General features: G+C 62.2%; 103 protein-coding genes, 2 pseudogenes and 2 riboswitches. Of the genes and pseudogenes, 43 read left to right on the top strand and 62 right to left on the bottom strand.

Annotated elements, in window-relative coordinates; genetic code table 11:
- Positions 1-101 precede the first annotated feature (101 nt).
- Genes hpt through dacB form a run of 4 tightly spaced genes read right to left on the bottom strand, consistent with a single transcriptional unit; the run spans position 102 to position 4,120 of the window.
- The gene (gene hpt / locus QMA15_RS19545; RefSeq protein WP_019746778.1) at positions 102-656 is read right to left on the bottom strand and encodes a hypoxanthine phosphoribosyltransferase; all 555 of its coding nucleotides are present in this window, start codon (positions 654-656) and stop codon (positions 102-104) included.
- 3 nt (positions 657-659) lie between these two features.
- Positions 660-1,637: a tRNA lysidine(34) synthetase TilS gene (gene tilS, locus QMA15_RS19540; protein WP_279163029.1), complete on the bottom strand. Its 978-nt coding sequence runs from the start codon at positions 1,635-1,637 to the stop codon at positions 660-662.
- Entirely contained in the window at positions 1,638-2,711 is a 1,074-nt protein-coding gene (locus QMA15_RS19535; protein WP_003941120.1) for a zinc-dependent metalloprotease, read from the bottom strand.
- On the bottom strand, positions 2,711-4,120 hold the full coding sequence (dacB, locus tag QMA15_RS19530; RefSeq protein ID WP_029254401.1) for a D-alanyl-D-alanine carboxypeptidase/D-alanyl-D-alanine-endopeptidase: 1,410 nt from the start codon (positions 4,118-4,120) through the stop codon (positions 2,711-2,713). Before dacB ends, QMA15_RS19535 begins: the two co-directional genes overlap by 1 nt.
- Positions 4,121-4,223: 103 nt before the next feature.
- On the opposite strand from dacB, the gene QMA15_RS19525 reads away from it, so the two are divergent.
- Entirely contained in the window at positions 4,224-4,715 is a 492-nt protein-coding gene (locus QMA15_RS19525; RefSeq protein WP_003941181.1) for an inorganic diphosphatase, read from the top strand.
- An 87-nt stretch (positions 4,716-4,802) separates the two neighbouring features.
- Here the strand turns inward: QMA15_RS19525 and QMA15_RS19520 are convergent, their stop codons facing one another.
- From QMA15_RS19520 to QMA15_RS19510, 3 genes are all read right to left on the bottom strand, one after another.
- Positions 4,803-5,633: a crotonase/enoyl-CoA hydratase family protein gene (locus tag QMA15_RS19520; RefSeq protein ID WP_007727023.1), complete on the bottom strand. Its 831-nt coding sequence runs from the start codon at positions 5,631-5,633 to the stop codon at positions 4,803-4,805.
- 46 nt (positions 5,634-5,679) lie between these two features.
- Positions 5,680-5,886 (bottom strand): hypothetical protein, encoded by a 207-nt coding sequence (locus QMA15_RS19515; RefSeq protein ID WP_124568973.1) that lies wholly within the window; start codon positions 5,884-5,886, stop codon positions 5,680-5,682.
- Positions 5,887-6,019: 133 nt separating this feature from the next.
- Entirely contained in the window at positions 6,020-7,549 is a 1,530-nt protein-coding gene (locus tag QMA15_RS19510) for an LCP family protein (RefSeq protein ID WP_290285978.1), read from the bottom strand.
- 122 nt (positions 7,550-7,671) lie between these two features.
- Here QMA15_RS19510 and QMA15_RS19505 point away from each other — a divergent pair, with 122 nt between their 5' ends.
- The 3 genes and pseudogenes from QMA15_RS19505 to QMA15_RS19495 all read left to right on the top strand — a co-directional run bounded on the left by QMA15_RS19505 (position 7,672) and on the right by QMA15_RS19495 (position 11,109).
- On the top strand, positions 7,672-8,490 hold the full coding sequence (locus QMA15_RS19505) for a polysaccharide deacetylase family protein (protein ID WP_020968335.1): 819 nt from the start codon (positions 7,672-7,674) through the stop codon (positions 8,488-8,490).
- Between the two features lie 4 nt (positions 8,491-8,494).
- A pseudogene (locus QMA15_RS19500) lies at positions 8,495-10,474 on the top strand (amino acid transporter).
- A 257-nt stretch (positions 10,475-10,731) separates the two neighbouring features.
- Positions 10,732-11,109: an ASCH domain-containing protein gene (locus QMA15_RS19495; protein ID WP_198538379.1), complete on the top strand. Its 378-nt coding sequence runs from the start codon at positions 10,732-10,734 to the stop codon at positions 11,107-11,109.
- A gap of 137 nt (positions 11,110-11,246) precedes the next feature.
- Here QMA15_RS19495 and QMA15_RS19490 read toward each other — a convergent pair whose 3' ends face one another.
- Entirely contained in the window at positions 11,247-11,387 is a 141-nt protein-coding gene (locus QMA15_RS19490) for a hypothetical protein (protein ID WP_154606704.1), read from the bottom strand.
- 355 nt (positions 11,388-11,742) lie between these two features.
- On the opposite strand from QMA15_RS19490, the gene QMA15_RS19485 reads away from it, so the two are divergent.
- Both QMA15_RS19485 and QMA15_RS19480 read left to right on the top strand, forming a co-directional pair.
- A complete protein-coding gene (locus QMA15_RS19485; RefSeq protein WP_279163027.1) occupies positions 11,743-12,294 on the top strand; it encodes an AAA family ATPase in 552 nt (183 codons plus the stop codon).
- Between the two features lie 635 nt (positions 12,295-12,929).
- Positions 12,930-13,751, top strand: coding sequence for an HAD-IIB family hydrolase (locus QMA15_RS19480; protein ID WP_279163026.1), 822 nt, complete (start codon positions 12,930-12,932; stop codon positions 13,749-13,751).
- On the opposite strand, the pseudogene QMA15_RS19475 reads toward QMA15_RS19480, so the two are convergent.
- A pseudogene (locus tag QMA15_RS19475) lies at positions 13,751-13,957 on the bottom strand (lipid-transfer protein); the annotation flags it as partial. The gene QMA15_RS19480 and the pseudogene QMA15_RS19475 sit on opposite strands and share 1 nt — an antisense overlap.
- A gap of 307 nt (positions 13,958-14,264) precedes the next feature.
- On the opposite strand from QMA15_RS19475, the gene QMA15_RS19470 reads away from it, so the two are divergent.
- Both QMA15_RS19470 and QMA15_RS19465 read left to right on the top strand, forming a co-directional pair.
- Positions 14,265-15,491 carry an MFS transporter gene (locus QMA15_RS19470; protein WP_279163025.1) on the top strand — a complete coding sequence of 409 codons (1,227 nt, stop codon included), beginning with the start codon at positions 14,265-14,267 and terminating at the stop codon, positions 15,489-15,491.
- 118 nt (positions 15,492-15,609) lie between these two features.
- Positions 15,610-16,101, top strand: a complete 492-nt coding sequence (locus QMA15_RS19465; RefSeq protein ID WP_200314496.1) for a DUF6301 family protein — start codon at positions 15,610-15,612, stop codon at positions 16,099-16,101.
- Between the two features lie 241 nt (positions 16,102-16,342).
- Here the strand turns inward: QMA15_RS19465 and QMA15_RS32800 are convergent, their stop codons facing one another.
- The 3 genes from QMA15_RS32800 to QMA15_RS19455 form a co-directional block, all read right to left on the bottom strand.
- Entirely contained in the window at positions 16,343-16,840 is a 498-nt protein-coding gene (locus tag QMA15_RS32800; protein WP_356701624.1) for a DUF6301 family protein, read from the bottom strand.
- Positions 16,841-16,846: 6 nt separating this feature from the next.
- The gene (locus tag QMA15_RS19460; protein WP_279163024.1) at positions 16,847-17,977 is read right to left on the bottom strand and encodes a lipase family protein; all 1,131 of its coding nucleotides are present in this window, start codon (positions 17,975-17,977) and stop codon (positions 16,847-16,849) included.
- A gap of 351 nt (positions 17,978-18,328) precedes the next feature.
- Positions 18,329-18,739: a hypothetical protein gene (locus QMA15_RS19455; protein ID WP_019746764.1), complete on the bottom strand. Its 411-nt coding sequence runs from the start codon at positions 18,737-18,739 to the stop codon at positions 18,329-18,331.
- Between the two features lie 138 nt (positions 18,740-18,877).
- Here QMA15_RS19455 and QMA15_RS19450 point away from each other — a divergent pair, with 138 nt between their 5' ends.
- Entirely contained in the window at positions 18,878-19,354 is a 477-nt protein-coding gene (locus tag QMA15_RS19450) for a DUF5956 family protein (RefSeq protein WP_134932037.1), read from the top strand.
- A gap of 207 nt (positions 19,355-19,561) precedes the next feature.
- Here QMA15_RS19450 and QMA15_RS19445 read toward each other — a convergent pair whose 3' ends face one another.
- Together QMA15_RS19445 and QMA15_RS19440 are read right to left on the bottom strand one after the other, a co-directional pair.
- Positions 19,562-20,257, bottom strand: coding sequence for a hypothetical protein (locus QMA15_RS19445; RefSeq protein ID WP_290285963.1), 696 nt, complete (start codon positions 20,255-20,257; stop codon positions 19,562-19,564).
- Positions 20,258-21,558: 1,301 nt separating this feature from the next.
- Positions 21,559-21,894, bottom strand: a complete 336-nt coding sequence (locus QMA15_RS19440) for a hypothetical protein (protein ID WP_192804668.1) — start codon at positions 21,892-21,894, stop codon at positions 21,559-21,561.
- 211 nt (positions 21,895-22,105) lie between these two features.
- Between QMA15_RS19440 and QMA15_RS19435 the strand changes: the two genes are divergently transcribed.
- The 4 genes from QMA15_RS19435 (at position 22,106) to QMA15_RS19420 (ending at position 26,336) form a co-directional block, all read left to right on the top strand.
- A complete protein-coding gene (locus tag QMA15_RS19435; protein ID WP_341464786.1) occupies positions 22,106-22,693 on the top strand; it encodes a TetR/AcrR family transcriptional regulator in 588 nt (195 codons plus the stop codon).
- Positions 22,690-24,126, top strand: a complete 1,437-nt coding sequence (locus QMA15_RS19430; protein ID WP_151531558.1) for an MFS transporter — start codon at positions 22,690-22,692, stop codon at positions 24,124-24,126. The genes QMA15_RS19435 and QMA15_RS19430 overlap by 4 nt, the downstream gene beginning before the upstream one ends.
- A 521-nt stretch (positions 24,127-24,647) precedes the next feature.
- A complete protein-coding gene (proC, locus tag QMA15_RS19425; protein ID WP_037133959.1) occupies positions 24,648-25,451 on the top strand; it encodes a pyrroline-5-carboxylate reductase in 804 nt (267 codons plus the stop codon).
- A gap of 507 nt (positions 25,452-25,958) precedes the next feature.
- Positions 25,959-26,336: a hypothetical protein gene (locus tag QMA15_RS19420; protein WP_279163022.1), complete on the top strand. Its 378-nt coding sequence runs from the start codon at positions 25,959-25,961 to the stop codon at positions 26,334-26,336.
- Between the two features lie 153 nt (positions 26,337-26,489).
- On the opposite strand, the gene QMA15_RS19415 is transcribed toward QMA15_RS19420, so the two are convergent.
- Positions 26,490-26,948 carry a nuclear transport factor 2 family protein gene (locus tag QMA15_RS19415; protein ID WP_279163021.1) on the bottom strand — a complete coding sequence of 153 codons (459 nt, stop codon included), beginning with the start codon at positions 26,946-26,948 and terminating at the stop codon, positions 26,490-26,492.
- 44 nt (positions 26,949-26,992) lie between these two features.
- Positions 26,993-27,550 carry a GNAT family protein gene (locus QMA15_RS19410; protein WP_279163020.1) on the bottom strand — a complete coding sequence of 186 codons (558 nt, stop codon included), beginning with the start codon at positions 27,548-27,550 and terminating at the stop codon, positions 26,993-26,995.
- An 88-nt stretch (positions 27,551-27,638) separates the two neighbouring features.
- Between QMA15_RS19410 and QMA15_RS19405 the strand changes: the two genes are divergently transcribed.
- Positions 27,639-28,046 carry a VOC family protein gene (locus tag QMA15_RS19405; RefSeq protein ID WP_279163019.1) on the top strand — a complete coding sequence of 136 codons (408 nt, stop codon included), beginning with the start codon at positions 27,639-27,641 and terminating at the stop codon, positions 28,044-28,046.
- 713 nt (positions 28,047-28,759) lie between these two features.
- On the opposite strand, the gene QMA15_RS19400 is transcribed toward QMA15_RS19405, so the two are convergent.
- Complete coding sequence (locus QMA15_RS19400) at positions 28,760-29,197, bottom strand: diadenosine tetraphosphate hydrolase (RefSeq protein ID WP_290285955.1); 438 nt, start codon at positions 29,195-29,197, stop codon at positions 28,760-28,762.
- Positions 29,198-29,804: 607 nt separating this feature from the next.
- Positions 29,805-30,041 carry a hypothetical protein gene (locus QMA15_RS19395; RefSeq protein ID WP_279163018.1) on the bottom strand — a complete coding sequence of 79 codons (237 nt, stop codon included), beginning with the start codon at positions 30,039-30,041 and terminating at the stop codon, positions 29,805-29,807.
- Positions 30,042-30,607: 566 nt separating this feature from the next.
- On the opposite strand from QMA15_RS19395, the gene QMA15_RS19390 reads away from it, so the two are divergent.
- Positions 30,608-31,129: a 2-oxo-4-hydroxy-4-carboxy-5-ureidoimidazoline decarboxylase gene (locus tag QMA15_RS19390; RefSeq protein WP_019746742.1), complete on the top strand. Its 522-nt coding sequence runs from the start codon at positions 30,608-30,610 to the stop codon at positions 31,127-31,129.
- 56 nt (positions 31,130-31,185) lie between these two features.
- Here the strand turns inward: QMA15_RS19390 and QMA15_RS19385 are convergent, their stop codons facing one another.
- The 9 genes from QMA15_RS19385 to QMA15_RS19345 all read right to left on the bottom strand — a co-directional run bounded on the left by QMA15_RS19385 (position 31,186) and on the right by QMA15_RS19345 (position 41,456).
- Positions 31,186-31,641 carry a TerB family tellurite resistance protein gene (locus QMA15_RS19385; RefSeq protein WP_003941110.1) on the bottom strand — a complete coding sequence of 152 codons (456 nt, stop codon included), beginning with the start codon at positions 31,639-31,641 and terminating at the stop codon, positions 31,186-31,188.
- Positions 31,642-31,725: 84 nt separating this feature from the next.
- Complete coding sequence (locus QMA15_RS19380; RefSeq protein ID WP_279163017.1) at positions 31,726-33,282, bottom strand: TerD family protein; 1,557 nt, start codon at positions 33,280-33,282, stop codon at positions 31,726-31,728.
- 40 nt (positions 33,283-33,322) lie between these two features.
- Positions 33,323-34,216 (bottom strand): GDSL-type esterase/lipase family protein, encoded by an 894-nt coding sequence (locus tag QMA15_RS19375; protein WP_019746740.1) that lies wholly within the window; start codon positions 34,214-34,216, stop codon positions 33,323-33,325.
- A gap of 158 nt (positions 34,217-34,374) precedes the next feature.
- On the bottom strand, positions 34,375-35,787 hold the full coding sequence (locus QMA15_RS19370) for a TerD family protein (RefSeq protein ID WP_279163016.1): 1,413 nt from the start codon (positions 35,785-35,787) through the stop codon (positions 34,375-34,377).
- A 27-nt stretch (positions 35,788-35,814) separates the two neighbouring features.
- Positions 35,815-36,672, bottom strand: coding sequence for an HAD family hydrolase (locus tag QMA15_RS19365; protein WP_279163015.1), 858 nt, complete (start codon positions 36,670-36,672; stop codon positions 35,815-35,817).
- Positions 36,669-37,778: a cysteine protease StiP family protein gene (locus tag QMA15_RS19360; RefSeq protein WP_020906052.1), complete on the bottom strand. Its 1,110-nt coding sequence runs from the start codon at positions 37,776-37,778 to the stop codon at positions 36,669-36,671. Before QMA15_RS19360 ends, QMA15_RS19365 begins: the two co-directional genes overlap by 4 nt.
- On the bottom strand, positions 37,775-39,064 hold the full coding sequence (locus QMA15_RS19355; RefSeq protein ID WP_279163014.1) for a phosphoribosyltransferase family protein: 1,290 nt from the start codon (positions 39,062-39,064) through the stop codon (positions 37,775-37,777). Before QMA15_RS19355 ends, QMA15_RS19360 begins: the two co-directional genes overlap by 4 nt.
- Positions 39,061-40,218: an HpcH/HpaI aldolase/citrate lyase family protein gene (locus tag QMA15_RS19350; RefSeq protein WP_021342746.1), complete on the bottom strand. Its 1,158-nt coding sequence runs from the start codon at positions 40,216-40,218 to the stop codon at positions 39,061-39,063. Before QMA15_RS19350 ends, QMA15_RS19355 begins: the two co-directional genes overlap by 4 nt.
- A 92-nt stretch (positions 40,219-40,310) precedes the next feature.
- The gene (locus tag QMA15_RS19345; RefSeq protein ID WP_279163013.1) at positions 40,311-41,456 is read right to left on the bottom strand and encodes a hypothetical protein; all 1,146 of its coding nucleotides are present in this window, start codon (positions 41,454-41,456) and stop codon (positions 40,311-40,313) included.
- Positions 41,457-41,699: 243 nt separating this feature from the next.
- On the opposite strand from QMA15_RS19345, the gene QMA15_RS19340 reads away from it, so the two are divergent.
- The 4 genes from QMA15_RS19340 (at position 41,700) to QMA15_RS19325 (ending at position 46,079) form a co-directional block, all read left to right on the top strand.
- Positions 41,700-42,275, top strand: coding sequence for a TerD family protein (locus QMA15_RS19340; RefSeq protein WP_003941199.1), 576 nt, complete (start codon positions 41,700-41,702; stop codon positions 42,273-42,275).
- A 137-nt stretch (positions 42,276-42,412) separates the two neighbouring features.
- Entirely contained in the window at positions 42,413-43,534 is a 1,122-nt protein-coding gene (locus tag QMA15_RS19335) for a DUF475 domain-containing protein (protein WP_092765456.1), read from the top strand.
- 174 nt (positions 43,535-43,708) lie between these two features.
- The gene (locus QMA15_RS19330) at positions 43,709-44,653 is read left to right on the top strand and encodes a GNAT family N-acetyltransferase (RefSeq protein ID WP_290285943.1); all 945 of its coding nucleotides are present in this window, start codon (positions 43,709-43,711) and stop codon (positions 44,651-44,653) included.
- Positions 44,654-44,717: 64 nt separating this feature from the next.
- The gene (locus QMA15_RS19325; RefSeq protein WP_041814613.1) at positions 44,718-46,079 is read left to right on the top strand and encodes a lipase family protein; all 1,362 of its coding nucleotides are present in this window, start codon (positions 44,718-44,720) and stop codon (positions 46,077-46,079) included.
- An 18-nt stretch (positions 46,080-46,097) separates the two neighbouring features.
- Here QMA15_RS19325 and QMA15_RS19320 read toward each other — a convergent pair whose 3' ends face one another.
- The 3 genes from QMA15_RS19320 to QMA15_RS19310 form a co-directional block, all read right to left on the bottom strand.
- Positions 46,098-46,802, bottom strand: a complete 705-nt coding sequence (locus QMA15_RS19320; protein ID WP_003941187.1) for an MgtC/SapB family protein — start codon at positions 46,800-46,802, stop codon at positions 46,098-46,100.
- Positions 46,803-46,811: 9 nt separating this feature from the next.
- Positions 46,812-49,505, bottom strand: a complete 2,694-nt coding sequence (gene mgtA / locus QMA15_RS19315) for a magnesium-translocating P-type ATPase (protein WP_080908868.1) — start codon at positions 49,503-49,505, stop codon at positions 46,812-46,814.
- 347 nt (positions 49,506-49,852) lie between these two features.
- Positions 49,853-50,026, bottom strand: a riboswitch (M-box (ykoK) riboswitch).
- 45 nt (positions 50,027-50,071) lie between these two features.
- Positions 50,072-50,656 (bottom strand): TetR/AcrR family transcriptional regulator, encoded by a 585-nt coding sequence (locus tag QMA15_RS19310; protein ID WP_029254386.1) that lies wholly within the window; start codon positions 50,654-50,656, stop codon positions 50,072-50,074.
- A gap of 126 nt (positions 50,657-50,782) precedes the next feature.
- Between QMA15_RS19310 and QMA15_RS19305 the strand changes: the two genes are divergently transcribed.
- From QMA15_RS19305 to dszD, 3 genes are all read left to right on the top strand, one after another.
- The gene (locus QMA15_RS19305) at positions 50,783-51,886 is read left to right on the top strand and encodes a membrane protein (RefSeq protein ID WP_003941129.1); all 1,104 of its coding nucleotides are present in this window, start codon (positions 50,783-50,785) and stop codon (positions 51,884-51,886) included.
- A gap of 15 nt (positions 51,887-51,901) precedes the next feature.
- Positions 51,902-52,375, top strand: a complete 474-nt coding sequence (locus QMA15_RS19300; protein ID WP_019746727.1) for a YbaK/EbsC family protein — start codon at positions 51,902-51,904, stop codon at positions 52,373-52,375.
- 208 nt (positions 52,376-52,583) lie between these two features.
- A complete protein-coding gene (gene dszD / locus QMA15_RS19295) occupies positions 52,584-53,162 on the top strand; it encodes an NADH:FMN oxidoreductase DszD (protein ID WP_003941189.1) in 579 nt (192 codons plus the stop codon).
- Positions 53,163-53,214: 52 nt separating this feature from the next.
- Here the strand turns inward: dszD and QMA15_RS19290 are convergent, their stop codons facing one another.
- Positions 53,215-54,660, bottom strand: a complete 1,446-nt coding sequence (locus QMA15_RS19290) for an NAD-dependent succinate-semialdehyde dehydrogenase (protein WP_020968315.1) — start codon at positions 54,658-54,660, stop codon at positions 53,215-53,217.
- Between the two features lies 1 nt (position 54,661).
- Positions 54,662-56,026, bottom strand: a complete 1,365-nt coding sequence (gene gabT / locus QMA15_RS19285) for a 4-aminobutyrate--2-oxoglutarate transaminase (RefSeq protein ID WP_007727077.1) — start codon at positions 56,024-56,026, stop codon at positions 54,662-54,664.
- Positions 56,027-56,154: 128 nt separating this feature from the next.
- Here gabT and QMA15_RS19280 point away from each other — a divergent pair, with 128 nt between their 5' ends.
- A complete protein-coding gene (locus QMA15_RS19280; protein ID WP_019746725.1) occupies positions 56,155-57,672 on the top strand; it encodes a PucR family transcriptional regulator in 1,518 nt (505 codons plus the stop codon).
- On the opposite strand, the gene QMA15_RS19275 is transcribed toward QMA15_RS19280, so the two are convergent.
- From QMA15_RS19275 to QMA15_RS19260, 4 genes are all read right to left on the bottom strand, one after another.
- Positions 57,649-60,840 carry an NAD-glutamate dehydrogenase domain-containing protein gene (locus QMA15_RS19275; protein WP_279163012.1) on the bottom strand — a complete coding sequence of 1,064 codons (3,192 nt, stop codon included), beginning with the start codon at positions 60,838-60,840 and terminating at the stop codon, positions 57,649-57,651. The genes QMA15_RS19280 and QMA15_RS19275 overlap by 24 nt on opposite strands.
- A 127-nt stretch (positions 60,841-60,967) precedes the next feature.
- Positions 60,968-62,656: an NAD(P)/FAD-dependent oxidoreductase gene (locus tag QMA15_RS19270; RefSeq protein WP_020906039.1), complete on the bottom strand. Its 1,689-nt coding sequence runs from the start codon at positions 62,654-62,656 to the stop codon at positions 60,968-60,970.
- A complete protein-coding gene (locus QMA15_RS19265; RefSeq protein WP_222671655.1) occupies positions 62,653-63,498 on the bottom strand; it encodes a carbon-nitrogen hydrolase family protein in 846 nt (281 codons plus the stop codon). Before QMA15_RS19265 ends, QMA15_RS19270 begins: the two co-directional genes overlap by 4 nt.
- 133 nt (positions 63,499-63,631) lie before the next feature.
- Complete coding sequence (locus tag QMA15_RS19260; RefSeq protein ID WP_020968310.1) at positions 63,632-64,267, bottom strand: helix-turn-helix domain-containing protein; 636 nt, start codon at positions 64,265-64,267, stop codon at positions 63,632-63,634.
- 146 nt (positions 64,268-64,413) lie between these two features.
- Here QMA15_RS19260 and speB point away from each other — a divergent pair, with 146 nt between their 5' ends.
- Positions 64,414-65,370 (top strand): agmatinase, encoded by a 957-nt coding sequence (speB, locus tag QMA15_RS19255; RefSeq protein WP_003941134.1) that lies wholly within the window; start codon positions 64,414-64,416, stop codon positions 65,368-65,370.
- Here speB and QMA15_RS19250 read toward each other — a convergent pair.
- Entirely contained in the window at positions 65,334-66,008 is a 675-nt protein-coding gene (locus QMA15_RS19250; protein ID WP_020968309.1) for a class I SAM-dependent methyltransferase, read from the bottom strand. The two genes, speB and QMA15_RS19250, sit on opposite strands and share 37 nt — an antisense overlap.
- A 111-nt stretch (positions 66,009-66,119) precedes the next feature.
- Between QMA15_RS19250 and QMA15_RS19245 the strand changes: the two genes are divergently transcribed.
- A complete protein-coding gene (locus QMA15_RS19245) occupies positions 66,120-66,557 on the top strand; it encodes a hypothetical protein (RefSeq protein WP_142006346.1) in 438 nt (145 codons plus the stop codon).
- 168 nt (positions 66,558-66,725) lie between these two features.
- Positions 66,726-68,327 carry an ABC transporter substrate-binding protein gene (locus QMA15_RS19240; RefSeq protein ID WP_046377866.1) on the top strand — a complete coding sequence of 534 codons (1,602 nt, stop codon included), beginning with the start codon at positions 66,726-66,728 and terminating at the stop codon, positions 68,325-68,327.
- Between the two features lie 41 nt (positions 68,328-68,368).
- On the opposite strand, the gene QMA15_RS19235 is transcribed toward QMA15_RS19240, so the two are convergent.
- From QMA15_RS19235 to QMA15_RS19225, 3 genes are all read right to left on the bottom strand, one after another.
- Positions 68,369-68,749: a 6-carboxytetrahydropterin synthase gene (locus tag QMA15_RS19235; RefSeq protein ID WP_279163010.1), complete on the bottom strand. Its 381-nt coding sequence runs from the start codon at positions 68,747-68,749 to the stop codon at positions 68,369-68,371.
- A 35-nt stretch (positions 68,750-68,784) separates the two neighbouring features.
- Positions 68,785-69,150, bottom strand: coding sequence for a metal-sensitive transcriptional regulator (locus QMA15_RS19230; protein WP_031332788.1), 366 nt, complete (start codon positions 69,148-69,150; stop codon positions 68,785-68,787).
- 198 nt (positions 69,151-69,348) lie between these two features.
- Positions 69,349-70,155 (bottom strand): hypothetical protein, encoded by an 807-nt coding sequence (locus QMA15_RS19225; protein ID WP_024487558.1) that lies wholly within the window; start codon positions 70,153-70,155, stop codon positions 69,349-69,351.
- A 251-nt stretch (positions 70,156-70,406) separates the two neighbouring features.
- Here QMA15_RS19225 and QMA15_RS19220 point away from each other — a divergent pair, with 251 nt between their 5' ends.
- The 3 genes from QMA15_RS19220 to QMA15_RS19210 all read left to right on the top strand — a co-directional run bounded on the left by QMA15_RS19220 (position 70,407) and on the right by QMA15_RS19210 (position 73,744).
- Entirely contained in the window at positions 70,407-71,837 is a 1,431-nt protein-coding gene (locus tag QMA15_RS19220; RefSeq protein ID WP_020968303.1) for an MFS transporter, read from the top strand.
- A 73-nt stretch (positions 71,838-71,910) separates the two neighbouring features.
- The gene (locus QMA15_RS19215; RefSeq protein WP_279163009.1) at positions 71,911-72,438 is read left to right on the top strand and encodes a carboxymuconolactone decarboxylase family protein; all 528 of its coding nucleotides are present in this window, start codon (positions 71,911-71,913) and stop codon (positions 72,436-72,438) included.
- Positions 72,439-72,460: 22 nt separating this feature from the next.
- A complete protein-coding gene (locus QMA15_RS19210) occupies positions 72,461-73,744 on the top strand; it encodes an MFS transporter (protein ID WP_021342728.1) in 1,284 nt (427 codons plus the stop codon).
- 79 nt (positions 73,745-73,823) lie between these two features.
- On the opposite strand, the gene QMA15_RS19205 is transcribed toward QMA15_RS19210, so the two are convergent.
- Positions 73,824-74,102, bottom strand: a complete 279-nt coding sequence (locus QMA15_RS19205) for a YHS domain-containing protein (RefSeq protein WP_020968300.1) — start codon at positions 74,100-74,102, stop codon at positions 73,824-73,826.
- Between the two features lie 272 nt (positions 74,103-74,374).
- Between QMA15_RS19205 and QMA15_RS19200 the strand changes: the two genes are divergently transcribed.
- Positions 74,375-75,334 (top strand): DMT family transporter, encoded by a 960-nt coding sequence (locus QMA15_RS19200; protein WP_021342726.1) that lies wholly within the window; start codon positions 74,375-74,377, stop codon positions 75,332-75,334.
- Here QMA15_RS19200 and QMA15_RS19195 read toward each other — a convergent pair.
- Positions 75,324-75,998 carry a TetR/AcrR family transcriptional regulator gene (locus tag QMA15_RS19195; RefSeq protein ID WP_007727120.1) on the bottom strand — a complete coding sequence of 225 codons (675 nt, stop codon included), beginning with the start codon at positions 75,996-75,998 and terminating at the stop codon, positions 75,324-75,326. The genes QMA15_RS19200 and QMA15_RS19195 overlap by 11 nt on opposite strands.
- A 158-nt stretch (positions 75,999-76,156) precedes the next feature.
- Here QMA15_RS19195 and QMA15_RS19190 point away from each other — a divergent pair, with 158 nt between their 5' ends.
- Positions 76,157-77,659 (top strand): MFS transporter, encoded by a 1,503-nt coding sequence (locus QMA15_RS19190; RefSeq protein WP_019746694.1) that lies wholly within the window; start codon positions 76,157-76,159, stop codon positions 77,657-77,659.
- A gap of 341 nt (positions 77,660-78,000) precedes the next feature.
- Here QMA15_RS19190 and QMA15_RS19185 read toward each other — a convergent pair whose 3' ends face one another.
- Both QMA15_RS19185 and QMA15_RS19180 read right to left on the bottom strand, forming a co-directional pair.
- The gene (locus QMA15_RS19185; RefSeq protein ID WP_021333734.1) at positions 78,001-79,608 is read right to left on the bottom strand and encodes an ABC transporter substrate-binding protein; all 1,608 of its coding nucleotides are present in this window, start codon (positions 79,606-79,608) and stop codon (positions 78,001-78,003) included.
- 159 nt (positions 79,609-79,767) lie between these two features.
- Positions 79,768-80,346, bottom strand: a complete 579-nt coding sequence (locus QMA15_RS19180; RefSeq protein ID WP_021333732.1) for a CGNR zinc finger domain-containing protein — start codon at positions 80,344-80,346, stop codon at positions 79,768-79,770.
- A 63-nt stretch (positions 80,347-80,409) separates the two neighbouring features.
- Between QMA15_RS19180 and QMA15_RS19175 the strand changes: the two genes are divergently transcribed.
- Both QMA15_RS19175 and QMA15_RS19170 read left to right on the top strand, forming a co-directional pair.
- A complete protein-coding gene (locus tag QMA15_RS19175) occupies positions 80,410-80,787 on the top strand; it encodes a hypothetical protein (protein WP_003941183.1) in 378 nt (125 codons plus the stop codon).
- Positions 80,788-80,880: 93 nt separating this feature from the next.
- Positions 80,881-81,225, top strand: a complete 345-nt coding sequence (locus QMA15_RS19170) for a hypothetical protein (protein WP_021333731.1) — start codon at positions 80,881-80,883, stop codon at positions 81,223-81,225.
- Here QMA15_RS19170 and QMA15_RS19165 read toward each other — a convergent pair whose 3' ends face one another.
- Both QMA15_RS19165 and QMA15_RS19160 read right to left on the bottom strand, forming a co-directional pair.
- Entirely contained in the window at positions 81,226-82,437 is a 1,212-nt protein-coding gene (locus QMA15_RS19165; RefSeq protein WP_142006336.1) for a saccharopine dehydrogenase NADP-binding domain-containing protein, read from the bottom strand. It abuts the gene before it with no gap.
- Positions 82,430-83,428 (bottom strand): alpha/beta hydrolase, encoded by a 999-nt coding sequence (locus QMA15_RS19160; protein WP_279163207.1) that lies wholly within the window; start codon positions 83,426-83,428, stop codon positions 82,430-82,432. Before QMA15_RS19160 ends, QMA15_RS19165 begins: the two co-directional genes overlap by 8 nt.
- 143 nt (positions 83,429-83,571) lie before the next feature.
- Here QMA15_RS19160 and QMA15_RS19155 point away from each other — a divergent pair, with 143 nt between their 5' ends.
- A complete protein-coding gene (locus QMA15_RS19155; RefSeq protein ID WP_290285910.1) occupies positions 83,572-84,450 on the top strand; it encodes a PaaX family transcriptional regulator C-terminal domain-containing protein in 879 nt (292 codons plus the stop codon).
- Here the strand turns inward: QMA15_RS19155 and QMA15_RS19150 are convergent.
- The 8 genes from QMA15_RS19150 to QMA15_RS19115 form a co-directional block, all read right to left on the bottom strand.
- On the bottom strand, positions 84,429-85,043 hold the full coding sequence (locus QMA15_RS19150; protein WP_047889587.1) for a hypothetical protein: 615 nt from the start codon (positions 85,041-85,043) through the stop codon (positions 84,429-84,431). The two genes, QMA15_RS19155 and QMA15_RS19150, sit on opposite strands and share 22 nt — an antisense overlap.
- Before the next feature lie 210 nt (positions 85,044-85,253).
- On the bottom strand, positions 85,254-86,579 hold the full coding sequence (locus tag QMA15_RS19145; RefSeq protein WP_019746685.1) for an aminotransferase class V-fold PLP-dependent enzyme: 1,326 nt from the start codon (positions 86,577-86,579) through the stop codon (positions 85,254-85,256).
- A gap of 53 nt (positions 86,580-86,632) precedes the next feature.
- A riboswitch (SAM riboswitch) is annotated at positions 86,633-86,747 on the bottom strand.
- Positions 86,748-86,807: 60 nt separating this feature from the next.
- Entirely contained in the window at positions 86,808-88,343 is a 1,536-nt protein-coding gene (locus QMA15_RS19140; protein ID WP_047889585.1) for a helix-turn-helix domain-containing protein, read from the bottom strand.
- On the bottom strand, positions 88,340-89,398 hold the full coding sequence (locus QMA15_RS19135; protein ID WP_279163008.1) for a DUF917 domain-containing protein: 1,059 nt from the start codon (positions 89,396-89,398) through the stop codon (positions 88,340-88,342). The genes QMA15_RS19140 and QMA15_RS19135 overlap by 4 nt, the downstream gene beginning before the upstream one ends.
- Positions 89,399-89,404: 6 nt before the next feature.
- A complete protein-coding gene (locus QMA15_RS19130; protein WP_279163007.1) occupies positions 89,405-90,514 on the bottom strand; it encodes a DUF917 domain-containing protein in 1,110 nt (369 codons plus the stop codon).
- The gene (locus QMA15_RS19125; RefSeq protein WP_279163006.1) at positions 90,511-92,091 is read right to left on the bottom strand and encodes a hydantoinase/oxoprolinase family protein; all 1,581 of its coding nucleotides are present in this window, start codon (positions 92,089-92,091) and stop codon (positions 90,511-90,513) included. The genes QMA15_RS19130 and QMA15_RS19125 overlap by 4 nt, the downstream gene beginning before the upstream one ends.
- 30 nt (positions 92,092-92,121) lie before the next feature.
- On the bottom strand, positions 92,122-93,489 hold the full coding sequence (locus QMA15_RS19120) for a cytosine permease (RefSeq protein WP_020906011.1): 1,368 nt from the start codon (positions 93,487-93,489) through the stop codon (positions 92,122-92,124).
- A gap of 151 nt (positions 93,490-93,640) precedes the next feature.
- Positions 93,641-94,372: an SDR family oxidoreductase gene (locus QMA15_RS19115; RefSeq protein WP_047889582.1), complete on the bottom strand. Its 732-nt coding sequence runs from the start codon at positions 94,370-94,372 to the stop codon at positions 93,641-93,643.
- A 244-nt stretch (positions 94,373-94,616) separates the two neighbouring features.
- Between QMA15_RS19115 and QMA15_RS19110 the strand changes: the two genes are divergently transcribed.
- Positions 94,617-94,757 carry a hypothetical protein gene (locus QMA15_RS19110; RefSeq protein WP_003941170.1) on the top strand — a complete coding sequence of 47 codons (141 nt, stop codon included), beginning with the start codon at positions 94,617-94,619 and terminating at the stop codon, positions 94,755-94,757.
- A gap of 15 nt (positions 94,758-94,772) precedes the next feature.
- Here QMA15_RS19110 and QMA15_RS19105 read toward each other — a convergent pair whose 3' ends face one another.
- Complete coding sequence (locus QMA15_RS19105) at positions 94,773-95,099, bottom strand: hypothetical protein (protein ID WP_030245220.1); 327 nt, start codon at positions 95,097-95,099, stop codon at positions 94,773-94,775.
- 39 nt (positions 95,100-95,138) lie between these two features.
- On the opposite strand from QMA15_RS19105, the gene QMA15_RS19100 reads away from it, so the two are divergent.
- The 4 genes from QMA15_RS19100 to QMA15_RS19085 all read left to right on the top strand — a co-directional run bounded on the left by QMA15_RS19100 (position 95,139) and on the right by QMA15_RS19085 (position 103,154).
- Positions 95,139-95,543, top strand: a complete 405-nt coding sequence (locus QMA15_RS19100; protein WP_047889581.1) for a hypothetical protein — start codon at positions 95,139-95,141, stop codon at positions 95,541-95,543.
- A gap of 428 nt (positions 95,544-95,971) precedes the next feature.
- Positions 95,972-97,825, top strand: a complete 1,854-nt coding sequence (locus QMA15_RS19095) for a BCCT family transporter (protein WP_007727149.1) — start codon at positions 95,972-95,974, stop codon at positions 97,823-97,825.
- Positions 97,826-97,947: 122 nt separating this feature from the next.
- Complete coding sequence (locus tag QMA15_RS19090) at positions 97,948-101,841, top strand: Pls/PosA family non-ribosomal peptide synthetase (protein WP_003941141.1); 3,894 nt, start codon at positions 97,948-97,950, stop codon at positions 101,839-101,841.
- Positions 101,842-101,852: 11 nt separating this feature from the next.
- Entirely contained in the window at positions 101,853-103,154 is a 1,302-nt protein-coding gene (locus QMA15_RS19085) for a M1 family metallopeptidase (RefSeq protein ID WP_044480251.1), read from the top strand.
- Here the strand turns inward: QMA15_RS19085 and QMA15_RS19080 are convergent.
- On the bottom strand, positions 103,130-103,954 hold the full coding sequence (locus QMA15_RS19080; protein WP_279163005.1) for a methyltransferase domain-containing protein: 825 nt from the start codon (positions 103,952-103,954) through the stop codon (positions 103,130-103,132). The two genes, QMA15_RS19085 and QMA15_RS19080, sit on opposite strands and share 25 nt — an antisense overlap.
- Positions 103,955-104,122: 168 nt before the next feature.
- Here QMA15_RS19080 and QMA15_RS19075 point away from each other — a divergent pair, with 168 nt between their 5' ends.
- Positions 104,123-104,638: a hypothetical protein gene (locus QMA15_RS19075; protein ID WP_020968283.1), complete on the top strand. Its 516-nt coding sequence runs from the start codon at positions 104,123-104,125 to the stop codon at positions 104,636-104,638.
- Positions 104,639-104,649: 11 nt separating this feature from the next.
- Entirely contained in the window at positions 104,650-106,221 is a 1,572-nt protein-coding gene (locus QMA15_RS19070) for a flotillin family protein (RefSeq protein ID WP_020906004.1), read from the top strand.
- Between the two features lie 49 nt (positions 106,222-106,270).
- Here the strand turns inward: QMA15_RS19070 and QMA15_RS19065 are convergent, their stop codons facing one another.
- On the bottom strand, positions 106,271-107,545 hold the full coding sequence (locus tag QMA15_RS19065; RefSeq protein WP_238054114.1) for an MFS transporter: 1,275 nt from the start codon (positions 107,543-107,545) through the stop codon (positions 106,271-106,273).
- The gene (locus QMA15_RS19060) at positions 107,545-108,189 is read right to left on the bottom strand and encodes a GntR family transcriptional regulator (protein WP_042950544.1); all 645 of its coding nucleotides are present in this window, start codon (positions 108,187-108,189) and stop codon (positions 107,545-107,547) included. The genes QMA15_RS19065 and QMA15_RS19060 overlap by 1 nt, the downstream gene beginning before the upstream one ends.
- A gap of 175 nt (positions 108,190-108,364) precedes the next feature.
- Between QMA15_RS19060 and QMA15_RS19055 the strand changes: the two genes are divergently transcribed.
- Positions 108,365-109,486 carry a GGDEF domain-containing protein gene (locus tag QMA15_RS19055; RefSeq protein ID WP_290285890.1) on the top strand — a complete coding sequence of 374 codons (1,122 nt, stop codon included), beginning with the start codon at positions 108,365-108,367 and terminating at the stop codon, positions 109,484-109,486.
- Positions 109,487-109,500: 14 nt separating this feature from the next.
- Here the strand turns inward: QMA15_RS19055 and QMA15_RS19050 are convergent, their stop codons facing one another.
- The 4 genes from QMA15_RS19050 to QMA15_RS19035 all read right to left on the bottom strand — a co-directional run bounded on the left by QMA15_RS19050 (position 109,501) and on the right by QMA15_RS19035 (position 113,781).
- The gene (locus QMA15_RS19050; protein WP_070796426.1) at positions 109,501-110,298 is read right to left on the bottom strand and encodes an SDR family oxidoreductase; all 798 of its coding nucleotides are present in this window, start codon (positions 110,296-110,298) and stop codon (positions 109,501-109,503) included.
- Between the two features lie 76 nt (positions 110,299-110,374).
- Positions 110,375-111,073 (bottom strand): class F sortase, encoded by a 699-nt coding sequence (locus tag QMA15_RS19045; protein WP_290285887.1) that lies wholly within the window; start codon positions 111,071-111,073, stop codon positions 110,375-110,377.
- Between the two features lie 128 nt (positions 111,074-111,201).
- Complete coding sequence (locus QMA15_RS19040; RefSeq protein WP_279163003.1) at positions 111,202-112,665, bottom strand: hypothetical protein; 1,464 nt, start codon at positions 112,663-112,665, stop codon at positions 111,202-111,204.
- Positions 112,666-113,322: 657 nt separating this feature from the next.
- Complete coding sequence (locus QMA15_RS19035; RefSeq protein WP_019746665.1) at positions 113,323-113,781, bottom strand: carboxymuconolactone decarboxylase family protein; 459 nt, start codon at positions 113,779-113,781, stop codon at positions 113,323-113,325.
- 49 nt (positions 113,782-113,830) lie between these two features.
- On the opposite strand from QMA15_RS19035, the gene QMA15_RS19030 reads away from it, so the two are divergent.
- Complete coding sequence (locus QMA15_RS19030) at positions 113,831-115,222, top strand: PLP-dependent aminotransferase family protein (RefSeq protein ID WP_279163002.1); 1,392 nt, start codon at positions 113,831-113,833, stop codon at positions 115,220-115,222.
- The last annotated feature ends 121 nt before the right edge of the window (positions 115,223-115,343 follow it).

Here is a 115,343-nt window from a genome sequence, read left to right as displayed (position 1 = left end):
ATTCCGTGAATCTAGCGACGCCTCGGAGACCTGTCTGTCGTCCGTTCGGCGGACTGATGCAGAGGTGCCGAAATGTGAAGGGTTCTAACCGGCGAGCAGGCTCAGCCGCCGTAGACCTCGGGATCCAGGGTGCCGATGTACGGCAGATCGCGGTACCGCTCGGCGTAGTCGAGGCCGTAACCGACGACGAACTCGTTGGGGATGTCGAAGCCCACGTCGCGGACGTCGACGTCGATCTTGACCGCGTCAGGCTTGCGGAGCAGGGTGACGACCTCGAGCGAAGCGGGATTACGCGTCTTGAGGTTGCGCATCAACCACGACAGCGTGAGACCGGAGTCGATGATGTCCTCGACGATCAGCACGTGGCGACCGGCGATGTCCTTGTCGAGGTCCTTGAGGATGCGGACAACGCCCGAAGACGAGGTCGAGGATCCGTAGGAGCTCACGGCCATGAATTCCATCTGCGACGGGATCGGCAGGGCGCGGGCGAAGTCGGTCATGAAGAAGACCGCTCCCTTGAGGACGCCGATCAGCAGGAGATCCCCTTCGGGGGCGCCTGCCGGGTAACGCTTGGCGATTTCCTCAGCCAGTTCCGCCGTTCGTGCACGGATCTGTTCTTCGGAGATCAGTACCGATGCGATGTCGCCCTCGTACACGCGTCAAACCCTTCGTCGGTCTTCGAATCCGAGGATCAGCCTGCCACGTCGCCGGGCCGCCACCAACCTCGCCTCCGGTGTTCCGCCCCCGATCGCGGCGCCGCCTTGCCCCCGCCAGTCGATCACCAGGGCGTCGACTGCCCGTAACTGTTTGTCCGTCAATGCTTTTGCGCCGCCCTGCAGCAGCCAGGCCCGCAGAGCGCGTCGGCGGATTGCGGTGGGCGCTTCGGCAAGTGTGTCCACTTCCACTTCCCCGTCGACAACAGTCCGTAGAAGTAGTGCCTCGGCGTACTCGTCGAGCGCCTCGCCGTCCTCACGCAACTGCGTCGCGGTTCGGGCCAACGCCTCGGCAACTCCCCCGCCGAGAATTTCTTCGAGCAGCGGCAACGCCTCGTGCCGCAGACGCACGCGAGTGAACTCGGGATTGTTGTTGTGCGGGTCCTCCCACGGCGTGATGCCCAGGTCGACGCAGGCTGCCCTGGTCACCGACCGACGGATGCCGAGTAGCGGCCGTCCCCAGGGGGCGTCGAATGCAGCCATACCCTGAATCGATCGCCCACCGGACCCGCGGGACAGTCCGAGAAGGACGGTCTCTGCTTGATCGTCGAGCGTGTGTCCGAGTAGAACCGGGAGGTCAGTCCTGGCGTCGCGCAGAGCGCTGTACCGAGCCTCACGCGCGGCGGCTTCGAGACTCCCACCATCGGCTACGTCGACGGTCAGCACCGTCGCGGTCCGGCAACCCAGCGCCAGCGCCTGGTCTGCGGCCGAGCTCGCGACGGCATCAGAACCATCTTGTAACCGATGGTCCACGATCAACGCGTCGACAGAATCGGTTTCCGCCACGGCTGCTGCGGTCAGCGCCAACGAATCGGCTCCCCCGGACAGGGCGACGACCACCCGGCGCCGTGGCTCGAATGCGACCGTCCACGCCCGCACGGCCTGTCGCAGCGCCAGGAGGGCAGGCGTCTCAGGCAGCAGCATCTAGCCGAGAACGCGCTTTACCCACGCGTCGGGATTGTCGATCTCGTCGAGCAACGGCAAGGTCTCGGGCCCGGCCCAGATGGTGTTGAACTGCTCCATACCGACCTTGAGAACTACCGCGTCGACGAAGGCCTTGCCACGCACGTACTGCGCCATCTTGGCGTCCATGCCGAGAAGCATCTTGATGATCCGCTGCACGGGGTTGGACTTGCGTTGCCGACGCTTGTCGAAGGCCGCGCGGATAGTTGCCACCGACGGCACCACGGCGGGGCCGACGGCGTCCATCACGTGGTCTGCATGCCCTTCGAGGAGGGTGCCGAGTACGAGCATCCGATCCAGCGCGTCACGCTGAGGTTCTGCCTGCGAAGCACGCAGCAGGCCGATGATCCCGCCCGCCGTCGCACCGTCACTGGAGTCGGGTTCCTTCCGCGAGCGCAACTCTGCAGCAAGGCGCCCGACAACGTCGGTCATCGACTCGTCCACCGTCGCACCAAGCGTTTCGACGGATTCCTTCATGTACTCCGCTAGCCACGGCGAGGACGAGAACTGAACCCGGTGAGTGACCTCGTGCAGGCAGACCCACAACCGGAAGTCACTCGGGTTCAGCCGAAGGGACCGTTCGACGGAGACGATGTTCGGTGTGACCAGAAGCAGGGTGCCGTGCTCGCCGGTGAACGGGTCGTACTGCCCGAGGATCGCCGAAGACAGGTACGCCAGCATTGCGCCGGCCTGCAGGCCCGCCGGCTTTCCGACGATGAGATTGCCACTGCCGTCAGGGTCGGCGCCGGTGAGATGCGCCATCGACCGCGAGGCCGCCGTGATCCACCCGGCCCGGTCAAGCACGTCAGCGGCCGGGACCGGTAGACCGTCGGCCAAACCGGTCACTTCACGAACCGGCAGTTCGGCACGCTTGGACGCTTCGGCGAGTTCTGCGGTTGCCGTCTCGGCCGTGTAGCGAGACATCGCGGGGCCGCCGCGCGCCAGTTTTATCCCGGCTTTGGCGGCAAGACTCCAGTCGACGGCACCACCGAGCGGAGCCGAGGCTTCATCATCTTGTGGAGTCTTTTCGGCCACTATTGGCACCCGCAATTCCTCAATGCTCCGGCAATCGCGTCCAGGGCAGGACGGCTCACTTCTGGCGGCCGGTCATTGGACATCAGTGCGAAGGTGAGCACTCGCCCGTTCTGATCGACCACGAACCCTGACAACGCGCTGGCCGTCGAGAGAGTTCCCGTCTTGGCCCGTACCCAACCCGCACCGGTTCGGTTTCCGGACGCGTAGCGGTCGGACAAACTTCCTGTTCCGCCGGCCACCGGAAGGTAGTCCAGCAGCGGACGCAGTTTCGGATCACCGTCACCGGCCGCCGCCGTCATGACGCGATCGAGTACCTGAGCGGGAATGAGATCGTCGACGGAAAGTCCGCTGGAATCGTGCAGCGAAACTCCGGTGTAGTCGAACCCGGCGGCCTGCAAGGTCTTGCCGGTCGCGTCGACGGCTCCGGTGAACGAGGCTTCGATTCCGGAGGCAATCGCGACCTCACGCCCGATGGTCTCGGCGAGCACGTTGTCGGAATGTTCCATCATCTGCAGCAGTCGGTCGCTCAGCGGCGCCGACTGCACGGTGGCGATCGGCTTGGCACCGGCAGGCGCCGCGCCGAGACTCACGTTGGCGGGATCGACACCGAGGGCCTGAGCGAGCACCTTGCCCGCGTCCAACGCGGGCGTTTCCGAACGCGGCGACTCGTCTTGAGTGCCGTCGTACCGACCACCTTCGATCATCACCGATTCGATCGGGGTGATGTAACCGGCCGCGATGTCAGCGGGGAACCACCCGGTGGCCATGTTGTCGCCCTTGAACAAGCTCGAGTCCACCACGACGCTGGTCACCGGCGTACCGGCAGCCTTGATCTGGTCGACGAGATCCGCGATGTGAGCAGCATTGGCGTAGTACCCGCTCTGCCCCTTCGGCGTCGCCGTCAGCGTCGGGTCACCACCGCCGACCAGAACGACCTGCCCGGGGCTCGCTCCGGGGACCACCGTCGTGGCCAGCCTGTGGTCGAGCGGCAGCTTCAGCAGTGCCGCCGATGCGGTCAGCACCTTCGTCGTGGACGCAGGCGTCATCGGCGTCGACGGGTCTGCGCTCCACAGAATGTTTCCGGTGAGCGCATCAGCGACAACTCCGGTGAACTTCCCCAGATCCGGGTTGGCCACGGCCGGGCCGATCGCCGCTGCGATTCCCGACGCGCTCGGGATCGGTGCGTCCGTCGGGACGGGCACCACCTGAGGTGACGGCGTCACGAGCGCAGGCTGCGGCGACGTAGTCACGGTCGCGCTGCCGGCTGTGTCGTTCGACGTACCGAGTTTCACGACGACAACTCCGGCGACGGCCAGTACAACCACTGCACCGACCGCCAGAAGGATGCGGAAGTTACGCCGTCGACTCTCTTCCAACGAGCCGATCTTCTTCTTTCCTTGGCCCGCCAACGCCCCTCCGTCTGTGCTCTGCCTACTGGGTGGTCAGGCAACCTTATCCTTGACCCGATATCCTTCCGACGAATCATTACCGACACGACAGCGAGGAATCGGCGTGGAGTTCGACGTCACCATCGAGATCCCCAAGGGTCAGCGCAACAAGTACGAGGTCGACCACGTAACCGGTCGCGTCAAACTCGATCGCTACCTCTACACAGCTTTCGGCTACCCGGCCGACTACGGCTTCATCGAAAACACCCTGGGTGAGGACGGCGATCCGCTCGACGCCATGGTCCTGCTCCCCGAGTCGGTCTTCCCCGGCGTCATCGTCGAGGCTCGCGCAGTCGCGATGTTCAAGATGGTCGACGAGGCCGGCGGAGACGACAAGGTCCTCTGCGTTCCGGCCGGTGACCCCCGCTGGGATCACATCCAGGATCTGGGTGACATCTCACAGTTCGAGCTCGATGCGATCAAGCACTTCTTCGTCCACTACAAGGACCTCGAGCCGAACAAGCACGTCGAGGCAGCCAACTGGGTCGGCCGCGCCGAGGCAGAGGCCGAGATCGAGGCTTCGATCAAGCGTCTCGCTGCCAACGGCGGTCACTGAGCTCGAGTTCTCAGGCCTTACGAAAATCCCCGCACATCGGAAGATGTGCGGGGATTTTTGTGCTGTTTTTACTCGCCCTTGCAGTTCCTACTCACCCTGGAAGACTGGCGGGCGCTTCTGGAAGACGGCGGTGATGGCCTCGGTCAGATCCTGCGAAGGCAGGAACGCCGCGTTCCAGGCTGCGACGTAGCGAAGGCTGTCGTTCACGCTCGCGCTGCGGGTGTGATCGAGCACGTCCTTGATCCCGTGGACCACGAGCGGCGGATTGAGCGCAATCTCCTTGGCGGTCGCGCGCGCCGCTGCCAGTACCGCGTCGGCATCTTCGAAAACGTCGTTGACGAGGCCGATCTTCTCGGCGCGCGCTGCGTCGATGTCCTTGCCGGTCAGAGCCAATTCACGCAGGTGTCCGTCACCGATGATCGCGGGCAGACGCGCGAGGCTGCCCATGTCTGCGACGATCGCGACCTTGACCTCGCGGATGCTGAACTTGGCATCGGCACTTGCGTAGCGGATGTCCGCCGCCGTGATGAGGTCGACGCCGCCGCCGATGCACCAACCCTGCACAGCTGCGACGACGGGCTTGCGGCAGTCTGCGACGGCATTGATACCCGACTGCATGCGCTTGATCATGTCGTGGAATTTGGTGCGCGGACCTGCCTGAGCCTTGTCCGCGAGGACGGCACCGAATTCACCGCTCATCGCCGGCAGGTCCAGGCCGAACGAGAAGTGCTTGCCGGAACCGGCGATGACGATTGCACGCACCTCGGGATCGGCGTCGAGGTCGGCGAAGATTTCGGGGAGTTCACTCCAGAAATCCGGCCCCATCGCGTTGCCCTTGCTCGGCCCGATCAGCGTCACCTGGGCGATGTTGTCTTCGCGCTCGACGGTGAACGCATTCCAGCTCTTCTGTTCAGTCATTACTCAAGAGTAACTAAAGGTCGGGCTCAGCCGAAGACCGCTGCCTTCATCCGAAAATTCCTGCCTCGTCGAGTACCAGTACGACGAGGGTGACGGCCATCAGGGCGAACATGATGAGCATCGCCATCCTGGCTGCCCGCTCACTGGTCGGCGGGAAAACGCGCTGCGCCGGATGCTCGGCCACGTACTCGGACAAGGACATGGTCCTGGCACGTGAGCGTGTCGGATTCTGTACCGCTGCTGTTGTAGCCATGTCGGTGATCCTTTCAACTACGCAATCTCAGTCAGGTACCCCAAAGGTGAAGTACCCGACTGAGTTCGACTTCTCCAATGTAGACCCGCAGACCGAAGAAGTCAGCGTGAGTTTCGTGCGAATTACCTGAGAGTCAGTCCACACAGGGGATGCCGCCATTCGCGTCGGCTCGGATGGGTGATCCCTGCGCTCCCGTGTCGGGAACGGTCCCGGCCGATACCGACGGACCGGGTTGCACCGGAGCAGTCGAGAACACGGTCTGCGCATTGTCCTCGCCGATCAGTACAGACACTGATTCGGCCGCTGCCTGCTCGTTCGACACCGCGACCACACCCAACTGCTCGGCCAGCGCCTCTGCGACGGCTTTGGCGCCGACCCCATAGCTGACCACCGACTCTGCCGTCGCAGCTGCGGTGCTCACCTCGCCGACTTCGACTCCCGACGCTTTCATCTCCGACGCCAACGCGGCGCCCAACCCGTCCGTCGCGGTTCCGTTGCGGATGTCCACAACTTCGTTCCCGGTCGAGATCGCGGTGTCCATCGCAGGGGCAGACGCAGAGTCGCCTCCCGCGAAGATCCTCGACACTTCACTACGCAGACGCGCCGGATCGACCGTGTTGACGTCCTGGCCGTCGACGGTCTCGTATCCCTCGATGGGCAGGGTGTAGAAGTCGATATTCCCACCCGCGAGAGCGCTTGCCTGAGAAGCGAATCGGACGGGATCCATGGCGGAATCGATCACCACGTCCTTCTTCACCACGTCGGCCAGTGCCGTCATCTTCGGAATGTTACCGATGACGCCTGAGCCCTTCAGGTTGGCAATCACCGCACTGATGAATGCCTGCTGCCGATGGGTGCGATCCAAGTCCCCGTTGTCGAGACCGCGGCGTTGACGGACAAACGAAAGTGCCTGTGACGCATCGAGAGTCTGAACCCCCGCCGGGAAGTTGGCACCCGAGAAGTCGTCCTGCACCGGATTGTTGAGGCACACCTGAACGGGGCCGATAGCCGAGACGACGTCGTAGAAGCCCATCAGGTTCACTTCGGCAAAGTGATCGATCGGAACCTTGAGCAGATTCTGCACGGTGGTCAATGTCGAGCGCCTTCCGACTTCCCGCGCTTGCTGTTCTCGCGCAGCAGGATCCGTCACACCGTCCGCTACGAGTTTGGCGTCCGCGTCAGCCTTCGCCATTCCGTAGGCTTCCTTGATCTTGGCCATTCCGTAGCCGGGCACCGCGACGTAATCGTCGCGTGGGATCGCCACCGCACTGGCCTTGCCGCCGTCGCCCGGAACATGGAGCAGGATAAGCGTGTTCGTGTTGTACCCACCCACGTCGCTGTCCCCCGCATGCAACTTGTCGGTGACGAACTCTGCCGGCAGATCGCTGCCGTCCATCGCTTTACGACTGTCGAGCCCGATCAACAAGATGTTGGTATCCCCGCCTGGTGAACTGCCGGCGTCGTCACCGAGAGCGGAGAGCGCGTCCGACCGGTACAGCCCCGACGTCAGATCCGACTGCACGTACCACCCGATTCCGACGCCCACCAGAATCGTCGTCGACAGGGACGCGGCCGCCAGCTTGCGCCCCACCGAGAGCGTCGACCGCTGCGGTTGACGCCTACGCCTGTGCCTGGTTGCCGAGTGTCGAGGTCGCGGTTCCACGGCCGACACGCTATCCACCGTTCCTGAGTAGAACCTGTCGATACCGGACACAGCTGGTCATTCGCTGAAAGAACGCTGAGAATGAAGTCCGAATTGGGCAAATCTGCTCTAGGCTCCGCCCTGTGGACCGCCGACGCTTCCTCAGTGCCCTCGCAGCAGCAACTCTGACCGGAACCGCCGCAGTGACCATGGGAACCGCTTGTTCGTCACGTTCCGTCGGGACGGCCGTCGCCGCAGCCGACGAGCCAGCAGACCCCGCCGCTGTTCCGAATCTCCCGCCTGCCTTGCTGCCGCCTCCACCGCCGTCTGCCCGGGTGCCGCTGCCCGCCGGCGGATCGTTGACCGCCCTGCCCGGCGGCGGGGATCTGTTGGCCCTGACGGTTGACGACGGAGCCAGCTCCGAAGTCGTGCGCCTCTACACACAGTTCGCAAAAGACACCGGCATCCGTTTGACGTACTTCGTCAACGGGCAATACAACTCGTGGACCGAAAACGCCGGACTTCTCAGACCTCTTGTCGAGAGCGGACAAATTCAGCTCGGCAATCACACCTACTCGCACCCGGATCTGACGTCAGTGTCGAAGCAGCAGATCGCCGACGAGCTGACGAAGAACGGCACGTTCCTGCGCAACACCTACGGCGTGGATGCGGCGCCGTACTTTCGGCCGCCGTATGGAAGGCACAACGCGACAGTCGATTCCGTGGCCGCGAGCGTCGGCTACACCGTACCCACCCTCTGGTACGGGTCGCTGTCGGATTCTTCGTTGATCACCGAGGAGTACATCCTGCAGATGGCGAACCAGTACTTCAATCCGGGGGCCATAGTGATCGGACACCTCAACTATCTGCCCGTGACCCACGTGTATCCGCAACTGGTGGACATCATCCGAAGCCGGAACCTGCGGACGGTCACGCTCAACGATGTCTATCTGAAGCCGTGACGCCGTGGTGACCGCAGCCGACAACGAGGTTCCGGCCGACAACAGGGCTCCGTCTGTGAAACAACGCACCGAGGCCTGGCTGCTCGCGGACATCACCGAGGAACCCGCCGGACATCTGGGGCCACACCGGATGGCGCCGAAGAAGGAGAAGCGCCACCCGTGGTGGAAGGTGATGTGCCTGACGGGTGTCGATTACTTCTCCACTCTCGGTTACCAACCCGGTATCGCGGCACTGGCGGCCGGCACGTTGGCTCCCATCGCGACAGTCGTGTTGATTCTGCTGACGCTGTTCGGTGCGCTCCCGGTCTAGCGGCGAGTGGCTCGCGAGAGTCCGCACGGCGAGGGGTCGATCGCCATGCTCGAGAAGCTGCTGCCCAAGTGGCGCGGCAAGATCTTCGTTCTCGTGCTTCTCGGATTCGCGGCCACCGATTTCCTCATCACTATGACGCTCTCGGCTGCCGATGCCACGGCGCACCTCGTCGAGAATCCTTTTGCTCCAACCTTTCTCTCCGGACACACCGTCGCCGTCACCCTTGTTCTGCTCGCGCTCCTCGCTGCGGTATTCCTCCGCGGATTCACCGAAGCGATCGGTATCGCGGTCGGATTGGTCGCCGTCTACCTCGCCTTGAACGTGGTGGTCATCTCCGTAGGTTTGTGGCACATCGCGACCGCGCCGTCGTTGGTCACCGACTGGACGCGCGCCATGACCACCGAGCACGGAAACCCGGCGATGATGATCCTGATCGCGCTGATCGTCTTCCCGAAGTTGGCTCTCGGTCTGTCCGGCTTCGAAACCGGCGTCGCGGTCATGCCGCAGATCAAGGGCGATCCGCACGACACGGAACAGAATCCACGTGGCCGAATCAAAGGCGCACGGCGCCTGCTCACCACTGCGGCGCTGATCATGAGCGGATTCCTGCTGACGTCGAGCCTGGTCACCACCATCCTGATCCCAGAAAACGAGTTCCAACCCGGAGGCGCTGCCAACGGTCGCGCGCTTGCCTTCCTCGCGCACGACTATCTGGGTGAGATCTTCGGAACCGTCTACGATCTCAGCACGATCCTCATCCTTTGGTTTGCCGGTGCGTCGGCAATGGCAGGGTTGCTCAATCTTGTTCCGAGGTATCTCCCCCGCTACGGCATGGCGCCGTCGTGGGCCCGCGCCGTGCGTCCGCTGGTCCTCGTGTTCAGCGTCATCGCCATCACCGTCACGATCTACTTCGACGCCGGTGTCGACGCTCAGAGTTCCGCGTACGCAACCGGTGTCCTCGTGCTCATCTCGTCGGCGACCGTCGCCGTTGCCCTGTCCGCTCGCAAGCACGGTCAGCGAAAACTGTTCGTGGGGTTCAGTTTTGTTGCAGTTTTGTTCGTCTACACGACGATCGCGAACATCTTCGAACGTCCAGACGGTGTGAAAGTCGCATCGTTCTTCATCGCCGCGATCATGGTGGTGTCCTTCCTTTCCCGGATCTCGCGAGCCTTCGAACTACGGGCAACCTCCGTCGAATTCGACGAGACTGCACTGCAATTCATCGCCGAGGCAGCCGAGAAGGGTTACCTCGCGATGGTGGCGCACGACGTCGATCGTCTCGACGAGGACGAGTATCGGCAGAAGGAATCGCAGCAGCGCGCCGAAAGCAACATCCCGGAGGCGGAGTCGATCATCTTCATCGAGGTCAACGTCACGGACTCCTCCGAATTCAGCACCGACCTCCTCGTCCACGGCCGACAGCGCGGTGAGCACCGGATCCTCTGGGTCGACAGCCCTGCCGTCCCCAACACCATTGCGGCGGTTCTCCTGCGGACGAGAGACATCACCGGCGTGATTCCCGACGTCTACTTCGAGTGGACCGAGGGAAACCCGATCATGTACCTGCTCCGCTTCCTGTTCATCGGTGAGGGCGAAACCGCTCCCGTGACCCGTGAGGTTCTCCGCCGAGCCGAACCCGACCAGTCCCGACGGCCACACGTCCACGTCGGTTGACGCCGCACTCCCACCGACCGCTCACGCGGGTACCGGTGCGCCGTTGCTCGCACAGCCGGCTTTGTTTATTGCTTCTGGCACAACCGACCTCGGCCACGAGGTTCGAGCATTCTGCGAGAACGCATCCGGTGAACATCTGCAGCCTCAGAAGTCGGCGAATATCAGTGACAAGCCATTGGGAGCAGGACGGGCTTACCGGGGCGGGGAGTCGTTGAACGCGATTCTTCGTTCGATCTATAGTCCGGAGGAGACACTCAGTGGACAATGCGAACATGACGACCGGCGCGCCTGCTCAAACCGTGCACTTTCATCAGAAGCATTACACGGCAGTGATTTCTGGCGCGAAAGTTTCCACCGTCCGCTGGCGCGAAGACATTCACAAAGGGCCGGCAATTTTCATCTTCGACAATCACCCGACCGCCCGCCCCCTTGCAGGACAGGTCACCGCTGTAGAAACGTACGATCTCGCTCATCTGTCGCCGCTAGCAGCTCGCCAGCCACCCGGCACCGACATGACGAATTTCGCAAGACAACTCCGGGTCAACTACTACCCCGAGATGCCTGAAGACGCTGTTGTTCAGGTGGTCGTCATAGCCACTGATCACCAAGGGGATTCGTCACTGCCCACGACGTAGTGCGACCGACCTCAGCCGTCGAAAACGTCTGTTGTACTTCCGTGTGCGTCGAGGTCTGCACTGCCGGCGCCGATCAGGTCGTTGCGGCCCATTCTGGCTGGGTTGATCGGTCCAGGCGCGCTGGCATTCGTCCGAGGTCAGCGTTGTCGTGGATCCTCTGCGACAGGGCCGCCTTCGTTTTCCCACCGATCCAGTGCGCGTTTTTCCTGCTTGGCGGCGGTGTCTTTGCGCGATCCGAGTGATTTTACGGACTTGAGTAGTTCTGTGAGTCGGCCCATGACCGGACCATACTCGACTTTCCGGCGATGCTGACCCAGGGTTGGACGTATTTCCATCAGAGATGCCGTAGGGGACTTCGACGCCGCCATCGACGGCGTCGACAACCACGAAACCCTCCGCCCAGCCCTGCCTGCACTAGCCGCACGAGAACGCACGATCCGAGTGCATGGCGGCGAACTGCCAGCGCGGGCCAACTCGGAGTGCGATTTCGGGACAGAAATGTTCGCGGCCAAACCGCGAGCACGACGGCGGCGACGCTTCGCACGACATCGCCGCGTCGTTCGGCGAGAACACTGGACCTAAGCCGGGAAAATCGGGTGCTTCAGCCGTCGAGATAGGGATAGGTTGTGGTGCGTGAGCGACGCACAAGTGATCATTCTGACCGGCCCACCAGGGGCAGGGAAGTCGACCCTCGCCGCGAAACTTGCCCGCGGTTACAGCAAAGGCGTTCATCTGCACACAGACGACTTCTGGCACTGCATCGTTTCGGGCGCGATACCTCCGTACGACCCCACGTCCGATGCGCAGAACCAGACTGTCATGGATGTGATCGCCGGCGCCGCCTATACCTATGCTCGCGGCGACTTCACCACGGTGATCGACGGAATCATCGGGCCGTGGATGCTCCCCCACTTCCGAACACACGCGACACAGCACCCGAACTTGGCGGTCCACTACATCGTGCTCCGGCCGCAGCGCGACATCACGCTGAAGCGAGCCCAAGCCCGAACCGCGCCAAGCGCCTTGATCGACGAGGGGCCAATCCTCTCGATGTGGGATCAGTTCTCCGACCTCGGCGAGCTCGACGATCATGTACTGGACACGTCGGGCGACGCGGAAGAACAGAGTGCCCAACAAGTGGCAGCGGCCATTCGCGACGACCGTTTCCGACTCTTTGCACAGTAGCTGCTCAATCCGCCGGAAACCGTTTTGTTGCAGGACATCTCGCAGGCCATACGAGGCATACCAGCCAGGGACCCTCCAACCAGAGTGGAAAGCCCTCTTTGGTTCGCCGACTGCGGTCTCGGATTTCGCTGTCAGTCTCAGAATCGGCCGTGAACTGTTGAGACCAAGGCTGTTTCTGAGGCACCGGAGGATGAGACATGTTTCCTTATGTGACTGAGAAATGAGTGCAGATCACCAGCTAACCCTCGTCCGCCGACAGAAAACAGTTCCGGAGCGAAATCGATTTCAACAGTTGTCGAATCGACAGCGTGTCCGAGAAACCCGTCTCACCTTGTGGGGAGTTCATTAACCAGGTCTGACATTTCTGATTCGGGCATTTCATGGCCGCGGGCGGCCTCGCGTGATCCGGTGACCGCAGCTCAGGAACCACCGTCCATCCTCGGTGGTGTCGAATCCTTCTGTGAGGGAGCGGAATGCGATGCCGCGCCCGCTGAGTGTGTGGACGGTGCCGATGACGTGGCGGACACTGCTTCTGTTTGGGCGACGAATACCGATTCGAGTATGTTGCACCCGAACCGACCTACACACGGTCTACCGATGAATTTTGTCGAGTTGACACTATCGAAGGATGACCCTTGGTTTTCGAATCCGGCCACCCGATGATGATTGCCCTCGACATTGACGGCACCCTGCACGTCGCGGAGGACACGAATCCGCTCGCGCACAAAACGATCAGCATCGCAGTGAGATCGGCTGTGCGGGCCGCTGTTCGATCCGGAGCCCACGTCGTGCTGTGCACCGGCAGACTCGCCCCCGCCACACGACCGTTCCTACTCGAGCTCGACATCATGACGGGGTTCGCGATCTGCTCCAACGGGGCCGTGCTGATCGATGCCGCAACCGGGAAAATCGCGGAGCAAGTGGTCTTCGATTTACGCACTCCCATCGCGGCACTACGCGAACAACTACCCGGCGCGATCTTCGTAGCCGAGAACCCGGGCATCGGGGTCAGAGCAACCGGCCGTGTCGACGACGCGGATATGCACCACGGCGAGGTCGAGCTGGTCGATATCGACGAACTTGCGACCACGCCGACCACTCGACTAGCGATCCACTGGCCTGGACGCAGTGGGCAGGAGCTGACCGAAATCTTGTCTACTCTCGACCTCCCCGGCATTCGAAGCCTGTGCTACGAAGACGAACCACTGGCCGACTTGACCGCAGCCGGCGTATGCAAGGCTGCGATGCTGGAAAGGCTGCGCATCGAGCTGGGCGTCGCCGCAACACGGACCCTAGCCGTCGGTGACGGCATCAACGATCTGGAAATGCTGGACTGGGCAGCTCACGGCGTGGCCATGGGTCACGCACCCGCTTCCGTGCTTGCCGCAGCCGACCAGATCTGCCCACCAGGCACCGAGGACGGTCTTGCCACCGCATTGTCGACATGGTTCCGATAGAACATCTGGGCTGTGCGCGGCGCGTCGTGGACGCCTTGGATCTCGGTCATCAGATCGTCGAAACGGAACATCGGCGCTGGGCGGTCGTCCCAGACCCGCTTGAGTGCGCCGGGTTTCATCTGCTCGAAGCCGACAGTCAATGCGCATTCGACGGTGCCGCTGGCGACGGCTTGGCGTGCGAGGAAAAGGGCCGAAGATCCTGTGGCGCCCTGACATCCAGCGGTGGAACATGCCTTGGACGTAGTGGGTGAAGCACTCATTCTCGTACCCGTCGTGTTCTTCAGTGCGGGGTATCACGAAAATGCGTGTGGGAGCGCCTGTTTCGGTCATGGTTATGCCTTCCTGCGAGTCGGTAGAGTCGCTCCCTTGTCGCCATGTCGAGTACTTCTGTCAACTTCGCAATGCCAAACAACAGTCTCGGGTTCAGCACCATATCGGGAGTGCTCGACTACAGTCCCCTTCATGGGACGGACCTGCGGAGTCGGACATGTGGCGGCATCGTGAGTAGAAGCGATGAGTGAGGTTTCTCCGGCCGTCAATCGTTCATCATTTCGCCGCTTCCTCACGGCCGCGGTGATCAGTTCGGCCGGCTCGTCGGTGACAGCGGTGGCGATGCCCATTTTGGTAGTGCAGCTTCTAGACGCGACGCCCTTCGAAGTCGGTATGGTGAACGCGGCTCAGTTGATTCCTTATGCGGTGCTCGGGTTGTTCGCGGGGGTTTACGTCGATCGTTGGCGGCGCAAGCCAATCCTCGTGTGGGCCAGCGTCGGTCGAGCGGTAGCACTCGGCACTGTTCCGCTTCTGTGGCTCGCCGGCCTTCTGCACATCTGGGTCCTGGTCATCGTGTTGCTGTTGTTCGGCTCCTTCTCGGTGTTCGGCTTCGCTGCGATGCAGTCCTTGTTACCCCGACTGGTTCCACGCAGCCAACTGGTGAAAGCAAACGCTCGACTCGACCAAGCCGACGCAGCAGCAACGACATTGGGGCCAACGGTCGGAGGCGCACTCGTAGGCCTGCTCGGCGCTCCCGTGGTGATTGCCGTCGACGCAATCAGCTATTTCGCTGATGCCGCACTCAATTCCGGTCTCGACGTAGACGAGCCGCGACCCGCTTCTCGCTCCCGCAACCTGATGAACGAAATGCGTGAGGGTCTGAGATTCACCTACCGCCACCGCACTCTCAACCCGCTCGCAATATCGACACACGTGTGGTTCCTCGCCAACGGAGCCGCGTTGACTGTGCTGTCTCTCTTCGCCCTCCGCTCACTCGGGTTCAGCGCCTACACATACGGCCTGCTTCTGACGACGTTCGGTGTCGCAAGCCTCCTCGGAGCGTCCAGTGCACATGCGATCGGCACGCGCATCGGACCAGGACGAACGGTCATCCTCGCCCGCTCGCTGTATCCCCTCACCTGGCTTCTCGTTACCTTCGCGACCGACACACTTGTTGGCCATCTCCTGCTTTTCGCAGCTCTTGGCCTGCAGGGCTTGGCGGCAGGCGCGGAGAACGCGAACGAGATGGGCTATTGGCAAGCGCTCACTCCGGATGAGCTTCTCGGGCGCGTGAATGCCGCCCGGCGTTCCGTCAACCGCACCATGGCCGCCCTCGGTGCCGTGACAGCAGGCCTGTTGGTCGGCGCGATCGGCGAAGGCCCCACCCTGATCGGCGTCACCATCGTGTTCGCCATCGCGGCAGGCACATTGGCGTCCTCGCCGCTGCGACACTCGGCGCGGGATCTCTGACCTCAGCGTTCAGCGCAGCTCTACCTCCGCGGCGGCCGAGTTCTCTGACAGCGTGTAATTCCTAGGAGCGTCCGTTCCAGGTGCAGGTCATGTTGACACTCGCAGATAGCATCCACGCATGCACGTCGACATCGAGGGCGCCGCCCGCATTGCCCGCCTCGCCGCAGAATTCGACTGGACCTGGGCCGTCGACGATCTGGAACCCTTCTGCGCACAGGCTGGATGGGAGGTCGTTGAATTGGATCAAACCGGCGCCTCGATGCGGACCGGCCTCCGTGTTGGTCAGCCCGAATCGATAATGTTCGGGCGTAACCGTTCGATGCGCTACATCTCAATCTTCGTCTCGGACGTGGCAGATGACGCTACGCCCATGACAGTGGTGCGCCCGCTGCTGGTCGAAGGGTTCACGAACCTCGATGTGGCATTTACCGCACTCCTGGGGACAGCCACGAGCGCCAAACCCGAACCAAAGGCAGCTCTCAGATGGGACCTGCCGAAAGCGGTCATCACACTGAACCGGGGTGTCAGTGCGATCCACCTGCGTCTGAAGAGTCCGGAATATCAAGCATGGATGGATGAGCCTGAACCGGAGTACGAGGACGAGGACTAGCGACCTAGGCCATCTCCTGACCAGGCTCAGTCGAATTCTTTCGCCAGGAACAATATTTCAGCAGAACGGTCAAAGTCGGTACGCCTGGTCGCATCGCACTGTGGCTGGAATGGATCGATGCTGTCGACGGCCTCCGACCAGTCGAATTCTTCCTGAAGACCGGCGAGACGGGGCGGTGCACACGTATGCGCGGATAGGGTGGCTGTAGCGATATTTCCGTGCTACACCTCCTCGTCGGGCTCTAATTGACGATGTACTCGTCGATTTGGTCTTCATCTGCTCGGTATTGAGGGCTTGCAATGTTCACGAAGTTGTCCCGCTTCCCCCGATAGGCAGTGACCACCACGGTAGACAGGTCCCACCGCATGCTGTCCTCCCCACGACGAGGAGGTAGCCCAAGCTCAGTCGACAATCGATCAGTCAGTCCGTTGAACCACACCCCTGGCAGCCCGCTGGATTCAGCTTCCTGTGTACCCAAGCGATCCGTAACGTCGAAGTCGATCGCCTGGACGCTGTACGTGTCTAGACCCGCGGTCCCCCAAGGACCTGCGATATTGAGGTCAATGGTTATTGACGCGCCTCGCTCCCGATGTTCGGTGACGGTCCAACCTGCGGCGAGGGCAAGAGCCTCGACGCCATAGCTGCAACGCTCGGCTTCGGCAGATCCTCGGTCATCCGCGCACTCCTGACGGTGCTGAGAAGATGAAAAGTGGGTCGGACAAGCTCTCACGAAACGCATGATCACCTACGGTTGGACGAGGTTCCGGACGAAGGAGAGGCTTTCGGGGAGCGCTGCCCGCATCGTCTCGATATGACCGGTCGGATATGTGCGGAATGTAACTGGCTGGCGGTTGGCGGCGAGTTCGGCCGCGAGTTTCAAAGCCAGCGGTGCCGGCACCATCTCGTCCGTCAGCCCCTGCCCGAGGAACACTGGCCGGTCGTACCCGGTCGTCGGGATCTCCAGCATGCCGCGAGCAGCAGCCAGCACCGCGGGATCGTCGAGGGGCCGGTTCACCAGATCGCCGATCGTGACGTCGCCGAGGCCCGATGCCATGTCCTGGTAGCAGTCGGTTTCGGCTCGGGTCAGGGCATCCGTGCCGCGTGGTGTCAGGTAGCGATCGATGTCGAGATCGGGTCGCGCCGCCCGGAGTCCGGCCAAGAGGTACGAGACGAACACGGTGCTGCCGGTCAGTGGCAAGCGGGGAAAGTCCGGCCCCACGAGTGGTGCAAGGTTCTCCAGATTGGACGGCGCCCCGGTCGCGACCGCGCCCCGGTAGTCCAATTCGGGTGCGTACCGTGTGGCGATCGCTGCCGTGACCATAGCGGCCTGCCCGCCCTGAGACTGTCCGAGTGCCAACCACCGCGGTGAGAGCGACGGTTCGACCGCACGCGCGGCACGCACCATGTCGATCACGCTGTGCGCCGCCGACGGTCCGTCCAGGTACGCGTGGATTCCCGGCGTGCCGAGCCCCACGTAGTCGGTCGCGACGATCGCGTAGCCCTGCGAGAGCCAGTTCGTGAGGTACGGACTGCCGACGGTCCCGGTCACGGTGGGAGCGCACTGGTCGGAAATACCTACAGTGCCGTGAGCCCACGAGATGACCGGCCAGCCGCCTTCGGGTGGATCGCCGGGGGGCAGGAAGAGCGCGCCCGTACTCAACGCGGGCTGGTTCAGCGGTCCCGTGGACCAGTACGTGAGCTTTGATGCGTTGGCGGCGCCGGGAATCCAGAAGGAGTGCGGCAGGGAAGTTGCCGCGGTCACTGCGCCCGGCGTCGTGATTGACGACGGTTCCTGCGCGTGGACGGGCGCGGTCGAAACGGCCGCGGAGGCGAGCGCGATCACCATCAATGCTTGGCCGAGCCGTCGTCGGATCATTGCACCGCTCCCCGGGTTCATCCGCGTGTACGCCGACTACCATTCTGCGCGATCCGGAGGTGTCGGTATACCGGTTCGACTATCTTCGGGTGCCGCTCCTGCAGTCGAGGGGCCAGCGGACTGTGCGCGACGAAGAACTTCAAGCCGAGGTCAGCCGTGTGCATACCGAGAATTATTCGGTCTACGGTGCACACAAGGTGTGGCTGGAAGTGCGTAGTGAGGGCATTGATGTGGCACGGTGCACGATTGATGGGTGTCTTCGGGCTCGAATGCGCACGAAGAGGCATGACCAAGCGCACCGCCATCGCCGATCCACAAGGACATCGCGCGGACGATCTGGTGCAGTGAGGTTCAACCCTGTGACGCCAAAAATGTTGTGGGTGAGCGCTTCAAGTGTTCGGCGACTCGGCCTGAGAGGAGTGAGTATTCATAATCGAGCCGCGTCCAACCCGTCGGACGCGGAACATAGACACCACCGATCACGCTCTCCTGCACCGAAAATTGTTCACGCGTGAGATCAATCTCCGACCCGTCTGGTAACCGGTTCCACCAGTGAAAGTCCACTCGTTCACCTCGAACGTGCACCTCGCCGCGAACCAGGTCACCACCGAAATAGTCGTGCACCACCACCGCAGTAGTCGCACATTGCCCGCGCGCGGGATTCTCCTCCGACCAATCCCCGATGTCTTCTGGAGCGCACGTATCGGGTCCCCATGCAGCGTTCAGTGCTTCGGTCACGCGGACCAAGGAGACGGAATCCATCGACGAAAACTACCATGCAACGTGAACGGCATTTCCTTAGGGAATTCAACTCTGGCAGAGAACAATTGCATCCGTTGCACCTTGCTGCGTCTGCTCCCTTAATGCCGAAATCACAGCTCGCGCACGATAATGGACGACATGGCGCAGTACTGGAGCGAGTATCCATTGTCCGAGGTCGACGGTCAGGTGCCCAGTGCCCTGCCTGTGGGTCGCTACGTCAGCGTCATTTCGAATGGACACGGAGCGCTGACCGCGTGGGTTGCGGGGCCAAGCAGGTGCTACAGGACACCGCATCCGGCATCCGCGCACCCGCCCGTACGGGTTACTCGCGGTGACCCGAGCAGGGAACCCGAGGAAGTCTGGTTCGAGCCATACACCGAAGAAGACCTGCGGATGGTCAACGACGACGTCAACTCCTACCTCGCGGAGGCCGGAGTCCGGTTGCAACCCCGGGGGTACAAATGGCACGTGCTGGTGCCTGAAAGCGTTCGCGATGGCGAAGAACTGGAATACGCGCTGCGTGAGAAGAACCAATACATCGAACCGGCCGAAGTCCTAAGAGCAATAGAGCGATTGTACGAATCACTGGTCAGCCAGATACCGCCGACTTCCTGACCAGTCTCGCCGGTCTACGGTCTCAGCCAGACCAAATCTGTTGCACGATCATCCACAGCCACTCACGGACAGGCTGAGGAAACGGGCTCCAGTACAACCACCAATTGTCCACAACGAACCTTCCTCAATTGTGCTGTTGCACTGAATCAGTGACGACCCGGCGGGTTGACTGGCGGATGTGGAGTATTCGAAACGTGCAGTGTTCCTTCACAGCAATTGCGGTAACTCGAATTCGATCGTTGTCGGAGCCAGGCCGAACTCGGGATATGACACGGTGATCCACAAGGGCCCCTGAGGGGGCGGGCTGAGAAAGTATTCGCCGCCGGTGGTGATGCCGAACAGGTTCTCGGCGATACCACGCCATGAACGGCCACTGTACAACCACGGCTCATTCGGGTCGTCGGGGTAGTCGCCGGGGTGGGTCGAGTTCGCGAGAATCGGCCCGGTGATGGTGTCGACAATGAGTCGAATTCTGTGCGGTTCACCGGGTTTGATCCGGGATCCGAAATTCATCTGCTCGTTGCTCGGCTGGGCGAGGGAGGGCATCTCCTCGGGCGTGGGTTCGTGCGTTACGACATGGAATGCGAGCCCAGTACGAAATAGCTGCAGGTTGGTCAACCGGAGATCGAGGCTGGGGTCGGCGGGGAACGGTAGGGATATGTCGTATGAAGCGCGAAGGTTGGAATCGGCTTGCGGGAGTCGCCGCCAGTCGGGGAGATCTCGGCTACGAATCAGTTGTTCGGTACGAGATCGTTCAGGACGGTTCAGGGCATCGAGCTTCTCCCTCAGTACCGGGTCCGGAATTTGTTCGCCAGCCAGCCGCAAGACCTGACCACTGCGCAGTACGTGCGCATCCCACTGCGGAGTGGACCGTACGTAGGCGAAATTAATACGTTCCGACATCTTGTGATCCTCTCGCCGCCGGGTGTTACAAGATCGTATTCCGCCGCCGACCGGCTGCAGACTCAGCCAGACCAAATCTGTTCCACAATCATCCTTTACGTTGGAGGACCATGGAAGGATGCTGAGATGCGTACGTTGATCGCAGCGGGGGCTGCAACCTTCTTGATTGGTGGTCTTATCTGCGTTGGCTTCGTGCTTTGGTGGCTCGGACAACCGACCCATTGCTCTTCGTACGCACCTCTGACATCGCAGATCACGGATCCGACCAACTTACCTACGATCTCCCTCTGCCCTGGCAGTGATGAGAGCCCGACGCTGTATCTCATCGTCGGGCCACTCGCCAGCGCTGCGGTCGGAGCGCTCACTGGGTTCGTTGTCTGGCGCAGCGGAGTTCAGTTGTCGCGCACCCGGTAATTTTTACCCTTCTCACTACCGACCTCGCGGCCTTGTGCTGAAGCGGCATGTGCTTCACCAACCCAAATTCACCACGTATGGAAGCGATACCGCAGGTTGTCGACTCGATGCGCTCGGCGACGACCTCGACGAACTGCTGTCCTATCTAGACGCCTGATCCGAGGCGATCGTCGATGCCAACTCCTATCCCAAGCGGATTTCCGGGATCTACTACCTCGGCGGTGGCCCGCACGGTTCCGGGTTGACCATCGATATCGCAGCTGATCTGTACGAGGGCAGGGCGTGAATAATGGCCGTAACCCATTCTCAGCTAGGCCAAATCTGTTGCACGATCATCCACAGCCACTCACGGACAGGCTGAGGAAACGGGCTCCAGTACAACCACCAATTGTCCACAACGAACCTTCCTCAATTGTGCTGTTGCACTGAATCAGTGACGACCCGGCGGGTTGACTGGCGGATGTGCAGTATTCGAAACATGCACTATTCCCTAGACGGACCGATCAGGGACTCACTCGTCGAACACAAATGGGCACCACGGCCGCCTGTCAGTTCGCGACAATCACGTCCTCACCGATTCCCGTGGTAATGGAATACGAAAGCGTCAGTCTGACCATCGATTTCGACGAACCAACTAAGCGAGACCCCTCGCTGACGGGGAGCCCGACGGAAGATGCTGCCTTCTACGACCGACCCCGGGCGCGGTGCACCGAGTGGACCGTGTCGATAACTGTTCGCTGAACGACGTCCGGGTCGATCACCTCATCGTCGGGCCCGATCTGTGACGGCTGAAAACTCGTCAGAGCGAACGGTAGGCGGATCATCACCGGCTGGGGTTCAGGAATCGCACCCGGTTGTCGCTGAAGTCGACATCGGGTGCAAGCGCGTCAGGTGCGAATTGCCTGCTCGATATCGGCGAAGAGCCGAACCACGTCAGGGTCCGCGAATGGGACGAGTTGCGTGAACAGAACGCCCGCCGTCGCTCCGTCCGTGTCCACCCAGTAGTAGCAGTTCGCGCCGCCTGGCCAGGCCACTGTCCCGACCGGGCGGTCCTGCGGTGTGCGCTCCTCGTTACGCATACCCAGCAATGACCACGACACCGAAGTGCCTGGTAGCAGATCAATGTCGTGTGATGTTGTGGGATTGACCGATGCTGCCCGCCCGAACACCATTGAATGGCTCTGCTGCGCTGCGGTCAGCATTTCCGAGTCAAGGAGCCTCACTCCGTTAAGGATCCCTCCGGCGCCCAACATCCGCAGGAACGTCAAGAAAGGCGATGAACTGCCCGGCCTTTGGGCATACCGCTGCCGCGTCAGGTCCGCATTTCCCTCCCCGATTGGCGGCGTCGACAACGGGAGTGTTCCGTCACATATCTACCATCAAATTCGAATTTTTGTTAGTAGTTAGTGACTACTAACTACTACTCTCGGCGGGGTGAGTAAACGTGAAGTCAAGCGAATGACCGCCCAGCAGCGACGCGAACAGCTGCTCGCTCTGGCAGCCGAGGAGTTCGCCGCGGGTGGCCTGCACGGCGCGTCGATGGAATCACTCGCCCATCGCGCGGGAATCTCGCAGGCCTACATCTTTCGGCTGTTCGGCACCAAGAAGGAACTGTTCCTCCAAGTCGTCCAGCGTGCGTTCACGCACCTCATCGACGGAATGGACCGTACAGCGGCAGACACCACAGGACCCGAGTCGGTTGCCGTGATGGGCGAGTACTACAACAACAGCACCCTGTCGAACCGCACCGAGTTGCTGGTACAACTGCAAGCCTTCGCCTCATGCGGTGACCGCGAGGTTCGCGATGTGGTGCGCAATCACATGTCCGGAATGTGGACGGCGACAGCCGATCACACGGGTATGCCTCCGGTGGCGGTGAAAAGTTTCCTCGCCTACGGCATGTTGCTCAACGTCGCCGCGGCGCTGGACATCGACGACCTCGACACCGAGTGGGCGCGCGGCATCCGCACCCGCATCCATGCCGGACTGTTCGATCATCTGGCCGAGGAGAACAACCAATGAACGCCTCCACAACTCCCGAGACACACCCCAGCGGAACCGCCAAGCGCGGCGACACCAACATGGTGGCGGCACTGGTCTTCATCGCATTGGTGGTCGCAGCAATCGGAAGCTTGGGAGCGCCCCTCATCACCTCCGTAGCCGAGGACTACGACGTTTCACTGTCCACTGCTCAATGGACGTTGACCATCACACTGCTGACAGGCGCTGTCGCCACCCCGCTTCTCGGCCGCCTCGGCGCCGCCCACCGGCGGCGAAAAGTCGTCCTCTCCACTCTGACCGTCGTGGCGCTGGGCAGCGTGGCGACCGTCGTGCCCGCACCGTTCGTCGTGCTCCTGCTCGGTCGGGCAGCACAGGGGATCGGATTGGGCCTGACTGCACTGATGATGGCCACCGCCCGCCAACACCTCCGGGACCGCGCAGAGGGCACGATCGCAATGCTGTCCGTGGCCTCCACCGTCGGCATCGGCGTGGGATACCCCATCGCGAGCTTGTTGGTCCAAGTTTGGGGCGTCCGCGCGGCATACCTACTCGGTGTCGTGGTCGCAGTCGCCGCGCTGATCACCGCCGTCGTTGCACTCCCAGCTGACAGTACGGCCGCACCGGACAAGGAGTCGGTGGACTGGTGGGGAGCGTCCCTTCTCTCCGTCGGTCTTGTTGCGGTGCTTGTAGTTACGAGCCAGTCGAGCTGGTGGTCGAGCAGGCCGATGGTAGTCGTATCGGTCCTCCTCGGCGGGGCAGCGGTGTTGGCCGTGTGGGTCGCCGTCGAGCGGAAAGTGGCGCATCCGCTGGTGGATCTGACCGCGCTGCGGCACCCGGCGGTCGCTGGCGCCAACCTGATAATGTTCGTCTCCGGTATCGCCATGTACTTGCTCTTCACCCTGATCACCCGCTTCGTTCAGACTCCCCCGGAGGTCGGCTACGGTTACGGGCTCAACGAGGTCGAGGCGGGCTTGGTGCTGGTCCCGTTCTCCGCGTTGGGTTTCGTCGCAGGACGTGTAGTGCCCAAGGCGCGCCGCAAGGTCAGCCCATTTGGTCTACTCATCGCCAACGGTGTCGTTATCGCCCTCGCGTGTGTCCTGTTCGCCACCGTCCGCGACATGGGCGTGGCGTGGCCGATCGCGATCATGGGGTTGTTGGGCTTCGGTGTCGGAGGCTTCTCCGCCGTGATGCCCCAGGTGATCCTGGCAGTTACACCCTCCGAAGAGACCGCGGCCGCGATGAGCGTCAACCAGGTTGTGCGTTCGGTCGGCTTCTCCATCGGTAGTGCCGCCAGTGGTGTGATCTTGGCCGCGCACACAGTGACCGGTTCCTTTTCCCCAACCAACTCGGGCTACTCGACCGCAGCGTGGACCGCATGCGCTCTGGCACTCCTCACCATCGTGCTCGCTGCTGGAATCAATGCCTCTCGGAACAACCGGCCACCGTCGCAGTGAAGAACCGAAGAAGCAACACAGTGACCGCCGGGAGATAGCATCGCGCTCGCCGCACTTCCGACGAAGTCTTCTTCACCGATCCGCCGTTTTGGCCATCGCGAAGAGAAATGAACTCCCGAAACTCTGCTGTCCACGGCGCTGTAGCGCGTTCGGCGTCCTTGTCAGAAAGCGATCGCAGCGCACGCACCTCGGCGGCCGTGTTCGGTGCCTTCTGGTGAAGAATTTGCACAAACGCAAACCATTCGTCAGTGAGACTCGTTGCCGGTGAAGGGTGTCCGGCACGTCAAAACTTCCTCGTGAACCTTCTTCAAGCAGTCTGCTGTACCGACTCAGCGACGACCCGGCAGGTTGACTGGCGGTGTGCAGTATCTGGAACGTGCACTATCTCCACATGCCCGTGAAATCGGTTCCACACCAATCGAATAGCTTGTTCGTTGAGAATCCACGACATTCAAAGCCGTTACACAATGCCGCCACAACACCACCCAACTGACCGTCGGCAGACCGCTATGCTCGGCGCCATGGTGATCTCGGTACTGGGTGCAGGAATGATCGGCGAAGCCCTCATGTCGGGCCTGCTGCGCGGTGGACACAAGCCCGAAGATCTCCTGTTCACCACGCGTCGAGCCGACCACGCACAACAGCTGACCGCCAAGTACGGCGTGAAAGCCGTCGAGACACGGGCGGCCGTCGAACGAGCGGATGTGCTGGTCGTAGCCGTGAAACCGCAAGACATCCACGTGACGCTCGAAGAGCTGAGCATCGCAATGACAGCCCACAAGCTCCTTGTGACCGTGTGCGCCGGCCTGCCCACTGCACTGTTCGAACACCGCCTCGGCGACGTTCCGGTCGTCCGGGCCATGCCGAACACCCCCATGATGGTGGGCGAAGCGATGAGTGTTCTCGCCGCCGGCCGGCACGCCACCGCCGAGCATGTAGCCACCGTCAAGACCATGTTCGAGCACGTCGGGGAGGTCATCGAACTGGCCGAGCCACAGTTGGACGCCGTCACAGCACTGTCCGGGTCAGGGCCGGCGTACTTTTTCTACCTCGTCGAAGCGATGGTCGACGCCGGGATCCGGCTCGGTCTGCCGCGAGCGATCGCCGAAAAGCTGATCATTCAGTCGGCCGTAGGTTCGGCAAAGATGCTCGCTGAGTCAGACGACAATCCGAGCAGTCTGCGCGAAGCGGTCACTTCGCCCGGAGGAACGACGATCAGCGCGATCCGCGAACTGGAGAATCGTGGAGTTCACACCGCCGTGCTCGCGGCGATCGCCGCCGCTCACAATAGAGCCGCAGAGCTAGGTAAACAGCACGACAACTGAACGTCCCCCACCGCCAAATTGCCGCAGTGACCGCGAGTTCGCCCAGGCCGAAGCCACCCATCTGGGACAGAGCGAGTGCGCTAGCGGCATCTGGTCCACAAGTACGGCAGTTCATTGAACCGACGGTTCCTGCGCGGTGGCGCATAGCTCGCACAGTGAGGACCGAACTTCAGTCGACAAAGCCAACAGGGCGCTCAGGTGGCTACTGCTGGGATGGGGCGTGGGCAATGTTGCCGTGTGGTGGATCCACCTCGCCCGACGCAGAAGGCGTGAAGTCCAGGTGTCGCTGGTAAGCCCAGGCCCCTTCGGGAAACGGACCTGGATTGATATGGGAGGCTTCCTCGCCTACTGCTCGCTGGCATCCCTCTTCGCAATCTTGATCTGGTACATCCTGGCTCACAGATGATGACGTCGTTTACTTATCCCGAAACAACCCACCACCGGGTCTGTAGCCCGACATCGAAAACCCGCCAGACGGAAGTGCCTACTGTTCGCCATACTTCGTGCATGCGCAAAGGGACACGGCTGTGGCCGACGAACGCCGTCGCAGCGTTCGTCATGCTTGTGATCGCCGGAACACTCGTCGTGGTGTCCATCTACGGCGGTCTCTACTACTCGCGTCACCGGACACCCACTGACGGATTCCCGATCAGTCTCACCTACCGTCACCGGCACTACAACCGCAACGGCGACCCCGTCGCCGACATGCCACGACCTGCGAGTGGATACGACTACTCGAAAGTCGACCACATCGACGACGAGAACATCGACCTGTACGCCGCAATTCGGCCGGGACGGCCCGTCACCACCAGCCAACCCGTCACCGTCCTTGCGCAAGGAGCGAACGGGATGTTCGTCCCGTACACGCTCCAAGGCGGTCCCTGAGAACTCGACGCAACGAACCGACGGTCTACCCCACTGCGCTCTCCCCGCACTCACATCATCCGGCCAATTGCCGCGGGTTCAGGATCCGGGTGAAGTCCTCGATCGGCGTTTCGGCGGACCATCCGTGACAGATGGATCGGTTGATTTCCAGCGCTACCCCATTCCCTGACTGACAATGAGCCAAGGGTCACCGTCAGACTCGCGGGCGAGCATGTACCCCCACGAAGTAGCGCCATTGTGCATCGACACGACAGTCCGCTGTTCCAAGTCGAATTGAGTCAAGACTTGAACGCCCTGCTGGTACCCGGACATCCCGTTACCCTCGGGGACCTGAGGCAATGGATCCCCGACCTCGATGTTCGTGATGCTGACGATGTTGGTGAACCAACTATCCGCACTGCTCTCGTACCGCTGCTCGAACTCAGGACTCAGCAAACGCTTCGCCGCCTCCACGTCATGCGCATTCAACGCATCCAAAAACGCATGTACAACGGTGGTGGGCGACGCATCCCGAGGAACCGAACTCGGGACCGTTTCGGGCGCCGTTGCGTTGCAGGCGCTTATCGAGACGGTGGCGGCGAGCGAAACAACCACACCCACAACCGATCTCAAGGTCCACCCCCTTCTGAAAACCACCATCTCCGATCGCTCACTTCTCAGCACGATGTCGGCGACCACTCGTCAGCAAGCACAGCGAATACCACAGTGTCGGTCCACTCGCCCTTGACCCACATATCCTCCCGGAAATGGGCCTCCCGTCGCATTCCCACACGACGTGCGAGCCGCGAAGAAGCATCGTTTCGCGCATCCATCTGCGCCCTCACCCGATGCAACGACGGTGATGCGAACACGAGATCGAGCAACGCGGTCACCGCTTCCGTCGCGAACCCCTTCCCCGCAACCTCGGGGGAAAACACCCATCCGAGTTCCGCAGAGTGTTCGGTCCCTTCGATCGACCATGCCCCCACATTGCCCACCACCCGGCCCTCATACTCGACGACAAGCGCCAGATCACCGTCGCTGAGGCTTCGGCGCGAAACCTTCCGCTCGACCACCTTCCGCGCATGTTCGATCGTCCACGGATCGTCAAACAGAAACCGACACACCTCACGACGGCTGTAATAACGCAGCAGATCGTCCACGTCATCTGCGCGGTATCCGCGGAGCACCAACCGCTCAGTGCTGACCGGCTCGAATACCTCGGACACAGTCATGACGCCGCCTTCCCCATCGCTTCCCACACGCCCCCTGTCAGAGCACAGAACTGGCGGCGTGATGCCGGAGCCCTGATAGAACTGTCGCATGCCGCTTCCTGCAAAGTTGTTCGCCGTGACCGTCGACTGCCCGCAGCCCAGAGAACTAGCAGAGTTCTATAAGAAGTTCCTTGGTGGACAACTTCGTTCAGCCAACCCGGATTTCGTAGTACTCACGAGTGAACAGGATGTCCGCATTGATTTCCAACGCGTTGACAATCATGCACCAGACCTGTGGCCCAACCCGGACGCGCCTCGTCGACTTCACCTCGACTTCAGCGTCGACAACCTTCCAGAAGCCGAACAGCAGCTGCGCGATCTCGGTGCAGAGCTTGCTTCTCACCAACCGGGTGATCAGCGGTTCCGGGTCTTCCTCGACCCTGCCGGGCACCCGTTCTGCGTCGCCTCATCTCAGGTCGCAGCAATGATCCCACCCGACGAGGACCCGAACGAGTGAGCTCGAACAACCGATCACGACCGCATGCGCACGATAGACCCCGCGACGCCAAAGCCCATCTCAGTCACAATGGCCGACCTGACAGAAGTGGTTTCGTCATGGTCGCCGGGGTCGTCTCCTGCAATGTCGTCCTCGGGAGCTTCCGGCAGACCTACTGCCCACCTGAACTTCTCGGCCGCGTGGTCGCGACGAGCATGTTCGTCCTACACAGCAGCATCCCCTCGGTGCCCTCCTGGCCGGGGTTTCTCGGCGACCGCGTCGGCCTAGCCTCAACCATGTGGATCATGGCAATGCTGATCGCCCCATGCGGCCTCATCCTGCTGGTGAGCCCCATGCGAAAGCGACGAGACCTACCAAGCCCTGCCCGCGACATTCACCCCTGAACGTGCGAGATCTTCATTCCCAGCTCAGCCGAACTTGCACCGCAATCATCCACGGCCACTCTCGGACAGGTTGCGGAAACGGGCTCAAGCAGAACCACCGTATGTCCATCAGTGAACTCCCCAATTATGCTGCTGCACTGACTCAGTGACGACCCGGAAGGTTAACTGGCGGATGTGCAGTATTCCGGAAGGTGCAGTATTCCGGAAGTTCCCGTGGGTGTCGGACTGCAGTGGGTTTGAGTGCGAATTTCTTTGTCCCTCGTCATGCCGCTGACTGACTCCTGAGCTCAGTGCTGACCGTCGCTGTTGGGTCGAGGTGCAGCCGCCATCTCAGGTGCGGAGGGCATCGGTGATTGCTGCACGTAACGGATCATGTCTTGCGGCGAGCTGGTGAGCCGGGGCAGTCCAATGACTAGGAGGGTAGAGCCAGACGGGCATCCGTCGGTACCGCTCGGGTTCCCATTCGTAGCGGGGCCAGATGTGAGTGTGTAGGAAATCGTCTGTGTTTCCCAGAATCTCGATGTTCACCCGCCGAAAATCGCTGTCCGTCCGGAGGCAGGCATTTTCTACTGCGCAGGCGAGCCGATCGACGCTCTCGAGGTACGTCAGCCGGCGAGGTCGAGGAAGGTCACTCAACCGTGTGACGGTGAGGTCATCTGTCAGAAGGACACAGTATCCCGGCAACCACTGGACGTCCCCGATCACAGCGAATGCCTCCGGCAGTGATGTCAGCACGGTCGGGTTCTGGCCCTTGAGAGCGGATTCCACTCGTCTATGTCTCCAGTCAGTCACCCCCCGATACTGTCTGTCACCCTCGAACAGCACCAACCCACACCCCGCCAATTACGTCAAATGCGAAGTTGCGTCAGATGCAACATTGATGCATCCGTTCCCGCCGCACCTCAAATCACACTTCGGACGCAGTCGGCACGGCCTCAACTAACTCAGGCTTCCTGCGCCAACGGCAGCCGCAAAATACGACCTATGTTGCATCTGTATCGAATAAAGGCACCTTAACGTCATCGGCGGTCTTGTCGATGCGCAAACCTTTGAATGCTGGGTGTCTGAGTCCGCCGTCGGTGCACTCCCGGTATTCCACTTCGCACGCCAAAAGCCGTCCAAATCCGCGGTACCAGACCTGGCCTGATCTTCTGCATCGCCCGTTCACGGACGGACTGACGTAGCACGATAACGGTAGCCATCCTGGTGCGCGTAGGAACCGTACTGCGCAACAAGATCCTCGTATTCAAGGTCCACTAGCTGGCCTGGAGTCAGGACGCGGTACCCAGTCGCCACAATCTCGGAGTAGAACACCCAACAACCGCCGGGAATTTCGGCTGCGTCGAGTACACCCCAGCCCTCCTCGGCGTGGAACTCACGGACGACCGCTTGCCCGGAGCGGCGGCGGGTCCTCGAACGTGGTTTCGGCAACGAGGTCCGAATCCGTAATCTCAGTGATGGTGCCGTCGGGATCGATGTTCCAGACTTTGGCCCCGATGACTGTCGGCTCTCGCCCCGGAAAGCTCTGTGGGCCGAAGACCGAGATACCGGCCGCGATGACCGCCAATGCCGTCAGCGCATATCCCCATCGCCGGGAATTTCGGGAGCCCATGGCATGGACGCTACAGGCACCATTACGCCTAGTAGGGGGCTGCTCGAAGCGTGGGTCGTCGAGCACGGCGTCGATGCGGCAGTCCGCAACAATCTGCGCGATTGCCGCTCGTCCGCAACGATGGTGGCGAAATGTGGAACATCGTCGTTTGTTCCCTGGAGCAGTGGGTGGCCGCAATCTCGTCTTCCACGCATCCTCGAGTGCAGCTCGTAGAACCGGTCCCGGTGGTGGCCGAAGGAAGGTACGAATGCGCCACGCGGTGATGCCGAGGGCAATGACGATCGCGAGAGCGAGCGCCTTGGCTGGATATAGGCCGGCCGGCGAATAGCGTCAGTCATGATCGGGTTTTTCCTTCTAGAGATTCCCGGTCTGGAGCCTCGCCGGTTGTCGCCGGTGGGGCTCCTGCGTTGTGTGGGTCAGCTCGTTACGCCGCGTTAAGAACCTGAAAACTCGGTGAGCAAACCTTCCTTTCCCAGGTGAAGCGGCGGATTATCGAAATGGCCGCGCATCTGGTTACCGCGCGGCATGTCGAGCGCGCCTGAAGGCACAACGGGCCGGGAGGTCACATGCTGCTACATCAATCGATCGGGTTGGAGCGCTTCAACGAACTACCGCGACAGAAGGCGGTTCACGCATTGTTCGAGTGCTGCTGCTCTCTGACGTGGGCCGGGTGGGTCAGCGACGGACGTCCGTTCGCCGATCACGCGGAGATCCTCTCGCGCGCCGAGGACGCGATTCTCAACCTCTCGGACGAGGACGTCGAGCGAGCATTGCAATGCCATCCACCGGTCGGCGTCCGTAGGAACAGCGTGCCGTCCCACCTCGAGCAATGCTCGATCTGGGTTCCGGACGACGCCGTCATGGCAACCATCTATCGCGCCGGCGAGGAGTACGAGCGGAACTTCGGCTTCCGGTATCTGTGGTGTTCGCACGGCCACGACGCCGACGACCTGCTCGAGAACATCGGCCAGCGCATGTCCAACGAGCGGTCCGTCGAGCGCAAGGTCTGCGTCGACGAGCTCGCCAAGATCACGCGGACGAGGATCGAGCGCATGCTGGGACCCGAGGACGGTTATCCCGAGTACTGAAAAGAAAAGCGGGTGCGGCGCTTTCGCGCCGCACCCGCTTTCATGCTCTGAATCGATCAGAGATCGAACTCGGCCGGAGAGATTCCGACTGCAAAACACATGTCGCGTACGACGCCGCGCTCGTGCTCGTCGAAGTTGCCGTCCGCGCCGCCGATGATGATGCCGATCTGGATGACTGCGCGGGCCTGATCCTGCTTCGACTTGAGCTTGGCGATGGTCGCGGTTGCCTCGACCTTGCCGAACTCGTAGTCCGAGGACAGCTTGCTGCAGTACCAGTCGAACTGCTCACGAAGCTCGTCCGGCGGGAAGACCGCGAGCGACTCGTTGCTCATGATCAGCGCGGCGGTCTTCTGACGCTCCGACGGATCGATCGAACCGTCTGCGGCGGCGATCAACGCGCACATTGCCATGCTCGCGTTCTTGAATTCCTTGTTCTGGAACTGGCTGGTCTTTGTCTTGAGCTGGCCGTTCATCTCCTGAGCCTTAGCCTTCAACTGATCCCAGAATGCCATGAGTCTCCTCGAGTATTGCCGCCACACACCGCGCGTGGTCGTACCACCACTCTGCCTGTGCGCTCGGCAATCCGCCATCGGCCACTAGGTGCGGTCGAACACTGCCAGAATTCGCGACTCGGAGATCGGGTCGAGCACGTCCGGGGTGAAGTGCCATTGCGTGCGGGTCCACGGATCGTGAACCTCCGTCTGCCCTGCTGCCGAAAGATGTTGGCACCCCTCGGACAGCGCGGCGACGGATTCTTCCGCGAAGTTCGACTCGTCCTCTCCGACAATCAGTATCGACAAACCGATTGCCGGTCCGCGTTCGGCGAGGAACATGATGGCCTGTGCGTCTTCGGCGGAGTATCCGTGCGGGAAATCGCTGAGGATCAACAGGCGCAGGGAACTCGGGCCATCTGCGACACCACTCATTCGCGCGAGTTCGCCCATGTCGACGGCCTCGGCGAGTGCCCGCAAGCGCGCCGAGATCTCGGTGTGAGCGGTGATGACCGGCCCCGCGAGCATCGGTGCCAGTCGGTCGGTCAGTGGCGTCAGCGAGCCGGTCAGATCGACGACGTCGAGTAGCGGCATCGGGCCGGCGGCCATGACGCGCACGGTGACGGCACTGATCAGACCGAGCGCTGCTTTGCTCGACGTACTGTCCACCCAGATGGGCCGACGCAGTGGGAGCGGGACGCAGTAGGGAACGGTGAGCGTGCCGCGGTCCGGAGCCGAAAGCTCGCCAAGACGCATACCGTCGCTGACGGCCGTGATCTGGGCCGGATCGGTTGTACCCGCCCACGACACCGACTTCCACGACGCCATCGACCGTGGGAGCACGCCGTCGATCACGCCGAGTTCGTGCGCAAGCTGAGCGCTGTCGCGGGCGTGATTGTCCCGCGCGAGTGATACGAGGTCGTCGTGACGCTTCTGTGCGGCATCGCGCGCCGCCACTCCCGCTGCCGAGTTCCGCAACGACGGATCTGCGACGGCAGCGGTCAGATCTTCGTCCAACCGAGCCAGCGCGTACTCGCTGCTGGAGACGAAGGAAGCGGCAGATCGCGAGGCGTCCTCGAAGATCATCCACGCGCGCTCGAGGCCTCGGCCCACCTCCAACGGCTCCACGGCGGAGTCCCACGCGGGCGCGGCTGTCGGAGCTGGTTGTGCCGGCTTGTCGTCGACCTCGACGCCGTGCACCGAGATCAGTTCCGCCAGACCACCCGCATAGCCCTGCCCTACGGCCCGAATCTTCCAGGCACCGGACTTTCGGTACAGCTCCCAGCAGATGACCGCTGTCTCGGTACCTGCGGTGGGGATCGCGAATTCGGCCAGGACCGAACCGGATTGATCGCTCAGGGTGGCGGAGAGCCCGGCCGTGCGAAAGGCTCCCGCAGCCGTCGCTGCCGGATCCACGCTGACGATGCACAACACTGCTGCGGCATCGGGGTGAAGTCGATCGAGTTCCACCCGGATGCCGCTCTGGTCGAGTTGCACTCCAGCGGTGGATGGTTGGTTGTAGAACACGAAGTCCGCGGACGTCAATGCCCGCAGGTTCGCGTCCGCTACCAGCGCCGACACGTCGAACGGCGTCTGGCTCTCGGCTCGAAACGTCACCACGGGCGCCTGCAGCGGCGCGTTCTGTCCGGGAACAAAAGTCATACCCACAGCAGCGAACTATGCCATGGCCGGGCTCTCTCGGTCAGCCTTGCAGGTCCGCCACTACTAGATCGGCCACTGCGGTCATCCCGGCGTCCGTGAAGTGCAAGCGCTGCGCCGTCGACTCCGAGAACAGGCCTTCGAACCAACGCTGATCTGCACTCGCGCACGCGTCGTGCCCGCCGGCGATGCTCGCCGCCGCAATGTCGACAGTGCGCACACCGTGGGCGTGGGCGACCTCGTCGAACTTCGTGTTGTAGCGAGCGAAGTAGTCCATGAACCAGGATGCGTCGGCGTCTGAGAACGGGATGTTCGGCCAGCATCCGCGAGTGGAGATCATGCCGCCCTCTCCGATCAGGTAGATGCGAGCGTTAGGCGCGCGCTGCGTGACCGCGGTCAGGATGCGATCCAATTCTCCGGCAGCCCGGTCGATTCCGGACTGGGCGACGGAATTCGCGAGCGGGTCGTACCGACATCCACGATCGGTTCCCGGTCCCGGAGCGACGCACAGGGGGCCGAGGAAGATGCTGTTGGAGTCGTTGCCGCCGATCGAGATGGTAATCAGGTCGGTGTCCGGGTGAACGGCATCGAGCTGGACGGGCCAGTAGTTCGGAATCAGCTGTGGGGTGTCGATGATGTTCTCGGCGCGTGCCGCGCTGCAAGAGACATCAGCGAACTCGGCCACGTCGAGCGCCCGCGAGATTTTGCCCGCGAAGTTCTCGTACGAACGCGAGCAGGCGTCGGGGTACATCGGTTCCAGCCTTGGACCGGAGGCGCGGGAGTCACCGAGGGCGACGTACTTGATCCCGGTCTCGGAAAAACCTGCCGGCGGTGCCGACTGGGGCACCGAAGCCTGCGCGATTCCGGTGCTCACGAGCGCCAGCACAACGCCTGCGACGGCCGCCGCCCGACCGAGAAGTTTCCCTCGAGTGATCATCTACTGTGCCAAGTCCTCTCGCGCACGGCCGCTCGACTGACGGCTCGACATGCCGCATGAGGTTAACGCACGGAGGGGACAACGATGTCCGGTTCGGCGGACGGCGATCGAAACCACCTACCGCCGAACCGGATTCATCTCGACTATGCAGTCTCGACTCAAGCAGTGAGGAAACGGCCCAGCTGCGGCGCAGCTTCTCCTGCGTGCTTGGCCTGGATACCTTCACCGATGGCCTGCAGCTTCCATTCGCCGTTCGCGCGGTACACCTTTGCCATCACCATTCCGGTGAAAGCCATGCCGCCCTGGAGCGTGTATCGAGCGAGCTCGGAGTTGGTGGTGCTGTCCACGAGACGGCAGAAAGCGTTGGAGACCTGCTCGAACGTGTGTCCGCGGTACGAGGTCACGGTGAAGATCACGGTGGTCACGTGAGCCGGGACCCGCTGCAGATCGACGAGCATGACCTCGTCGTCGCCGTCTCCGTCGCCGGTGAGGTTGTCACCCATGTGACGGACCGAGCCGTCCTTGGACGTCAGCTGACCGTAGTAGCAGACGTCGACGAGATTGCCGTCGGCGTACAGGAGTGCCGAAGCGTCGAGGTCGACGTCGGCGGTACGGCTTCCGAACAGGCCGCTCTTCTTGATCGGATCCCAACCCAGACCCATCTGGATCATGGTGAGCGCGACGCCGCCCTCCTTGCGGAGCGTGACCTTCTGGCCCTTGGTCAGGCTGACGGGGCGTCCCTTGACCAGGCTCACCTCGGGCTGCTGCGCCGGCGGCTGGTTCTGCATGGGAGGCGCCGGGGGTGCCTGGTTGTACGTCGGCTGCTGGTTGTACGCAGGCTGCTGCGCCGGCGGGTAGGCCGGCGGCGTCGGTCCCTGGTTGTAGGCAGGCGGCTGGTTGTAGGCAGGCGGCTGGTTGTACGCGGGCGGGGCCGGCGGAACCGGCGGCGCGTTGTACGAAGGCTGCTGCTGCGGCGACTGGTTGTACGCCGGCGGAGTAGGAGCGACGGACGAGGGCGGGGTGATCGGAGCCGGAGCCGCGACCGGAGTGGGCGGCGGCGGCGCGGGCGCATCGTCGACGGACACACCGTGATCGGTGACCAGCGCGGCAAATCCACCCGCGTACCCCTGGCCGACGGCGCGCACCTTCCACGCACCCTGGCGTCGGTATACCTCGAGCGCGATGACGATGGACTCGGTGGTGAGACCGTCGATCACGTACTCGTACAACACGTTCCCGGCCGCGTCGGAGACCCGAGCGGTGGGTGCAGCGCTGCGCCCGAAGTTCGACGAAGCGTCGTCGAGCGTGATGACGGCGCGAACCTGCTCGATATCGGCAGGGACGCCGGCGAGCGAGACTCGGAGTGAGGCAATGCCACCCGGGTTGGGCACCAATTGCACGCCGGGTCCGGTCGGCTGGTTGAAGAAGACGAAGTCGGCGTCGGAACGAACTTTTCCGTTGCTCGTCACGAGGAGCGCAGACAGGTCAGCGGCTGCAGCCAGCTGAACCGACACAACTACATCCGAGACGTCCAGCGGGCCGTTCTGCCCTTTGGCAAGCGATACAGACAACTAAATCCCCTTCATAGAGAGCGTGTATTACCCGAGCGCGGAAGAGAACCACCGCAATATCTCCGCGCTCGCTGCGATACCGGACCTTTCTGTCACAGTAACGGTCGGCCGTTGCCAATTCAGTTCTTCCAGCTCACCGTGCCTCGGCCGGATCGCGAAATCGGAGTATTCGAGCATGTCCGCATCCAATGCGCCGTCACCTGCCGAGATCACGACTGCGGATTGATCCAGATCACCCGACTCGACCAGTCTGCGGCGCACCTCTGCCAGCGCTCGTGACTTCGACACGGCGTCGGGCATCGTGTAGATCTTCCGGCCTTGACGCGAAACGTTCCAGCCCCGCGTCACGCACCAGTGATTCCATTCGGTTTCGAATTCACTCGGCATCACGGCCAGATCGACGACCAGGTACGGAAACAGGTCGTCGGCAACACGAATGGAGCTGACCCAGCTCGAGTCGATCCGCGATTCCAGTTCCGCCTGAACCTGCGGCAACTCGGCGCCGGACTTGCTGGTCGAACGGTCGATCTTGTTTCGCCACTCGCGATCGGCTTCGCCGTCCACCAGGATGTTTCCGCCGTTGCTCGTAATGGCGTACTTCCACGGTCCGCCGGGAAGATCGATCCGCTGGAACTGTGCGATGGTCCTGGTGGTTGTCGGAATCACCGGAACCCGCGAGCTCAGCGCGGTCAGCAGTTCGATCGATTCGACGCTCATGTGCGAGAGCGGACCGCCGTTGTAGTACTCGACGCACAACGGGCTCGGCGCCGAATCCAGGTCGGAGCCACTGGGATCGCCGCCGATCGCGGCCTGCGAATAGATCATCGTGCGGTCCAGATCCGTAGCGATCAGGACCTGGGACGCAGCGGTGTCCGCACGGCTCACGTGATGTCCTTGATCAGCCCGACACACGAGTAGGCGAGGTCGGGTACCACCTCGACCGGAACCCCGCGGGCCTGCGCCAACAACCGGATGTGTGCATGCTCCGGGGCGTCGAGTTCACGCACCAGAACCTTCCAGGGGAGCCGGCGCAGCAACACCCTGGTTGTTTCTCCGACACCGGGTTTGACGAAGTTGACCGTCGAGATCCCGTACTCGGCCTGCACCTTCTCCACCGACTCCCAGCCGGCCCAGGTCGGCGTCCGATCGGAATCGAGCACTGCAGCAAGAGAATCCGCTGCGTCGCCGCGAACTGAATCGAACTCGGCCGAGACCACGTCGAGCAACCGATTGGAGACGTCGACGTCGGCGAGGTCGGCGTAGAACTTGGCGCCGTGGAAATCGCCGGGCCCGATGAGGGTGTCATTGAGGACTGTTCGTGAGACCAAGCCGGACACCGTCGAATTGAGGCACGCCGACGCGATCAGGAAGTCGTCGCGGGTTCCGTACGTTCGCACGCAGTGTCCGGGGTCGGCGAGAACAGCCAGATCGGAGTCGAACTTCGCTCCGCCTGCCTCGTGGTACTCCGTCAACGCTGTGTCGAGTTCGCGGGCGATGGCGCCCTTACCTGTCCAGCCGTCGACGAAGACGACGTTCTCCGAGTCGTGATGGTGCGCAAGATAATCGAGTGCGACGGAATCGATACCCTTGCCGCGGACGATAGACACTGCATAGTGCGGCAACGTGAGCCCGCGGGTCTGCTGGGCCCAGCGCCGCATCAGAATCCCGATCGGTGTTCCGGCCCGGGCGAGTGAGACCAGCGTGATGTCACTCCCCCGCTCGGCCAAGACCAAGTCCATCACGGTCCCGACCGCGCGCGCCAACCGTGGAGCGCTCTCGGCGAGCACCGTCTCGAACAGATCCCGGTATGCCTGATCGGGTTGGTACTCGATGGGAAGAGACTCGGCATAGTGCGCCTCACCCGACTGAATACGCTTCTCGCGCACGGATACATCCGCTTCGAGATCCACGTGCGAAAGATCCTTGAGCAGCCACTTCACTTCACCCGGCGCGTACGAACCGAATTCGGGCCCGACCAATGGTTCGTTCATGACGAGCCTCCTGCTCTGGATTCTCGCAGCGCCGACGGATCGGCCCCGCGAACGGTGGCGACCAGGACGTCGGTGCCGGAGTTCCGTAACACCTCGATCACCCCGTCCATCGCCGTCAACCGATCGGTATCGGCGGGCTCGTCCACCACGAGCAAGGCAAGGGCGTCGACCGCCGCGTCAGGCCACTGCGCGTTGTAGACGTATCGGGGTTCGTTCTCGCTCAGTTCCGGTGCCGGAAAGGTGAACCCGCGACGCAGCGGGTATCCCGGCACGTCGACGACGTAGGCGGGTGAACGCGTCGTGGTCTGGTACCGAACCGCTCGCCCAGAGCTTTCCAAGCCCGCGGCGATGCGCAGTGGCAGGTACATCAACTCCTCGTGACCGATCACGATCACAGCACGCGACGCGTCGATCGACGATCCGAGAATGGACACCGCTGCCTCGACGGCGGACTCGAATGCCGCGGTGTCGCCATCGAGAAAACCGTGCCGGCCTCCGTCGGGGACTTGCGCGGGCCACGGCAGATCCATCCGAGACAGCGTGCCGCGGCGATCACCGATCGGGTTGAGATCCGGAGCATCCAGCGCCGTGACGCGCTCGGTCAGGCCGTCGGGCAGGACCGTCGAACCCGAAGCGAGAGAGACGTAGTCGATTCGTACACCCAGTTCCGTGGCCGCGGCTTCGCTGGCGGCTCGGTGTTCCTCGGTTCTCATGTCCACCAGCGAGGCCACGACATAGCGGCTGCGCGGGCATTGCCCGTGCAGTGCCCGGATGGCATCGATCGCGGTGGCGCCGGTGGAGATCTCGTCGTCGACGAGGACCAGTGGCAGGTCGTTCTCGAACAGTTCGGCGGACGTCGGCTGCATCAGATGGCTCGTGGCGTGCGAGTGCCCCTCCTCGAATCCGGCGAGCGTCGCGGCACCTGGTACGTCTCGGCGCGTGGAGTGCAGGTAGCAGTGAGCGTGCAGGCGAGCTGCGACGCAGTGGCCCAAACCTGTTGCGGTTTCAGCAAACCCGAGCACGACGACGTCGACACCCTCACCGAGGGTTGTCCGCACCAGATCGCCGAGGTCGTCGGCAGCACCGATGACCACGGACGGCTCGGTGGGCACGTGCTTTCCCAGCACAGTGGACACCAGCAGGTGAGCGCGACGCGGATTCCGCCGAAGACCCGGGATCACCAGATCAGGCACCGAATGCCCGAGCGACGAATCACAGTGAACGAGGTCCAAGCCGAATTCTGCTGTAGCCCAGGGAACGTCCCGGGACTGGACAACCTCTGTCATCGATCGACCAACGCCGTCAGCAACTCGACGAACGTGATGCCCTTGTTGGTCACACCGAACACGTGAGCGCGGAGCGCAGTCTGATGGGCCCAATTGCGATGCGGCTTCATCTCGTTCATCTTGTTCCGGTAGCCGGAGGCCTGCACTCCCCCGGCATCGGCACCGAGAATGTCGAGGGCATCGTGATATTCCTCGTGCGTGACAGCGGACAATGCATTGACCGCTGCGACGTGCGACGGATGGATGACCGTCTTGCCCTGGATTCCGTTGGCTCGGTCCAGCGCGATCTCACGGAGCAGACCGTCGAGGTCGCGGCTGACGAGATGCTGACGGAACCGGACGGCGTCATGTTCCTCGAACGGGGTGGCGCGCAGCATCGGCCGGAACATGCGTTCGTGATCGGCGAAGTACTCCCACACCGGCCCGGTGATGACAAAACCCGAACCGTCGGCACGCCCGAGGTAGTTGACGATGTCGGCGATGACGTCGACCACCACGCGCACGTCGTAGATGGTCAGATCGCGGTCGCGGCGGATACCGAAGGTGCTGCACATGTCGGTGGCGCCGATGCGGACGGCAAGGATGCGCTCGCGGTGTTGCGCGAGAATCCCACTGATGGTGCGCAATTCGAGATCACGTGTATCGCGGTGAACCAGCGCGGGTGATTCGAGTACCGGCATCGCGTAGAGATGCTTACCCAGCAACTCGGATGCGTCCGCGACGGCGTCGAGAAACACGGGGCCGGACTCGCTGCCGAACTTCGGGATGACGAACCCGGTGAGCGCGGCGCGCCCCTCGGTCAACGACGCGGCGACCTTGTGGATGTCCGCGACTTCACGAACCCGCACGAACAGCAGCATGCCGACGGCGTCGGTGGACGCGATCTTGTCGAGAGCGTCAACCGCGTTCGCTCGCGCCGATTCGACCTCGTGATCAGCGACGGCGTCCTCGAGATCGAGCACCATCGAGCTGACGCCCTCGGACGCACGCTTGACCACGATGTCGGCCAACCCGGCTCGAGTGGCAGGAACGTAGAGAGTTGCACCCAGAGCAATCGCGAGCAGATCCCTCTCGTCGGAATCCGCGAACGACCGAGGCGCATGCAGGAACAGTTGCTCCCGCACGTCATCCTCGAGATGTTGAAAGTGCTGCATTTCTCTTCTCTCTGTAACCGCAATCAAGTCCATGAAACGACCCCCTGTGACAACGCGTCGAGCAACTCCGATCCCCCGATCGGCCCGACCATTCAGTTTTTGCCGGCTCGCGCCCGCATCTTCTCGACAACTTCGGTGATGAACGTCGATACCGAGTCCAGCTGTAATACATACGACCAGTAGTCCGGATGAGTTCCCGACAGTGACGCACTCGCTCGCTCGATCCTTGCTAGTTGAGCATCGAGTACGGAGCCCCACTCCGCCACCAACCCTTGGTTAACAGCGAACATCTGGGCGTCTTTCAGCCGGAAACGAACCTCACGTTCCTTTTGGCTCGGATCTGCCCGAACTGCACGCAGAGTAGCGAGACGGTCCGTCACGGCATCGGCGCACGCTTCGGCGTCGGCGAGGTGAACACGTGCTTCGGCCATCAAAGCCAGTGCATGTTCGGGGTTTCCCGCAGCCAGCGACTGCTTCGCTTCCTTGAGATCGATGTCGGCCTGATCGATATGCGCTCGACTGCGACTGCTGTTGTCGACGAGGTCAGCGGAACTCGCGGCGTTGAACTCGCGCAGCAGTGCGGAGTACGCCGGGTCGAGGCGGTCCACTCGAGTGCGCACTGCCGACAACCTGGTCGAGACCGAGGAGATCGTCATCTCGGCACGGTGCTGGGTCGACGGGGCTTCTGCCAATGCTTCCTCGAGCGCCGATACCGCTTCGCGGACACTCTCGGCCCGCGTGCGGACTGCGTCGGCGCGACCGGATGAGCGCGCGTTGTCGAGCGCTGCAACCGCGTCGTCGAGGTGTTCGGAGGCCGTCACCACCGACGGGTACTCGCGATAGCGCTGATCGGTGGCAGCCAGTTTTTCCCAGACGGCGTTTGCCAGGGTTCGGGCCTGTTGGCCGAGGACGGGAATGGCGGACATCGTGACCGTCGCCTGCTCGAGGTGCGCACGATGCCCGTTGTAGAAGGCGTCGACGCCCTTCGCCGCCTCGACGAGTTCGGCTACCGACTTTTCGAACGCCGCCCGAGCACCGTTCGGGTTCTGGTGGAGTACCTGATCGTTGCCATAGCGCTCGGAGGTGTCGAGGTAGTCCGACGCAGCCTGGAAGCACCGATCCCGAACGGGTTCCCACGCAGCGCGCAACCCTCGCTCGGGATACAGCTCGGCGGAAGCGTCGACTGCTGCCGACGCGATGGTCTGCCGCTTGTCCATGTCGAGGAACGCCGAAACCATGGCCGTCTGCGCCTCCCGCGCACGACTGACCGACTCCCCCACTCTTGCCCCCCGATTGAAGCGCTCCGACCATCTTCCCACCACGATTGAATCCTACGGGTCCAGCACTTCGCTTCTCGGTTCGTAATTCTGCTGTTACGGCGAACACACCGGAACTGCGGTTAGGGTGGTGGAGGTAAACACACTCCCAAGACGACTTCGCGTCGTAGTGGGCCTTGTCTCTCCTCTTGAAAGGACCCCTGAATGGGCGTCAGCTTGACCAAAGGCGGCAATGTCTCTCTCACGAAGGAGGCCCCGAACCTGACTGCAGTGGTCGTCGGCCTGGGCTGGGACGCGCGTTCCACCACCGGAGCTGCTTTCGACCTCGACGCCAGCGCAATCGGCGCAGGCTCGAACAAGAAGGTCCTCTCCGACCAGCACTTCATCTTCTTCAACAACCTCCGCTCGCCCGACGGCTCGATCGAGCACAAGGGTGACAACACGGACGGCGAAGGCGAAGGCGACGACGAGCAGATCGACGTGAACCTCGCAGCGGTTCCCGCCGAGGTCGAGAGCGTTGTCTTCCCCGTCTCGATCTACGACGCAGAAGCTCGCTCGCAGTCCTTCGGCCAGGTCCGCAACGCGTACATCCGCGTCGTCGACAAGTCGAACGGCAACGAGCTCGCTCGTTACGACCTCTCCGAGGACGCTTCCACCGAGACCGCCATGGTCTTCGGTGAGCTGTACCGCAACGGTGCAGAGTGGAAGTTCCGCGCAATCGGCCAGGGCTACGCGTCCGGCCTCGCGGGCATCGCGCGCGATTACGGCGTCAACGTCTGATCTTCGCTCTCGACGAGCTGACTCGGGGAAGGTTCCGCAGTAGTCTGTGGAACCCTCCCCGTTTTCACGTTCAGATGCGGTGAGAGACCGCTTGCAGTAACCACTCTGCATTGACCAACTAGAAAGGGCCACGCTCCGTGGTACTGCGAATATTCGGTTTATCCATCGCAATTTCGATCCTCGCGATGATCGTTGCGTTCATCTACGGCGGACCCGAGGCACTGTTCCTCGTCATCATCCTGTCGATTCTGGAAATCTCGCTTTCCTTCGACAACGCCGTCATCAACGCCACTGTTCTGCAAAGAATGAGTGAATTCTGGCAGAAGATCTTCCTCACCATCGGCGTCATCATCGCCGTCTTCGGTATGCGTCTGGTGTTCCCGCTCGTGATCGTCTGGGCTGCATCCGGTCTCGGACCCGTAGCCGCACTCGACCTCGCACTGAACCCGCCTGCGGACGACGCCGCATATTTCACCAACGGCGAGCCGAGCTACGAAACCATCCTCACCGACGCTCACCCGCAGATCGCTGCCTTCGGTGGCATGTTCCTGCTGATGCTCTTCCTCGGTTTCATCTTCGAAGAGCGTGAGATCACCTGGCTGTCTTGGCTGGAGAAGCCCCTCGCTCGCATCGGCAAGCTCGATCAGCTCTCCGTCGTCGTGGCCGGCATCGTCCTGGTTCTCAGTGGTTCTTTCCTCGCTGCTGACGACAAGGTTTCCACCGTCATGATCTCGGGCGTTCTGGGCATGATCACCTACATCGCGGTCAACGGATTGGGTGAACTGTTCAACTTGCCGGAAGAAGGCGAAGAAGAGGAGACCACCAAGTCCGGTGGTCCCACCGAATTCGCGAAGGCAACCGGCAAGGCCGGCTTCTTCCTGTTCCTCTACCTCGAGGTCCTCGACGCGTCCTTCTCCTTCGACGGCGTCATCGGCGCATTCGCCATCACCGCAGACCCGATCATCATCGCCCTCGGCCTCGGCTTCGTCGGCGCGATGTTCGTCCGTTCCATCACGGTCTTCCTGGTCCGCAAGGGCACGCTCTCCGATTACGTCTACCTCGAGCACGGTGCGCACTGGGCCATCGGCGCTCTGGCCGTCATCTTGATGGTGTCCATCGGCGTTCACATCAACGAGATCATCACCGGCCTGGTCGGTGTCTTCTTGATCGGCGCTGCTTTCATCAGCAGCCTCATTCGCAACAAGCGAATCGCGAACGCAGATCCGAAGTTGGACGAGAACACTCCGGCAACTGTCTGACGTTCTTTCTCGAAACGCCCGCGACCAATTGGTTGCGGGCGTTTTGTTTGTAATGCCTGAATTGAAACTCTCTGCATTCACAGCCGCGCGCCAATTGTTCAGCCGCGCGTCGAATTCAGCCTGCGGGTGAACAATTGCCCTGCGGGTGCGAAGAACCTATTTGTAAGGGAAACCATGAACGAGATAGTCATAGAGCGCGCAGCGGACGAGGACGCCGCGGAAATCCTTGTTCTACAACGCTGTTGCTGGGTCTCGGAAGCAATCTCGAACAACAGCATGGACATACCCCCGCTCCACGAGGACCTACCCACGGTCCGGGCCTGGGTTCAGGAGTCGACTGTCTGGACCGCACGACGCGGCGGTCGGCTCGTCGGGGCCGTGCGAGGCACAGCCGACGGAACCGCATGGCAGATAGGGCGCCTCATGGTGGCACCGGACTTGGCGGGCAACGGCCTCGGCCGACGCCTCTTGCAGCACGTGGAACAGAACGCTCCGGAGCACACCACAAGTTTCGAGCTGTTCACCGGAAGCAAGAGCGTGCGGAACATTCGCCTGTACACCCGAGCGGGCTACTCCCAATTGCCGCCGGACCCCAGCCACATCCCCGGAGTCGTCTACCTGTCCAAGCCGAACGCCATCAACTCCGAGCGAACGGCGATACTGACTTCTGTGGTGAACATTCGCGTCGCAGCGCAGACAGACTTGCCGTTCTTACGTAAGCACGACTCACACATCGCAGCCGAGGAACTCGCGTCAGTGATCCAACGCGGCCGGATACTCGTCGCCGAGGACAGCGGGAAACCAATCGGATGGCTGCGCTGGGGCTTGTTCTGGGACGAGATTCCGTTCATGAACATGCTGACCGTCCTGTCTTCGAACCGCGGCCAAGGCATCGGGCGCGCTTTGGTCACAGATTGGGAAAAACGCATGAGCCGCGCGGGACACTCGCAGGTCCTCACCTCCACACTCGCCGACGAATCAGCCCAGAACTTCTATCGCGCAATGGGATACAGCGACGCGGGAGTTCTGTTACTCCCAGGCGAGTCCTCCGAAATCTTCCTACGCCGAGACCTCGAGCCTGCGCCCGATCTCACCGATCCCCACATTACCCGCGAGTAATATATGGTGGTCGTCACACCGCGATCTCAGGGTGGGGCGTGGCACACCAATGTGGAGGACGAGTATGTCGTCAAGGGTCTTATCTCGCACAGTTGTCGGAGTACTCGCGGTTGCACTGACAGGCGTCGGTGCACCGGCAGCACTCGCGCAGCCGGCTCTTGCCCAGTCCCCTGATGACAGTTTCTACAGCTACGAGGGCGCGGCGCCTCTCTCGTCGTACGCTCCAGGCGCGGTCCTCGAGACTCGCACCGTGCCGTACACCATTCTCAACATCCCGACCCCGATACAGGCAGTGCAGGTTCTCTACCGATCAACCGACGCCCTCGGTCAGCCGTCGGCCAACGTCACCTCGATCCTGCGCCCGGCCAACGCTCAACCGGACAAAGTTGTTTCGTACCAATCCTTTTACGATTCACTGAACCCCGACGACAGTCCGTCGCGGGCTATCGCGGGTAACACCCCGATCGGAGATTGGACGCCGAGTGGGCGTAATTTCAACGTCGGCGGAACCTTCACGTCCATCGAGGCAGCCTTGTTCGGGCCGCTCTTCGCCCTCGGCTACACGATCGTCGTCCCGGACACCGAAGGCCCGGATGCAAACTTCGCTGCCGGACCCGAATACGGGATGATGACGCTCGACGCTCTGCGTGCGGCCAAAGACGTCCCGGAAACCGGAATCACCGACGACGCAGAGATCGCGCTGATGGGGTACTCCGGCGGAGCGATCGCCACCAACTGGGCTTCGATCCTCGCTCCCGCGTACGCACCGGAGATCAACGACAACTTGATCGGTGCCGCGCAGGGCGGCGTGCTGGTCAATCCGGCTAACAACCTTCGCTACGCGAGCGGAAGCATCGGGTGGGGCGGCGTCGTCGGCATGGCTATCGTCGGCGTTGCGCGTTCGTACGACATCGATTTCGGAAAGTATCTCAGTGACCGTGGACGCGACGTCATGGCTCGACTCGAAGACGCGTCCATCGGCAATGTGCTGGCACAGTACCCCGGTCTGACCTGGCAGGAACTGGTCAAGCCCGAGTACGCCGATCCCAATACGGTTCCCGAGTACGTCGATGTCGTGAACAAGATCAACATGGGCACCGCAGCCACACCGACGATTCCGATGTTCATCGCCCAGGCAGCCAACGGCACCATCGAGGGCACCCAACCCGGTGGCCCCGGCGTCGGAGCGGGCGACGGCGTCATGATCACGGGCGACGTCCGTACCCTCGCACGCAAGTATTGCGACGCCGGCCTGCCGATTCAGTACGACCAGTACGACACCATCAGCCACTTCCTCGGCGCCATGCTCTGGCTCCCCGGTGCGCTCACCTGGATCGACGACCGATTCACCGGCAAGCCTGCTCCGTCGAACTGCGCGAATATCGCACCGGGGAACTCTCTTGCGCCGCAGGAACATGCACGCTAGCTGACCGAGACCTCGAATCTACTTCGACGGCTCCACCTCCCAGCGAACGTGAGTCACCAACGGTTCCAGGCTAAGCCGGCTGACGGCGGATTCCAGGAGTCCGTCGTCACGCTCTGCTGCGGCCAATTCCGCGACCACTCGTACGCGGTCGCTGTCCGGGATGTCGAAGGACTGCACTGACCGGAGCTGGAACTCCGGCCTCGAAATGGACTGCACGGTAAGCCCTCTGATGTGAGCTTCGGCGTCACCGTGGCAGGTCACCTCGAAGGTGTAGTCAGCCGGCGGTTCCTCGCGTCCGGTGCGGGCAGGCTGGTGATCCATCATCCGGCCCAACGGCCTCAACAACGTATTCGCCAACATGATCGCACCGGCACCGAACACCGCCACCCAGTACATTCCGCCGCCCGCCAGCGCGCCGACGGCGGCCGTGGCCCACAAGGTTGCGGCGGTGTTCAGGCCGGTGACGGAGGCTCCCTGCTTCATGATCACCCCGGCACCGAGGAAGCCGATCCCCGAGACGATCTGCGCTGCGACGCGCGTCGGATCAGCGTCCGGCCCCTGAAACCCGTACGCGCCCATGATGACGAAGAGCGTCGCACCCAAGCTCACCAACGCGTTGGTTCGCAAACCCGCCATCCTTGCGCGCCATTGCCTTTCGATCCCGACGGCAGCGCCGAGGACGAGTCCGAGCGCTATCCGCACAAGGATGACGTGGATTTCCACGGTGAACTCCTAGAGCCAGGTCGCGAATCGACGGATGAACATTCCCTTGGCCACCTGCGTGACGACGCAGTAAGCCGCGAGAGTGAGGACCAACCACGGGAAGTAGTTCCACGGCAGTGAAACCAACCCGAGGGAATGGCCCCAGGACGTGAACGGGAACACCAGCGCGAAGACGCAGGCGGCGCCCGTGCTGAGCAGTACCGGAAGCGAAGCACGCGACTGGATGAACGGGATCTTGCGGGTGCGGATCATGTGAACGATCAGCGTCTGCGAGATCAACGACTCGATGAACCAACCCGATTGGAACAGCGCTGCATGCTCGGGAGAGTTGGCAGCGAACACGAACCACATCAGCGCGAAGGTCGAGATGTCGAAGATCGAACTGATCGGGCCGATGAACACCATGAACCGGCGAAGGCTCTTGGTCTCCCACTTGCGGGGCTTCGCGAGGAAGTCGTCGTCGACACGGTCCCACGGGATCGTGAGCATCGAGAGATCGTAGATCAGGTTCTGCAACAACAGAACTACGGGAATCATGGGGATGAACGGCAGCAAGGCGCTGGCGACGAGCACGGAGAAGACGTTCCCGAAGTTCGACGACGCAGTCATCTTGATGTACTTCTGGATGTTTCCGAAGGTACGACGCCCTTCGATGACTCCTTGTTCGAGTACGCCGAGGTCCTTCTCCAGCAAGATGATGTCCGCGGATTCGCGGGCGATGTCCGCCGCTGTGTCGACGGAGATGCCGACGTCCGCCGCCCGAAGTGCGGGTGCGTCGTTGACACCGTCACCAAGGAAACCAACCGTGTGGCCGACCCGGCGCAGCGATTCGACAATGCGTGCCTTCTGCATCGGATCCGTCTTCGCGAAGACGGTTGTCCGCTGCACCAACTCGTCGAGGGCGTCGTCGTTCAACGCTTCGATCTCGGCGCCGGAGACCACGGTCCCGACATCGATACCGACTTTGCCGCAGACGGTTTCGGCGACCAGTTCGTTGTCACCCGTCACTACCTTGACCGCGACTCCGTGGCTCGCGAGGGCTTCGATCGCCCCGGCCGCAGATTCCTTCGGCGGGTCGAGGAAGGCCAGCAGTCCGACCAGGGTCATGCCCTCTTCGTCGGCCGTCGAGTACTCGCGGCGCTGCTCTTCGACGACTGTCTTGGTTGCCACCGCAAGCACTCGCTTGCCCTGACCGTTCAGTTCCGCGACCAGACGGTCGACTCGGGCCAGCCATCCCGGCGTCAATTGGTGGGTCACCCCGTCCAGTTCCACCGATTCACAGACCGAAAGGAGCTCTTCCACTGCACCTTTGGTGACGATCAGATCGGCGTCGCCGTGGTCGACCACCACGGAGAGTCGACGGCGCTTGAAGTCGAAGGGAATCTCGTCCACCAACCCGTGCCGACGCGAGATCTCCTCGACCACTTCGGGACCGGCGGCCTCGATCACCGCGTCGTCGAGAAGACTGCGCAATCCGGTCTGATTCACGGAATTGACTGCCGCGAGACGCAATACGTCCTCGGACTTACGTCCGGCAGTATCGAGATGCTCACCGAGAACGATGCGGTCCTCGGTGAGAGTTCCGGTCTTGTCCGTGCACAGAACGTCCATGGCACCGAAGTTCTGAATCGCGTTGATCTGCTTGACGATCACCTTCTTGCGCGACATGTGGAGCGCACCCTTGGCCAGGTTCGCAGTCACGATGAGCGGCAACATTTCGGGGGTCAACCCCACCGCGGTGGCGACGCCGAAGAGTAGTGCTTGGCTCCAGTCCTTGGTCAGTCCGTTGATGATGAACACCGCGGGAACCATGATCAGCATGAACTTGATCAGCAGGTAGCTGACACTGCGCACCCCGACGTCGAAGCTGGTTTCGGGTCGCTTGGACGCCAATTGTGCTGTCATGGCGCCGAAGTAAGTCCGCTTGCCGGTGTGCACCGCGACGGCGGTGCCGCTGCCCGACACGACGGAAGTACCCATGAATCCGATGTTCTCGGCCTCGAGCAGCCGATCGACGTCGATCCCCGTCGACGGTTCCGCCGACTTCTCGGCCGGCATCGACTCACCGCTGAGCATTGACTGATTGACCTGTAGATCTTTGGCCCGGATGATGCGGACATCGGCCGGGATCATGTCGCCTGCGGCAAGCTGGACTACATCACCTGGCAGTAGCTGCTCGATCGGAATCTCAGCCGTGACCACGGTGTTGTTGATCTTGCGAGTGGCCGCGACAGTTGTCGTGACCATGGCCTTGAGTGCCTCGGCAGCCCGAGTCGAACGGTATTCCTGCCAGAACCTCAGGGACACACTGACAAAGATCATCAGCCCGAGGGTGATGATGCCCTCGTAGGAGGGACCGTCTTCCGGGTCTGCCCACACCACGTCGGTCCCGACCATGATCAGGGCGAGGAACACCAGAATCAAGATGAACGGATTCTTGAAAGCTTGCGCGAACTGCACGATCGCCGGTGCCGGGCGGTCGTGGCGGACATCGTTGCGCCCGTATCGCCGACGAAGATCGTCGATCTGATCGTCACGAAGGCCGTTGGCCGTCGTGGTCAGATCTGCGAGAACGGTGCGCGTGTCCGAGGCCGAGTAGTCGACCAATTCCTGTGCGCTTTCTTTTGCCAGGACCGTTGAAGGTGTTTGTTGTGCACTGTTTCTCGTGGGCCGTGGCCGCAATGCGAGAACGGAAAATGACATGACGAATCTCCTCGACTGCCAGCGTGCACGGGACAGTGCCAGTGCATGAGGGCAGCAGAATGCGCTGAACGACAACGGAAGTCGTCAGCGGACGCGACAAAGCCGCGCAGATGAAACCGAGGGTGCGAAGGTCAGAGACTGACGAGCAAAATGCCGGGGTGAGCACCGTCGGTAAGAACAGAAGGATGGGTCGAATATCGACTCGGCGGGTCGTCCACGATGGCCACCTCCTGAAAGTTCGGGGCGTCCGTTGACGCCACACAAAGTACATGCGCACAGCACACGCCAGGAGAACCGAATATCGACGTACTCTCGCCTTCGCCGGAAGAAACCGGCATCAAGCTGCGAAAACACCTCCACGTCCGAGTTTTGGCACTGCACGACGTGTCCCGATCAAGACCGGGAAGCCACTTTGGATCACCCCTTAAGCCGGGGAGATCTGTCCTAACCTTGGGCGTCTCTCGACGTCGTGAGATCAGTGGCCTGTGTTCGTGCAGAAGCCTCACCTAACGAGGTACTGCACCCAGAGGGTAGTTCTCAAATCTGTTGCCTGTCAACCGAGCAACTCAGACGGCGGGCAATCCTGCCCGTGCGACGGCGCCGGCGAAGAGTGCCGTCACGGCGGCACCCATCACGCTCTGATCAACTTCTTCCGGATCCACCGAGTGCTCGAGAACGAGCCCGGATATCAAGGCCATCAACGAGATTGCAGTGGTCCGCACATCGAAGGAATCGTCCACTCCCCATTCGCGGGCACGTTCACCGATCAACTCCACGAGTTGACTGCGCAAGTGGCGACGCTCACGCAAGTACGCCTGAGCGATCTGCGGATCACGTCCGGCGAGCACTCCGAATTCGAGGACGAGCAGTGACCACCCCGGGTCGTCGACCATCCACGTTGCAATGGCCTCGCCACCTTTACCCGCCGCGTCGGCGGGGTTCATCCCGGCGATCTCGGCGAGCACACGGCCGGCCAGTTCGAGAGACCGTTGCGCGAACAGTTCGGCGAACAGATCTTGTTTCGACTCGAAGTTGGAATAGACAGCCCCCTTGGTGAAGCCCGCGCGGCGGGCAACTTCAGTGAGACGTGCAGCACTGAATCCGCGCTCCGCAAACTCTTCCGCCGCAGCGTCGAGCAGTCTTTGCCGCACCACGTCACGTCCGGGGCGGGTTACCGGCGTCCAGTCCGGTTGACGAGATTCAGTCACGATACCTAGAGTATTCAATACCTTGGGTATTGACAAGCTCTTTACTTTCGACAAGATCAGGACTCTTTCGTGACCACTACGCATCCGGCACACGCCGCACCAGACAACAGCTCCACCCACGACGAACACCACCACGACAATCTGCTCGTGAAATACGGCGCACCCAAGGTGATGGCCGCGCTGTTCGTCGGCGTGCTCCTGCTGCAGATGGGCTTCATCCTCAGCTACGTCGCCGCCTTCCATCAGCCGACTCCGCGAGACATCGAAATCGCGGTCATCGCCGATCAGGGCACACCGGACGGCATGGATCAGCAGATCGCCGACAAACTCAATGCCATCGACGGCAGCCCGCTCGACGCTCAGGTGGTCGACAGCACGGCGACCGCTCGCCGCATGATCAACGACCGCGAGATCCAGGGCGCGTTTGTCATCAACCCGGCCGGACCGGACACCCTGATCACCGCGAGCGCGGGCGGCAGCTCCATCGCGACATCACTCGAAGCGGTGTTCACGAAGGTCGAGGCGACGCAGGACCGACAGTTCGTCGTCCGCGACGAGATCCCCGTCGGAGCGCACGACAACCGCGGCCTCTCCGGCTTCTACCTCTCGGTCGGCTGGGTCGTCGGCGGCTATCTCCTTGCGGCAGCCATCGGACTGTTCATCGGTGCGCCGAAGACCCTCCGCCAGGCAAGCGCCCACACGGGCGTGATCGCGATCTACTCGATCATCTCGGGAGCCCTCGGCGCCCTCATCACCTCACACGTGCTCGGAACTTTCGCGGGCCACTGGTTCCCGCTGTGGATCCTGGGAACAGCCGTGGTGTTCGGCACCGCCATGTTCACACTCGGATTGCGCGCTGCCATCGGCGTTCTGGCAGTCCCGCTGGCTATCGCCGTCTTCGTGATTCTCGGCAATCCCAGTGCGGGAGGCGCATTCGGCTCCAACGTGATTCCCTCGTTCTATGCCGCCATCGGCCGATGGATCACACCTGGCGCCGGCACCGAAGGCGTGCGGAGCATCGTCTACTTCAACAACGTCGGCGTCGGCCAGCCTGCTCTGACGCTTTTCCTGTACGCGCTGATCGGTGCGGTCATGCTGTTCGGCTTCACGATCCGCCGTAACCGAAAGTCCACCGACACGACGCCGACTCCAGCTGTGGCGAACGCCGACTAGTCCTAGTCTGAACTCATGACGAGCCTCCTCCACCCCAACGCCTCGCACGTCGCCGAAACACTGATCTCACGGGGTCACCACGGCGTCATCGTCACGCAGCCCGAAGCCACGCACACCGCGGCCGAGGCAGCGGCGGCCGTCGGGGTGGAGGTAGGCGCGATCACCAAGTCGCTCGTGTTCCTTCTCGACGACGATCCGGTCCTGCTGCTGGTCTCCGGCGCACATCAGGTCAACCTGAAAGCCACCGGCGAACGCCTCGAAGGCAAGCTCACGCGGGCGCCGCTGGAAATGGCGAAGTCGGCAACGGGCCAGCCGATCGGTGGGGTCGCTCCGCTCGGGCATCCCACCAACCTGCCCACCTACATCGATACCGCCCTCGAGCAGTACCCCGAATTGTGGGCTGCTGCCGGGCACCCGAACACGGTCTTTCGCACGACCTACTCCGAACTCCTCCGAATCACGGCCGGCCTCGCCGTCGACATGGACTGACGCACTTCAGCCAACCCGGCCCGAACCCACTCAGACGTGCGTCCACCTATAGTTGGACGCACCATGTGCACTGCAACCAGGACCCCGGCCGGTAACCACTGGCGTCGACGACACGTAGATCTGTGCCGCACCGACGCATGTCTGTGTATGCCGAGCGCAGTCACCTCGACCACACCGCACACCTCGAGTTCCAGCCGGAGAGTTCCCGTTGTCTGACAAGCCGAATGCCGTTTCCAGCCACACCACCCCCGACGTCCCCGAAGTAGCAGCGACGCCCGAGTTGTCCACCGGAATCTGCGCCGGTGACTACCGTGCAGCGCTTCGCCGCCACCCCGCAGGTGTCACCGTCGTGACCCTCGATTCGGGTACCGGCCCGGTGGGTTTCACCGCCACCTCGTTCTCGTCCGTCTCCCTCGAGCCGCCGCTCGTCTCGTTCAACATCGCGGAGACGTCGTCGAGCATCAATGCGCTCAAGGCAGCCGAGTCCTTGGTGATCCACCTTCTCGGCGAACATCAGCAACATCTGGCCCAGCGCTTTGCGCGTAGCGCCGATCAGCGTTTTGCAGACGAGTCACTGTGGGCAGTGCTCGACACCGGGGAGCCGGTTCTGCACGGCACCCCCAGCTGGATGCGCGTCAAGGTCGACCAGTTGATCCCTGTTGGCGACCACACGCTGGTCATCGGACTCGTCACGCGGGTTCACGCCGAAGAGGACGACGAATCCGCTGCCGCACCGCTGCTCTACCACGAGGGCAAGTACTACCGCCCCACTCCGTTAGGTCAATAGACAACTGTGCGCCTTTATTAACCGCCCGCGGTTAATAAAGGCGCACAGCAAGTTACAGCGCTACGTACTTGGTATCGAGATACTCGTCGATACCCTCGGTTCCGCCTTCACGGCCGAAGCCCGATTCCTTCACGCCACCGAACGGCGCCGCAGCATCGGAGATCGCGCCGCGATTGACGCCGACCATGCCGGTGTCCAGCTTGGCCGAGACGCGCATCGCACGGTCGATGTCGCGGGTGTAGAAGTACGCCACGAGGCCGTACTCGGTGTTGTTCGCAGCCGCGATCGCTTCGTCTTCGGTGTCGAAACCGACCACTGCCGCAACGGGTCCGAAGATCTCTTCCTTCAGCAGGCGCGCATCGGCGGGCACCTGATCCAGAACGGTCGGGGTGAAGAAGAAGCCGGCTCCTTCGGGCGCCGATCCACCGGTGCGAACGCGAGCGCCCTTGGACACGGCGTCGTCGACGAGTCCGGTGACGGTTGCGAGCTGCTTGGTGTTGATCAGCGGTCCGATGTTGGTGCCCTCGGCGTCACCGGCGCCCACCTTCAAGGCCGCAACCTTGGCGGTGAACTTGTCGGTGAACTCCTCGCGCACCGAGTTGGCGACGTAGATGCGGTTGGCCGCGGTGCAGGCCTCGCCGCCGTTACGCATCTTCGCGAGCATTGCGCCGTCGACAGCTGCGTCGATGTCGGCGTCGTCGAAGACGATGAACGGTGCATTGCCACCGAGTTCCATCGACGTACGGAGCAGCTTGTCAGCAGCGTTGCGCACCAACAACTTTCCGACGCCAGTGGAGCCGGTGAAGGTGACCTTGCGCAGACGCGCATCTTCCATCAGCGGTCCACTGATGGAGGCCGCGTCGGACGTCGGGAGGATCGAGAGCACACCGTCGGGCAGACCGGCATCGGCGAACACCTGACCGAGGAGCTGCATGGTCAGCGGCGTGTCCTCGGCGGGCTTGACGATGATGGTGCAACCGGCAGCCAGCGCCGGTCCGATCTTGCGTGTGCCCATGGCGAGCGGGAAGTTCCACGGGGTGATCGCAAGGACCGGTCCGACGGCTTCCTTGGTGACCAGGATGCGACCGTTGCCGGCCGGAGCCTGCGTGAAACGTCCGCCGATGCGTACTGCTTCCTCGCTGAACCAGCGCAGGAATTCGCCGCCGTAGTTGACCTCACCGCGGCTCTCTGCCAACGACTTACCCATTTCCAGGGTCATCATCAGCGCGAAGTCCTCGGCGCGGGCGTGCAGCAATTCGAAGGCGGTGCGCAGGATCTCGCCGCGTACACGTGCCGGCGTGGCCGCCCAGTCTTCCTGCGCCGCAGCGGCGAGGTCGAGCGCACGGATACCGTCGGCAGCGGTGGCGTCGGCTACCTGGGCGAGTTCCTCACCCGTTGCCGGGTTGTAGACCGCAAAGGTCTTCTCGGCCGGGACGAGCTTGCCGCCGAGCCAGAGACCCTTGGGTACCGAGTCGAGAAGATCCGAGACGTTGGACATGTCAGTTCCCCTGTGCTGCAGTGCGAATAGCGGTCTCGAGGACGGTCAACGCGTCGTCGAGCAGCTCTTCGGAGATGACCAGCGGCGGGAGCAGACGGATGACGTTGCCGTAGGTACCGCAGGTGAGGATCACGACGCCGGCAGCGAGGCATTCGGCGGCGATCTTCTTGGTGATATCGGCGTCCGGCTCCTGCCCACCGGGCTTGACCAGCTCGATGGCGAGCATGGCGCCGCGACCGCGAACGTCACCAATGACGTCGAGTTCCTTTGCCAGTGCGTTCATTCGGCCGACGACGGTCGACTCGATGGTGCGTGCGCGGCCACAGAGGTCGAGCTCGCGCATCTGGTCGATGGACGCCAATGCAGCGGCGCAGGCGACGGGGTTACCGCCGTAGGTGCCACCGAGGCCGCCGGGGTGGACGGCGTCGATGAGCTCGGCGCGGCCCGTGACAGCGGCGAGCGGCATGCCGCCTGCGATGCCCTTGGCGAGAGTGACCAGGTCGGGGACGATGCCCTCGTGATCGCTGGCGAACCAGGCGCCGGTACGAGCGAAGCCTGCCTGAACCTCGTCGGCGATGAAGACGACGCCGTTCTCCTTGGCCCACGCGACGAGCGTCGGGAGGAATCCTTCTGCGGGAACGATGAATCCGCCCTCGCCCTGAATGGGCTCGATGAGGATGGCGGCCGTGTTGGCGGCACCGACCTGCTTCTCGATCATCGTGATGGCGCGCTGTGCGGCCTGCTCACCCGTGATCTTGGAGCCGTCGACGTTGAGGCCCTCGCGGTACGGGTAGGACATCGGTACGCGGTAGACCTCGGGGGCGAACGGACCGAAGCCGCTCTTGTACGGCATGGACTTCGATGTCAGTGCCATCGTGAGGTTGGTGCGGCCGTGGTACGCGTGGTCGAAGACGACGACTGCGTCGCGACCGGTTGCGTGACGGGCGATCTTGACGGCGTTCTCGACGGCTTCTGCGCCGGAGTTGAACAGCACGGAACGCTTCTCGTGGTCACCGGGGGTGAGCTCGGCGAGACGCTCGGCGACCTCGACGTAGCCCTCGTACGGAGCGACCATGAAACAGGTGTGGGTGAAGTGCGCGACCTGATCCTGAACTGCGGACACGACGGCCGGGTTGGAAGCGCCGACGCTGGTCACCGCGATACCGGCACCGAGGTCGATCAGCGAGTTGCCGTCGACGTCGACGATGACTCCGCCGTCTGCGTCGGCGACGTAGACCGGGAGGGTGGATGCGACGCCGGCGCCGACGACCTTCTTACGGCGTTCGGCGAGCGCAGCCGAGCGCGGGCCCGGGAACTCCGTGACGATGCGACGCTCCTGCGGAAGCCGGTATTCGATTGCACTCATGTGACCACCCTCTCGGTTGTGTATTGCATTCGAGTATGCGACGCGCGAAGCATCGCAAGCACTGCCGAAATGGATACCCGAAGCTCCAGGGCTACTCCATATCGGCAACGACAGCTAGCCTGGATCAGGTGACGGTTCCGATCTCGTGGCTCTTGCGCCAGAAACACCTCTCGCTGGCTCTGCTCACCGACCGAGCAGCTGCCACCCACCCCGTCACGTTTGCGCAGGCCACAGAGCTGACGGACCCCACCCCGTGGCTTTCCGGCGGCGAATTGGTGCTCACCACCGGGCTGGCACTGGTGGGCGCGGACGCCACCGACTACAGCGAGTACATCGACCGTCTGGCCGCCGCAGAAGTATCGGCTCTGGGATTCGGGACCGGCCTTTCCCACGAGAGTGTGCCCGCAGACCTGATTGCCGCCGCCCGCAGTCGCGGGCTCCCCCTGCTGGAAGTGCCGTTCACGACCCCGTTCGCGGCGGTCACGCGCGCGGTGATGACCCGTCTGAGCCAGCAGGAATACGAATCGGTACTCCGCGCGGCAGAAGTACAGACACGCATCACCCGCGTTGCGCTGCGCGGAGGCGTGTCTGCCATCGTGCGTGAACTGGCCACGGCCACAAAAACTTCGGTGGCGTTTGTCGGAGATCGGATCACCGCGGTGCATCCGGCAAACCAGAAGTCGTTGATCACCGAGGTTCGCGCGGTCGCGGCGACCACCCGCGATCCCAACGCTCCGGCGTCGATCTCGCAGAGCACACCCGAACGGACGCTGACACTGTCCCCCGTCGGCGTCACCGACAGCTGGCACGGCTACCTCGCAATGGCGGGCGCCGGGCCCCTGAGCAATATCGACAGAGTGTTGCTCGGGCATGCGGTCTCGCTGCTCACTCTCGAACTCGAGAAACCGGTTCGACTACGGGCCGAGCGAACTCGACTCAACGCCATGGCTTTCGGGCTCTTACTCGACGGCCGAATCCCCGAGGACGGTGTGCCGTCGTACTTGGACGAAGCGAGCGATACGCACGGCAATGTCCGTGTCGTCCACGTTCGCGGATCCGGACTCGGCCCTGTTCTTCGCGAACTCGACAACGCTCTCGCGCGAGCAGGCCGGCCGTTGTTCGCGCAATCCGAGGACGGTTCGCTGACCGTCCTCCTTCGCGGAACCGACACAATCGACACTGCCAAAACACTACTGGCGCAGCTCTCCCCCACCGAGGCGAAGACGGTGCGTGCCGGAATCAGCACCCCTCACCGTCTTCTGGACGCACCGCGCGCACTCGTCCAGGCCCGCGCCGCGGCCAATCTCACGACGGCCACTGCCCGCATTCTCGAGTTCGACGCTCTGAGTGGTTCGACGATTCTGGCATCCGAGCCTGCCCGTGAGGCACTGATCGCAATGGCTGCGGACACCATCCCGGTGCTGACCGAACACGACCAGGCACACGGGACCGCACTGGTCGCGTCTTTGCGCGCCTATCTTGAGGCGAACGGCCAATGGGAATCGGCCGCAGCCGAACTCGGTGTTCATCGGCACACCCTCCGAGGTCGCATCGCACGCATCGAGGAACTGCTGCAATGCGACCTCGGACAGGCCAGGGTCAGAGCCGAACTGCTGCTATCGCTACTCGCCTGGGAGGGTCGCTGAACGCTCCGCGGCGTGTACCGAAGCGAAACTGGACGCACCGCGAACGAGTAGTTCGAGTTCGGCGTGGACCGTGCAGAGACGGGCGGTGTCCAGCGCTCCACTGCGGCTCACGCTCGACATCAAAGCCGTGAACCGGCGCACCGCTTGCGGATTGGCGGCGGTCCACAACTCGACGACCTCCGGAATACCTTCTCCGAGCGCTCCGGACACGAGGTCCGCGAAACGCGCCGTCAACCTGGCGTGGACGGCAGCGCTGCCCATGACCTCCCAATGCGAGGCACCGACGGCAACGTCGACGCCCCCGAGAACGTCGCCCAGATCGAGGGTGTCGGAGAGTTCCCGGTAGATCGCAGCCGCGGCCTGAACCGTCGTATTCTCCTGCAACGCAATGTCAGCCAGGGCGAGCGCCCCGAAAGACGCCTCGATGCGGTCGCTGGCCGACAGCCCTTCGGTGAGAGCCCGCACCGGCGCGGCCCATCGATCGATGTCGGCTCGCGGGTTCACGGTGAACCGGCCGGCTGCTCCCGGACGACGCAACACCCAGCTCATCTCGGATTCCAACAACTGCTGCAAGCGATCGAGAGCCTGCAACTGCTCGGTGGCGCGAAGCTCCGAGTTCAAGATCTCGCGCCGAAGTTCCTCGGTGCCGAGCACTTCGCTGACCACTGCGTAGGCCAGAGCCGCTTCCGGACTGTGGACTCCGAGGTGTTCCTCCAGTCGGAACAGCACGCCGGGTCCGACGCGGTTGACCAGTTCGTCGACCACCGAGGTGATGATGATGTCGCGGCCCAACCGATGTGCGCGGACCGCGTCCGGTGCTGCCTCGACGACGGAGAGCGGGAAGTACTGCGGGAGACGATCGGCGAAGATCTGATTGTCCGGGACGGTCGACGCCCCCAATTCCGCCGTCAGCACGTTCTTCGACTGCGCCACCAGCACAGCAAGTTCCGGACGGAGTAGGCCCTGCCCGGCTCGCGCCCTGACCGCCAGCGCCTTGGCGTCCGGCAATGATTCTTCGAGGCGCTTCATCGCGCCCGCCGAGACCAGGTTCTCGATCAACCGTTCGTGCTGATCGAGTAGGGCGGGAGCGCGGTGCTCGGCCAGGCTGATCGCGAGGGTCTGATCTTCACTGGCCTCGAGTACCGATGCGGCTACCTCGTCCTGGGCCGCCGCGAGTAGTTCATTGCGCGAGGTCGCGTCCAACTCTGCGAGTGCGATCTTGATGTTGACCTCACGGTCCGAGGTAGCCACGCCTGCCGCGTTGTCGATGAAGTCGGCGTTGATTCGTCCTCCGCCAGCGGCATATTCGATGCGGGCACGCTGGGTGAAACCCAGGTTGCCGCCCTCACCCACCACGGTTGCACGCAACTCGTCAGCGCTGACGCGAACTGCGTCGTTGGACGGATCGGCCGCGTCGACGTTGCTTTCGGTCGACGCCTTCACGTAGGTACCTACGCCGCCATTCCACAACAGGTCCACCGGAGCGCACAGGATCGCTCGGATCAGTTCCTGCGGAGTCAGCTTCTCCTCGGCGATACCGAGGACCTGACGCGCCTCGAGCGGAAGGCGGATCGACTTCGCGCTACGTGGCCAGACGCCACCGCCAGGCGACATCACGGTGCGGTCGAAGTCGTCCCAGGACGAGCGCGGCACGGTGAAGAGACGAGCGCGTTCGGCAAACGTCGTCTCGGTGTCGGGGTTCGGGTCGATGAAGATGTGGCGGTGATCGAATGCCGCGACCAAACGGATCTTGTGCGAGAGCAACATTCCGTTACCGAACACATCGCCGGACATGTCACCGATGCCCGCGACGGTGAACGGATCGGTGTCGACGTCGAGGTCGCGCTCGGCGAAGTGGCGTCGAACCGCTACCCAGGCGCCGCGAGCGGTGATGCCCATCGCCTTGTGGTCGTAGCCGGCCGAACCGCCGGAAGCAAAAGCGTCGCCGAGCCAGAAACCACGCTCGACGGCGATGCCGTTCGCGACGTCGGAGAACCGTGCGGTCCCCTTGTCCGCCGCCACGACGAGGTAGGAGTCTTCACCGTCGTACTCGATTACTTCTGCCGGGTGCACCGCTGCGCCGTCGACGATGTTGTCCACCACGTCCAGCAAGCCGCGGATGAAGGTGCTGTACGACTCCTGCACCTGCGCCGGGGTCGGTGACGACGTGCCCCGAACCACGAACGCACCCTTGGCTCCCGAGGGAACGATCGGCGAATTCTTCACGCTCTGGGTCTTCATCAGACTCAGAGCCTCGGTGCGGAAGTCCTCGTATCGATCCGACCAACGCAGGCCACCACGGGCGACGGAGGAGCTACGCAGATGCACGCCTTCGACATTGGGTGCGCTGACGTAGATCTCGCGGAAAGGAACTGTCTTCTGCGGGGTGGAGAGCAACTGCGAGTCGATCTTGAACGACGCGTACGGCAGCGGTTCGCCGGCCTCACCGCGCAGGTACCAGTTGGTGCGCAGAGTCGCCTGCAAGAATGAACGCACACCGCGCAAGACGCGATCCTCGTCGAGAGTGTCTGCACCGTCGACTGATTCGTCGATGGCCGCCGCCGCGGTGGCCACGGCCGTCTCACGCGAACCTGCTACTGCGGGATCGAAACGCGCGGTGAAGAGTTCGATTGCCTGCCGTACGAAGAGCGGCTTCGCTGCCAACACTCCGACGATGTAGCTCTCGGACAACCCGATACGAGCCTGAGCGAGGAAACGGCACGCAGCGCGCAGCAACTCTGCGTCGCGCCACGTGATGTCTGCTCGTCCGATCAGACTGGAGAATGCGTCCATACGGGTCTGTCCGGCGATGACGGCTTCGAAGGCGTCCGCCATCTTCTCGAGCGCACTGCCGTCGAAGGTGCTCGGCTCGAAGGTGAAGTAGTGTGCCGAACCCAGAACGGTCGGAAGCGGGCGGTGCGTCGAAACTCGGAGTCCGAGGGACTCGAAGTTCTCGCACAGATCGGAGAGGGAGGGCTCTCCGGACGGCCACAGCACCACACAGGTCAGATCGTCGCTGTTCAAGTCGTCGCCCTGACGGAAGACGAGTCGCTGGCCCGCTGCTGCCAATTCGGCGACCAGTTCGAGCGCCGGGTCACCGGATCGATCACCGCCTGCGGGTCTCGATTCTGCAGCTGCGGTCTTGGTCGCCGATGATGTGCTCGCCATTGAACACCCTCCTGGAAATTATTGGATCCGAACACTTTCCAGTGTTGCGTGGATCACCGGAAAGAGGTCGTGCCCGATAGGAGTACCAACCCCCATCGGGCACGACATTTCGGCAGTTGCGGTGAGCTCAGTCGCCCAACCTGATCGGAGCGAGCTCCTCGAACACGTCGCCGGGTCCGGGATTCTCGGTAGGCGCAGCGCCGCCGAGATGGTTGACGACGCCCCATACCGCGTTGATCGCGGTCTGGATCGCGCCCTCGGCCCAGCCGGCAGTCCACGACACGTCGTCTCCGGCGAGGAAGATTCCCCGATGACGCGGTTCGAGATCATTCTGCACGAAGTGAGAGAACAGGCGCTCCTGGTACCGGTAGTGCCCCGGAAGGTTCGCCTTGAATGCACCCATGAAGTCTCGCTCGGTTTCCCACGACAGCGTCACCGGGCTCGAGATGATGTGGCTGCGGAAGTCCACGCCTGGGTAGATCTCTTCGAGCGAACGCAGCATGATGTTCATGCGCTCGGTGGCGTCGAGCGCCAGCAGCTTCAGCGAATCGTCCGACCAGGTGTACGACAAGCAGATCAGGCCTGGCTTGCCCTCGCCCTGATCGAGCAGGTAGGTGCCGCGACTCATACGGTCGGTCAGTGTCATCGACACCGAATCACGGCCGGTCACGGGATCCTTGTCCTTCCAGAACGGGCGGTCGACGAGAACGAACACCTTGGTCGAACCCATGTAGTGAGTTCGCTCGATCGCAGTCCAGTGGTCGATCGGGAACAGATCGTCGTCACACCTGATGTTGTTCAGCAGCATCCAACTCTGCACTGTCACAACGGCACTCGCATACGTGCGAATGAAACCTTCGGAGTCCGTCACCGTGATGTTGCCGGGCTCGGTACGCCGGAGTTCGGTGACGCGGGGACGCGTCTCGCCGTCGTTGAGCGAAGCGACCGTCGTACCGGCAGGCCAATGCGCCATGTGCTCCGGGGCGCGGTTCCACAACCGCATCGGCAGCTGCTGCGATCCACCGACGATGCCGCGGTGGTCGTCGTCGGCGGCCGTGATGACCACACGAAGGATTTCGAGGATCGAGTTGGGGTAGTCGGTATCCCAACCACCCGTACCGAATCCGACCTGCCCGAACACTTCCCGCATATGGAAGGACTTGAAGTGCTTCGACGCGGCGAGGAATCCGTAGAACGTCTGGTCGTCGTAGCGCACCACGAGGTCGTTCCAGATCCGCTTGATCTCTGCGGTGTCGCGGTCACGAATGGCCTGCTGCAACGGAATCAGATCGGCGTGCTCTTCGAGAGTGCGCTGCCAGGCCTGCGCCACCTCGGTGTAGATCGGCGGCAGATCCTCGAGAGTGTGCGCGTAGTGGCTCTCACCCTTGAGATCGATGACGGTGCTCGGCGTGACCTCGGCAAGGGGATTGGGGAACTCTTCGGTCTGCAGACCCAGTTCGTTCAGATAGTGGAACAACGTCGTCGACGACGGTGGGAAACGCATTGCGCCCATCTCGGCGACAACCCCGGGGTGCCCGTCGAACTCGACCGACCGCATCCGGCCGCCGATCTGATCAGCTTCGTAGACAATCGGTTTGAGACCGACCTTGAGCAACTCGTAGGCCGCGATCATGCCGGAGAGTCCACCACCGATAACGGCAACTTCTGTACCCAGCGCCAGATCGGGCACCGAGCCGAGTCCCGCCGGACTGGAAACGTAGTCGTCGTACGGGAACGGAAAATCCGGTCCGAACATCGTGAGGGGCGGCTGCTTGCCGGGTTCGGAGGAACTGTCCGGAGCTACTGGGATGGTCATCTACGGTTCTCCTTGGAGACAGTCGTGCCAGAAAGGTCTGGATACAGATCGAGGCGTCGATCGTCGAGATGCGTGTTGAGGGTGCGCGATTGCGAGACGGTGGCGGCGGCGATATCCGCGAAGAGCAATTCCTGGCCGCCCCCGGCCCGCGCCAACTCGGCACCGTCGGGTGCGATGGCGCACGAGAGACCGCAGTAGGCCAGCTCGGTTTCGGCGCCGCAGCGATTGACGTAGGTGACAAACATCTGACTCTCGTATGCGCGGGCCGGAACCACTTGCTGCGCAATGTGTTCGTACGGAGTCATCAACCCCGTCGGCACGATGAGCCATTCGGTACCGGCGTCGGCATGGGCCCGAACCGCTTCGGGAAATTCCACGTCGTAGCAGATCAACAATCCGCAGCGGATGCCCTCGAAATCGAACCCGCCCACCAAGGTCTCACCTGGCCGGAAATGTTCGCGGTCGAGCGTGCCGAACAGGTGCGTCTTGCGGTAGTGCGCAAGCGAAGTGCCGTCGCGGTCCACCACCTGCACGCTGTTGTAGACGTCTCCCCCATCGAGTTCGGGGTAACCGTAGACGACTGCGATGCCTGCACTGCGAGCAATCTCGGCGACGGAATCGAAGATAGGGCCGTCGGCCGGTTCCGCGCGCAGCGACACCAGTTCGCCGATGTCGTAGCCGGTTGCGGACATCTCCGGCGTCAGCAGGATCTTCGCACCGGATGCCGCAGCCTCGCGGGCAGCGGTGTCGATTGCAGCGAGGTTGAACTCCACCGACGCAAAGGTGTCCGGGGTGGTGAGCGGACCTTGGAACAGGCCAACTCGAACTGAATCGACATGCATGGTGCGCTCCTTCAGGAGTTCCGTGACGCCAATTTTCGACGGTGTGTGTGACGGGGACAACTACCAGCGTGACGGGTGCCGCCAATCATGTCAACTCTTGTTTCCTAAGAATCAACATTCACAGATTCGGGTCTCACGAAGGCGACGCGCGTGGCCCTTCCGGCAATGCCGGATTCAAGACCCACAGAACCTTCGCCAGAACCGAGCCTTCGGCCTGAAAACTATGGTTGTGCGTCGGCGTGAATGTGAAGGAATCGCCCGCCGCAAGCACGACGTCCTCGGCATCGACGGCCTCACCGTTCGGATCCGTCCGACCGCCCTCGAACGAGACCCGCAAGCCGCCCTCCAGCACGTGCACGAAGTTCACGTCGATCGGCAGACTGTAGAACTCCTGACCACTTCCGCCGCCTGGTTCCAGCTCGCCGAGCAGCACCTGAATTCGACGCTCGTTGGTAGGCGTGAGCAGGTACTCCGTCATCTTTTCGCCACCGAAGCTGATTTGCGGCATGGCGTCGGCGCGGACTACTTCACCGGCGGACGCATTCTCGAACAGGGATCCGACGGGGATCTCGAGCACCGCGCACACCTTGATCAGGGTCGCCACCGACGCGTTGACGTGATCGCGCTCGAGCTTCGAGAGATACCCCTTGGTCACACCACATGCCTCGGCCAGGTCGTCGAGGGTCAACCGCTTCGATTGACGTGCCGCCTTGAGCCTCGCCCCGATGCGCGGTCCGACCGGCTCGACCGCTTCCTTCGCCTTGGCCACTGAACCCACTCCTTCACGACCACCGTGTCCCTTTCAGGAAACAGGGGTTGACAACCGAGCCTCTTGAAGAAACCATACTTGCTCAGAGAGCTACATCACTGAAGGGCGCCCGGTGTGCGCCGAATCGAGAGCAGGGACCTCTGCACATGGCTACCAACAACCCCGGATCGTTCATCGGACCCGTCGACGCCACGCGCGTCCCCCGCTACGCCGAGCCGACCACTTTTGCGCGTCTGCCGCGCCTCGACGAGGTCTCGCGCGCCGACGTGACAATCCTCGGCATCCCCTTCGATTCGGGTGTCAGCTACCGACCCGGCGCTCGGTTCGGTCCGGGGCACATCCGCGCTGCGTCGAAGCTGCTGCGTCCGTACAACCCCGCGCTCAAGGTCTCCCCCTTCGCCAACCAGCAGGTAGCCGATTTCGGCGACATCGGAGTCAACCCCTTCGACATTCAGGAAGCTCTCACGACGGTTCAGTCCGCCGTCACCGACCTGCGCGCCGACGGTTCCTCTGTGCTCACGCTCGGCGGCGACCACACCATCGCACTTCCGATCCTGCGTTCACTGGCCCGCGATCACGGCCCGATCGCCGTCCTGCACTTCGACGCTCACCTCGACACCTGGGACACCTACTTCGGTCAGCCTTTCACCCACGGCACCCCCTTCCGCCGCGCCAGCGAAGAAGGCCTGATCGACATGGAGCGTTCGCAGCACATCGGCATCCGTGGACCGCTCTACAGCGAGAAAGACCTCGAAGACGACCGCGTCCTCGGCTTCCAGGTGATCCGCAGTGACGACTACGAGGTCGACGGCGTCGCCAGCATCGTCGAGCGCATGCGTAAGCGCCTCGACGGTGGCCCGGTGTACGTCTCCGTCGACATCGACGTGCTCGATCCCGCCCACGCTCCGGGTACCGGAACACCCGAAGCGGGCGGCATGACCTCTCGCGAATTGTTGAACACACTGCGCGGGTTGGTGGGACTCAACGTGGTCGGCGCCGACATCGTCGAGGTAGCGCCGGCGTACGACCACGCCGAGATCACCGGTATCGCAGCGGCTCACGTCGCTTACGAATTGCTGTCGGTGCTCGCACTCAATCGCTGAAGCAGCACAACGGTATCCGTCGTGTGATGCATCTCGGGGTTCGCGGGAAGATCACGTTCCCGCGACTCCGAGACCAACACCTTCCAACCATCGGTGAACAGCGACTCCACGTATTCGGGTGTATGGAGCATGGCCCGATGATGTTCGGTGGGCGACTCGTGGGGCGAGTGGCCCACGATCAGCAAATGCCCGCCCGGCGCGACCAGATCTCCGAGAGCACGGAACAATTCCCCGCGCGCGGGTTCGAGCATGTGGAAGAACTGCGCGGACACCAGATCGAAAGAGCGCCCCTGCGGATCCCACTTCGTCAGGTCGGCTTCCAGCCATTCGATGTCGACGCCCTCGCCCTCGACGTGAGCCTGGGCGCGACTGAGCGCAACCGACGATATGTCGGTGCCGGTGACCTTCCACCCGCGACGTGCCAACCACAAAGCGTCGGCGCCTTCGCCGCAACCGACGTCGAGTGCAGTGCCCGGTTCGAGGTCGGAGGCTTCGGCAATCAACTGTGGGTTGGGATTTCCGCTCCAGCGCGCGGGACGTTCCTCGTACAGCGAGTTCCAGAACTGTGCGTCCGCCTTGGCGTACGGATTCTCGGTGGTTTCAGAGTTTTCGTGGTGATTGTGGTGTTCGTGGCTCATGCACCCAGGATGAACGACCTTCCACAATTCACGCAACCATCTTTGCCGAAACAGCAACTTCTCCATTTCGACGCTCTGCTAACGTCACGCTTCGTGGCAGGTGGATTTCCCGTGTTTCGTCTCTACTGCAACTCGGAGGGTTCACACGTTTTGTGTTGTGCGCATTTCCCCGAGTTCAGCGGTTCGAACGCGGACGAAGAGTTCACCACCCAGCAGAGTTTCGACCGCGCAGTCGAGAAGATGCTGCGCGAGGCGTCCTTCGAACCGACAACCCTGACGTTGGTGGGCGAGCAACAGGGATATCCAGTCGGAGCCCACCTGTTCGATGCGACGGTTCCGCGAACCGGCAGCGTCTCCTTTGCCTTTCAAGAAGCCGGACCGCCGTGGATCGTTCTCGGCCTCGATGTTTCTTCTGAAAAATTCTGGTCCGAGATCGACGAAGACGAAGATCTCCTCGCCCTCGGCCCGATCTCTCCGTTGACGTCGGTCCCTGCCGTTGTACTCACTGCAACCGGGTGGCCACGGCAAAATGACCTCGACTCACCGTGACCTGAACTGGTTCATCACCCCGGTTCTCGTGAGATCGAACAAAAATCGGCATGATTTTCGTGAAGATCGACCGAGATGCCCGTCACGTCCTACGCCAAGATTTAGCGGTCACACTCGACCGCGCCCTCTCGAATTTCGCTCGGGCCCTGGCTCCTTCACGGAGGCACAATGAAACACCGCTCTTATCCGGCACTTGCAACGGCCGCGGGGCTCGCACTCGTGTTGTCGGCTTGCAGCTCGGGAGACACGTCCTCGGGCTCCGACGGCGGTGAACCTCTGACAGACGGAACCTTCCGTTATGCGTTGCAAGCCGATCCGGGTGCACTCAACCCGATCATGTCCGGCTCCGCGGCAACCGCTGACATCTCGAGGCTGGCCTACGACTCCCTGGTCTACCAGGATCCGGACACCAGTGAATTCAAACCGTGGTTGGCAGAGAAATGGGAAGAGACGCCGACCTCCGCATCCTTCACCATCCGCGAGGGAGTGACCTGTACCGACGGGTCGACGCTGAACGCGCAGACCGTCGCGAACAACATCAACTTCGTGGCTGATCCGGCCAACGGTTCACAACAACGCGGCACCACGGTCCCCGTAGGCGCTTCGGCCACTGCCGATCCCGCGACCCGCACCATCACGGTCACCACTCCGGCGCCGAGCCCCTTCCTCCTCCTCACGGTCAGTCGCCTCCCGATCATGTGCGACGCCGGACTCGCGGACCCGACCGCCTCGAACAAGAAGTCTCTCGGTTCCGGGATGTTCGAAGTCACCGAAGTCGCCGCCAACGACCACTACACGTTCGAGCGTCGTGACGGCTACAACTGGGGCCCCGACGACACCACCTCCGACACACCAGGTGTCCCCAAGACCGTCATCGCTGTCATGGCACCCAATGTCAGCACCGCCGCAAACCAGCTTCTCTCCGGCGAACTCAACGCATCTCCGATCGCCGGTCCGGACAAGGACCGGATCGAAGCCGCCAATTTCGCCTCGATCAATCGCCCGATGCCGTCCGGTCAGATGTACTTCAACCAGATCGCGAACAATCCCACCAGCGATCCCGCCGTTCGCAAAGCACTCATCCAGGGAGTCAATCTCGACGATCTGGCAGAAGTTATCACGGCCGGCCAGGGCACCCGCGCAACAAGTCTCGTCGGTGTAGAGCCCCGCGCCTGCGTGTACGACTCCGTCACCGGCAACATTCCGGACTACGACGTCAGCGCAGCGAAGGCAACCTTGGACGCGGCCGGCTGGACCGCCGGGTCGGACGGAAAACGAAGCAAAGACGGAAACCCGTTGACACTCCGCCTCTTCTACGCAGGAGGCGAAGAGGCTCGCAGCGCAGCAGCCGAACTCGCTCAATCTGCATGGTCGGATCTCGGCGCAAACGTCGAGGTAACGGGAGCCGACCAGACCAAAGTTGTCGACGTCATGCTCAGCGGTAAAGACAACAATCAGTGGGACATCGCATGGATCCAGATCAACAATTCGATTCCCAGCGGGTTCACCCCGTTCTTCACCGGACCTGCTCCGGCAACCGGTAAGAATTTCTCTTCGATCAACAACCCCGCCTACGAAGCAGCGGTGGCCAAGGCTTCCGGGTTGACCGGCGACGCAGCGTGCGCAGAGTGGGCAGACGCCGAGTCGCAGATCACCAAGACGGTGTCCGCGGTGCCGTTCGCGAATACGAACATGAGCTTCTACTTCAACAAGGCCGGGCTCGCATTCGGTAAGTCCTTCATCGGGTCTGCACTGCGTCTCTACCAGTAGTCCGATCGATCGAAACCCCTGTGGCAACGAGATATGTCAGATCAGTGCGATCTGACGTATCTCGTTGCCACACCTATCGTCTCGTTGTCCAGCTCGACGTAGGTCAGCTGAGGAATCGTGGACGCAAGTTCCGTGAAAGACCACTTCGCAACGTTCTCGAATGACGGACGGAAATCGAAAATCTCCGGCCAGACACCGCTCGCCAATCGCTCGGCGCACCGATCGACGGACTCGTCGAGAGCGTCCGTGTCGACAAACCATCCACGTTCGCTGAGTTGGTCGTCCTCGAACGAGAACCCGACTCGCATCGTCACGCGAAATCCCTCGGCAGGCATCAGCGGCGGCAAATTCTTTGCGTCCCGCACGGGTGCCGGAAGCCCTTGCCTCACAGCGAATGTACGACGGATCTCGATGCTGAACATGACGACCACGGTATCAATGTTCGTCGAGCACAGTTCTACGAGCGAACGAGCCTCGCAATCGCGTCGGTCGCTTCCTTCACCTTTGCCTCCGCCTCGGGACCACCGTCAACGGCAGCTTTGACGACGCAGTGGCTGATGTGGTCCTCGAGCAGCCCCATGGCCACCGCGTGGAGAGCCTTGGTCATCGCCGAAACCTGCGTGAGAATGTCGATGCAGTACTTGTCCTCGTCGACCATGCGCTGCAGGCCGCGGGCTTGACCCTCGATGCGACGCAGGCGCCCTAGGTAGTCGTCCTTGGCGGTGATGTAGCCGTGGGAATCACCCGTGCAGCACACATCGCCGGTCGTATCATTGCCCGGGGCACTGCTTGGAGCGTTGCCCACTGCTGTCGCTTCCGACATTCGATGTCCTCCTGTTCGTCAACGCGTGACTTCGCAACAATTCTCGTTACCGGGGCGATGTGCGGATACTCTTCGACTTCCGTTGTCTTGCAGAGCAATCACTGCGCACATCGCCACGCATTTCGCTACTGCACGAACAGATGGGTGCATGGTGATCGCCCATGCCCGTTTTCCCGTTGCTGCGAAACTCATTCGGTCTCAGTGCCCGTGGTGCGAGTGGCTCGAGTGTTCGGCCCCAGGCGTGGTCGCATTGTCGGCAGTCAGAGTGAATTCCGCCGTACGCACCACTTCGCCATGTTTGAAGTCCAGGAACAACCGGTAGTCCTCAGCGCTCGGCATGTTGGCGTAGAAGGTGATTGCCGGTCCAGCCGGCGTGACACCGTCACCCGGATGACCATCCGGATGCACATGGAGATAGGCGAGGTCGGAGGCACGCAACGCGACCAGATGCCCGTACGCGGCAAGGTAGGGCTGCAAGTCTGTGACTGGGATTCCGTCACGACTGACCGAGAGCGTGAGCTTCGATGTCTGGCCGGCATGGGCCGCGCCTTCGAGAGAGACGGTATAGCCGTCGACCGTCGTGACGGCAGCAGCGGCGGGCAACGGCCGAGGATCATAGGACCCGGCGACGCGTACATCCGCACTCAGCGTCATTCCGTCACCCCCGTCCGGGGTGAAGTCAGCGAAGACTCGGTAGTCTCCCGCGTGATCGAAATCGACTGACACACGCCAGTTTCCGTTCTCGTCCAATTCGGGATGCACGTGCTGGAATCCGGTCAGGTCCAGACCGACCACGATCAGATGCAACTGCTTGTCGTGGGTGTCGGTGTACCTGGTCAACGGAGTTCCAACCGAATCCAGGATCCGGAACTGCAAGGGGACATGGCTGCCGACGGCCGCCTCCGACGTTGCCAATTCCAGTGTGTAGCCGTTGCCGCTGAACATCTTGCCCTCCAAAGTTTGGGTCGGCAGCACTTCCGTTGCCGTCTGCGTCGGGTTCGACACTCCTTGAATTCGAACCTGTTGCAATTTGTACCATACCCCCCTAGGGTATGCAACGAACTACTCGAACACCATGAATTCACTCGAAGGAGATCCGATGCGCATCTACGCAGAGCGCCGGCCGAATGAGTTCCAAGAACAGCATTTCCCCGCGCACCTCAACGAAGCGCTGCGCCGATGTCGCCCAGGCTCGCTTTCGACACCCCCTGACCACACGAGCATCACCTATACCCCGTAGAGGTAAGGAACTCAGAATGTCCACACAACCGAAATCCACCCGTAAGTGGTGGGCGTTGGCGTTGATCGCCGCCGCTCAGTTCATGGTCATCATGGACACCTCGATCATCGGTGTCGCTCTCCCCCAGATGCAGAGCGATCTCGGCTTTTCCCAGGAAGGCCTGACCTGGGTCTTCAATGCGTACGTCATCGCATTCGGCGGGCTACTCCTCCTCGGCGGCCGCCTGTCCGACCTGTTCGGAGCCCGCAGAGTGTTCTCCGCTGGTTGGCTGATCCTGCTGATCGGTTCCGTTGTCGCCGGTGCCGCCGGTAACGTTGCCGTCGAACTTGCGGGCCGCGCCGTTCAGGGTGCCGGTGCCGCACTCATCGCACCATCGGCGCTCACCTTGCTGATGATGCTGTTCGGCAGCACGCAGAAAGAGATGACCAAGGCGCTGTCCATCTACGGCGCTGCCGCCCCGGCAGGCGGTACGGCCGGAGTGTTCCTCGGCGGCGTCATCACCGAATACACCAGCTGGCCTTGGGTGTTTTACCTCAACATTCCCATCGCCGTCATCGCGCTGATCGCTACTCCCCTCCTGATGCCGAACGCACCGGCACGTACCGGGTCGATCGACTTCCTCGGCGCACTCGCTGTCACCGCAGGTCTTGCTGTCGGAGTCTTCGGCATCGTCAGAGCACCTGATGTCGGATGGGGATCCGGGCAGACGTGGCTGGCGCTCGCCGTTTCGGCCGCTCTGTTGGGTGCATTCGTGTTGATCCAGTCCAAGCGTCGGGAACCTCTGGTGCGTCTGGGAATCTTCAAGGCGCCCAACCTCGGTGCCGCGAACATCGCTCAGCTCGTCCTCGGCGCTGCCTGGATACCGATGTGGTTCTTCCTGAACCTGTACCTGCAGCAAGTGCTCGGATACAGCGCCTTCCCGGCCGGTGCGGCGCTGCTGCCGATGACGATCTTCGTCATGCTCGGCATGGTCGTCGTGGCACCACGGGCCATGGCACGCTTCGGTGCAAAAGCGATGATCGTGACCGGATTGCTGGTACTGGGAATCGGTTTGGGTTGGATGTCGTTGATCCGGCCCACCGGCAACTTCTGGGTCGACGTACTGCCGGCGTCGCTCGTGGCTGCGGCAGGTATGACGCTGGCGTTCATCCCCTCACTCGGTACGGCGATTTCGGCTGCCCGCCCGGAAGAGGGCGGATTGGCCTCCGGCATCGTCAACGTCAGCTACCAGGTCGGCTCGGCTGTCGGCCTCGCGGTGATGACCGCGATCGCAGCAGTGTTCGGCGCTGATCAACTCGGTGACCTGACGGAGTTGACGAACGGTTTCTCCGCCGTGTTCCTCGGAGCAGCCGCCATCGCAGTGGTTGGCGCAGCAATCACCGCGGTCGTGATGCGGTCGACCAAGGTCGACGATCCTCGAACCGTTCAATCCACCGTCAATTCTTGACCAACTCCGGTGGTGGGTTCGGCCGGCTGTCACCAGCCGAACCCACCACCGGCGGAACCACTTAGGACTCGTTATGTCGCGCCTTGCATCTCTCACGCCCACCACCGCTGTCGGTGCATCTAAAGACCTTCTCGCCGAACTCGTGAACCGTCACGGACAGGTCGGTGACATGGTCGCGGCGATGGCTCATTCGCCCGCCGTACTGGGTGGCTATCTGCAACTCAGCCGGGCAATGAAGCGAGCGAAACTCAGCCGCAAGATCACCGAGCGAATCTCTATCGCTGTGCAGGTCCAGCAAGGTTGCGCTGTTTGCCTCGAAGCCCACGTTGCCGCCGCGCACGCCAACGGCGTCGAGGCGGACGAGATCGAGCGTGCCCGCGCGGGCACGTCCGTCGATCCTGCCATCGCGGCAATGATCGACCTCGGACTTCGCGTCTATCGGGAGCCTGCCTCGATTTCAGACGAACACATCGCGGGCCTTCGAGCGCACGGCTACGGTGATCGCGAGATCGCTGACGTCGTCGGAATCGTCGCCCTCAATGTCCTGACCGGAGCTTTCAATCTTGTCGCGGGAGTGAAACCAGATGAACCGGACCGCTAGGACCGCACCGGAACGGAACAGCATGCGTCTGTTCTTGATTCGCGACTATCGCCTGCTCTTCAGCGCCCAGATCATCGCGCTGTTCGGCACCGGATTGGCGACGGTTGCACTGGGTCTACTCGCCTACGAACTCGCTGGGCCGAGCGCCGGAGCTGTGCTGGCCACCGCGCTGACGATCAAGATGTCCCTGTACGTCGTGATCGCTCCACTCGCGGCGGCGTACGTCGACCGGTTGCCGAGACGGGCTTTCCTCGTTGCCCTCGACGCCCTTCGTGCAGCGGTCGTGATCGCATTGCCCTTCGTCAGCGAGATCTGGCACATCTACGTGCTGGTAGGCGTTCTCCAAGCTGCGTCGGCAGCGTTCACTCCCACGTTCCAAGCGGTCATTCCTGACATCGTGACCGACGAGGCCGATTTCACCCGCGCACTGTCGGCATCGCAGGTCGCTTACACTATGGAAAGCCTGCTCAGCCCTGTTCTTGCCGCAGTCGCACTGTCCTTCATGACATTCAACCTGTTGTTCGTCGCCACCTCCGTGGGCTTTGCGGTCTCGGCACTGCTCGTGCTGGCCACCCGAATCCCCAACGCTCGCCGGAGTACTCACCGCAAGGCGTGGGATCGGATCGCGTCGGGGGTGCGAATCTTCGTGACCACACCGCGACTGCGCGGCATCATGGCACTCAATCTCGTGGTGGCAGCAGCCGGTTCGATCGTCGTGGTCAACACCGTCAACTACGTCCGCGACGAGCTCGGTGGAACCCAATCCGACGTGGCGTGGATGCTTGCCGCGTCAGGCACCGGCACGTTGGTGACCGCGCTGCTTCTTCCACGCGTTCTCGACAGAACCGCTGAACGCACTGTGATGACAGCAGGTTCCGTTGTCCTGGTCGTCAGTGCCAGCGCGGCAGCAGCCCTCGCCGTGGCCGGTGTATTCACGTGGATGCTCACTGCCGCAGTGTGGGCACTCGTCGGCGCCGGGATGGCCATGATCGTCACGCCGACCGGAAAAGTACTTCGGCGCTCCGTCGAGCCCGCAGGTATACCGGAGGTATTCGCAGCCCAGTTCTCCCTGTCACACCTCGCCTGGCTTGTCACCTATCCGATCGCCGGATGGGTTGGTTCGAGCGCGGGATTTGCGGTCACCTGGAGCATCCTTGCAGCGCTTGCCGCAGTGGGAGCCGTTGCAGGATTTGCACTTTGGCCTCGGGAGACAGTTGCTGAATTGCCCGGACAAGCGACGTACGAAACCACGCGAGGCGAATGCACCTTGGCGGCCACCCAGTGCGCATGCGCTCGCACCGTCTGATGTCGACGGTCTACCCGAACCCCGATTGGGCCTCAACGAAAGTGGTGGTGCAGCCATCGCCTGCACCACCACTTTTCGCTCAGCTCACGTCAGCGTACTTCCGCGGATTTGCGTCGAATCGAGGACCACAACCCTTGCAGCAAAACCAGTACCGGTTACCTTCGTAGTCACGGAACAGGCCTTCCGCTTCGGCACGCGCCTTTTCGATCACACTGCCGGGCATGACCCGACATTCGACGAGTTCACTACTGCCAGAGTTGAGTAGGTCTTTCCCACCGGTCGGCATCGCCGTACCGACGGTGCCTACAGCGCCATTGGCGTCAGCCTTCGGGGTATTTCCACAGCCACAACTACTCATTGGGATTCCTGTTCTTTTGCTGGACGGATGTGGCCCGGAAAGCGAGCCCGACACAACCACCAATATACCCCCTATAGGTATATTGGAGATAACTTGAAGGTCTGCGCGTACAGCACCTCGACACATAAATCATTGCAGGAGAACGAATAATGCGTCCCCAGTCTCGGATCACCTACAGCATCATGACACAAGAAGCATTATACCTACTGGGGGTATAGGGTAGTTCTGGCATCGGCCATCCATGTCCGCGAGGTCGTCGACGAAGAGGCGCAATGAAGAACTGGAAAGCAATCGGCAGCAGCCGATTCGCCGTAGTTGGAGCTTTGCTGTTGGTCGGCGCGCTCTGGGGAAGCTCGTTCCCCCTCGTTGCTGTGGCAGCACCAACACTCGGCGCCGTCGGCACGACGCACGGCCGCTTCATTGTTGCAGCGTTGGTTCTCGCACTGATAACGGCTTCCAGCAGATCGACCTGGCGCGCGGTCGGTCACCGGTTTCCTGCATTCCTACTGCTGGCAGCCCTCAACGTCGCTGGGCCCCTGACGCTTGTCGCAACTGCGATCGTCGGCCTCAACTCGTCGACGGCGTCGATCCTGAATGCCACGACGCCGATGTTCACCGTATTCGTCGCCGCTTTCTGGCTTCGACAAAAGATCACCTGGCGAAAACTCTCGGGGGTCGCGATCGGCATCGTCGGCGTCTCGGTGCTCGTCGGTGGAATTCCGTCAGCGATCGACAGTCGCGCACTGCTGGCCATTGGAGCATCTTTGACCGCGGCGCTGCTGTACGCAGTCGGAGGTGTCTACGCACGAAAGTCGTTCCAGGACACTCCACCGATGACACTGGCCCTCGGACAACAACTTGCCGCGGTTGCCCTATTGGTTCCCGTGTCCGCCGTCGCTCCCCCACCGGGGCCCATAACCGTCGGTCCACTCATCGCCGTGGCAGCCCTGGGGCTGGGGGCTACCGCCGGTGGCTACCTGGTCTACTTCTGGATAATTCGTCAGGCGGGTCCAGTCGCGGCATCGGCCGTCACTCTTCTCGTTCCGATTTCGGCATCAGCCATCGGAGTGCTGTGGTTAAACGAGCCTGTTACCTTCGCGCTCGTTGGCGGTCTTGTCATCATTCTTGCCGGAGTGGGCTTGCTCCTGGATCTTCCGCCGACGCGAGATCCATTGCGCAGGGTTGCCCCGGGGCGGGCGGCTAGCGCAGACAAACGGCCGGTCAGCGGCTGATCGGAGCCGTCCAAAGTCCGACCAGCGCGTCGACGAGGTCGGTCGTGAAGTCCTCCCATGACGTGACCGCGTCCGGCCCCTCTTCGGCAAGCGTGCGCTCACGTTCGGCGAACATGTGCACGATCGCATTGCGTCCGATGTCCGCGCGGGCGCGTCGAACACTCATCGGCATGTCGGCCAGACAGTCAGAGAGTCCCCGAAGCGTCTCCTGCAGGGTGGGCGAGGCCAATACCTCGTCGTAGACGATTTTCCGCAGGACCGGGTCGGTGAGAATCTGTGCACTGAACCGCGCGTACCAAGTCGGGCCACCCATTTCGGCGTAGTGATCGGTCGACGCCCGAACCAGACACGAAATCCAGTCACGAACGTTTGTGGACCCTTCGATCTCACACAGCAGTTCGCCACGCTTCTTCTCGACCTGCTGGGAATGCTTGTTCACGATCGCGCGGACCAGATCGGTCTTGGTCCCGAAGTGGTATCCGACGGCTGCATTGTTGCCCTGACCTGCCGCTTCACTCACCTGGCGGTTCGAAACCGCGAAGACTCCGTGCTCGGCGAACAGCTGCTCGGCGACGGCGAGAATGCGGTCTCGGGTTGCAGCAGAGCGCGCGGAATTTGCGGCGCCGCCGACGTCGGCCGACGCGTCCTCAGTCCTCGTAGTCATGGACACCATCATCCTCGACCATCCGAAGCTGCTCGGCACCGGAGATATTCGTCACGATCGGAGGCGCACCCTTCCGTTAAGTCAGTCACTTGATTTAACTTTAGTTCAATCAACTGACTTAAACCATTATTCGTTCTTCCTCCGATGGAGTTACCGCAATGTCGTCAACCACTTCTCCACCACCGACAACGCCGCCACAGACAACGAAGTCGCCAGCCACCACCGCAGTGGTGGCTGTTCTGGCGTTTTCCGGCATCGTCGTCTCGCTCATGCAGACGCTGGTCATCCCGATCATCCCGCATCTGCCCGAGTACCTGAACGCGCCGGCGTCCGATACCGCGTGGGCTGTGACCGCCACGTTGCTCGCCGCCGCCGTCGCCGTCCCGACCATGGGCCGCTTGGGCGACATGTTCGGCAAACGCCGTCTGCTCCTGATCAGCATGGCGCTGTTGGTAACCGGTTCCGTGGTCGGAGCCCTCAGTTCGAGCGTTATCCCCCTCGTTGCCGGCCGAATCCTGCAAGGCCTTGCTGCCGGTGTCATTCCGCTGGGTATCAGTGTGATGCGCGACGTGCTTCCACCCAAGAAGCTCGCCGGCGCTGTTGCGATGATGAGCGCTTCGCTGGGAGTCGGTGGCGCTCTGGGGCTTCCGATCGCGGCTTTGATCGCCGAGTACGCCGACTGGCACGTCCTGTTCTGGGCGTCAGCCGTGCTCGGCGCGCTTGCGGCCGTTCTTGTTGTCGTCCTGGTCCCCGAATCGGCGGTTCGCACAGGAGGCACGTTCGATTTCGGCGGAGCAATCTCACTCTCAGCCGCCCTCATCGCTCTTCTACTCGCAATTTCCAAGGGTGGCGACTGGGGTTGGACGAGCACGCTCACGCTTTCCCTGTTCGGCGCCGCGATCCTGATATTCGGATTCTGGGCATGGTGGGAACTACGCACCCCCAAGCCGCTGGTGGATCTACGCGTATCCATCCGCCGCCAGGTGCTCTTCACCAACCTCGCATCCATCGTGTTCGGATTCGCGATGTTCGCCGCCAGCATGGTCTTTCCCCAGGTAGTCCAGCTGCCTGAAATCACTGGTTACGGCCTCGGCGGTTCGATGCTCACCGCAGGTCTGGTCATGGCTCCCTCCGGCATCATCATGATGCTGATCTCTCCGCTGTCCTCACGCATCACCAATTCGCACGGCCCCAAGGTGACGCTCATGCTCGGCGCCATTGTGGTCGCAATCGGTTACGGCATCGGCATTTTCGCCATGCACTCGATTTGGGAACTGATCGTGATCGCAGTAATCATCGGCGCCGGTACCGGTATGGCTTACGGCGCAATGCCCGCTCTCATCATGGGGGCTGTTCCTCCGTCCGAGACCGGAGCGGCCAACAGCTTCAACACTCTGATGCGCTCCCTCGGTACATCATTCGCCAGCGCCATCGCGGGTGTCGTCATCGCCCAGATGACCATGTCCGTCGGTGGGGCAACGCTGCCGTCGGAGAACGCTTTCCGCGTCGTCATGGCCCTCGCTGCCGGATCCGCCGTCATCGCACTCGTCCTGGCCGGTTTCCTCCCTCGGTTCAACGGCTCGAACTCCCGCAAGGAGATTGGTAGCCAGCACACCGATACGTCCCCGACCACGTCGAAGGAATCCGTCCCGACGCACTGAGCAAGTGCGCAACACACACAGCACGGCCCCGGCGGAGTCCAACTCCGCCGGGGCCGACGCGTTTCACACATTTTGCGGTTGATACACCTGCAGACGACCGTTTCGTGACATGCTCCGTTGAGATGGGTGCTCGTTCGATACTCGGGGAAAGGATGCCGCGATCGCCGCTCCTCGTGCTGACGTCGCCCTTGCCGTCGCCGCTGCTGCCGTCCTGGGCATAGGCGTCGGTGTTCTTCTTGCCGATGTCGTCGCCGGCCTGGCTGCAGGTGCCGGTGCTGCAGTGGTATTTCGGTTTGCACTTCGGATGATCAATACCCGAAAGTGAGCGTTTGCCGAGGGTCCTACTTCAGGACACGGATCGCCGAGCCCGGAAGGATTCCGCTCGACGGCGGGTAGATCGACGTTGCGCCGTTGAAGAACATGTGAGCGGGAGTCGTGGATACCGGCAGCAGGTCGATGTCGTTGAACAACGCGCGCTCACTTTCCTCCCAGACCTTGCAGGACTCGTCACCGGGAAGAAGCGAAGCCTCAGTGGACAATTCGATGTACTTCTTGTTGTCGAGGGAAGCGAAGTTCACTCCTTCAGGTTTGGGCGGGCCGGTGAAGTACTTCGCAAAGATGCTCGGCGTATCACTCCCCAGCGTCAAACCGATGGAAACGTCCCACGACGACAGGTCGGTGGTGCTGAATGTGTTGGCAATGACGAAACTGTAGTCGCCGCCGGTCAGTTTCACCTTCGCGCCCAGTCCTTCCCACTGTGTTGCTACGTATTCCGCGGCGGCAGAGTTTGTATCGCGTGAGTTGTTGAAAATTACGTTGAGGGCAAGCGGTCGACCGTCCTTCGTCAGGAGGCCGTCGGGACCCGCCTTCCAACCTGCGTCGGACAGCGTTTTCTTTGCTGCATCGACGTCGAAATCGGGGATCGTCCCTTCGACACTGTTGTAGTCGCAGGCAAGGGGTTCCGAAACCGCGAGGGCGCGTGCACGGGTTCCTTTACCGCCGGTGGTGATCTCGGTGTAGTCGTCCAGGTCTACTGCCTGCACGAGGGCCTGCCGTACAGCACGGTCTGCCGTGGGTAGGGCCGCGAAATGATTGAAGATGAACTCGCCGGACAACGTGGTGTAGGTCTTCGAATCCAGACCCGCTGCCAAGACTCGTTCCTCGTCCGAACCGGTCACCGCCGCGGCATTCACTCCACCGGTGAGAACAAGATTCGCCGTCGTACTCGGATCGGTGACAATCTTGATCGTCACTGTCTTCGGCACCCCGAGAGTGTCGGAAGTGGTCTCACCGTTCGGACTCCAGGTGTAACCGTCGCGGCGTTCCATCGTGATGTGATCGTTGGGAACAACTTCGGTGACCTTGAACAGACCCGTTCCGTTACTACTCGAACGGATACTGGCCGGGTCTTCGAGCGTCGCAGCGCACGGAAGCCGCATCGAGCCTATTCGGGAGAGCAAGAAGGGTGCCGGTTCGGCTGTAGTGACCGTCAGTTCGTCACCGTTCGCGGACGCGACCGTCGACGACGGCACGGTGGATCCTCGTAGCGGTGAAGCGTTTTCAGGGTCCATGACCCAGTTGATGTCATCGGCTGCGGTCTGCGCGGTGAAGGAAGTGCCGTCGGCACAAGTGACGCCCTTCTTGAGCACGAACTTCAGCGTGTTTCCTTCTTCACGCCAACTCTCCGCCAGATACGGACGCACCGTGCGGGTTTGCGCATCGATGTCGATCAACGAATCGTACGAGTACGCGTTCACGATCTGAGTCGACGTAAGGTTTGTGATCAGAGGGTGCAGATTTCCGGGATCGGCGTTGATGACAGTCGTGAAACTGCCGTCCTTTGCATACTCACCGACCGAACCTTCGGGACTGGATGCGCCGCCACACCCGGCCAGAGTGAATACGCCAACGCTGATAACTGCTGTCACGGAGACAGAACGGGCTTTCATACGAGCCGCCATCTACTAGGAGTTGCCATGGCGACAATCGTGCGGGACTGACGTGGTCTGTATCTCGTTGAAGTTCCCCATACAGTCGGCCGTACTCTGTTCGATTGTCACTATCGACCGGGCAATCGCAGACGCTAAGTACGACGCCATCGTTGACGACTAAGTACGACGCTGCCGTTGACGGTGATTCGCGACGTTGATTCGGTTGCCGCACAACGCCGGCATGCAGTAGCGGCGTCGCCCTCCCCGGCTCGTATCGACAAACACCCCGTTGCACGTCGGCGACGCGCATGGGCGGAATCGTTCGTACCCCAATGTGCGCAGAGTCCCCAGCAACGAGTAGCCGATCAACAACGCAAGCTCACCCGTGAGATCGATTCTTCTGTCCGGTACCGCATTCCATCGATAGTCGTACTGGGCATCAGGCACGAGTCGAACGTGATGCGGGACAGTCTGCAGGAGTCGATCAGTGCGATCAACGAGTTCGTCGGAGGTCGGAGCATCGAGAATCGAACGAATCGCCTCTCTGAGTGCCTGCACGTCGGCAAGTTCACCGCTGGTAAGCCGACGCCCGTTGCGGAGCGCATCCGGCGAGAGTCCATGTTCATCCAGTAGATCGTGAAGCGCCTGAGGATCACGCAACGCGTCGCCTGCCTCCACCCACACGCGGGGCGAGGTGTTGACCAGGTCGGTCGCGAACGACGCACCGACGACGTAATCGTCTAAAACTACTTGCATCCCTTACCGCCCTGCCTTACCGTAATTGAATAACCCAACTTTACACCTTACGGAGGCAGCGGGATGGAACATTGCGCAGACCACAGACTGCCCGAGATACTCCGAGACACTCATCACCGATTGCGCCGCGCCGGCACCGTGGCATCGGAGACGCCTGTCGTCGCTGCCGATCTCTACTGGTCGATCGGTGCACTCGCCCAGTGCCTGACAGCGATGGACGAGGTCATTTCACAACTTGGAATCAATGCCCGAAAGCAGTTGCGAGCTGGAAAGTTCGACGTCCAGAGCGGACCGTTCGAAGGAGAGCCCGACGCCGCCTTACTCACCGCAGTTCTTGCGCTCGCCAGAGCATCGAGTAGTTGCGAACCGGTTCAGGCGGCAATCGGCAACGCTCAGATCGCGGTGAGCGATCTCGTCGTCGCGAGGACTACCAGCGCCTGAGACTCGGGCGGGCCACCCGCTCCCAGTAGAGACTGTATGGTTGGTTTTCGGCATCCGCCGAGAGCGTCGAACAGCAGGGACCGGGTTTTCACTGTGAGTACAGGGACATTAACGATCTACGAGGACAGGACCGTCCGAATCGACGATCAGGGCGTCACGATCCGCCACTATTACTTCCCGTTTGTCAGCAAGTTTGTTCCGTACTCACAGATCGAATCCGTCGACCTCGGAGTCATGTCATGGCTGAGTGGACGCTTACGAATTTGGGGAACAACAGATTTCAGCTCGTGGTACAGCCTGGATCTTTCACGCCCGTGGAAGGAGACCGCGGTGGTACTCACCCTCGCCGGCCGCGGAGCGCCTTCATTCAGCCCCAAGGACGCAGATCGCGTCGAGACCGAAATCCGCAGTCGCATCGGATCGCACGCCGCGAACTGACTAGCGAAACTCGGATTCGACGGTAACGATGTCACTCCAGTCGGTTCGACCGAACAACCGCGCCAGTGCAGTGAACAGAACGTCCGGGTCGATGACGCTCTCGGCTGAGTGCACACCGACCCGATCCCGAATCGTTCCGTCGGCCAGCCGGGACACCACCTGAGCAAGGCCGAGCGCCAAGGGGATTCCGGTTGCACCGGCCATGTCCGACAGTAACTCCGATACCGGTGAATCGTCAGCGATCCGTGCCACGACGCGCATCTCTCGACCTTCGCGCACCCCGGTCGCCGAGGCGAAAAACAACGGCAAGGATCCATGACCGGCACGCGTGAGCATTCGAGGCGCAGCACGGATCATCCGCCGGAGCGAGGGCTTGCCCAATTCTTCAGCAGCCGAGTCGAGATCGATTCTCCCCTTGTCGATATCGGAGCGGAGAACGTCGAGGAACGCCACGGTTTCCGGTGTGATCACCATCAGATTTGCCGAATGCCCTGCAGGATTGATGGTCCGATGAAACATCACCGGCTCCGGATGCCCGACCACGTAAGCGTTCCCCCGACGTCCGCCGGGCAGTTCGAGTGCGATGGAACGCAACGGTTCTTCGTTGACGATTCGCCCCGCACGAACCACTGGAACCGTGCCGCTGATCTGCTGCATCCAGTGAACGGCCGCTGCACTCAATGTGTCCACCGACTCGTCCTCGCCCTCGACATCAACCGGCCAGGCTGTGTACAGATCGTCGACCACGTCCAATCGCGAGACTGCCATCGCGGCCAGGAGGTTACTCATCCCGGGACTTGCGCCCATGCCGACTACCGCACAGATTCCGGCTCCCCTCGCGGCACAGTCCAATTCCAGCATGTCGACGGCCGGCTCCCAGTCGTCGCAGATGTCGAGATAGTGAGTCCCGGTCTCGATCGCTGCCTGGAGAATGCCCACGCCGAAACGGAAGAACGGTCCGACCGTATTGACGACCACGTCTGCGCCGTCAAGCAATTCACGTAGCGTGCGACCGTCCGTGACGTCGATGCTGCGCGCCTCGACTTCCGCTGACGCCTGCGCCAGTTCAACTGAAAGACGCTTCGCAGCATCGATATCGCGATCCGCGACTACTACCTTGCCGATTCCCGGCAATGTTGCGGCCAGACGAACTGCTGCCGAGCCCATGGCACCGGCACCACCCAGTGCGACAACCGTGATTCCGTCAGCCATGAATTCCCTCCAAAAATGCAGTCTGATCCGCTAGATAGCCGGGAGCGAAGATCGAACGGGGAGCAAGAACGGCCACCAGAGCCGACATCAATTCCGAGTCTTCGAGGTCCTTCTCCACAATCGAGTGAGTGGCGTCGGGGTACTTCTTGACCACCAGTTGCCCTGGCGAGTCGAGTAATTCGCGGTACACCCTTTCGGTATCAGCCACGTCGACGTTGACGTCTTGTCCGCCGATGATCAAGAGCACCGGAACCCTCACGGTTTCGAGATCGGCTCGCGCATCCGAGAGGTAGTTCTTTCGGATGAAGTTCCACCGGTCTTCGGTGAGACCGTCGGCCTCGCCGGAGGCCACGAGATCGTCGAACGATGCATCACGGGCCAACTGATCCAAGTTCTTCGCACGATCGACCCGCGCTTTCTCGAACTCGTCGGCCGACGCATTTCTCTCGGAAAGTTCGGCTAGGGTATTGAATTCGCCTTGTTGGAGCCAGTTGATCGCGGGACCCACGGCAATGACGAACGCTACGTCCGGGTCGAGGTTCACCACCTTGGGCATCACCCACCCTGCCTGGCTTGCACCCCACAGACCGATACGAGACGGATCGATATCCGAACGTCCCCGCGCCCACTCGATTGCCGCTTCCGTTTCTGCCGCGCGATCGTCCATGCTCTGATCGAGCCAATTGCCCGGTGCCCCATTCACCCCCGGCTTGTCCCAGGAGAGTGACGCGTACCCCGCCTTTGCGAACGCCTCCCACACCGGTCGATAGAACGTCTCATGTGTTGCATCGACCGGGCCGTCTCCGTGGACGAAAACCACGAGCCCGAAGGGACCGTCACCGTGTTCGGGCAGTGCAAGGACTCCCTGGAGCGGCACCGATCCCCCGGTGATCGTCACTTTTTCCTCACGGATGTCATAGGTGTTCTGGTACAGCGTCCAGCCCACCAGAGTCGCGATCAGAACAACGACCACCGCCAGGGAAGTAACCATCCACCTGCGTAAACGAGGCTTACTCTTGCCCTCGCTCATCGATTCCGCTGCCATCTTCCCGCCCTAACGTACGAATTTGAAACGATCGTATTGCATTCGATAGTACAGTTGTGGGCGAAGATGTCGAGAAGCGAGGAAAGGACATGGCGATGACCGACATGGACGTCGATGTACCCACGAGGATCTTGATCGAGGGACTACTGCGCACGGACGGAACTGTCGACGGACGCACCCTTTATGCCACCGCCGACGCCCTCGACAAAACTGATCAACAGGTTCGGCTGTGCATCAAGCGGTTGGTCACCGAGGGGAAGTTCACTCAGGAAGGTCGCGGGCGGCAGGCCACGCTACGAGCAACGCCGAAAGCCGTGCGCGAGATGGAACCCGACGTCGAATTCGTTCGGCTGGCCTATCAACAAGACCGCGACACTGTGACGCCGTGGGACGGGTATTGGCACCTGGCCGGGTTCGCAATTCCGGAGTCGTCGCGGAAAGCGCGAGATGCGCTGCGCACCAAGGTCGTTTACCTCGGCGGCGCGCTCGTCCAGGGCGGTCTGTACGTCTCGCCGCACGCCTGGGAACCGTATATTCACGATGCGGCCGCCGAACTCGACGTCGAACAGCACCTGTCTTCTCTCACCACTCGAGATCTGAAAGTGGGCATGCTCGTAGACCCCGTGAAGATTGCCGCGCAGTTGTGGCCACTGGACCAGATCGCTGACGGATACGAACGGCTGCTCGACGTAGCGACCGCACGCCTGCACAAACTGCAGAACGGTTCCGGTACCGATGCTGTCACGATGACCATCGAGCTCGCGGCGGAATTCACGCGAGCCATGGAACCGGATCCGCTGTTGCCGCCGGAACTACTGCCCACCAACTGGATCGGCACGAGGGCTCGGTCGATCACTGCGCAATGCTGGACGCTTCTGGCACAGGTGGACGGTGCCGACGAATTACCGTCGCTGTTCCACCTGTACGCAGATGCAATCGGTGACGATCAGGACGCAAGCGTGCGCTGACGGGGCGGCAGTCCGAAACGCCCGAGAACCTCGTCGACTGCGGTGGACGGTGTGACAAGTCCGCGATCCTGAAGCCACGGAATGGTGCTGTCCACCAGATGCTCGAGCGCGCGAGGCAATGCGAGAGGCAGCAACGTAACGCCGTCGGCGACCTCGGCAGCTCGGATATCGGCGATCAAACTGCCGAGACCGGAAGGCGTTCCGACGTAGTGAAGCGAAACGGGAACCCGCGGCGCCGTCAACGCGCTGTCCAACTGTGCAAGCTCTTTACGGGCGGAGCGAGCCTCCGGCGCGATCAGAATCTCGAGATCGACCAGTACTGCGACACTGTCGGGATCGCGTCCTTCTTCGGCGACAGCAGCGCGTATCCGTGCACGTTCGAGCTGTGCCTCACGCAGGTCCGCAGCGCGAATCCGAACCACATTGGTAGGGAATGAGGCTAAATCGAGAGCCTTTTCGCCCTCGGTGAGGTCCACCCAGTAGTCGCCGCCGATGATGGGCAGGTTGCCGGGTGCGCCCTCAGCTGCCGGATGGTGACCGGATCCGGTCAACTCGACCGCTACGTGCAGAGAATGCGAAGCGCGTGAAGACATGTGAGACCTCCGAAAATCAGAAAAGTATGGGATGAGCGAGACGAATCGTCAGCTCGAACACATTCCTGACGAGGTGCGGCACAGATCGACATGGCGACGGCACCACTGACCGAGAGTGATGCTCACTCTCGAAGGGGTGGCGGGGAAATCCGCTGGTGCCATGGCTGCCATGCTAGTTGTCCGTTCGAGTTTTCGGGGACCGAGCTCAGCTCAGACGCACTCGGCTGCGCCGGCGTTGTCGTCTGCGGCTCCGAGGAAGGGGCGGGTCTCGGGCACGGGGTTCCACGCACCGGCAGTCTTGGCGTAGTTCCAATCACGCTGATTCGAAACCAGGATGTTCACGGCGTCTACCAACCGCGTCACGTCGTCCGAGCTGCTACCGAGGCCGAGGCTGGCGCGAACTGCACCGCCGGAGAGGCCGAGGCGTGCGAGAACCGGGTGTGCGCAGAAGCGACCGTCGCGAACTCCGATGCCGTGCTCGGCGGAGAGGAATGCGGCGATTTCGCCCGCTTCGAATCCGTCGACGGTGAAGGTGACGATTCCGACGGCGTCCGGTGCGTCATTCCACAGTCGCACGAGCGAGACGCCCTCGATGGCGGACAATCCGTCGGTGAGCTGGGCGGTGAGTGCCTTCTCGTGCTCGGCGATGACGTCGAAGTCCAGCGCGTGCAGGGTTTCGCATGCGGTCGCGATGGCTGCCGCACCGAGAACATTGGGGGAACCTGCCTCGTGGCGGGCAGGCGCGCAGGCCCACTCCGTGGACTCGATGGTCACCTCACGCACGGCGCCGCCGCCGGCGAGGTACGGCTGAGCCTCGTCGAGCCAGTCACGGCGTCCGACCAGAACACCCGCGCCGAAGGGCGCATAGAGCTTGTGACCGGAGAAAGCGATGTAGTCGACCCCGCATTCCTGCAGGTCGATGCGACGGTGAGGAGCCAACTGAGCTGCGTCGACGAGGATACGTGCGCCGCAACGATGAGCGATGTCAGCCAAGCGTGCAATCGGCAGGATCTCGCCGGTCACGTTGGAGGCACCGGTGATTGCGAGCAGCGCTGCAGGCTTGGTGCACAGTTCACCGATCAGACGCTCGATCGTCTCTTCGATGGTGTCTGCAGCGGTGACGATACGAGCGTCGTTCCACGGCAACAGGTTTGCGTGATGCTCGACATCGAGGACGACGGTGCTGCCGGGGACGCACTGCGCAAGCAGGTTCAGCGAATCGGTGGTGTTCCGGGTGAAGACGACAACCTGATCGTCGGCACAGTTCACGAAACGAGCAACGGATTCACGAGCGTTCTCGTAGGTGAGCGTGGAGATCCGAGACGCGTAGCCGGCACCGCGGTGGACGCTGGCGTATGTCGGCAGCAACTCGGCGATACGGTCGGTGACCTGGGCCAATGCCGGCGCACTCGCGGCGTAGTCGAAGTTGGCGTAGGAGCATTCGCCGCCCTGAACCAATGGAACCTGCAGGTCAGCACCCGAAACCTTGGCAATCGCGGTGGTGCGGCAGGTGTCGGCACTCAATACAGCAGTCATCGAAGACAATCCTCACGTTCAAGGACTCGTTCGTCGGGTGATGGCCCCGGAAGAGTCCGCGCTTGCCGCATTCGTTTTCGAACGCAGCCGGGTCGTCACCCGGAGCACCCCACCGCGGAGGAGGGTTGCCGACCAGCAAGCCGGGGCTGAACACTGGTACTCGTGACCTGGCAACGAGGATGGCAGGAACCTCCCTTGCTTGTCAAGACGAAGCCGCGAAGATCTCCGTCAGGGCGCGATGGTCCGGCAAGCAAGGTGGAGCGCGAGTCTCGTTTCCGGATCTGCGAGATCCACCGAGAGAAGGCGCTGAATTCTATCGATCCGACTCGATACGGTGTTGCGGTGCAAGCCCATTCGGGTTGCGGTGTGAGCCAGAGACGATTCTTCGTCGAGGTACGTCGACAGAGTCTCGAGCAACTCTCCATTCGAATCTCGTAGCGGCGCGAGCAGTGCCGCGGCTGCGGGCTGAAACGTGTCGGTTCGCGTCCACGCCAGCAGCAACTGCGCCAGACCCAGGCGGTCCACGTGCAGGAAGCGGCCTGTCTGCGACCTCGAACCCGCGAGCCGAGCGGCATCCCCGGCCTCAGACAGGGACGCACCGATTCCAGCCGGACCGTCGTGTGCGCGTCCCACACCGACCCAGGTCTCCATCGTGGGTTCCAACCTCGCCTGAGCTGCACGGATGCTCTCGGCGATCCTGGTGATCGACTCCGGTCGCGGCTCGCCCGGCAGAGTGGTCCACGCTGCCCAGCCGTCAGCCTGTTCCACGACATTGGCGTCGATTCCCTCGGCGGCGAGGGCGTCTGAGACCTCACTGCGCCTGGCCACCAGGTCGACCTCACCGACCGCCAGGACTTTGATGCCGATATGCCATCCGTCCAGTGCCCAACCCGCGTCGAGTGCGCGCCGGAGCAGTCCGGGTGTGGCGTCTGCTGACGTGTCGATCAGTTCACCGAGTAGCGCGCTACGCCGGCGCGCTTCACGCTCGTCGACCATGCGTGCAACGGCCAGTCGGTGCCCGGCAGCCAACGAGGCCACGTCGAGAACCACTGAGAGAGAAGCCTCTTCGACGCTTTGACGCACCGGGAGCAGCACCGCCAGCCAGGGCTCTCGGGCTGCGCCGGACATCACCGGGCACGCAATCAGGACCCCGCCGGAGTCCAATTCAACAGTGGTGGGCGCCCCGCGGCCCGACAACATACCGGCGGCTGCTCGATCAGCGTCGGACAACAAATCGGCGCCGGTCAGCGGGCGTCCGGACGCGTCCAGGAGGATGAACGAACGCTGAAATGTGTTCAGCAGCACCGACAGAAGATTCTCGACGCTTCCGCCGGCCCGCTGGCCCGCGTGTGTCGCCCGCAGTACCGCGTCGGCCATCACCGCCCGCGAATTCGAGAGAAGATCACGAAGATCCACGCTGAACTGCCACGGGTCGGATACTCCGAGCACCACCAGTCCGAGGCGATCGGCAAGCAACGAGAGATTCGCATCCTCCGCCGCAGTGCTGTGTACCGCGAGCACCCGGCAGCCGGTCGCCGCCGTGCGTCGAAGGAGAGCGTCGAATCTCCACTCCCCGACGTCGATTCGATCGAGAATCACCAGAACTGATCCTGCACCCGCCGCACCCGACACGGCCTCGGCTGACTGTGCCGATTCCCCGGTGAGCGCTCCCACTGTCGTCACGACGGGATCACCTTCGCCGGCAAGTCGATACAACCCGACAAAAATCGGGTTGTTCAGCAACGCCGACACACTCGCGCTCATTGCGCCTCCATCAGCACTGCGTCGTGGTCGATCCCGAAGGCCCGCGGGCCGACAACTTTCAACCTGCTCACATCTTCCGCCCACCACTGAGGGCCGGGCAGAACCAACACGGCCACGTCCTGCCCCTGGTGCACTGATTCGCACGAGACGAAGGCACCGGTCCGGACGTCGAGCAACGTCACGATGTCCGGACATGTCGCAATCATCTCGCCGTCCGACGCGACGGTCAGGAACTCACTTTCGAATTCGACTCGTATCACCGCAGAATCGTGTTCGAGAATCACGTTGCCCCGACGATCGCCGGCGTTCGGGCGACTACGACGCACCGCACGCACCCGGCCTGTCCCCATTACTCGCCCCCCGGAGCTTTCGGCGATCTCCCGCCAACTGCCGAGGGTCCCGACGTGCTGACCCAGTTCATATGCTCGGGACAGAGTTCCCGGAATGCACGCCTCCTGCACAGTCCGCGCATCGATCGACGCGATCGCCAGAGCGCCCCAACCGCTGGTTCTCCCGATCAACGACCGCACTGCTACCTCGGCGCCCAGCACATCCACTCCGTCGACGACGGTAATGAGGCCGCCGGGCTGGGCGAGAGTGACCGGGCACAATTCCAACCCGGCTGCGGCGAGAGAGAAGTGATCGAGCCGAGGCATCGCTCGACCGAGCAGGTCCGCGTCGACCACGGGAATCCCCAACGCCAACGCCGCCGCAATGCCGGAGAGAGCGTTGAGTCCACCGCCTTCGAAAGTCATCACCGCGGTCGGACGTTTACCAGTCCACCGCGTCAAAGCTGCTGCAGTGTCGGCAAACTCATTCCCGGAGGGCAGTTGCTCTTCCAAAGCCAGGGCCGATCCGACGATTCCCACCGGCATGATCATCGCCCCGGACGGCAACTGGTCCGGCGCGATGACTTCTACCGACGTTGACGTCATCAGTGGACGCAGCATTTCCACGAACAGGCGTGGATCGCCGCCCCCACCGCAGCCCAAGACCACCGCCCCCGCTGCGATCGCGTCGAGGTCGGCCTCCCGGACCGCGTGCAGCCTGCTCACGGCTCGCTATTCTGCCAGTACAGGTTGCTCGAGTGTCTCCACCGGCAGGAACGGGCGATCGAGTCCGAAGCTTGCCGGGCCGAAGACCGCCAGTGCCTCCGGTGTTCTCATGATCGGCGGAGTCGCGATCCCGATGACCGCAACTCGCTGCCCGTACCGCAATCCCTCGGTGGTGATGGGCTCGGCAGTGTCGGCCTCGACGATGCAGATAAGGTCTGGCACGATCGCCACCATTACTCCGGATTGCACGGCGATCAGATTTTCGTTCTGGAATTGAACTTCCAGCTCTTCGTCTCCGACGCCGGCGATCCGCACCGAACCTCGAGCGAACCCCTCATCGGTTCGCCGGTCGACATCGATCACCTTGCCGTGAAAGAGAACTCGCCCGTATCCGTAAAGCGTGTCGGCGAGACCGTCCACCAGCGCCTGAACCGGGTCCACCCGCTGCTCACGTGAAAGCCTGATGGACCGACCGATGGCCAAGGCCAACGACAGAGTCCGTGGGATCGCCGTCCGCTTCACATCTGCACCCGTCATCGAGTACTGCGCGATATGCGCCATCCCACCGAACCTCGACGTCACCCCGCGAGCGAGGCCCTCCAATCTGCTGTTGTCGCTGCCGGTGTCGAAGATCGCAACCTCGTCGTGCTCGTTCGCCATGGCGAGCGGACTCGCCGAAATCCCGTACACCGAGAAGGTTTCCATCTCGAGCTGAGGAAAGGCTCGTCCCATCCCGTCGGCGTCGACAACCGGCAGTCCGCGCCGCGCTGCCACCAGCAACGGAATCATCGAATTGATCCCGCCGCACTCCATCGGCATCGTGGCATCTGCAGTTCGCCCCGTGTGCTTCTCCAACGTGATCAGCGCCAGCTCGGGTTCGGTTCCGCGCGGCATCTTCTCGACCACGACGGTCGGTGCACCCATCTGCGCGACGGGGATCACCCACGCGTCGTCGTCGAGCTCCTCCGGATCCAGAATCGTGATTTCACCGGCTTCCCCGAGCGCCTGCGTGACCAACATCTTGCCGACGAACGGATCTCCCCCGCCGCCGGTCCCCAACAAAGCTGCGCCCCTGGCGAGGTCGTCGAGGTCTGCCGTTCGTAGTGTCCAACTCATCGTGAGCCTTCCTGACCGGTGGAGACCAGACCACTGTGCAGTGCCAAGTCACCGACTGCCTTCACTCGAATACGTGTTGCGTTGCCCGGCAGATACGGAATCGGGACCTCGTCGAACTCCACGATCTGCACCGACTCGGGCCGTGCGCCTGCTGCGACTGCCCGATCGATCGCCTCCTGGCGAGCGTCGTCGGCAAGAATCTGCCTGCGCCCGTCCCGTACCGCTTCGACTCGATCTACCTCACCACTGACCTGCGCGATCGCAGCGCCGATCGCATTGGCAACGTCGAAGCGCTCAGGACGAATCACCGTTCCCAGGCCGGGAAGTTCGTGCTCCAGCAAAACCGATCCCCCGCCAACCGCCACAACGGGAAGTGGATCCGACGTGGTCCGCATCTGTTCCACGGCGTCGGCGACCCGGCGCGAGATCCGGTCGAGTGCCGTCGACACCAGACCGCGGTCGAGGTGCGCTACCGCACTGCGATCTCCGACGTCGGCCAAGCCTGCCGCGACGGCGATGTCGGTGGCCGTCAACGTGTCACCGCCGAATACGAGTGCCCGTGAACCCAATTCGTATCCCACAGATTCGGGTCCGACTGTGAGCCCGTCTGCATCCACCAGCGAACCACCACCGATACCGATCGAGAAGACGTCCGGCATACGAAAATTGGTCCGTACCCCCGCGACCGTCACCTCCGTGGTGGCTTCTCTGGGGAAACCGTTGGTCAGTACGCCCACGTCGGTAGTGGTGCCCCCGATGTCGATCACCGCACAGCTGGCCAGACCGGACAGAACAGCGGCGCCTCGCATGGAGTTGGTCGGTCCCGACGCGAAAGTCGCCACCGGATAACGCCTTGCGTACTCGATGTCCATCAAGGTTCCGTCGTTCTGGCTCAGATACAGCGGTGCGGCGATGCCCTGCTCGACCAAAGAACTGGCAAGACCGTCGACGATGTGATCGGCAAGCTCGCGAAGCGCAGCGTTGATGATGGTCGCGTTCTCCCGCTGGAGTAGACCCACTCGACCGATCTCGTGAGAGAGCGAAATTGCGACGTCCGGGCCGAGTTCCTGACGCACGATCTCCGCTGCCGCCGCTTCGCATTCGAGATTGACCGGAGAGAACACCGACGATATTGCGACCGAACGAGTACCGCTGCGAGCCATGTCGGCGGCATGGCGACGAATCTCGCCGGGATCCAGCGGTGAGATACGACGACCGTCGAACTCGTGCCCACCGTGAGCGAGGTAGTGCCTTCCTTGCACAGCGGAGACCAGGTCTCGCGGCCACCCCACCATCGGCGGAAGCGCTGCGGTCGCCGGAAGCCCCAATCGCAGAGCCGCTGTTGGTGCAAGTCCTCGCTGCTCGATGAGAGCGTTGAGAAAGTGCGTCGTGCCGATCATCACTGCTTGAACAGCGCTGGGAGAGAACGAGTACTGCTGCTGCAGCGCCGTCAGAGCTCCGCCGATTCCGCCGGTGATGTCCTTGCTGGTCGAGTGTTTGACATGCCCGATGACGGTGGTCCCGTCCATCAGGACCGCATCGGTGTTTGTACCACCGACGTCGATTCCGATTCGCATCGCGAACTCCCTTCTACAGTGTTTGCAGTGCTAGTGCGTGAGCGCAGATGTTCCCGAAGGCTCTTGCGGCGCTTCGGTTGTGGTGCGTCCGACCCCGCGAATCAGGCCGAGTCGACCCGCGACGACGTAGAGAACGAATGCCGAGGCCACCGCGTTGATGGACGGCAAACCGAAGGTGCTGTAATGCCCGATCAGCGCCGAGACGATCCAGATCACCAACGTGGCCGGTACCCAAGTGGGCGCCGAGTTCGGGAGGGTACCCGCGGCTCGACTCTCCTCCAGGTCCTTGCGCCAGGTCTTGACGATGAAGTACTCCGCCACCATGATTCCGGCGATCGGCGGGAATCCGACGCCTAACAGGATCAGGAAGTCGGTGAACGAGTTCAGGATTCCGGCAGCCGCGAGGATCGAACCGGTCACGCCGACCACAGCGGTGACGACGGCGCGATTGATGCGTCGCCCGAACACTACGTCGATGAAGTTCACGATGCCGAGCCCCGAGCTGTACAGGTTCCAGTCGTTGATCTTGAAAGTTCCGAGAACAATGATGAGAACGCCGACCCAGCCGACCGACGACAGGATGATCGTGGCGATGTCGGAACTGCGAACGGCATGCGCAAGAAGTACACCGGTCAATCCGATCACGTATTCGCCTAATGTGATTCCGACGAGTGTCTGCTTCACGACGTCACCCGCCGTGCGGTTGAATCGCGTCATGTCGGGTGTGATCACTGCTCCGGCAATGAAACCGCCTGCGACGATGGTGGTTCCGGCGAGGAAGCTGAGCTCCGGCCCGGCTGGAGCAGATGCCATCAGATCTGACAGCGAGTGATTACGCAGTTCGGAGATGACGGCCCAACCCACCAGAAGCAGGAACAGGGGAACGGTGATGTTGGCGATCAGCTGCATGGAGCCGAACCCGCGAAGGACTATCGCGGTGATCAGAAGGCCGAAGACCAGGGCCCACGCCCACTGCGGCAGAAACGGCATGATTCCGTGCAAACCTGATGCAGAGACAGCAGATTGGATGCCGAACCAACCGATGAGGCTGACTCCGATCACCAGGCCGATCACCGCGGAACCAGCGTGCCCGAATCCACACCAGCGTGCGACCACCGACGTGTTGAGCCCTTCACGAACCCCGATGATGCCGATGAAAATACAGACAACCTCGAGAATCACCGCCCCGACTGTCAATGCCCAGAAGGCATTCCAGAACGTCATGCCGTAGCCGAGCGTCGCACCGAGCAGGAACTGTGCGAGTGCCGAAACCTGACCGAATCGCTGTACTGCCACCGAGAACCACGAATACCGTGCTTCGTCGGGAACGCGGGTGAGCGCGTAGTCGTCACCGTCGGACACTTCACCGCCGGCGGCGGTCGTTGATGTGTTTTTCATGACGGACTCCTCGAATAGTTGGGAAGTGTTCTCGGAGAAGACGGTACGAATGTGGTCGGGGTCACGCCTATGGGCGAATTGGCGTTTCTTCGTGTTACGACAATGCATTTCGCACAGTCGTCATTTCACTCAGTCGTCAAATGGCACGGGCCTAGCGCAACGCGTACCCGCCGTCGGGGTACAGCGTGGAACCCGTTGTGTACGTGTTGGTGAAGAGATAGAACACCGCTTGTGCAATCTCGTCTTCGTTCCCGACACGGCCGAGCACGTTGTTCTCCGCACTCCAGGTGAACGCCGCCTCCCGAACCTCCGCCGGGCGCTGAGCCCACAGATGCCCGTCGATGGTTCCGGGAGCAACGGTGTTGACGCGAATCGGCGACAGTTCGACCGCCAGCCCCCGCCCGAGTCCCTCGATTGCCGCATTGGCCGCAACGTAGGCCGCGGCAGCCGCGGGTGGCCGCACACTGGCAGCACCGGACATGAGGACCACCGATGCGGTGGGTGTCAGCCTGTCGAGCGCAGCGTGCACGACGCGGTACTGCCCCCAGAACTTGGAGGTGAACGGCGACGCCGCTTCCTCGACGCTCTGTTCACGGAACGAGCCGACCTGGTAATCGGCAGCCGTGGTGAAGAGAGCGTCGACGCTGGGGATGTTGGTGAAGAACGCTTTCACCGAGTCGTCGTCGGAGGTGTCGACGGTGAACCAGTGCGCCGCCGCACCCAGCTGCGTGGCCGCTGCTTCCAGCTTGGATGCGGTTCGGCCACCGAGAACTACCTGCGCGCCGGCGTCGACGGCAAGCTGCGCCACCCGCAGCCCGATGCCTGTTCCGCCGCCGATCAGTACGACGGTCTTGCCTGAGAGAGGAGAAGGTGTCGTTGTCATTTAGCGACTGTAAGGCTCACCGAATTGTCCCGACATGTGCAGAATGCACAGATTTCACTACGCCACGGTGCTAAGTATCCAGACTAAGCCGGTAGAGACTGCCGCCCCCAGGGATCTCACTTGACTGAGTTTGCTGCGTCGAAACTGCCGTCACATGCACTCCTCCTTCGAGTTCGCTTGTAACAAAACAACTCCCACGACCGAAAATGTCGGTGAACCACAACCGCGAAGGGAAGTAACGAATATGGGATCAGCAGATGTCATGGCCTGGCTCGCCGAGGGTTACCTCGCCGGCGACCCGATTCGCTATCCGCTCTACGTCGGATCGATGTTCCTCGCGATGCCGTTCCAGTTGATCGGCGTAATTCTGGGTCACCCCTTCTGAGTCGCCCCTATTGAGTCACCCCTTCCGAATCGTCACATCAGGCCAGGGCGGTCGACGTAGAACGGCCAGGGTTGCGATCACCGCGGCCGCCAACCCGATGAACTCCCCCATCAAAGCCGCCCTGGTGTGATCGACGGCCGGTGACCACGACGGCTCACCCTCGTGGATCGAGAACACTCCCACTGGCACCGGTATCGGGTCGCCCCGCCACCGCCGGTGTAGACGCGAAACCGTGATGATCGTCGATCCGTCGCTGGTCTGGTGAGGTTCTCCGAAGATCGTCGAGGTCCCTGATTCCCCTCGAAATCGCTCCACCGCATCACGAATCTCCATGATCTCCATCGTCGCACCGAAACAGCAGCCCTGTGCGAGTATCGGTCGATGGCAGAGTGGTGGAATCCGAGCAGGCGCGTCGAGCGATGGTGGCAGACGATCGTGCTGGTTTGGCTACTCGTTTTCTTCGGCCCAAGCACCATCGACAAGGTCATCACAGAACCCACAGCTTGGAATTGGACATTCCTCGCAATCTGGCTTTTCGCGACGGCCGGGTCTGCTTACTACGCAGTCCAAGCCTGGCGAAACAGGAACAAACCTCAGTCGGTGTGGTGGGAAGGGACAACTGCCCCCACCGAAATCCCTGCCGACGACGTCCGTAGTGCACTCGCGTCGACTGACGACCGTATTCCGGCAATCAAGGCACTACGCGAACTGCATCCGGGCTTGGGTCTGAAGGATGCGATGGATCTGATCGACGCTCAGCGGGGCGAACAGGGCCCGCATCACTGATAGTTGCGACCATCACAATCACAGTTAGGTATCGACACCTGACCGCCACGATCGGGCAAGCACGCCAGGAGTTAACCACCTGACAGACAGGCTGTTTCGCCGAGTTTGACAAATGTGGTCAATCGGTGAGCGTCGACTCGACCGATTCAACTCACCGTACCAATCGAATTCGCCGTTCAGCATTCCACTCATGGCCCAATGCCACTATTACCCAACGATTTACAACCGGAACTACGGCATCCAGTGAGAACTTTCGCGACAGTGCAGCATCTTTCGTCCAGTTGAGTTGACCGAAACTTGACGTTACGTTGAATTTCAAAGCAATAGCCCGGTCTTGACCTGCGATGGTGTGAGCGAAACGCCCACCTACGCGTGACACGTGGCCGCCCTGATGGGCGCTGTGAATGCCTGAACGTTCGAGGAGTGGAATGACTGCGGTCAAAACTGCGTGGCGTGAACTACGGAAACCCGTGTTCATCCCCGCGTCGATAGTGATCTTTGCCCTGATCGCCTTTGCCGTGATCTACGCGGGAACCGCCGCGGATGCTTTCGAAACACTCAACAACGTGATCAGCGACGGCGTCGGCTGGTGGTACATCCTCTCGGCCACCGGTTTCGTGATCTTCGCGCTGTACTGCGGAATCAGCCGCATCGGCAACATCCGATTGGGACGTGACGACGAGCAGCCCGAGTTCGGGATGCTCTCGTGGTTCGCGATGCTCTTCAGCGCCGGCATGGGCATCGGGCTCGTGTTCTACGGAGTAGCCGAACCACTTTCGCACTACGTGACCCCACCCGTCGCCGGGCAGATCGCCGGATCCACGGACGCCGCAGCCAATCAAGCCATGGAACTGACGCTGTTCCACTGGGGCTTGCATGCATGGGCGATCTACGTCGTCGTCGGCCTTGGTCTGGCGTACATGACCTACCGAAAGGGTCGCCCGCTGTCGATCCGTTGGCTGCTCGAGCCGCTCCTCGGACGGGCTCGCATCGAAGGAAAGATCGGCCACGCCATTGACGTCGTCGCCATCGTCGGCACGCTGTTCGGTGTCGCGACGTCGCTGGGCTTCGGTGTCCAGCAGATCTCGGCCGGCCTCGACTACCTCGGCTGGGTGGAGACCGACAACTGGTTGGTCATCACCATCATCGTCATCGTGACGGGCATGGCGACCTTCTCGGTCGTCTCCGGTGTCACGAAGGGCCTCAAGTGGCTCTCCAACATCAACATGATGCTCGCTGCCGCGCTGGCACTGTTCGTCCTGATTCTGGGACCGACGCTGTTCCTCATGCAGTCGTGGGTGCAGAACCTCGGCGGATACGTCCAGGCCTTGCCCGAACTGATGCTGCGCACGTCCCCTTTCGCCGAAGACGGCTGGCAGGGCGCATGGACCATCTTCTACTGGGGTTGGTGGATGAGCTGGGCACCGTTCGTCGGCATGTTCATCGCGCGCATCTCACGCGGCCGCACCATCCGCGAATTCGTCTTCGGTGTGCTGCTGGCCCCGACGCTGGTTGGTTCGTTGTGGTTCACGATCTTCGGTAACTCCGGCATTCTGCGTCAGCGCAACGAGGGCACGATGCTCGACGCATCCGGCGCAGTGGACACCAACACGTCGCTGTTCACGCTTCTCGACGGACTTCCGCTCGGAACGATTTCGAGTGTTCTCGCGATCGTCGTGATCGTGTTCTTCTTCGTCACGTCCGCGGACTCCGGCTCGATCGTCATCGACATCCTCGCGACCGGTGGCAGCTTGGAGACCTCCAAGATCACGCGTGTCTACTGGACGTTCCTCTCCGGTGCCGCGGCCGCAGTTCTCCTCATCGTGGGTGGCAGTGGATCGCTCACGGCGCTGCAAACCGTTGCCATCGCCACGGCGGTACCGTTCTCGGTCATCATGGTGCTGGCATGTCTGTCGATGCTGAAGGCGTTCCGATACGAGGTCGCGTCGGCACCACGCTACCTGCGGGTTTCTACAAATGCCTCGGCATCGACCGACGTTCCGCAACCCACCGAAAAGCGGCTCCGCGATCTGAAGATCTCGTCGACCTTCGCCGGGCTCACCCCGTCACAAAGCGGAATCATGACGGATCCCTCCGACGCCCACATGCTCGTCGCGGTCCACGAAGTTCCCGCCCATGCGGTCAACATCGACCCGGATACCGGCGCCGTCGACTTCTCCGAGGAATCGAAGGTCGTCGATCCGCTGGGCGGAGAGGTGTTCGACACACCCGAGTTCGCCGACTCGGCAGAAGGCCACGCGCAAGCTGCCAGTACGGACTGACCGGCACGTTCGGCATGTTGCATTAGGCATATCTGTTCACCAACTCGCAAACTTGTCATGAGACTTTCAACTCGACAGTTCGCAGGACTCTAAGTTTCGTGAGTAGAACAGGACCAACGGGTTTGCCACTCCAGTCGCAGTCGGAGACGGAACAATCTTTCGGGATTCCGTCCGTATTCCTACGGTCGGCGCATGCACCTGCGCCGCGCACGCTCATCGACATCGTGCGGGCCTCAGCCGAGGCCAACCCGGAAGCACCTGCCATCGACGACGGCGACACCACACTGTCGTACTCGGAGTTGCTCGACGAGATCGCGCTCGGTGCGCGCTGGCTCGGTGATGCCGGCGTCGGCGCAGGTGACCGCGTCGGAATCAGGATGCCGTCAGGTTCGCGTTCGCTGTACGTGGCGATCCTGTCGATCCTCGCGGCGGGCGCCGCCTACGTTCCCGTCGACGCCGACGATCCGGAAGAGCGCGCCGAGTTGGTGTTCGGCGAGGCGCAGGTAGCGGCGATCATCACCGGCGACGGAATCCAGCCGGGGACGGCGCCGAAGCGGCTCGAACATCCACCGGTTCGCGAACCCGAACCCGAGGACGACGCCTGGATCATCTTCACCTCAGGATCCACGGGCACCCCCAAGGGCGTCGCGGTCACTCACCTCAATGCCGCAGCCTTCGTCGACGCCGAGGCGCGCATGTTCCTCCAGGACGAGCCCATCGGGCCTGGTGACCGCGTCCTCGCGGGACTCTCCGTGGCATTCGACGCGTCCTGCGAGGAGATGTGGCTCGCGTGGCGCCACGGCGCCTGCCTCGTCCCGGCTCCTCGTTCGCTGGTCCGCAGCGGCATGGACCTGGGCCCGTGGCTGGTCTCGCGTGACGTCAGCATCGTCTCCACTGTGCCGACGCTTGCGTCTCTGTGGCCGGCCGAGGCCCTCGAAGCCGTTCGACTCCTGATCTTCGGCGGCGAAGCCTGCCCACCCGAACTGGCCGAACGCCTGGCCGTCGAGGGCCGTGAGGTCTGGAACACTTACGGCCCCACCGAGGCAACCGTCGTCGCCTGCGGCGCACTGATGGACGGCAAGAGCCCCGTCAGCATCGGCCTCCCCCTCGACGGCTGGGACCTTGCCGTCGTCGACGCCCAGAGCAATCCCGTCGCGGTCGGCGAGGTGGGCGAGCTGGTGATCGGCGGCGTCGGCCTCGCCCGTTACCTCGACCCCGCGAAGGACGCCGAGAAGTACGCGTCGATGCCCTCGCTCGGGTGGGAACGCGCCTACCGAAGCGGCGACCTGGTCCGGCTCGAGACCACCGGCCTGATGTTCCAGGGCCGCGCGGACGATCAGGTCAAGCTCGGCGGCAGGCGCATCGAACTCGGTGAGGTCGACAACGCCTTGCAGAATCTGCCGGGTGTGAGCGGCGCTGCCGCAGCCGTGAAGAAGACGGCAGCCGGCAACCAGCTCCTCGTCGGGTACATCGCCAGCACGGATCCCGACTTCGATCTCAAGGCCGCTCATGCACTGCTCAGCGAGCAGCTACCAGCAGCCCTCGTGCCGCGTCTGGCGTTGATGGACGAACTTCCGACGCGTACGTCAGGCAAGGTCGACCGCAATGCGCTGCCGTGGCCGTTGCCCGGCGCCGGTGAAGATGCCGGGGCCGCGTTGGGCCTCGACGGCACCGCTGCCTGGGTTGCCGGCCTGTGGGGATCGATCCTGGGAGCCCAGATCACCGGACTCGACGACGACTTCTTCGAAGTGGGCGGCGGATCCCTCTCTGCTGCTCAGTTGGTGACCGCCCTGCGCGAGCGGTTCCCAGAAGTGACCGTCGCACAACTCTACGACCATCCACGGTTGGGATCGCTCGCCGAATATCTCGACGAATTGGCACCCACCGAAACTGTGGAGCCGCGCATCGTCGCTCCAACACCCTTGAAAACTCAGCTGGCGCAGATCGCCGTCACCGTTCCACTCACGACGCTCACCGGACTGCAGTGGGTGACGTGGCTGGCGATCGCGAACAACGTCCTCGGCTGGTTCGTCGACGTCAGCTGGGCACCCACGGTCTCGTGGTGGTGGATCCTGTTGGCGTTCATCGTGTTCATCACGCCGATCGGCCGTATGACCATCGCCGTCGTCGGGGCGCGCCTGCTCCTACGCAAGTTGGAACCAGGAACGTACCCGCGAGGTGGTAGTGAACACCTGCGTCTGTGGATAGCGCTGCGACTCACCGAAGCCAGTGGCGCAGCCAACCTTTCGGGCGCACCGTGGATGCTCTACTACGCCCGCGCCCTCGGCGCCGACATCGGCAGCGGCGTCGATCTCCACACACTTCCTCCCATCACCGGCATGCTCGAACTCGGTGACGGCTGCTCCGTCGAACCCGAAGTCGACCTCTCGGGCCACTGGATCGACGGCGACGTCATTCACATCGGCGAGATCAAGATCGGCGACGGCGCCTCCGTCGGTTCACGCTCGACGCTTCTGCCCGGCGCGCGTATCGGTCGGGACGCCGTCGTCGAACCCGGATCTGCGGTGTTCGGCCGAGTAAAGGCAAACCAGCAGTGGGCCGGCTCCCCCGCCACCAAGGTCGGGAAAGCGAATCATCCTTGGCCGGCCGAACATCCGAAGCGCGCACCCGGCTGGGTGCCGGTATACGGCGTCACCTCGGTCTTCCTGGCCGGTATGCCGATCTTCGCTCTGATGGCCGGAATCGCGTTGATAGGTTGGTGGATCCGCGACACCGACACGCTCGCGAGCGCAGTGCTCCAATCGCTGATCATGCTTCCCGTCGCGACCATCCTGAGTTTGCTCGTCTTCGCAGTCGTCACACTGGTGGCCGTTCGTCTTCTCTCGATCGGGCTGACCCCCGGCTACCACCCTGTCCGCAGCCGCATCGGCTGGCAGGTGTGGGCGACCGAACGCCTGCTCGACTCGGCCAGAACCTTCCTCTTCCCGCTCTACGCGAGCCTGCTGACGCCGGGATGGCTCCGCCTCCTCGGCGCCAAGATCGGCAAGAACGTCGAAGCATCCACCGTGCTCCTCCTTCCCAAGTTCACGACGGTCGCCGACGGCGCATTCCTCGCCGACGACACCATGGTTGCGAGCTACGGCCTCGGCGGCGGCTGGATGCACATCGAACAGGCGAAGATCGGCAAGCGTGCGTTCCTCGGCAACTCCGGTATGACCGCACCCGGTCGACGCGTCCCCAAGAACGGTCTCGTGGCGGTTCTGTCGGCCACCCCGTCCAAGGCCAAGTCCGGATCATCGTGGCTGGGTAGTCCACCGGTACGTCTGAGAAGGGCTGCCGGGGACACCGACGCCGCCCGCACGTTCAATCCGCCGATGCGACTCAAGATCGCCCGCGGAGTGGTCGAAACCTGCCGACTGATCCCCGTGATGGTCACGTTCGGCATCGGTCTCGGTGTTCTGTTTGCACTCGAAGCACTGGTCGGCGCCGTCGGATTCTGGTTCGCGGCTCTGTTGAGCGGCGTAATTCTGCTCGTCGCCGGAGCAGTGGCTGGCGCGATCACCATCGCCGCCAAGTGGATCGTCGTCGGACGCATCGCCAAGGTCGAGCATCCGCTGTGGAGTTCGTTCGTCTGGCGCAACGAGGTCGCCGACGCGTTCGTCGAAACCGTCGCAGCGCCGTGGTTCGCTCGCGCAGCGACTGGTACTGCCGTACTCAACATCTTCTTGCGTGGGCTCGGGGCCAAGATCGGCAAGGGCGTTTGGTGTGAGTCGTACTGGCTACCCGAGGCAGATCTTGTGACTTTGGGCGACGGAGCGACAGTGGAACGGGGGTGCGTCGTGCAAACTCATCTCTTCCATGATCGGATCATGTCCATGGACACCGTCACCTTGGGAGCAGGAGCAACGCTGGGACCGCATTGTGTCGCGCTACCCGCAGCCGGCATCGGCGCGGGAGCGACGGTAGGGCCTGCATCTCTGGTGATGCGAGGTGACACCGTTCCGCCCTCCACCCGCTGGCAGGGCAATCCGATTGCACCGTGGGTGGCGTCGTGAAGCCGAACAGAATGCTCGAAGAGCCGCTCGATCCGTACCTGCCACACAACGGCAACCGCGGTTACCGCGTGTCTCGGTACGAACTGGAACTGACGTACAAGGTCTTCAGTAACCGTCTCGCCGGCAAGGCAGTCATCACCGCTGTCACCACCGAGAGCCGATCCAAGTTCAGCTTCGACCTCGCGCAGAACCTGCAGGTGTCCAAGGTGTCCGTCAACGGTGCCCGCGGCACCAAGTACGCGCACTTGAACAACAAGCTGATCCTCACGCCGTCTACCAAGATCCCCGCGGGCGGTGCCCTGTCGGTCACCATCGCGTACAGCGGCAACCCCGAGCCGATCAAGAGCCTGTGGGGCGAAGTCGGCTGGGAGGAACTCGACGAAGGAACTTTGGTCGCAAGTCAGCCCAACGGCGCGGCGTCCTGGTTCCCGTGCGACGACCATCCGATTTCCAAAGCGTCGTACCGCATCTCGATCACCACCGATTCCCCGTTCTATGCCCTCGCCAACGGCAAGCTGATCCGCAAGCAGACCCGTGCGAGTCAGACGACGTGGGTCTACGAGCAGACCGAACCGATGGCAACCTACCTGGCGACGATTCAGATCGGTCAATACGAGCACCGACAGGTGAGCGCCGGGCCGGTACCGGTCTTCGCCGTTCACCCACCTCGGCTGCGCGCAGCGTTCGACGTCGACTTCGGGCGCCAACCCCAGATGCTGGAGGTCTTCGGAAAGCTGTTCGGCCCGTATCCCTTTGCCGACTACACCGCTGTGGTCACCGACGACGAACTCGAAATCCCCATCGAAGCGCAGGGACTCTCGATCTTCGGAGCCAACCACTGCACGGGTAGGCGCGGTTCCGAACGTCTTGTCGCACACGAGCTTGCCCATCAATGGTTCGGCAACAGCCTCACTCTCGGGCAGTGGTGCGACATCTGGCTACACGAAGGCTTTGCCTGTTACGCGGAGTGGATCTGGTCCGAGAATTCCGGTGGCCCATCCTCGAACCAACTCGCGACCAACGCCTATCAAGGGCTCGGGCGTAAATCTCAGGACTTGATCGTCGCCAATCCCGGGCCTGCCCTGATGTTCGACGATCGAATCTACAAGCGGGGCGCGTTGACTCTGCACGCCCTGCGCGGCGTTCTCGGAGACGAGAAATTCTTCGAACTGATCCGCCAGTGGACCACGAAGCATCGGCACAGCACGGTCAGCACCGAGCAATTCACCGATCTCGCTTCACGTTTCACCGACACCCCACTGCGCCCTCTCTGGGATGCTTGGCTGAATCAACGCCCGCTACCTCGGCTTTGACGCGCGTCCTTTGACGCACGCCGCCCGATGATCTGAAACAGTCGGGCGGTGTGCATGTACGGCCAGCGCGCCGTCGATGCAAGCTCGAGAGCTTCCAGCGCTGAATAGAATTCGGGATCCCACTTTTCGTCGTCGGCGGCGATGAAGTCGGAGAAGCATCGAATTCCGTAGTGGTTGACGTCCCCGAAATCGCCTGTGGCTTCAATCGCATCGATGATGTCCCCTGCGGCGAACATCGTGAGGTCTGAATCGAAAGTGACGCTACGATAACGGCTTTCACCAAGAAGGTTCAGCGCTTCCGTCGGGTCGGCACGCCTCGCCGCGGCAGCAATGGGTTCGGAGAACTTGTTGATCGAGATTACCGAGAAAATTCCACCGTCGGCCAGCGGCGCAGTCACGGCGGGCAATGCGCCGATCCCTTGCGGAAGATATTGCAGAACATTGTGCAGAAGAACCACATCGAAGGATCCGGTTGCGATCGACCTCGGAAGATCCAGCACTTCGCTGTTCACGAAGGTCATCGATGCACTCACACCAGCGGCATCGGCGCGACCTGACGCAATGTCGAGCATCGCCGGGGAACTGTCGACCAGCGTGACCTGATTCCCGTTCCGCGCCAGGAGTATCGATTCCAGACCGTCACCACCGCCGAGGTCCAAGACGCGAAGCCCAGATCGACCGCCGACATATGTGTCGAGATTTGCCCGAGCCACCGTGTATCGCAGCCGCCCCCATGGCGAGCTCTGCCAATGCGCCCACGCGTCGACGGACTTGTCGAACTTCGAACCGCTTTCATACATGCTGTCGACCGTAGTTCCACCGAGCAGCGTGCCGCAGCACACCACGCCGAAACATTCCGAATGCGCCGATAAGCTTTGTCTTACCTTTACTATAGAGGTGGGCCGAGGGACGACCCCGACAACACAATTCTCAGGGCACGCTTCCTCGACAGGTAGATCGGGGGATCGATGTTTGTTGTATTCACAATATGTTTCGTGATCGGGGTTGTCGCCCTGATCGGAGCCTTCGCCGTCGGCGAGGTTGCAGATCTGGGCGGCGGCCACGCAGACGGGCTGCCATTTCTGAGCCTGACAACTTTGGCCACAGCACTTTTCGGCTTCGGCGCCGGCGGCGTAGCTGCCACTCTCGCGGACGCTCCGAGGCTGGTAGCGGTGATTGCAGCACTCGCACTCGCCGCCGTTCTCGTTGTCGTCACGCGCGGCCTTCTTCTCCCCTATCTCCTTAAGCAACAAGATAATTCGCACATCGGGCGCGCTTCATACCACGGATTGTTGGGCACGGTCACCCTCACCATCGCAGCCGAAGGTTGGGGAGAAGTCTCGTTCGTCGACGCCGAAGGCAATCGCGTCCAGGCCAAGGCCGTCAGTGCACAGCCGATGGCGCTCACCACCGGCACCACCGTCTACATCGCCGATGTAGACGATCAATACCTTCACGTCGTCACGGTTGACGACGCGATCTAAGGACTCGATACATGCTGCCAATCATCATCATTGCGGTTGTAGTCGCAGTAATCATCTTCATCGTTCTCCCCGCGATCTACGTGAAGAACTACGTCAAGGTCCCGCCGAACGAAGTGGCGGTCTTCACCGGACGAGGCAAGCCGAAGGTCGTCCGCGGCGGTGCCCGGTTCAAGATTCCCGGAATCGAACGCGTCGACATCATGTCGCTCGAGCCGTTCAACGTCAGCATCAATCTCAAGAATGCGCTCTCCAACGACGGTGTTCCGGTCAACGTCGAGGCAGTCGGCCTGGTGCGAATCGGTTCCGCCGACGAAGCGGTTCAGACAGCGGTGCAACGATTCCTGACTTCCGACCTGGACGAACTCCAGCAGCAGATCAACGAAATCCTCGCGGGCAGTCTGCGCGGAATCACCGCGACCATGACGGTCGAGGATCTGAACTCCAACCGCGATTCGCTTGCGCGCAGTGTGGTCGAGGAGGCAGGCGGCGACCTCGCCCGCATCGGCATGGAAGTCGATGTCATCAAGATCGCGGGAATCTCCGACTTCAACGGCTATCTCGAATCGCTCGGTCAGCGCCGCATCGCCGAGGTCAAACGTGATGCCGCGATCGGAACTGCTGAAGCAGAGCGTGATTCGCAGATCCAGTCGGCAAAGGCGCGACAGGCAGGTTCCGTCGCGCAGGCCGAAGCCGACACCGCGATCGCGAGTGCAAATCAGAAACGCGACGTCGAACTCGCTCGCCTGCGAGCACAGACCGAAGCCGAGAACGCCGAGGCCGACCAGGCCGGGCCCCTCGCGCAGGCAACAGCCGAGAAGGCCGTCGGCATCGCACGTGAGCAGGCCGAGGCGGCCCGCGTCGAAGCTCGCACCGAGGTCGAGCGTCGTCGCGCCCAGCAATCGGAAGCGGCATTGCAGGCAGATGTCATTGCACCGGCCGAGGCCGAACGCCAAGCCTCCATCGCACGCGCAGAGGGTGAGCGACAGGCCGCGATCCTCCGCGCCCAGGCACAGGCCGAGTCAGCAAGGCAGGCCGGCGGCGCTCAGGCCGATGCACGAAAGCTCGTCGCCGACGCTGTTCGCTCTGAGCAGCAGGCTGATGCCGACGGCCTTCGAGCACGTCTGGAAGCCGAAGCAGACGGCCGCAAGGTAGCGGCCGACGCCGTCCGTGCCGAGCAACAAGCCGAGGCGGATGGTTTGCGCGCCAAGCTCGAAGCCGAAGCTGCCGGTAAGCGTCAGATCGCCGAGGCGCTCAATTCCTACACCCCGCAGGCCGCGCAGTTGCTCACTCTGCCCGATGTTCTGGCGGCGTTGGTCGACGCCACCGCAGCGGCGGCGAAGCCGGTCGGCGACATCGACCGCATCTCCATCGTCGGCGGCAGTGATGGGGCCCAGGGTTCGATCGGCTCGATCCTGGGCATCAGCCCCCAGGTGATCGCCGGCGTCATCGAAACTCTCGAAAGCTCAGGCGTCGATATCACCGGATTGCTCAACGGCCTGAACAAGACCGCATCGGTTCCGGTTGGTTCGGTACACAATTCGGTCCACAATTCGGAAAACGGTTCCGCAACTGTAGACGCGTGATTTCGCCCCGGTCCGCCGACTCTCGCAGGGGTCGGCGGACCGGACGGCATCACGCGCTCGGAAGATGTGAACGCGACTTGAAGAGAATCAGAATCAAGCAGGCAGCGGCGGCGGCTGATCCGAACAGAAGAGTCACCGTGTAGCTCAGCGCCGGAATGCTTTCCGACAGCATCGCCAGCAACGCAGGCACAGCAAAACCGATGTAGGTGATCGAGTAGAACACCGCGGTCAGTCCTGCCAGATCGTCCGGCCCCGCGATTCGCTGGATCTCCAGCAACCCGGAAACCAATGCCATGCCGTACCCGCAACCGAGGATCGCTGCAGCCACGATCGCGATCGCCACGGTCAGCGTCGACGCAACCAGAGCAGCGCCGGCCATACCAACCACCAGAAACACCAGAGCCACAACTGCGCCGCGCGCGCTGCGGTCGGTATCGATCTTTCGCCCCAACGACTGAATCGCGAATCCGCATGTCAGCGCGACCATGCACAGTAGAGCCGAAAAGGCCACGGGCGCATCGCCACTGTGCCCGGTCATGAGCGCCGGAATAACTGCATACGCGACACTGGCAGCACCGAACACCCACGGCGCCAACGGAACAACGACGTAGAGGAATCTACGATGACCTGCCGAAGGGATCTTGAGGTCGTCGATCAACCTGCGACGGTCGGATTTCGCCTGTGCCGGTCGTGTTTCGGGAGCACGCCACAGCGCCATGGCGGCGAGGACGGTGATCGCGATGTGCAGGACGTACGCCAACACACTCGGCATGGGCGCCCACTGCGCCAAGATTCCCGCGGCACCCGCCCCCAAGGCGAAGCCAGCGGTCAGACTCATCGCCGCTCGCCGAGCACCTGCGCCTTCCGACGCCGCCGAATCCCAAGGTTGCGTGGACAACTCCTTGACCCAGGAGCCGCCGACGGCCATACCGATCCCCAAGGCGATGCCGCAGAGGATTCTTCCCAGAATGAGAGCGGCAGCGGAGTCGGCCCCGAAAGCGAGCAGCGTCGAACCGGCGATCGCGATGATCGGAGCGGGGAGCATGATCGGGCGTCGACCCAATCGATCGGACAGCGGGCCGCCGAGCAGCAGGGCCGGCACAATTCCGACGACGTAGGCGAAGAGGAAGAAGTCGACCATCACCGGCGAATAGCCGTGGTCGAGTCGGTACATCACCAGCAGTGGCGTGAATTCGTTTCCGCCCCAGGCCGCGGCGAACATGCTGGCGGCAACGGTCAGCCACAGCCATTTTCCGCCGGTGCCACGTTCACTGCCTGGACGACGTTCGGCTGCGGTCCCAGCGTCTATTGTTTGGGTGCTCATCACAGAGTTCCTTCGAAGCCGAGGCCGTGCACCTGGCGCATGTGTGTGAGGACGGCAGTGTTGTATCCGTCTGCATCGCCTGTTTCGACGAGGTCGGTAAGCGCGGTGTGGTCGGCAAGGATGCGAGACAGTTGGCCGGGGTCGCGTGAGATCGACCGCGCTGTCATCCGTCGTTGCCTGTCGCGCAGACTCGCGTAGAACGAGTCGAGCAAAGGATTCCCACCGGCGGCAACGATCATCTTGTGAAAGTCGGCATCGATTGCGCTGAACGCGGCAACGTCCCCGCGATCAGCAATCTCCCGTTGCTCGATCAGATTCGCGCGCAACGCTGCGACCAGTGCTTCACGTGCGTGCGGTCGGACCGACACCACTCGAACGCTCTGAGTCTCGACGAGCTGTCTGGCACTGACTACGTGTTCCGCTTCCCCATCCGCGACCGGGACGATCAGCGCCCCCTTCTTCGGGTAGAGGCGCATCCAACCTTCCGACTCGAGACGCAGAAACGCCTCACGCACCGGCGTTCGGCTCACATTGGTCCGAGCGGCGATGTCACCCTCGCTGATCAGCTCCCCGCCGGCGAGTTCGCCGGAAAGGATCAGCTCCTTGACTTCGCGGAAGACGTTTTCCGAAGCGGAATACAACATAGACACAAGATGTATTTATACTCCACGCTGGCGGAACCCAGACATTCGGGTCGCCGATCCGAACATCTCGGTCCAACACGGCATCGATCCAGCTAGCATTGCAAGGTGCCAGACAGAAGAGGAGTCAGTTCACGATGAACGGCGCACGCTCCCGCCATCGCAGACTGACGCACTCATGACGTCGCAGATGAAGTCCATGAGGACCCTGACCCGCGAGTGGCTGGCCCTCCCCGATCAATACGACCGATTCACTCGCTATCTCCGCGACAACGGCCTCACGACCGCCACCCGGCTATTACTTGGCATCATTGTCATCGGACTGGGCGTGTGCGCACTACTCAACAGATTCAGTCCGGCCGGTCCGACAAGCACGATTGCGCTGTTCTTCAACACTGTTGTCGTGATCTCGTGCTTCATGGTCGGAGTCTCATGGTGGGTCTTCGGCCCGACAAAGCGCCGCTCGTTCGGTTTTGTCGTCTTTTGTGACGTTGCGGTTTCGATCGCCATTCTCGGCGACTCGGCGCCGCTCGGACGTCTGCTCAGCTCAGTCATCTACGCGCTGATCGGTATCTACATCGCCTATTTTCACAATCCGAAGTTGCAGATCGCACACCTGACCTTCTCGGTTGTGATGATCGTGGTGGCTGCGCAGCCGATCCTCTTCGGGCCGGAGCGAGATCCTGCGCTCGGAGTTTCGAAAGTGCTGGTTGTCGTCACCGCACTCGTGGTCTGTGCGTTCATCTCGCAGATCGTGCTGACGATGCTCAGCATGGACGCGTCCAGCTCCGACCTCGATCCCCTCACCGGGCTCCTGAACCGTCGTGGCCTCGACCGCCACGTCGAGAAGGTACTCGCGGAGTTCCAGCGTCAGGAATCGGCGGCACTACTCGTGATCGCGATCGACATCGACCGATTCAAGACGATCAATGACGTACACGGTCACGACGTGGGCGACCGCATAATTCTCCGGGTTTCACAGCGGTTGTCCGCCTGGGCACATGCCGATGCTGTTGTCGCACGGGTCGGCGGCGACGAATTCATCCTCGCTCAAAGACTTTCCGTGCCGGCCATCGGCCCGATGCTCGACTCGATCGGACCGGCAATGCACTCGAATACCGACGAGATACCTTCGACATCGAGCATCGGAATCGCCGTGCGTACCCACAAATTCGTCGCCGGAGAAGAGCGTGCAACAGCGTTCACCGACATGCAGAAAGTCGCCGATTCGGCGATGTACGAAAGCAAGAGACTCGGCGGCGGACGCGTTCACACGATCGTCACCACTGCGAGCAGGTAGCGGTACGTGAGTTATCAGTAATAAACCGGCCCCGGCACTCCTCCACCCGCTGCCACCGCGTCACCGGTGATCGCAATGCTTCGCGGCGATGCCAGGAAGGTCACGACATCAGCCACCTCTTCGGCGTCGATGATCCGGTGTATCGAATTCGTCGCGATACCCCGCTCCACCTCCGCCTGCGAGCGGCCGGATTCTTCCGACTCGCGCGCAATCCGCGCGGTCAACCTCTCGGTCCGCGTCACGCCCGGATGGACGACGGTGACGTTGATTCCCTTGGGGCCCAGCTCGTCTGCAAGATTCTTGGTCAGCGCAGACACACTGACGTTGCGGATCGTGTGGGCGATCGAGGTTGCCTGTCTGGCACCCAAACCGCTGATGTTGATGATCCGACCCCAACCCTGATCGATCAGATACGGCGCCACTGCCCGTGCAGTTCGCAGATACCCCAGCACTTTCACTTCGACTTCGTCTCGCACGACGTCGTCGGTGGTCGCCTCGAAATCCGTCGGCTTTCCGGCGCTGAACGGAGTCGCTGCCGAGTTGACCAGAATGTCGACGCCGCCGAACTCCTTTACTACTTGCCGCACCGACGCCTGAACCGCGTCGTCGTCTCGCGTATCCGTCACGACTCCGATCGCACGAATTCCGAACTCCGAAACCAAATCTCGTGCAACGATTACGACGGTTTGCTCAGTGCGCGCGAGTATCGCGATGTCGACCCCTTCAGCAGCCAGACCTCTGGCGATTGCCAGACCGATCCCCTTGCTACCACCGGCAACGATCGCACGCTTTCCAGACAGGTGAAGATCCATACCTGCGACACTATCCAACAGGCGATCCCCGATCTCTACGAAGAGGGATCGGGGACCGACTGGATGTTTCTGTGTCTCAGACCATCAGATCCGCGTACAGGTAGACATTGTCGGCGTAGTTACCCACACCGTCCTCGAATTGCAGTTCGCCGCCGCAGGTTACGACTGCCAACTTTCGAGGGCCATCCGGGCCGGCCAGCACGCTTTCCTCCACGCCATCGGCCTTCGGGCGTGTCGTCACCGCAGTCACCTTCCACGACGTGGTCTTGCCCGTCGCGTCGGATGTACGGATCACTTCACCCGGTTCGATCGTGCCCAGGTCGAACAGTGCACCGTTACCCTGGCCGGTCAAATTGACATGTCCGGCAATCAAAGTCGTGCCGGTGACCGAGTCGAGCGAGGCGCCGTCGAGCCAGATTCCGACGTTCTTGACGTTCTCCGGCGGAGTGAGAACTCCCTCCGGCACGGTGGCGTCCACGATCGACGCCTGAACACCGACCGGGTCGAGCGAGAGGGTGTTGGGAGTCATCAACTCATCCGAAGGCGCTGCCGGATTCGCGGAGTGCGACAGGACAACTCCCGGACTCGGCGGGATCGCAGCATCGTCATCGGAGGATCGCAGGCCGACGAAGGCCATGGAAGCACCAGCGACCAACACCGCGATGAGAGCCAGAATGAACGCGACACGACGCCCTTTGCCTGGCCTCGTGGGTTGATCATGGTTGGGATCGTCGTATGGATTGGATGGATTGGGATCCGACTCGTACATGGTCATCGAACTGTCTCCTGCGGGATGAGGCACCCCGGCGCCTCTTGCGAATTGACGCCCCCTGCGTCTGATCTGTGTCGGCACCGATCACACAGCCTGTGATCGGTGCCGACGTCTACTACATCTGCCTGGCGTCAGGAACGCTTGCGGCGGAGAGCAACTGCTCCGGCGGCAGCCATTCCGACAAGCCCGAGGCCCGTCACTGCGACGGCAACGTTACGGCCTGAATTCTGTTCAGCGGCACCACCGTCGATGGCAACCGGGCGAGGTCCGGTAGCCGGCTTCGGAGCGGACGGCGCCGGAGCAGCGGGAGTTGCAACCGGCTGCGACGGAACAGGCGCACCCGGAACTACGGGCACGACCGGCACAATCGGAACGATGGGCACGATCGGAACAATCGGCACGATGGGCACAATCGGAACGACCGGAGTTGCAGGCGTCGTGGTTGCCGGTGTCGTTGTTGCCGGTGTCGTCGTTGCGGGTGTCGTCGTTGCGGGTGTCGTCGTGGGCGCTGCTGCATATCCGACGCTGGCAGACGCATTCATCAACGCCGGCCGAACGGTGTCGAACGACGCGAAGACCTGGCACTGTGCGCCTGCCGTGTTCCAGTGCAGGTTCTCGACCGAATCCGGAATGACGCTTGCGGTCACGGAGTAGTCACCGCCGTCCGCAGCGGTGAGGCATAGATCCACGGCAGTCGGTGCGTCGCCGCGGCCGTCGACCGTCAATTGGTTTGCACTCAACGTTGCCTTGGCGTTGTCGCCACAGACGGTGAGTTCGGTGCCCGCCGAGGACTGAACATTGATCGGCTTCCGGTACATATTCGTGTTCAGGGTGAACACGGCAGTCTCGCCGGCCTTCAGAGTTCCCGTCGCGGGTGTCTTACGAACGAGGTCGAGCGTCTGCGTGACGTTCATGATCTCGACGATGCGAGCTCGCTCGTCGTCGCCGATGTTCCTGTCGCACAGGCTTTTGAAATCGGCCATCAGCGGATTGTCGTAGTCCGAAACGCACCACACCAGCGTCTGCCGCGCCGAACGCGCATCCTCACTGCCATTTCCCGAAACGACGCCGTCGAGCTTGGCGGGATTCTGCAGCAACCAACTGATGACAGCGAGATCGTCGGCTGACAGATCGGGATTGCCCGATGACGGAACCGTCGCACCCATCTCGTCGTTGTGCTTGTCCACGGGCAAACCGTTTTCGTCGACGCCGGCACATGGATCGAGATCGAAGTCCGTGCAGTACATCCATTCCGACTTCGCAATTCCGTCGACGTCGCGGACACCGCAGACCGGAGCATCCACCGCGGCCGATGTACCCCGATCGGTGGTGCCGTACATCGGCACGATGTTGCCGTCGTTGAAGTGATCCAGCCGAATGCCGGAGATGTCGAGCATCTGCTCTGAGGGCGTGTACTCGGTGCCCTCACACAACCCGGCGGTGAACGCCGGAGCAGCCGCGGTTCGCACCGGCATCGGCGCGGACACAGCTGGTGAAGCAAAAGCAACGCTACTACCGGCCACCGTTACGGCAATAGCTGCAGTTAGCGAGAGCCGGAGAACAAGCGGCCTACGCCGTGAACCAGACACAGTCATCAAAGCTTCCCTTTCAAGACATTTCGGTAGCGGGAAGGTTGCTTGGATTCCCAAGGCCACGCCACCCAGCGCTCACTTCCGAGAGGATCGGCTGATCGCTTTTGGCAACCAGCCAGTTACTAGATGGCAATGTAGTGCATGTTTCAAGAAAGTCCACCCGATCGTCGAGCCCCCGCACGCAGCTTGAACCTCCGGACGACGAGTTAGCCAACAAGATGACTGCACCTTTGTCCAACCGCACAACTATCGCGATCAACTCAAAATCGGCTCACGTAACCGGGGCGTTCCCGGCATTCCTCCGACGCTAGCCGGTCGGTAACTCGGACATTCTGGGGAAACTCACAGGAAGGGGCGTTTTCAGCGCGCACACAAAAGAAGGGGCCCGCAATGCGGACCCCTTCACCGGAACTTCCAACCGAGACTGCTTTGTCTGGATTCAGACAACTTGCAGATACTCGGAACAATCCACCGATTCACTAAATGTGATTTGCCTCACATTTAGAGAATCTGTTGGTTTTGTTCACACTCTGAACCAATCTTTTGGTCCTCTTTGTGTCGATTACCCAGATCTTCGACGGCGGCAATCTGCGTGTCGATTACCCAGATCTTCGACGGCGGCAATCTGCACCCGATAGAGAGCGGAGGACGAGCCTCGGATCAGTCTCGGACCGGAGGCGCCTTCCTTGTGGTAACCGCAATGCGATTCCACGCATTGATCGTGAAGATGACGCTGATGAGCTGGGCCAGTTCCTCGTCCGAGAATTCGCCGGCAGCCTCGTTGTACACCTCGTCCGGAACGAAACCGTCGGTAAGGACTGTCACGGCCTCGGTCAAGGCGAGTGCGGCACGTTCGCGATCGGAGTACATCCCTCGCGCTTCTTCCCACGCGTTCAGTAGGTAGAGCTTCTGCTCCGTCACGCCGACCTTTCGGGCGTCGCGAGTGTGCATGTCCAAGCACCATGCGCAATGATTCAGCTGCGACGCACGCGTGAGGACCAGCTCGACGAGCGTCGGCTCCAGCCCCTTGCGCGCAGCGGCATCCAACGCAATCATCGCCTTGTAGACCTCGGGCGCCAGTTTTGCGATATCCAGTCGTTGTCCTGTTGCTGTAGTCATACTCAAACCGTAATCCCGGAAAGACCCCGAAACATGGTTCAATCCGGTGATGAATTCATGGGCCAATCTTGGGTTCGATCTGCATATCGAGCTGCCACAGGGAATCGGGGTTCGCGCTGCGCTGCTTCAGACGCTTCGCGACGCGATCGACAGTGGACTGTTGAAGCCCGGCACCAGACTCCCGCCTTCTCGCACCCTCGCACTCGATCTCGGAGTTGCCCGAAACACCGTTGCGGACTGCTATGCCGAGCTCGCCGCCGCTGGATGGCTTGTCACGCGGCCGGGTTCCGGGACCGTGGTCGCCACGCTCGCCAGCACACACAGTCGCGAAGTCGATCCATCGCCGACCCGACGGCGCTTGACCTACAGCCTTCTCCCCGGATCGCCGGACGCGTCGGCGTTTCCCCGCACTGCATGGATTTCGTCCGCCAGACGTGCTTTGACCACCGCGCCGACCGACGCTTTCGCGACCACTGATCCCAGAGGCCGAGTCGAACTCCGAAATGCCCTCACCACATACCTGAGCCGCACCAGAGGCGTTCGCGTCGATCCGAGCCGCATTGTGATCAGTGCCAGCTCGGGTCACGGGATCTCCCTCCTCGCCCGCGCACTCGGAGGAACGATTGCGGTCGATGCTTTCTGCCTTCACCTGCACCGACAGTTACTCGTCGACGAAGGACTGCTGACAATTCCCATTTCGGTCGACGAATCAGGGACTTGCACAGACGAATTGGCGTCAACGTCTGCTGAGAGTGTTCTGCTGACGCCGACCCATCAGTTCCCTCTCGGAGGTCCCCTCACGCCGGCGAGGCGCGCGACCGCTCTCGAATGGGCCTCGACTACCGGTGGCGTCATCATCGAGGACGACTACGACGGCGAATTCCGTTACGACAGAAAGCCTGTCGGCGCACTCCAAGGAATCGCGCCGCAGCACGTTGCATACCTCGGCACTGTCAGCAAGACACTGTCGCCAGCCATTCGCATCGGATGGATGGTGTTGCCGGACAGGCTGATCGAACCCGTCCTCGCAACAAAGGGACCCTACGAACGCTGGGTCAGTTCAACGGATCAATTGACCTTGGCAGACTTCATCGAATCCGGAAGATTCGACAGCCATATTCGAAAGATGCGTACCTCGTATCGACGACGACGCGATCAACTGGTTGCGACCCTTGCGCAGCAAGTACCCCGGGTCAGGGTCGAGGGGATCTCCGCGGGTCTTCACGCTGTGATCCGCCTTCCCTCCGGCGCCGAACAATCTGTTCTTGCGGCGGCGCAGGCGCACGATCTCGGGCTCGAAGGGTTGTCCGTCTTCCGACATCCCGACGTATCGTCAGTCGGCGGTGACGGCATCGTCGTCGGTTACAGCACGCCGACGCAGTCGCAGTACTCCAGGACGCTGGATGTGCTCTGCGAGGTGCTGCAGGTGGCTCTGCGATAGCGCCTGTCGGATCTACCCATCCGCTCACCTGCCCTGCCCTGCCCTGCCCTGATGGAGTGAACGTACCGTTCCCCTCGTCTAGGAGGGTGAGAGTGTCGTTCACTCGATCCCGGACGGGGTG

The sequence above is a fragment of the Rhodococcus sp. APC 3903 genome (genome assembly GCF_030407755.1).
GTDB classification, from domain to species: domain Bacteria; phylum Actinomycetota; class Actinomycetes; order Mycobacteriales; family Mycobacteriaceae; genus Rhodococcus_F; species Rhodococcus_F erythropolis.
This window is presented reverse-complemented; position numbering and strand designations above follow the sequence as displayed.

Coding starts and splice junctions, on each gene's coding strand:
- tilS (WP_279163029.1), bottom strand. CDS start 1,637: ATGCTGCTGCCTGAGACGCCTGCCCTCCTGGCGCTGCGACAGGCCGTG.
- QMA15_RS19520 (WP_007727023.1), bottom strand. CDS start 5,633: ATGACTGAACAGAAGAGCTGGAATGCGTTCACCGTCGAGCGCGAAGAC.
- QMA15_RS19515 (WP_124568973.1), bottom strand. CDS start 5,886: ATGGCTACAACAGCAGCGGTACAGAATCCGACACGCTCACGTGCCAGG.
- QMA15_RS19490 (WP_154606704.1), bottom strand. CDS start 11,387: ATGGGCCGACTCACAGAACTACTCAAGTCCGTAAAATCACTCGGATCG.
- QMA15_RS19470 (WP_279163025.1), top strand. CDS start 14,265: ATGAGTGAGGTTTCTCCGGCCGTCAATCGTTCATCATTTCGCCGCTTC.
- QMA15_RS19465 (WP_200314496.1), top strand. CDS start 15,610: ATGCACGTCGACATCGAGGGCGCCGCCCGCATTGCCCGCCTCGCCGCA.
- QMA15_RS32800 (WP_356701624.1), bottom strand. CDS start 16,840: ATGCGTTTCGTGAGAGCTTGTCCGACCCACTTTTCATCTTCTCAGCAC.
- QMA15_RS19460 (WP_279163024.1), bottom strand. CDS start 17,977: ATGATCCGACGACGGCTCGGCCAAGCATTGATGGTGATCGCGCTCGCC.
- QMA15_RS19455 (WP_019746764.1), bottom strand. CDS start 18,739: ATGGATTCCGTCTCCTTGGTCCGCGTGACCGAAGCACTGAACGCTGCA.
- QMA15_RS19450 (WP_134932037.1), top strand. CDS start 18,878: ATGGCGCAGTACTGGAGCGAGTATCCATTGTCCGAGGTCGACGGTCAG.
- QMA15_RS19445 (WP_290285963.1), bottom strand. CDS start 20,257: ATGTCGGAACGTATTAATTTCGCCTACGTACGGTCCACTCCGCAGTGG.
- QMA15_RS19430 (WP_151531558.1), top strand. CDS start 22,690: ATGAACGCCTCCACAACTCCCGAGACACACCCCAGCGGAACCGCCAAG.
- proC (WP_037133959.1), top strand. CDS start 24,648: ATGGTGATCTCGGTACTGGGTGCAGGAATGATCGGCGAAGCCCTCATG.
- QMA15_RS19420 (WP_279163022.1), top strand. CDS start 25,959: ATGCGCAAAGGGACACGGCTGTGGCCGACGAACGCCGTCGCAGCGTTC.
- QMA15_RS19410 (WP_279163020.1), bottom strand. CDS start 27,550: ATGACTGTGTCCGAGGTATTCGAGCCGGTCAGCACTGAGCGGTTGGTG.
- QMA15_RS19405 (WP_279163019.1), top strand. CDS start 27,639: ATGCCGCTTCCTGCAAAGTTGTTCGCCGTGACCGTCGACTGCCCGCAG.
- QMA15_RS19395 (WP_279163018.1), bottom strand. CDS start 30,041: ATGGGCTCCCGAAATTCCCGGCGATGGGGATATGCGCTGACGGCATTG.
- QMA15_RS19390 (WP_019746742.1), top strand. CDS start 30,608: ATGCTGCTACATCAATCGATCGGGTTGGAGCGCTTCAACGAACTACCG.
- QMA15_RS19385 (WP_003941110.1), bottom strand. CDS start 31,641: ATGGCATTCTGGGATCAGTTGAAGGCTAAGGCTCAGGAGATGAACGGC.
- QMA15_RS19380 (WP_279163017.1), bottom strand. CDS start 33,282: ATGACTTTTGTTCCCGGACAGAACGCGCCGCTGCAGGCGCCCGTGGTG.
- QMA15_RS19375 (WP_019746740.1), bottom strand. CDS start 34,216: ATGATCACTCGAGGGAAACTTCTCGGTCGGGCGGCGGCCGTCGCAGGC.
- QMA15_RS19360 (WP_020906052.1), bottom strand. CDS start 37,778: ATGAACGAACCATTGGTCGGGCCCGAATTCGGTTCGTACGCGCCGGGT.
- QMA15_RS19355 (WP_279163014.1), bottom strand. CDS start 39,064: ATGACAGAGGTTGTCCAGTCCCGGGACGTTCCCTGGGCTACAGCAGAA.
- QMA15_RS19350 (WP_021342746.1), bottom strand. CDS start 40,218: ATGCAGCACTTTCAACATCTCGAGGATGACGTGCGGGAGCAACTGTTC.
- QMA15_RS19345 (WP_279163013.1), bottom strand. CDS start 41,456: ATGGTTTCGGCGTTCCTCGACATGGACAAGCGGCAGACCATCGCGTCG.
- QMA15_RS19340 (WP_003941199.1), top strand. CDS start 41,700: ATGGGCGTCAGCTTGACCAAAGGCGGCAATGTCTCTCTCACGAAGGAG.
- QMA15_RS19330 (WP_290285943.1), top strand. CDS start 43,709: ATGAACGAGATAGTCATAGAGCGCGCAGCGGACGAGGACGCCGCGGAA.
- QMA15_RS19325 (WP_041814613.1), top strand. CDS start 44,718: ATGTCGTCAAGGGTCTTATCTCGCACAGTTGTCGGAGTACTCGCGGTT.
- mgtA (WP_080908868.1), bottom strand. CDS start 49,505: ATGTCATTTTCCGTTCTCGCATTGCGGCCACGGCCCACGAGAAACAGT.
- QMA15_RS19300 (WP_019746727.1), top strand. CDS start 51,902: ATGACGAGCCTCCTCCACCCCAACGCCTCGCACGTCGCCGAAACACTG.
- QMA15_RS19290 (WP_020968315.1), bottom strand. CDS start 54,660: ATGTCCAACGTCTCGGATCTTCTCGACTCGGTACCCAAGGGTCTCTGG.
- gabT (WP_007727077.1), bottom strand. CDS start 56,026: ATGAGTGCAATCGAATACCGGCTTCCGCAGGAGCGTCGCATCGTCACG.
- QMA15_RS19275 (WP_279163012.1), bottom strand. CDS start 60,840: ATGGCGAGCACATCATCGGCGACCAAGACCGCAGCTGCAGAATCGAGA.
- QMA15_RS19270 (WP_020906039.1), bottom strand. CDS start 62,656: ATGACCATCCCAGTAGCTCCGGACAGTTCCTCCGAACCCGGCAAGCAG.
- QMA15_RS19265 (WP_222671655.1), bottom strand. CDS start 63,498: ATGCATGTCGATTCAGTTCGAGTTGGCCTGTTCCAAGGTCCGCTCACC.
- speB (WP_003941134.1), top strand. CDS start 64,414: ATGGCTACCAACAACCCCGGATCGTTCATCGGACCCGTCGACGCCACG.
- QMA15_RS19250 (WP_020968309.1), bottom strand. CDS start 66,008: ATGAGCCACGAACACCACAATCACCACGAAAACTCTGAAACCACCGAG.
- QMA15_RS19240 (WP_046377866.1), top strand. CDS start 66,726: ATGAAACACCGCTCTTATCCGGCACTTGCAACGGCCGCGGGGCTCGCA.
- QMA15_RS19235 (WP_279163010.1), bottom strand. CDS start 68,749: ATGTTCAGCATCGAGATCCGTCGTACATTCGCTGTGAGGCAAGGGCTT.
- QMA15_RS19230 (WP_031332788.1), bottom strand. CDS start 69,150: ATGTCGGAAGCGACAGCAGTGGGCAACGCTCCAAGCAGTGCCCCGGGC.
- QMA15_RS19220 (WP_020968303.1), top strand. CDS start 70,407: ATGTCCACACAACCGAAATCCACCCGTAAGTGGTGGGCGTTGGCGTTG.
- QMA15_RS19215 (WP_279163009.1), top strand. CDS start 71,911: ATGTCGCGCCTTGCATCTCTCACGCCCACCACCGCTGTCGGTGCATCT.
- QMA15_RS19210 (WP_021342728.1), top strand. CDS start 72,461: ATGCGTCTGTTCTTGATTCGCGACTATCGCCTGCTCTTCAGCGCCCAG.
- QMA15_RS19205 (WP_020968300.1), bottom strand. CDS start 74,102: ATGAGTAGTTGTGGCTGTGGAAATACCCCGAAGGCTGACGCCAATGGC.
- QMA15_RS19200 (WP_021342726.1), top strand. CDS start 74,375: ATGAAGAACTGGAAAGCAATCGGCAGCAGCCGATTCGCCGTAGTTGGA.
- QMA15_RS19195 (WP_007727120.1), bottom strand. CDS start 75,998: ATGACTACGAGGACTGAGGACGCGTCGGCCGACGTCGGCGGCGCCGCA.
- QMA15_RS19190 (WP_019746694.1), top strand. CDS start 76,157: ATGTCGTCAACCACTTCTCCACCACCGACAACGCCGCCACAGACAACG.
- QMA15_RS19185 (WP_021333734.1), bottom strand. CDS start 79,608: ATGAAAGCCCGTTCTGTCTCCGTGACAGCAGTTATCAGCGTTGGCGTA.
- QMA15_RS19180 (WP_021333732.1), bottom strand. CDS start 80,346: ATGCAAGTAGTTTTAGACGATTACGTCGTCGGTGCGTCGTTCGCGACC.
- QMA15_RS19175 (WP_003941183.1), top strand. CDS start 80,410: ATGGAACATTGCGCAGACCACAGACTGCCCGAGATACTCCGAGACACT.
- QMA15_RS19165 (WP_142006336.1), bottom strand. CDS start 82,437: ATGGCTGACGGAATCACGGTTGTCGCACTGGGTGGTGCCGGTGCCATG.
- QMA15_RS19160 (WP_279163207.1), bottom strand. CDS start 83,428: ATGGTTACTTCCCTGGCGGTGGTCGTTGTTCTGATCGCGACTCTGGTG.
- QMA15_RS19155 (WP_290285910.1), top strand. CDS start 83,572: ATGGCGATGACCGACATGGACGTCGATGTACCCACGAGGATCTTGATC.
- QMA15_RS19150 (WP_047889587.1), bottom strand. CDS start 85,043: ATGTCTTCACGCGCTTCGCATTCTCTGCACGTAGCGGTCGAGTTGACC.
- QMA15_RS19145 (WP_019746685.1), bottom strand. CDS start 86,579: ATGACTGCTGTATTGAGTGCCGACACCTGCCGCACCACCGCGATTGCC.
- QMA15_RS19140 (WP_047889585.1), bottom strand. CDS start 88,343: ATGAGCGCGAGTGTGTCGGCGTTGCTGAACAACCCGATTTTTGTCGGG.
- QMA15_RS19130 (WP_279163007.1), bottom strand. CDS start 90,514: ATGAGTTGGACACTACGAACGGCAGACCTCGACGACCTCGCCAGGGGC.
- QMA15_RS19125 (WP_279163006.1), bottom strand. CDS start 92,091: ATGCGAATCGGAATCGACGTCGGTGGTACAAACACCGATGCGGTCCTG.
- QMA15_RS19120 (WP_020906011.1), bottom strand. CDS start 93,489: ATGAAAAACACATCAACGACCGCCGCCGGCGGTGAAGTGTCCGACGGT.
- QMA15_RS19115 (WP_047889582.1), bottom strand. CDS start 94,372: ATGACAACGACACCTTCTCCTCTCTCAGGCAAGACCGTCGTACTGATC.
- QMA15_RS19110 (WP_003941170.1), top strand. CDS start 94,617: ATGGGATCAGCAGATGTCATGGCCTGGCTCGCCGAGGGTTACCTCGCC.
- QMA15_RS19105 (WP_030245220.1), bottom strand. CDS start 95,099: ATGGAGATCATGGAGATTCGTGATGCGGTGGAGCGATTTCGAGGGGAA.
- QMA15_RS19100 (WP_047889581.1), top strand. CDS start 95,139: ATGGCAGAGTGGTGGAATCCGAGCAGGCGCGTCGAGCGATGGTGGCAG.
- QMA15_RS19095 (WP_007727149.1), top strand. CDS start 95,972: ATGACTGCGGTCAAAACTGCGTGGCGTGAACTACGGAAACCCGTGTTC.
- QMA15_RS19085 (WP_044480251.1), top strand. CDS start 101,853: ATGCTCGAAGAGCCGCTCGATCCGTACCTGCCACACAACGGCAACCGC.
- QMA15_RS19080 (WP_279163005.1), bottom strand. CDS start 103,954: ATGTATGAAAGCGGTTCGAAGTTCGACAAGTCCGTCGACGCGTGGGCG.
- QMA15_RS19075 (WP_020968283.1), top strand. CDS start 104,123: ATGTTTGTTGTATTCACAATATGTTTCGTGATCGGGGTTGTCGCCCTG.
- QMA15_RS19070 (WP_020906004.1), top strand. CDS start 104,650: ATGCTGCCAATCATCATCATTGCGGTTGTAGTCGCAGTAATCATCTTC.
- QMA15_RS19065 (WP_238054114.1), bottom strand. CDS start 107,545: ATGAGCACCCAAACAATAGACGCTGGGACCGCAGCCGAACGTCGTCCA.
- QMA15_RS19060 (WP_042950544.1), bottom strand. CDS start 108,189: ATGTTGTATTCCGCTTCGGAAAACGTCTTCCGCGAAGTCAAGGAGCTG.
- QMA15_RS19055 (WP_290285890.1), top strand. CDS start 108,365: ATGACGTCGCAGATGAAGTCCATGAGGACCCTGACCCGCGAGTGGCTG.
- QMA15_RS19050 (WP_070796426.1), bottom strand. CDS start 110,298: ATGGATCTTCACCTGTCTGGAAAGCGTGCGATCGTTGCCGGTGGTAGC.
- QMA15_RS19045 (WP_290285887.1), bottom strand. CDS start 111,073: ATGACCATGTACGAGTCGGATCCCAATCCATCCAATCCATACGACGAT.
- QMA15_RS19040 (WP_279163003.1), bottom strand. CDS start 112,665: ATGACTGTGTCTGGTTCACGGCGTAGGCCGCTTGTTCTCCGGCTCTCG.
- QMA15_RS19035 (WP_019746665.1), bottom strand. CDS start 113,781: ATGACTACAGCAACAGGACAACGACTGGATATCGCAAAACTGGCGCCC.
- QMA15_RS19030 (WP_279163002.1), top strand. CDS start 113,831: ATGAATTCATGGGCCAATCTTGGGTTCGATCTGCATATCGAGCTGCCA.